The sequence below is a fragment of the Pseudarthrobacter sp. HLT1-7 genome (assembly GCF_059383435.1).
The window spans coordinates 1-106,986 of the sequence record NZ_JBWZCH010000016.1 but is presented as its reverse complement, the minus strand read 5'-3'; the positions used below and the strand labels follow the sequence as shown (position 1 = coordinate 106,986).

Sequence of the window (106,986 nt, the reverse complement as noted above, 5' to 3'; positions counted from 1 at the left end):
TCGCGCTGAGTATCTTCGGGCCGCTGGAGTTGATTTGGGTCTGGACCGGGGTGCTGGGCCTGGGCCAGGGCAGCCTGACCGCCGTCGCGCTCACCATGATCATGGTCCGCACCCGGGACGGCCACACTGCCGCGCACCTGTCCGGGATGATGCAGGGTGTGGGCTACGGGCTGGGCTCCACCGGCACCCTGCTGGTGGGCCAGCTGCACCAGTCCACCGGGTCCTTTGCCGCGGCGGGCGTGCTCTTCCTCGTCGTCGGCTCGCTGGCCGCCGTGTTCGGCTACCGCGCCGGGCGGAACCGCTTCATCGGCTGATGGTCAGCGGCCCAGGCCGTGATGGTGCGCCTGTGCCCGGCGCGTGGTGCGACCGCCCGGCAGTTGTGGCATGCTTCCCCTTGAGCCAACACTCGCGTTCCGCCGAAAACTCGCCGGCAAAACCTCTGCCCAGTACCGCCCCCGCCCCGTCCCTGGAATCAACCGGCATCTTCCGCCGCGACTATCGGCTGGTGACCCTGGGTGCCTGCGCCCTGGTGTTCCTGGCCGCCTTCGAATCCCTGGCGGTGACCACCATCATGCCGTTGGTCAGCCGCGAGCTGGACGGGGCTGCCCTCTACGCCCTGGCGTTCGCCGGCCCGCTGGCCACTGGCGTCATCGGCATGGTGGCCGCCGGAAACTGGTCCGATAGGCGCGGCCCGGTGGGCCCGCTGTACGCTTCCGTGGCCATGTTTGTGGTAGGCCTGCTGATCGCCGGAACAGCAGAGAGTATGCCCGCCCTGGTGGCCGGCCGGCTGGTGCAGGGCCTGGGCGGCGGCGCCATGACGGTGGCCCTGTAAGTGGTGATCGCCCGGGTTTATCCGCCGCCGCTTCACCCGAAGATCTTCGCCGCCTTCTCCGCGGCGTGGGTGTTCCCCTCACTGGTGGGTCCCTTCGCCGCAGGCCTCGTGGCCCAGCTCACCAGCTGGCACTGGGTGTTTCTTGGCGTCGTGGGTCTGGTGGTGCCGGCCCTGCTCATGATTATCCCGGCGCTGCGCGGACTGCACGGAACCCCCGACGCCGGCGGGCCCGAGGATGCGCCCGGCCGCACTGCACCGCTGGACATGTCCACTTCTGCCACGCGCAGGACCGGAGGCTATGGCCGGCTGGCCTGGGCCTGCCTCGCGGCGCTCGCCGTGCTGGGCCTGAACCTTTCCGCCGGGCTCCCGGTAGCCGGCGGAATCGCGGCAGTAGCGGCCGTCGTCGTGGCCCTCGTCGCTGTCCGGCCTTTGGTGCCGCGCGGCACTCTGACCGCCGGCCGCGGCCTTCCCAGCGTCATCCTTACCCGCGGCCTGGCCTCCGCCGCGTTTTTCGGCGCGGAGGTTTATTTGCCGTACCTGCTGGTGGAGCGCTACGTTTTCTCGCCCACCTTCGCCGGCCTGACCCTCACCGGAGGCGCCGTCGCCTGGGCTGCCGGCTCCGCGGTCCAGGGCCGGCTCGGGCCGCGGCTGGAGAACCGACGCTCGGTCCGGATCGGCGCGGCCCTCGTCCTCGGCGCCGTCGTGCTGGTGCTGGTGACCACCGTCCTCCACTGGCCGGCCGCCGTCGCGATCGCCGCATGGGTATTCGCCGGCGCCGGCATGGGCCTGATGTACGCACGCCTGAGCGTGATGACACTGGCGTTGTCCAGTAAGGAAAACGAGGGCTTTAACAGCTCGGCGATGTCCATTTCCGACTCCCTCGGCGGGGCGCTGTCCCTCGCCACCACGGGGATCATTTTTACCGCCTTCACGGCGACGTCCACGGACGGCACGACGGCGGCGTCCTTCGCCGGCGTCTTCGCGCTGACCGCGGTGATCGGCGTCGCCGCCGTCGTGGTCGCCCCTCGGGTCGCCTCGAGGAAAGCGTCCGTTCGGCGCAAGTGACTGGCAGCGGGGGAAATGGTGGGCCGGGCGGGCGGCTCGACCAGCGGGCGCTTTTCTCAGTGCGCTTCCAGCCGGGTGGCGCGCAGCACGGCGTCGGTTACGGCAGCTGCCTCGCCGTCGGGACCGATGATGCTGCGGTGCCGGGTGTCCGCGACGTCGAGGCCCCACTCGGGCGCCTCGATCCCCAGCTCCCGGGCCAACTCCTCTGCCGTATAGAACCGCTCCGGCGCGTGATGCTGCCCCCACGGTGGCAGCCCGTCGGGATGGTGGCCGACGACGAGCAGGGTGCCGCCCGTCCGCACCGCCGCGGCAGCCAACTGCAGCGCCTGCTGCCAGGGCAGCACGGTGGAATGCAGAAACTGGGCCGTGACCAGGTCGAAGAGCTGGGCGGGCACCCAGGTGGCGAGATCCTGCTGAACCCACTCGATGTTTGCGCCCTGCCCGTTCTCCTGCGCATGGGCCGTGGCGCGTTCAAGGGCGACGGCGGAAACGTCCAGCGCCGTGACCTTCCAGCCCCGGCCGGCGAGCCAGATGGCGTCGGCGCCCTCGCCGCAGCCCAGGTCCAGCGCCGTGCCGGGCGCCAGGTGCGCTGCCTCGGCGATCAGCTGCGGATTGGGCTGCCCGCTCCACATCCTGGGGCGGCCGAGGTACGTCTCGTCCCATTGCTGGGCCGCGGTGGCGTTGCTCCCGCCGTCGGGGTGTTGGTGCTCGGTCATCGTGCTCCTCGGGGTCGTTCACCTCATCATTGCAGGCGCGGGGCGGCCGGGATACAGCGACTGGACCGAGGCCTGGCACAACGGGAGGCTGTTTCCCGCGCCGGATCTGCGCGATGCGGGCCGGACCGGCACCGGATGATAGGCTAGGGGAACTTGATGTGCAGTGATGCCCACTTTGGTCTTGAATGACCGGTCCGGTTCATCAACCGGTTCCCCTGCTGGATTTCTTCTGGAATCCGATTGCAGGGAGTGGGTTTTTTCATGTGAGAGGCACATCCTGCGTCGATGAACGCGTTCTATTTGGTCCCAGCGGCCACTTCCGCAAGGTGAGTGGCAGCCCGGTCGATCACCTGACTTTTCTTCGGCGAACCCCTGGGCCAACCGGCACCGGGGGCCGATATCCGCATGGATACCGCCTGAAAGACTTTATAAAACACATGACTACTTTCGCTGCCCTCGGCACGCCCAAGGCCCTCGCCGACACCCTGACCGCGCAGGGGATCCTGGAACCGTTCCCCATCCAGGTCAAGACCCTCCCGGACACCCTGGCCGGACGCGACGTCCTGGGCCGCGGGCGCACCGGTTCCGGCAAGACCATCGCTTTCGCCATCCCGCTTGTAGCACGACTCGCTGAGCGGGAGGCCAAGCATTTCCGCAAGCCGGGCCGCCCCATGGGCCTGGTCCTGGCCCCCACCCGTGAACTGGCCACCCAGATCAACGCCACGATCGAGCCGATGGCCAAGGCCATGGGCCTCACCACCACGGTGATCTACGGCGGCATCTCCCAGGCCCGCCAGGAAAAGGCCCTGCGCGCCGGGGTCGACATCGTCATCGCCTGCCCGGGCCGCCTGGAGGACCTGATCCGCCAGCGCATCCTGACCCTCGAGGCCGTTGAGATCACCGTCCTGGACGAGGCCGACCACATGGCCGACCTCGGCTTCCTTCCGGTGGTCAAGAAGCTCATGGACATGACGCCCAGCAAGGGCCAGCGACTCCTCTTCTCCGCCACCCTGGACAACGGTGTGGACAAGATCGTCCAGCGTTACCTGTCCAACCCGCTTACCCACGCCGTGGACGATCCGCAGGCCGCGGTGACCACCATGGAGCACCACGTACTCGTCGTGAACGACCAGACCGTCAAGAAGCAGCTGATCGTCGAGCTCGCCTCGGGCGCCGGCCGCCGCATGCTTTTTATGCGCACCAAGCACCACGCCCGCAAGCTTGCCAAGACCCTGACCGACGCCGGCATCCCCGCCGTCGATCTCCACGGCAACCTCTCGCAGAACGCCCGTGACCGCAACCTGGCCGAGTTCACCTCCGGCGACGTCCGCGTCCTGGTCGCCACCGACGTTGCCGCCCGCGGCGTGCACGTCGACGACGTCGAACTGGTCATCCACGTGGATCCGCCCACGGAGCACAAGGCGTACCTGCACCGCTCCGGCCGTACGGCCCGCGCAGGCTCCGACGGCACCGTGGTCACGCTGACACTGCCGGAGCAGCAGTCCGACGTCAAGAAGCTCATGAAGGCGGCCGGCGTCGAGGTCAACTTCGAGCGCGTTACCGCCAACTCCCCGCTGGTGGCGCAGCTGGTCGGCGAGATGGCGGACAAGATCGATCCGCGGACCCGCGCCGCGCTGCTGGCCGCCAAGTCCAAGCAGGGCGGCGGCAGCTCCACCGGGGCGAACGCCGAGCGCAAGCGCGCCCGCCGCACCACCCAGGCTGCACCCACCGCGGGTGGCCGGGGCGGACGTGGTGGACGCGGACGCGTCGGAGCCGAGGCTCCCCGCACCGATCAGCCCCGCGCCGAGCGCCGTGCCGTGGCTTACGAAGGCCAGGCCGCCGCACGCAACGCGGCTGAGCGTGTCATCGAGAAGAACGAAGACCGGATGGATGCCGAGCGCGCCGAACGCCGCAGCGCCCGCGGGCGCTCAACGTCCTATGGCACCCACCGCAACGACGTTCCGGCTGCAGGCGGCCGCGCCTCGGCCGGCCGAGGTTCGGACGGACGCGCCGCAGAAGGCCGCAGCGACGCCCGGGGCGCTTCGGCTTCCCGCAGCGGTGCACCCCGCACGGGTGGTGCACCCCGTACGGGTGGCGCACCCCGCACGGGTGGCGCAACCGGCGGTGCGCGCGGCGGTCGTCCGGCGACGGGCCAGCGTGCAGCTGCCGGCGCCGGTTCCGCCGGAAGCAACGCCGGTGGCAACTCCGCTGTCTGGTCCTCCAACACCGGTGGCACCTCGGGCGGTTCCTACGCTGGCGGCGGCAACGGCCGCTCCGGCGACGGCCGTCCGGCACGCAGCGGCGGCCCCCGCCGCGCCTCGGCTCCGGCGTCGAACGAACGCCGCAGCCGCTAGGGTCGCTGTTTTCCGCTACCCAAAATAACCGGCGCTACGCGAAATGCCGGTCGCTACGGGAATTCCCGCAGCGACCGGCATAAAGCGCAGCGCGGAGCACGAAGCGCAGCGCAAGCTGCGAAGCCCAGCGCGGATCGTGCTGCGGGCCCACCAACTGCGGGCCTACCAGCCCCGGGCACGCCACTCAGCCAGGTGCGGGCGTTCCGCTCCCAGGGTGGTCGGGCTGCCGTGGCCCGGATGCACCACGGTGTCATCCGGATACACGCCGAACAACCGCTCGCTCACATCGGCGATCAGTTGGGCGAACCGCTCCGGATCCTCGTCGGTGTTGCCCACCCCGCCCGGGAAGAGTGAGTCGCCGGAGAATATGTGGGCCGGGCCTGCCGGGTCCTGGTACACCAGTGCGATCGAACCCGGGGTATGCCCGCGCAGGTGCACTGCCGTCACATCGAAGCCGTCAAAGTTGCCGACGTCCCCGTGATCCAGCAGTACATCCACCGGCACCGGCAGCCCCGGGGCATCATCCGTTCCGGCCGCCGTCTTAACCCCGGTGGCTTCCACCAGATCCGGCAGCGCACGGACATGGTCCCAGTGCTGGTGGGTGGTGGCAATCAGCGCGAGCTTCGGCGTTGCTGAGGCATCTGCGGCGGCGTCGGCGAGCAGTCCCCGGATGGCGGCCAGGTCATCGGCCGCATCGATCAGGAGCTGCGCCCCGGACGCCTTGCCGGTGAGCAGATACACGTTGTTGTCCATCTCGCTGACTGAAATCCGGCGGATGGTGATGTCACGTAACGAGTGAATGAGCGAGTCCATGCGCTTCAGTCTACGGAGGCGCTATTCACGGCCCTCGGACACCCAGTTGGGGTCCGCGGACCGGGAGCCGACGACGGCGTCCGCAGCTGCGTCGAGCTTCGTCAGTTGCGCTGCGGTGAAGTCGAGGCCGAGGGCGCCGAGGTTCTCATCGATCCGGTGCGCCTTGCGGGTGCCGGGGATGGGGACCACCGGAAGTCCCAGCTTCCGGCCCTGCGCCAGGAGCCAGGCGAGGGCAACCAGGGCAGGAGTTGCATCCTGCCCGGCCGCGGTGAGCTCGGCTGCGACTGCTTGCACGGTGGCCACCACAACCTGGTTGGCGTCGGCGGCGTCGGCGGCGAAGCGCGGGATGTTGCGGCGGAAGTCGTTGCTGCCCAGCCTGGATGCGTCCACGGTGCCGGTGAGGAATCCCCGGCCCAGCGGCGAATAGGGCACGAAGCCCACCCCGAGTTCGGCCGCCGCGGGAACAACGTTGCGTTCCACATCGCGGCTCCAGATGGACCATTCGCTCTGGACCGCGGCGATCGGGTGGATGCTGTTGGCTTGCCGCAGCTCCTCGGACGTCACCTCCGACAGGCCAAGATGCCGTACCTTGCCGGCCTGCACAAGCCCCGCCATGGCCTCCACGGTTTCCACTATCGGAACGCGGAGGTCACGGCGGTGCAGGTAGTACAGGTCGATGGTGTCCGTGCCCAGCCGTTGCAGGCTGCGGTCCACGGCCTGCCGCACGTAGGCGGCGTCGCCCCGGATGTCCGTGTAACCGGTTCCCGGTGTGCCCACGAGGCCAAATTTAGTGGCGAGCTGGACTTCGCCCCGGCGTTCCTTGAGCAGCTTGGCGATCAGTTCCTCGTTGCTGCCCCCGCCGTAGATGTCGGCCGTGTCGATGAAGCTGACGCCGGCATCCACCGCGTGGTGCAGTGTCCGCAGCGCCTCGGCCGGATCCACGTCCCCGTACACCGGGGTCAGGGCCATACCGCCGAACCCCAGGGGGCTGACCGAGAGGCCGTCGCCGAGCCGGACTGATGCTGCATTCATCGTCGCTCTCCATTCGCTGGTTTTCCTGTCGAACTGCCGTCCCTGCCCGGAACTGCGTCCGGCGCGGGAGTATTCCCTGCCAGGAACTGTGTCCGGCCCGGGAGTATTCTAGCGCTCCTGCCCAGTTACTTTCGGCGCACCCGCATATTCCGCGCCGCGGCACGGCGTGTCGGCCCGGAAAGAGCGCGTGGCCGCCGACTAACTGGGCGGGAGCGCCGGGGCAGAGGCGGATTTCCCGCCCGGCAGCAGCTTCAGACCCGCGGCGCAGGCCACGATCCCGGCGATGAACAGCAATTTCAGCGGACTGGCTGGTTCGACGCCGGTTGCCATGGCCCAGCCGACCGTCAATGCCGCGCCGACCCCCACCCAGACGGCGTAGGCCGTGCCGAGCGGGATACGCTTCACGGCCAGCCCCAGCCCCACCATGCTCAGGGTCGCGGTCAGCGCGAAGACGAGGGTGGGCAGTGGCCGGGTGAAGCCGTCAGACAGGCCCAGGGCCGTGGCCCAGACTGCCTCCAGTACAGCCGAGGCAAGCAGGATCAGCCAGGGGGCTGTGGTTGTGGGCGCCTTCGTTGCGGATTCCGGCGTGCGGTTCGCTGCCATGGTCACGCCACCAGCTTCAGGCCGGCCACACAGGCGACGATTCCGCCGAGCAGCAAAATCCGTCCGGCGGTCGCGGGCTCAACCTTGGTGATCATCGCGTAGGCGGAGGTCAGGACCACCCCGACCCCCACCCAGACCGCGTAGGCGGTACCGGTCGGGATGGACTGCATGGCGATGGCCAGCCCGCCAAGGCTGGCCATCACCGAGACGACGAAGACGGCGGCCGGTGCGATCCGGCGTCGGCCTGCTTTCTGCGAGGTCCGGTGCAGGGCTGCGGCCCAGACGGCTTCCAGCGCTCCGGAAAATATGAGGATGATCCACGGCATAACTGCTCCTGCGGCCAGTCTTGTCGCGTTCCGGGTACTGAACCGTCGTCCGGAGGCCGCCAAGAAAGCGGCCGTGAGTCCAGCCTAGCAAGGCCGCCGCCGGGAGGCGAAGTTCCAGTCTCAAGCGGCGATAGAGGAAGGACTACTCCGCGACCCTGTCGATCGACACGACGGCGAGGAAACCGCGGCCCAAGATTTCCGGCGTCGCGGCGTCAGAGCCGACGACGGCGTCGTATCGGTCAAGTGTTCGGGGCTCGACGGCGGCAACCGGCGCCGTGCCGGCCCCGGTCCCTGCGTCCGGGCCGGGTTCGGTGCCCGCAGCGCCCGGGCCGACGGTGGCCTGGCCCTGCAGCAGGATGCCGAACTGGCCCTCGAACACGGGGTGCGCGCGCTTCTTGGAGAGTTCGATGATGGAGGTGTAGCCCTTGAAGGCGCCCTGGCGGGTGAAAACCAACAGGCCGCGGATGTCGCCGGTGGGCAGGGCGCCGGCCGAGTCGGCGTCGCCGGAAAAGCGAAACGGCCGGTACTTCTCCAATGGGTGCTCGGCGCCGTCGACGGTCAGCAGCAGCAGTTCGCCGTCGATCACGGTGAGCACGCGGTCCATGCCGGGGAACGCGGAAAACGCGCCGGCCTTGGAAACGTCGGCAATGCTCACCCGCCAGTCCCAGCCGCCGTCCTGTTCGGTGCTGTTCCGCGAGGACGCGGCCACGGGGTGGCCGGCCAGTTCGCGGGTCACACCGCCGCCGTTTCGCCAGGGTTGGGCTTTCAGCTCGGCAAAGCGGATGATCTCCATGCCTCCAGCCTATCCGCCGGGCCGGTGCGTTCGCGGCTGGGCCCCCGGGCGCGCACGCGGGTCCCGGGCCGCTGCCGACAGCGCCGAGGTCCGACTTCGCGCCCATGTTCTGGACAAACATGGGCGCCAAATCTCACCTCGGTGTGCCGGTAGGGTGCCTGATCCTACCCGTGGACTTGCTAACGTCGGAGGAAGGAAACACAGCAGAAGGAGCCGAATGTTCGTCAAGGTATGCGGGCTCAGTACCCCCGAGTCGGTCCGGACCGCAGTGGAGGCCGGGGCGGACGCCGTCGGCTTCGTCCTGACTCCCAGCCCCCGGGAAGTGACCCCCGCGCAGGTCCGGGAGCTCCTGGCCCACGTCCCCGCCGGGGTCCCCGCCGTCGGAGTTTTCCGGCACGAAGCAGCCCCGGACGCCGTCGCCGTGGCCCGTGAGGCGGGCCTGGGATGGGTCCAGCTGCACGGCGTCCGAACAACGGCGGACGTGCAGACCGTGCACGACGCCGGCCTGAAGCTGATCCGCGCCGTGACCATGTCCGCCCCGCCCGAGGCGTTCGCCGACTGGGGCGAGGAAATGCTGCTGATCGACGCCGCGGTGCCCGGTTCCGGCGAAGCCTGGGACTACGCCTCGGTCCGGGCCAAGGGTCTGGCGGGACCTGATGGCTTAGCGGGCCGGAGCTGGCTGCTGGCCGGCGGGCTGGATCCCGCCAACGTCGCCGACGCTGCGGCCCGGGCCGGCGCCTGGGGCGTGGACGTCTCCTCCGGCGTCGAATCCTCCCGCGGGGTGAAGGACCTGGCCAGGATCCGCGGCTTTGTGGCGGCGGCCAAGACCTGACCGGGCTGCCGGGAGGCGGTGGCCGGACAACACAGGCAGAAATGCGGCCGGTCCGGCCGCGTTGGGCCGACAACGGCGGCGCGGCCCCTCGAAACCAGACACGTGAGGTGGGCGGTCTTCGGCGCCGCGCAGCGGTTTATCCCGGCAGAGATCACACCCCGGATCGGTTTTCTGGCGGAGTGGGCGGCGGCAGATTCATGGATTGGATGGCGCTCGGCGGCTGCATCGGGGGGAGAATAACCTCCCATGGAGTGACAAGGAGCTGTGCGCGGTCCCAAAGATGCAGCAGGAGGGCGATCTCCGGATCCCAGGGGTGCGCTTGGACATGACGGCCCAGGCAGGACCGGGCCTCTTCCAGTTCCGGCCGGGTGCTGTTGAGGAGACTGCCAATGATCTCGAGTGCCTGAAGCCGCAGGGAGGTACCGGCGTACTGTTCGGAAGCTTCGACGGAAGCCTGTTTGCGCGGCGTCGCCCCGCGTTCGGCGACGTAGTCGGGAGGCTGGGCTGGTCCATTGAGCGGATCCTCCGCCGGGATCACTTTACTTCTCCGCGTACCCGCGAACCGCCAGCGGTCTGAGGGTAAATCATCGGCGTCCACTCCCCGGACTTTCTGGTACTTTCATCGAGAATCACCGGTCGTCTATCTGGGCTCTGGGCTCTGGAGCGTTTGTCCGCACAAACCTCGCTGCCGAATGATGTCCAGCCGAGCCGGAAGCCAGAGTGTGAATCTGCTCCCGCCTCGGGCCGCCGAGTGGACCCGGACGCTGCCCCCGTGCGCTTCCGCGATTGCCTTGACAATCGGCAGCCCCAGGCCCGAGCTTTCGCCCGGGGACATCGGGCCGGACAACGCGTATCTGTCATTTATTCGCTGGTGCTCCACTGTGGGAATTCTTGATCGAGTGTCCGAGACCCATATGTCCAGTCCTCCAATCAGAGCGGACGGGACACGTGCGGCCGAAGCGCCGCTCCGCTTTGACGTTGCGGGAGAATCAGCCCAGACACCGCCGAGGGAGATCGTGTCGTCTTCGGAGGTGGTAGTCAAGGCATTGGCGGTGAGCTGATCCACGGCCTGGGACATGCGCTGACGATCAGCGAGAACCCAGCCGCCAGGCTTCACGCTTAGGGTCCAGCGTCGGCGGCCAAGTATCTTGGCCCGCTGCAGAGCTTCTTCCAGAAAGTGATCGACGTCGATCCATTCAGCATGGATGAAGTCCGGGCGCCTGCTACCGGCAAGCACCTGGAAGTCGTTGACCAGACGCTGTATTTGTTCCAGCTCCTTCAGTAGAAGAGTGCGGGACCGGGCGGCGCTTTCCGCGTCGTGGGCGCTCAGCAGCTCGAGGTGCCGACGGACGGCAGCGAGCGGCGCAGCCAGCTGACGGCTGGCATCGTCGAGAAATTGACGGTGCTCCGCGGTCCCGCGCTCAAGCCGATCGATGAGGTTGTTGAATGTAGCGGCGAGTACGGCGACGTCGTCGTCGTCGTCGGTGGAGGAGGGCAATGGGACCCGCTGACCCGGCTCATCGAGCGATAGGTGGTCGGTGGCGTCCCGGAGACGCCGGACGCGGCTGGGCAGTCGCCCGGCAACCACGCAGCCCACGACACCGGCCACGAGGAGGGCGATCACGGAGATAATGTCGAAGGTGGCGCGCGACTGCAGGATTTCACCTTGTTGTGGACCAGTGCCGTTGCCCTCTCCAGTCAGGAGCCCCCACTGGACGGCGTGGGGTGCAGTGCCGACCAGCGCGATAAGCCCGAAACTTGCGACCAGCGGTCCAAATCTTCGTTTCATGACCCACATCCATCCTGTGCATCTCTCACTGCTCCGCCCCGGCGCGAACATCGTGCGCCAACGGGCGAACTTGTGAGGCTCACAGTAGGGACAGCCGCTTGTAGATATCCTGTCGTCATGAACACCCACGGCGATCGCCCTGAGGCCCTTTCCTAGGGTTTCCCTAGGGCGCCGGCGGGAAAATTGCCCACATGTCATCGTCAGCAACACTCCAGCGCGCGAGAATCCTTATTCCGGCAATATTGCTCGTCCTCGTAGGGTGCCTGGTCGCGAGCGTCGTGACGGCCACACCACGGAAACCTCCGGCTATGCTGGGCGCCTCAGCCAGCCTCAACGGCGGACTCGCACGCATCAACGGGGTATTGCCCTCCGACGTCGACGGATGGACGCCAGCCGCTGCTGCTGCGGCGCTGGCCACTCCACCGGGCGAGGGGCTCCATCGCGTCCGCGTTCTGCTGGAGCTGACCGCTTTGCAGCAAGGCGGTCTCTCCTATGACGCGTCCGAGTACTCCGTCTCGGGCCTCGGCGCAGGGAAGTGGAAAGCGATCTGGGCTTCTCCGGCTCCCGCGGTCGCACGCCAGGGGGAAAGTATCAACGCCACGCTCGTCTTCGAGCTCCCTGACCGGGCCATCGAGCTGACCCTGGAACTGCCCGGGGGGCCCGGACTGTCCCTTGGGGCGGGTCACCACCGGGGAGGAAGCTAGCGGCACGTAGTCGGTGTCTAGCTAACCGATGAAAGACAGGTACCCCTTACTCGTGTCGAGAGTTGTCGGATGGAAATAACTTGAGGGCACAGGGTTCCGTCTGAATTGCAGGTCTCACATGCTTTCTATTCTTCCGCCGGAGAATGCCGGCCCGTCGACCGTGAGCGTGGATCTGCGGACGCAAGGCATCCTTGACATCAGGATCCTCGGCCCGCTCAGGATCCGACGCGGCGGCGCAGTCCTTGAGTCCGGTGGGCTTGGCGGTCCCAAACCGCGGCAAATCCTCGAAATCCTTTTGCTGAATCTCGGCATGCCAGTGTCCAAGGATCGTCTTATTGAGGTTCTGTGGGCCGGGCGACCACCCGCAGAGGCGCTCCCGACGCTGGAAAGCTACGTCAGCGTCCTTCGGCGTCATCTGCAGCCGGGCCAGGGCAAGGCCGGTCCCCTTCGGACGGTCTCGGGTGGCTACATGATGGATTCCCTCCTCGTTGACCTGGATGTGAGCCGGTTTAATGACCTACTGCGTCGAGCATCGACCTGTGGGGCCACGGAGGCTCTGGAACTCCTGCAGGAAGCCCTTGAACTGGCCTCTGCGCCGTTGCTGGGAGATGAGTTGCGGGCGTCCTGGGCGGATGAGGAACGGCGCAACCACGAGCTTCGGGTCTGCCGAGCCCGGGTGCTCGCCGCTGAATTGGCGATGTCCCTGCATCAACACGACACGGCAGTCGCCTGGGCGAGGGAGGCCCTGTCGGGGGACGAGCTCAACGAGAGGGCCTGGTCTTCCCTGGTCCTGGGGCTGGAGGCGTCAGGCCAACCGCTGGAAGCGCTCCGGGCCTTCGAACAATACCGGCGCACGCTGGAACGGGAAATGGGGTGCAGCCCCGGTGATGCACTGCGCGCGGTGCACGCCCGCCTGCTGCGCCTCACGGGGGACGCCGGAAGGTCGGCCCCTGCGACTGCGCTGCCACCCGTAGGCGGAACATCTGCGCTCGGAACCCAGAACGCTGGTCCGGCAGCCCGGACCGCGATACGCATCCTGACCGTCGACGACCACAGGACCTTCGCCGAGCTACTGACCGGCGCACTGGACCGGGAGCCGGATCTTCACAGTGTTGGTTCGGCGGCTTCCGTCGAGGACGCCGTGCGGATGTGCCGTGATCTGGCACCCGACGTTGTCGTCATGGACTACCATTTGCCCGACGGTGACGGGCTGGGAGCGGCGATCCGCATTCTGGAATATGCGCCGGAAACGCGGATAATCATGCTGACCGGAGATCCGTCCCAGGACGTCCTCCGGCAGGCGGCCGGCATCGGAATATGCGGATTCCTCCCCAAAGACGGCTCGCTGGCCGCTGTGCTCGACACGCTCCGGCATGCGCGGGCGGGAAACATGGTGGTACACCCGTCGTTGGTGGCCCAGATTGGCGTCCCCCACCAAGCTTCCGCCGGGCCCCCCACTGGGCCCCCCCTAAGTCCCCGCGAGCTGGACGTGCTGCGCCTGATGGCGGAAGGGCATGAGATACGGGCGGTGGCGCATAGCCTGAACATCTCAATCCACACGTGCCGCGGCCACGTCAAAACCATTTTTTCCAAACTTGGCACTCACTCGCAAAGAGAAGCCATGGCGGAGGCACAGCTTCGGGGCATTCTGAGCGTGAAGTCTAATGTCCAGGCCTTCTGACGCGGCGGGCGGCAGCACGCCGAGCTATCCGGGAGCGGCTGAACGATTCCAGGTCCGGGCCGCTGTGGCTAAATTCCTCCTGATGGGGTTCCTGGCACTGCTCGTTGTGGCGACTCCGGTCGCGTTTTGGATTCGGGCCGCGGCGGAACGGCACGCGCTCAACAACGCTGTCCTCCTCACCCAACGCGTTGCCGACTTTGCCATCAAGCCGCTCGTAAACGAAGCGCTGCTCGCCGGTGATCCCTCTGCACTGGCCGCATTGGACCTTGCCTTGCAGCCTTGGCGCAGCGACGCATCGGTGCTGCGTATCAAGGTGTGGGACGCGGACGGGCGGGTGGTCTATTCGGACATGCGCTCGCTGGTAGGCCAGCAATTCGATTTACCGGCGTGGGGCCGGGATCTTTTGGCCGGAGGCCCCGGGACCGCCACGCTGGAGAGCCAGCAGGAACTGGAGAACGAGTACGAGTCGGCGTCGGGGGACCTAGTGGAGGTCTACGTCAGCTCGGCGGCGATTGACGGTACCCGGCTGATTTTTGAGGCCTACTATGACGACGGACCCATGCGGGTCGAACAAGATGCGGTCCTCTACAGCATGATTCCGCCCCTACTACTTTCGCTGGCGGCCTTGCAGCTCGCCCAACTGCCCCCGGCGTTTCGCTTGGCCCGCGGGATCCAAGAGCATCAGGTTGCACGTAACCGGCTGCTCAAGCGCGCCATTGAGGCCTCCGACCTTGAACGCCGGAGGATCGCACGTGACCTGCACGATGAAGTGATCCAGGACCTATCCGGGCTGGGCTACGCCCTGGAATCAGAAGAGCACCACGGATTGCCCGAACAACAACCAGTGTTCGGTGGAGCCCGAAGGATACTGCAGCGGAGCGTACGCGCTCTGCGGGCCATTACAAGCGAGCTGTATCCTCCCGACCTTGAACAGCTTGGGCTAAAGACGTCCTTGGAACGGCTCGTGGAGCCACATCAGGAACGCGGTCTCACCGTGCGTCTGCGGGTCCCGGAGGACGGCCCGCTGGACCTCGCCGTGTCGGCTTTGCTCTACCGCGTGGCCCGGGAGGCATTGTCAAACAGTGCCAAACACTCCGGGGCAACCACGGTAGTGCTTTCGCTGCGGACCGACCATCAAGGCTCGGAAATAAGCATCTCGGACAATGGCAAGGGATTCGACAAGATGCAGGGCTCCGTGGACGGCCACCTGGGCCTGCGGATACTCAAGGACACCATCAGGGAGGCCGGCGGAGCGCTGGAAATCCTCAGTGTCCCCGGCGCCGGCACAACCGTGACAGCGCGGCTGGTGTCCCGCCTCGCGGCAGCTCACTAACCCCTGCTGCGTTTTAGGGTTCCCCCAAGGTAGGGAGACAGGCGCAGGAAATCTCCAAGCTGGGTGCGGCAGAGTCGAGTTACCGAACACAAAGGAGACCTGTTATGTCCATTTCACGCCGTCAGGTTTTGTTGATCGGGGGACTGGGAGTCCTTGGCGCTGGTGGCGCGATGGTGCCGACGGGATCGGTGGAGGCCAAGTCGGCCAGCCGGCTCAATTCCAAGGACATGCCGCGGCCCTTCCAATCAGCGCTCGTTCAGGCTCCGATCCTTCAGCCCTATGCTACCGGTACGGATGCCGCGGACGGCTCGCCGGTCAACTACTACAGGCTGACGGAGAAGGCCGCCACGGCAAGCATCCTCCCGCGGCTGAGCACACCCATTCTCGGCTACAACGGTTTGTTCCCGGGGCCGACGATCAGCCTCGACCAGGGCACAAAATCCGTTCTGAGGGTGCGCAACCAACTGCCGGCCCGGCACGCGCTGGACGGGCATGCCCTATCCACCTCCACCCACCTCCATGGGTCAGCATCGCGGCCGCAATTCGACGGCTACGCCAGCGACATCACACACCCCGGGTTTTACAAGGACTATCACTACGCCAACTTCCAGCCGGCACGCACACTGTGGTACCACGACCACGGCGTCCACTTCACGGCCTTGAACGCCTATTCCGGCCTCGCGGCGCAGTATCACTTGCACGATCCCGTCGAACGGCAGCTGCTCCCGCAGGGCCGCTACGACGTGGCACTAACTGTCAGTGATGCCATGTTCGCAGCGGACGGGTCTCTGGGCTATGACGACAATAGCCACTCGGGCCTATGGGGGGACGTAATCCTGGTCAACGGAAAGCCTTGGCCCGTCATGAAGGTGCAAAAGCGCGTCTACCGCTTCCGGATCCTGAACTGTTCCATCTCCCGCTCCTTGCGGCCGACGCTCAGCACCGGCGATCCGCTGGTCGTGGTTGGCACGGATGGCGGCCTGATCCCGGTGGCACAGACCGTCGTAAACTACCGCCATGCCGGAGCGGAGCGGTATGAGATCCTTATCGATTTCCGGAAGTATAAGACGGGGCAACGGATCGAACTCCGAAACCTGTCCAACAAAAACAACGTGGATTACGACTTCACGAACAAGATCATGGCCTTTGACGTGACGGACGAACCGGTGAACACCGCGGACCCGACCTGGAACCGCATCCCGACTGCGTTGGTCGACAGCGAAGCCATGTCGCTGCGGACAGAGCAATCCGCGAAAACACGCAAGTTCCGCGTCAAGCGGAACGACACCACCAACATGTGGACCATCAACGATGACAGCTGGCAGGACGTCATCGCCAGCGGCTACAAGAAAGTCATTGCCGATCCTGAACTCAACTCGGTGGAAATCTGGGAAATCGAAAACGGGTCAGGTGGCTGGTTTCACCCCCTTCACATCCACCTGGTGGATTTCCAGATCCTCAGCCGCAACGGAAAGGCGTCCTTCGCATACGAGCGCGGGCCCAAGGACGTCGTGTATGTAGGTGAAGGCGAGACCGTCCGACTCCTGATGAAGTTCACCCCTCACAAGGGCGTCTATATGATGCACTGCCACAATCTTCCGCACGAGGACCACGACATGATGGCCCAGTTCAGGGTGGGCCTGAAAGAAATCGACTGGGACGCGGATGACCCAATGACAGCGGCCAAAGCGGTCTGGGACGATGATCGGGATTGAACGCTGCACGGGGAACCCGCGACGGCCGGCGGCTGCTCCCGCGCCGCAGCCTGCCGTGGCCGACCCTGCAGTCCGACAGGGGAGGCCGCGCCCGGCTCCTCGCGGTCGCGTTGATCCCTGTCATGGCCGTCCTTGCCGCGCGCTGCTGGCTGGTGGAACCTTTCACTGTGTCCTCGGACAGCATGGAGCCGACCATTCCCGCGGGCGCCGTCGTGGTCCTGTTCAAGCCCGCTGCCGCTTCGGGCTGGATCCGAAACGGCGTGATAGTTGCCTTCACCAGCCCGGTTGACGGCCGGCTCGCTATCAAGCGCGTCATTGCAGGGGAGGGGCAGAGCGTTGCCATCCGGGACGCGGAGCTGTTCGTCGACGACGTCGCCGTCGCCGAGTCTTTCGTAGATCGTAGCCGCATCGACGCCACTTACTTCGGGCCCGAGAAGGTGCCGCCCGGAAGCGTCTTCGTGCTGGGGGACAATCGCGGCGTATCGATCGATTCCAGGGACTTCGGAGCCGTGCCGTTGACGGCGATCCAAGGCGCCCTGCTGACGGGCCAGAAATAGATGTGGTCAAGTAGCTCGCCGCGAAACCCCGCGCCTCTGCGGCTGGGGTAGCCCGGGGTGTGAAATCCTTAAGTCGGAGGCCCTCGGAGGGCACCCATAGGACGGGTGCCCGCTTTCGGCAGGTCAGCCAGGGCGCGCGGATTGAGTGTAGATCAGGAAATGGTTCAGGGTCCCGCCCGCTGAGCGGACAGGACCCTGAACCCATTGGTGGCGTTGCCGCTAGCGTGTCGTGACTGCTCCAGTTGCGGTGCCGCCGCGGGTGGACTGGACCAGCACGCTGGTGATTTGCCTGGTCGGTCCGGGCTTGGCCTTGAGCGACCAGGCGCCAAGGGTATCCACCTGTGCTGTACCGAGTTTGGCGACCGGCCGGCCGGGGCTGGTGTCGTAGATGACCACGGTCGTGGCCGGCATCAGGACGCCGGCGCCGGCGAGCGTGGACGTGCCCACTATTCGTAGTTCCGTCCCAACCCGGTGGCGGGACCCGGCGCTAATGGTCACATTGTCAGTTCGGATGGCGAGCTCCACAGCGGCCGGGGCACTCCCGAGGCCGTTCTTACCGGTCACGACCAAGTCGATTCGCACCGGTTCATCGGCTTTGACCGTCAGCGGAGCTGTGTCGGTGTTTTTAGCATAGTAAGGAATGGAAATGAGGGGTTTTACAGCAGTGTCGCTCGAGATCGTGACCGCAGGACCACTAACCTGGCGCCACTTGTAGCTGACAGCACCCGTTGAGGCGCTGCCATCCAACTGAACGGTACTGCCGCGTGTCATGGTGGGCGAGGATGCGGTGGCTGTTGCCGTAGCGGGGGCCGTCGGGCCGGCCGGGCCCGGGCCGTTCCCGGTGTCCACGATCGGGCCTGGATCAGGTGCCGGGGTGACCGGCGCAAGACCCACTGGCGTTGCCGCGCCGCCGTTGACGGTGACCGGCAACGAGGCTGAACCGCCCGAGGCAGTCTTGACGGTGACAGTTGCCGGCGGCGCCTTGGTCGGGAACGATTTCTCGGACGGCGTTCCCGGTGTTGGCTCGTCGAGGGTTCCGAGGCCAGTCACAGTCAACGGGTAACCCTCCGTGGAGTAGGCAGCAACGGTAAGGCTGGCTCCATCGTATAGTGCCTTGGTGATGGCTATGCCGCTTGGCTTGGTCACGTTGATGAGGCTGCTGCTGGCGGGTTTGTCGCCGATGTTGGTCACTTTGATAGTAGCCGGAGCCGTGCCGGCAACCTTGATCCTGGCGTAGTACCGTCCGCTGTCGGCGTCGTTCGCCATTGGTGTGGTCTCGAATTTCCCCGTCTGTCCGTCGACCTGAAGCTGAGAGTCCGGGCCGCTGCTGGCGAAAACGTCAATCATGTCCCCGTTGAGCACGGCGCCATCGGCGCTGACTCCGCGGTTGGTGGCGAGTTTGCCCTGGAGACCGAACTGGTCGGTTTCCAGGGCAAGTCCGCCTCCGGCGACGGAAAACTTGTTGTACCTCAGGGGGCTGCCCGTGACGGTGTGTTCCTGGTTCGGGTCTCCGAGATACCCCTCCGGCGCGGCCGGGGCGGTGGCCGGATCCCACTTCAGGAAGGGGCCGATATTGCTCTTCAGCGCGGTAGTGAAGTTGCCGATGGCGGGTGCAATGTCTTCCACCAGTTTGCCGCTGCCGGTCGCATCGGTGTCGATGGTTATGGTGCCGTATGGATGCCGGAACTCCAGCGTGGTGTTGGCTGGCCCTCCTTTGACAACGATCCGTTGGCGGCCGAAGACCACCTGGTCGCCTTCCGCGATGGTGTTCGCGAAGGCCGCTTCCAGCCCGAGGACCAGGATCGCGCGTCCTCCGCCGGGAAGTTCCAGCCCGGAACTGGCGAGCATGTAGAAGGCCTCGGCCGGGAAGTTGTTCGGGAACGATATGGCTGCGCTCTCGTCAGGGATGTCGCCGGGAAGAAACCCACACAAGGGATTCTCGGCGTCAAGGCAGAGTTCGACGCGGGTTTTCGTGCTGTCCTCATACCAGGAGGGAAATCCGTGTTCGGTGTTGACCGGACCGACCGCAGTCAGTCCTCCGGGGTTTTTCACTGCTACCTGGGTGGCCGCTTGAGCTGAATTCAAGCCCGTAAAGGTCAGAATCAGCGCGGCTGCCGCAGCAACGCCACGGCGGGTAGCCACTCTTGGATCCAGACGTTTGCCTGAACGTTCAGCCGGATTGAAAACCATTTTGTCTCCTCAGAAAGACGCTGATGGCCTTTAATATCTAGCATCGGGCTTGGAGATACATTGTTCCCTGGCTTGGAAAAACCCTCGGGAGGGCCGGTGACGAGCGTAGGGTGCGACCATACAAGCAGGTGTCGCGCTCCGGCGTCAGGTCATTTACCGTCTCATCGGGCTACCTTGTAAAATCCTCGGAACGCAGGGAGCCAGATAGGGCGGGGGAGGTGCCTGAAAAGTCGGACCCTTCCGGAGGGGGCTTTCTTCTACAACGAGTTCGCCGGCGTCGCGGCCGCCTTGGTGCAGCAGACCTGACAGGCCGGCTTATCAGGCGGTCAGAAGAGCAGCAGGACAAAGCCGCCGGCGGTGGAGATGATACCGACCCAGATGAGGATCCAGCCGATGACCCACGCCGCGTTGTCCCGTTTGGGCGGTGCCAGCCCCCACCGGGAGGGGTGGCACACATCGTAGAAGAGTACGACGTCGGCCCCTTCCACCAGCCCGTGCGACTCGGCGGCGGGGAGCAGCGACCGGTGGTCGGCGTCGTTGTGGTCTGTCCAGCTGTATCCCGTGAACCCGCCGGCGCTGATCACTGTGCCGGTGGTCTCGGCCCACTGGCACCGGCGCCGCCGGGAAATCCAGCCCCACACCAGCAGCGGCGGGCCCAGGACGAATCCTACCCACGTCATGACTTCGAGAATGGGGCCAAGGAGGTCCCCGATGCCGGTCATCTGTGTGTCCCGGGCGGCGGCGTCAGCGGGTGACGCGCGAGCGGCGCAGGTAGTGCACGATGCCGGCGCCGACCAGGACCAGCAGGCCCACGTAGAGCAGGAACTGCACAGCCTCCACAACAACACCGACAACCAGCAGGATAAGGGCGACGATCAGGGCAACTTTCAGGAGTGCAGGCATGGTTCCAGTATTGTGCGGATCCGGGTCTGCGCAAAGCGCGGGGCGTTCGAATGATGTCCCGGGAAGCGAATTCAGGGTAGGTCCAGGGTCAGCCCGTAGGCCGGATCGGTCCCCGATGGGAGAGAATGGTGCCATGAAGACACTGCTTAACATCATCTGGCTGCTCTTTGGCGGGCTCTGGCTGGCGCTCGGCTATTTCGTGGCAGGGATAATCTGCTGTCTGCTGGTCGTCACCATCCCGTGGGGGCTCGCGTCCTTCCGCATCGCGTCCTACGCGCTCTGGCCTTTCGGCCGCACCGTGGTGGACCGTCCGGGTGGCACCGGGTTGTTCTCGCTGCTGGGGAACGTTATCTGGCTGCTCGTCGCCGGCATCTGGATCGCGATCGGGTATGTAGTCACCGCATTCGCCATGGCAGTCACCATCATCGGCATCCCGCTGGCCATTGCCAACCTCAAGCTCATCCCGGTGTCCCTGATGCCGCTTGGCAAGCAGATCGTCCCCAGCGACAGGCCGTTTGTCACGGGCTACAGCACGACGGGCCGCTGACCCGCATAGAGGATGGAGTCCCCCAATGTCCGAACATGTCACAGCCGAACCCGCAAAGCCTGCGCAAGGACTCACCCCGAAGGGCGCCCGGCCCGAAGACCTGGTCCTGGTCATTACGCGCGAGTTCCAAGTACCGATCGCGCGGGTGTGGTCCGCCCTGACGGATCCGGCCCAGACTCCCGCGTGGTGGGGTCCGCGCGGTTTCCACACCCCGCGGGAGAGCGTCGATGCGGATCTGGAGGTCGGCGGCCTGTACCGGGCCTGCATGGTCCAGGACAGTACGGGGGAGGAACAGTGGTGGAGCGGCGTCCACACGGACATTGAACCGCCGAACCTCTTCGTGTTCACCCATGCGTGGGATAAGCCGGATGGCACCCGCGGCTTCGAGACCGAGGTGGCGTTCGAGTTGACGGAGATCGACGGCGGCACCCGGATGACTTTCAGGCAGGGCCCGTTCGACACCCCCGACAACCGGGACGGGCAGGGCCAGGGCTGGCGGGAGTCCTTCGACCGCCTGGCCGAACACCTCCGGCGTCGCTCCTGAGAAACCAAGCAACGCGGGGTCACTTAGCGCCCATAAATGCCCCTGGCATGGGCGCTAAGTGACCCCGCGTTGCTGTTAAGGTGCTATCGGCGGGGTGCCGCAGTGGCCGCTCACCCGAGCTCGCCGTTCAGGTTCCGGTGCGCCGCCTCCTGCCACAGTGCCCGGCCCCGCGGGGTGTGGAAAAGCGGATGCAGCTTCAGGAGCTGGCGGACGACGGCGGCGCGCCCGGCAGCGAAGTCGTCGTCGCCGATGTGCGCAAAATCCTGCCGGACGGCGGCCAGGTACCGGGCATAGGCCGCCGGCTCCCCGCCCAGCACCGAGAGGTCCGCGTCGCTGAGCAGGGCGGCGGACCCGTCGCCGGCCTCCGGCTGGTGGTCCGCGGTCATCCGCACGAGGCGGGCCACCTCGGCCGCCTCGGCGTCGGGGAGCCCGGCATGGGCAAGCCGGTCCTCGGCCAGCCGGGCCGATTCCTCCTCGTCCTGGCCCGCGATGCCGCGGTAGACGGCGTCATGGAACCAGGCGGCGAGCAGCACGGTGCGGGGCGGCCCGGCGGGCCCGGTGAGCAGATCCAGAGACTCCAGGACCGCGAGCAGGTGCGTGCGGCCATGGTACTTCCGGTGCTCCTCGCCCCAGCGGTCCAGTAGATCGAGGAAGAGTGCTTCGTGGCCCGGAAGGACGTTGTTCCAGCGGGTCAGCAGCGGGAGCTTGAGCGAGCCGCTGCGCCGCCGGGCCGGGATACGCAGGCCGCTGGCGATCAGCTTGCGGACCAGGACCCGTCCCTCCACCGGGACGGCTCCGGCCGCCACGAGGCCGTTGTACCGGGCCTCGGCGACGTCGTAATGGTCGCCGTCGAACGCCCTTTCCGGGATACCGGCCGCGGCAGCGAAGGCGTGCAGTTCCTCGAGAGACGTATCCGAGATCAGGTGCGAGAAGTGCGTTCCGTGCGCCGGCCAGAGCGGAGGATCAAGGTAGACGGCCATCAGCCCTGGCTGGCGTCAACGGCCGCGGTGCCGGACTGCTCTTCCTTCTGGGTCCGCGCACGGTGCGGCTTGGAGCGCACGCCTATGCCCTTTTCATTCAGCCGCGTCTCGTGCTCGGCCTCCGCGATGGCCTCGGGAGTGATGCTCCCCCCTGAGTTCCAGGCCTTGATCGCAGCCCAGCCCACGGCCACGAGGGGAACGGCCAGGATCGCGCCGATGATGCCGGCGAGGATGGTGCCGGCGGTGAGGGCCAGCAGGATGACCAGGGCGTGCACATTGAGCGCCTGGCCCATAACAACGGGCTGAAGGAAGTTACCCTCCAGCTGGTTGACCACGATCACCACGATAATGACGATCAGGGCCGCGAATGGACCGTTGGCGACCAGTGCAACAAGCGCAGCGAAGACGCCCGCCAGGGTGGCGCCGATCAGCGGGATGAAAGCGCCGATGAAAGTCAGCGCGGCGAGCGGCAGCGCGAGCGGCACCCCCATGAGCACAAGCGCCAGGCCGATGAAGAACGAATCCACCAGGGCCACGATGGAGGTTCCGCGCACGTAGCCGCCGAGGACGTTGAGGCTCCGCTCCCCGGCGCGGCGTGCCTTCACCAGATTCTTGCCCTTGAACGCGCGCAGCACAAAGGCCCAGATGCTCTCGCCGTCCTTCAGGAAGAAGAACAGGATCACCGCCATGAGCAGGGCGCCGGTGAGGAAGTTACCCGCCGCGCTGAGCCCGGAGATGGCGCCCGCGCCGACGGTGCTGCTCGTGGCGAAGTCGACGACGGCGTCGCGCGCCTGCTGGATCTGTCCGTCATCGATCGGGATGGGGCCCGTGCGGACGAAGGCATACACCCGGTCAAAGCCCTCTGTGGCTTTGCTGGCCAGTTCTCCGGCCTGGCCGACGACGGCGAAGACGATGCCGGTGATGAGGCCGCCGAACGCCAGCAGGAGTACCAGGAACGAGAACGTGGTGGCGGCGGTGCTGGGCCAGCCGCGCCGGCGCAGCCAATGGACGAAGGGTGCGATCGCGGCGGCGAGGATCAAAGCCAGCAATGCCGGAATGACCACGAGCCGCACCTGGATCAGGGCATAGACCACTACCACAGAGAGAACCAGCAGCAGCAGGACCTGAGCGGTCCTGATGCTGGCGCGGCCCAGGCTGTCGTTCCAAGGGGGTGTCTGTTCCGGACTGGCCATGCTGTTCTGTCTCCTACTGTCGGATGGTCATGCTACTTACCAACCGTCTCACAGCCCGGGAAAAGGCCGCCCGCAACGCCCCCTCAGATTTCGTATCGTTTCGCCGGACGATCCCGCAGAGGAGGTGAGGGGTGGTCGAGAGGTGAGGGTGATCGGCCGCGGTCTCTCCGGGTTCCTGCCGTCAAGGGTCCCATCCAGGTCGCTACCCGGCTATGTTGGGGGTATCCGTCGCCGATGAGTTGGCGGAATGGCCTGGGGCTGTTTCCTCAGTGATGGGGGCGTTGTGGGTATTCACCGGATTTTTACGAGGGCGCGACGCGCTGACAATGTGCGGACGCCGGGGCGCGGAGTGCGTGCGGGGAGGCCGCGGGGCTTTTGGCCTGCGCGGTTGCCGTTTATGGTCCGGTGGGTGTTCGCGGTCTCCGCGGCGATGCTGCTGGCAGGTCTGGTGGAGTTTGGCGTGGCGCGGCAGCAGATCGTCGACCGCGCGCTGCAGGATTCGCTGCGGAGCTACCAGGCGCTGGCCACGGGTCTCGAGGAAACGCTCGCCAGGGGCGGGGACCCGGCACAGCGGGATGCGAGCGTCAACCGTGAAATCGAGTATCTCGGGCACAGCTACGGCACGGTGTATGTGGGGTTGTTCGACGCGGAGAACCGTCTGATCGCAAGCGCCGACGGCGGGGCCGGTGCGGGTGATTCGGAGAAGGCGGGCCCCGGGAACCTGGCCGAGGTGCTGTCCACGAAAGAGGCGATGGTGCAGATTGAAGCCGACGAAGGCGAGAAAACTGAGATCGGGAGGTATGAGTTCCTGGTGCCGGTGTCGTCGCCGGGGGGCACGCTGGTGTTGGAGATCGACCAGCGAGCGGACATCGTCACGGAACTGGTCGCGGATCTGCAGTTGCGCAAGGTGTTGGGCCTGCTGTTGGCGGTGTTGATCGCGATTCCGTTGTCGTACGTTTTCGGCGGGCGCGCTTTGCACCGCCGCCAGTTGCGCGCGCAACGGGAGGCCGACGCCGATCCGCTGACTGGTCTGGCCGGCCGGCGCCCATTCAGGCCGGCGCTGGAGGCCGTGCTGAACCACAGGACGGACCCAACGGTGACGTTGGCCCTGATCGATCTGGACGGTTTCAAGCAGATCAATGACCGGCTGGGGCACAGTCACGGCGACCGTGTCCTGCATGGTCTGGCAGCTGCTTTTACGGAGTTGCGCGCTTCGGATACGGCGTTCCGGCTGGGCGGGGACGAGTTCGCGGTGATCCTGCCCGGCAGCGGCGAGGACCGCGCGGTCCGGGTGCTGGAACGGATCCGGACAGCTCTGGCCGGGACGTTTGCTGGGGTGACCTTCAGCGCAGGTATCGCTTCGAGCACCCCGGCTGATCCGTCGGAGCTGCAGGAACTGTGGGAGCGCGCCGACGCTGCGCTCTTTGAGGCCAAGCGGCGGGGCCGGTGCCAGAGCGTTACCTTTGGGTCCATGGCGGCGGGCCACACCGTCAGTGCCGAGAAGGTCGAGGCGCTCACGGCGCTGGTGGCGGGCCATGGCAGGCTCGCGGTGGCGTTCCAGCCGATCTGGGACCTGCGCCGCGGGGTGGTGCTGGCCCACGAGGCGCTGCTGCGGTTGCCGAAAGACTCCCCGATCCAGGGGCCCCAGGAGGCGTTCGATCTCGCCGAACGCCTGGGCCTGGCCGCGGCGCTGGATGCTCGGGCGCGGGGCGCGGTACTCACCGCGGTGAAAGCCCGGCAGTGGGAGGGGCTGCTGTTTTTGAACCTCCACCCCCACGCCCTGGCCGGCCTGGACATCGATGATCTCACCGCCGGGCTGGCCGCGGCAGGTCTGGAACCTGCCGACGTCGTCCTGGAAGTCACCGAACAGGCCGGACTGGACCACCCCGAACCGATCCGCACCCTCGCCGGGGCAAAGGCGCGGGGCTTCCGGCTGGCCCTGGATGACATGGGCGCCAGCAATGCCGGGCTGCGCGCGCTGACCCTGGTCCGGTTCGACATCATCAAGATCGACGGAGAAGTCATCTCCCGGCTCGGCACGGACCCTTCATCGGCGGCCACCGTGGCTGCGGCCATGACGTTCGTCGGGCAGACCGGCGGGTGGGTCGTGGCCGAGGGCATCGAAGAAGCGGCTATGCTCACGGCCCTGTTGCAGCCCGCAGGTACCCGCCCCGGCCGGGAGCCCGTGCTCGCCGGGCAGGGCTATCTGCTGGGCCGGCCGGGCGCTCAACCGGTCGGAATCGACACCCGCCTGCTTGTCCTGGACCGGCTGCCCTCCCATGACGCGGCAGAGGAACGCGACACCGACCGGACCGGCTGAGCGGATACCCGCGCCGCGGTCGGCACCCGCGCTGCGGCGCCAGCGAACCGCCGCGCCTTATCCATGATTCGGATGTGCGGGTAATTGACCGCATGGTGTCCGCATCTGCGGGTTAGAATTCCCGTATGCCTAATTTTCGCGTTTCCGAGGCCGCACGGTTTCTGGGCGTCAGCGATGACACCATCCGCCGCTGGACCGAGAATGGAAGCCTGACTCCGCTCAAAGACGACGCCGGACGGCTCGCCGTCGACGGTCTGGAGCTCGCCCGGCTCGCCCGGGAACAGGCCCAGCTGCCGGATGACCCGGCCAGGGCGGGCAGCTCGGCCCGGAACCGCTTCGTCGGGCTGGTCACCGCGATCACCGCTGACAAAGTCATGGCCCAAGTGGAACTGCAGTGCGGGCCCTTCCGGATTGTGTCGCTGATGAGCAGCGAGGCCGTGCGCGAGCTCGGCCTGGAGCTCGGCTCGGTCGCGACCGCCGTCGTCAAGGCCACCACGGTGATCATTGAGACGCCGAAAGGGAAGGGCCTCGTATGAGGCGCACCGGAAAGACCGCCGGGCTCGCCCTTGCCGTGTCTGTGGCCGCGGCGCTTGCCGGCTGCGGCGGGCAGGGCTCGGTGAGGCAGGGCTCGGCGGGGCAGGGTTCGGCGGGGCAGGGCTCGGCCGGCGCCGGCAGGACGCTCACCGTATTCGCCGCAGCCTCGCTCAAGGCACCCTTCACCGCGCTCGCAGCCACTTTTGAGGAAGCGCAGCCGGGCACCACAGTGCGGCTCAGCTTCGCCGGTTCCTCGGACCTGGCCACCCAGCTCGGCCAGGGAGCCCCCGCGGACGTCTTCGCCTCGGCTGATGCGAATACCATGGCCAAACTGAGCAATACGGGTCTGGTGGAAGGATCACCCAGGGACTTCGCCAGCAACGTCCTGGCCATCGCCGTGCCGCCGTCAAACCCCGCGGACATCCGGGGCGTCACGGATCTGGCCGGGCCCGGCGTGAAGGTTGTCATCTGCGCGCCCCAGGTTCCCTGCGGCGCCGCTACGAAGGCGGTCGAAAAGGCCGCCGGCGTCACCCTGAAGCCGGTCAGCGAGGAGTCTTCGGTGACCGATGTCCTGGGCAAGGTCACCTCGGGCGAGGCCGACGCCGGTCTGGTCTACGCCACGGATGTCCGGGCAGCCGGGGACAAAGTCACGGGAATCGCCTTCGCCGAGTCGGCCAGGGCCGTGAACACATACCCCATCGCCGTGCTGCGGAGCAGCAGGAACAAGGACCTCGCCGCAGCCTTCACCGCCTTGGTCACCGGCCCCGGGGGCAGGAAAATTCTCAGCGACGCCGGATTCGGCACACCGTGACCGGGGGCAGTGCGGCGGGCCATGCGTACAGCGGGATCCCCCGCTGGGTGGCGGTCATGGCCGCCGTCGGGGCGCTGTTTGTGCTGCTGCCGCTCGCGGCCATGGTGGCCAGAGTCAACTGGGCGCAGTTCATCCCGCTGCTCACCTCGGAAGCGTCCCTCACCGCACTTGGCCTTAGTCTGCGCACCGCGGCCGCGAGTACCGTGCTGTGCGTGCTGTTTGGCGTGCCGCTGGCCCTCGTGCTGGCCCGGGGTCACTTCCCCGGCCAGCGGCTGCTGCGTTCCTTCGTGCTGCTGCCGCTCGTCCTGCCCCCTGTCGTGGGCGGCATCGCGTTGCTGTACACCTTCGGCCGGCAGGGACTGCTGGGTCAGAGCCTCGAGGTGGCCGGAGTCCAGATCGCCTTCTCCACGACCGCGGTGGTGCTGGCCCAGACCTTCGTTGCCCTGCCGTTCCTCGTGGTCAGCCTCGAAGGTGCGCTGCGCTCGGCCGGCAGCCGGTATGAGGCCGTCGCCGCCACACTCGGTGCGCGCCCCACCACGGTGCTGCGCCGGGTCACATTGCCGCTGGTCCTGCCGGGACTCGCCTCCGGGGCGGTGCTCTCCTTCGCCCGCAGCCTCGGCGAGTTCGGGGCCACCCTCACCTTCGCCGGCAGCCTCCAGGGCGTCACCCGCACGCTGCCGCTGGAAATCTATCTGCAGCGGGAGACCGACGCCGACGCCGCCGTCGCGCTCTCCCTGTTGCTGGTCACCGTGGCGGTCATCGTCGTCGGGCTCACCTACCGGAGCCCGGCACCTGCCGGGTCCCGCAGCGCAGGATCCAGGCACGCGGCGGCCCGCGGCGCCAGCCGGCGCGTCCGGGTGACACCATGACGTTCACTGTCGACGCCGTCGTCGCCGCCCGCCGCTTCGAGGTCTCGTTGAGCCTGGGACCGGCCGAGACGGTTGCCGTGCTCGGGCCGAACGGGGCCGGCAAATCCACCCTGCTCTCGGTGGTCGCCGGGCTGCTTCGCCCGGACACCGGCCGGGCCGAGGTGGATGGCAGGGTCCTGTTCCACCTGGGCCCGGGGCAGAAAACCTGGACCGCGCCGCACCGGCGCGGAACCGCTCTCCTGGCCCAGGAGCCGCTGCTGTTTCCGCACCTGAGCGCGCTCGAAAACGTGGCCTTCGGGCCCAGGAGCAAGGGAATTTCCGCAGCAGAAGCGCGGGAGACCGCCCGGTACTGGCTCGCCGAGGTCGACGCCGGCGAACTCGCCCTACGTCGGCCCGGCGAACTCTCCGGCGGCCAGGCCCAGCGTGTGGCAGTGGCCCGGGCCCTCGCCGCGAATCCGGAGGTGCTGCTGCTGGATGAGCCGATGGCGGCCCTGGACATTCATGCGGCCCCGCGGCTGCGCCGGCTGTTGAAGCGGGTCCTCGCCGGGCGCCGTACCATTATCGTCACCCACGATGTCCTGGATGCCTACATGCTCGCGGACCGCGTGATCGTGATGGAGGGCGGCCGGATCACCGAGGAGGGACCCACCCGGGACGTGCTCAGGCGCCCGCGCAGCAGCTTTGCCGCCGGACTGGCCGGGTTGAACCTTGTGCCGGGAACCGTGACGCCCGTGGGCATCCGGTCCGGCGGAGGCCTCGACTTCGCCGGTCAGCACGACGGCCCCCTCGTCCCCGGGCAGGCCGGCGTGGCGGCGTTTCCGCCGTCGGCCGTATCTGTCTTCCTGGCAGAGGCGCACGGCAGCCCGCGGAACTCGTTCCCGGTGACCGTCACGGATCTTGAGCCACACGGGGATCAGATCCGGGTCCGCGCCGGCGAGTTGTCAGCTGACGTGACGCCGGCGGCGTCAGCGGACCTCGGTCTGGTGCCCGGTCTTCGGGTCTACTTCGTGGTCAAGGCGGCGGCGGTGTCCATCTACCCGGCGTGACGGCGTCAGGGCGGCGGCTGGAAGTGGTGGGCGGTGGCGGGCTACCCGCGGTCCTGGCGGACGGGATGCTGGCTGACGATTGAGACCCGGTTGAACGCGTTCATGGTGATCACGAGCCAGCTCACGGCGGAGAATTCCGCGGCCGTGAGGTGCCTGCGGGCCGTGGCCCCTTCGCGCTCGCGGGCATGGGAGTCGGAAATATTGGTGACGGCCTCCGCCAGTGTCAGGGCGGCACGTTCCTTCTCGGTGAAGAGCTCCGTGTCACGCCAGGCCGGAAGCACGGCAAGGCGCTGGGCAGATTCGCCGTTCGTCACGGCATCGCCCACGTGCAGGTCCAGGCAGTAGGCGCAGCCGTTGATCTGCGAAATCCGGACGTTCAGCAGTTCGATCAGAGTCCGGTCCAGCCCCGCTTCCTCGGCCGCCTCCTTTGCCTTCAGCCCGAGCCCGTTGAGGGCACGCCAGGCTGCGGGGTGTTCCTTGTCCAAAAAGACGCTGCGGGAGGTCGGGGTGTCGCCGGTGTTCGTGGAGTGCGGTGCCGTGGTCTCGTCCATGGCTCCAGACTACCCACGAGATACAGTCGGTATCTATGACAAGTTTGTCAATTGTGTGACAAGATAAGGCGACGATGGCGTCCCGGTGCGAGCGGTTCCCCCGACTACCCCGCACCGGGAGCGCCAACGTCGGCAACCAACTCATTCGACGGGCGGCTCCTTGGGGGAGTCGACCGTCGAATTGGCTTAATCAGGTTCAGCAGCGGGCCGGAGCGGGGTGGCGGGGCGGAGGGATGGAGGACTCCGCGCCACATCAGTGGCGGCTGGGTGCATGCTCACTCCTGCTGGGCGCCCCTGGGGACATGTCCATTCCTGGGTCCGGGCTTGGTCCGCAGTGGGACATGCCCATTCTTCCGGTCCGATCCGTTGGGACATGTCCATTCCTGGGCCCGGGCACTGGACATAGTGGGACCATGTCCAATGGTCCGCGCATGCGCGGGACATGTCCCGTGGGGGTGGGCGCTCGGTCCCTGGTCCGGTCCGGTCCCTGGTCCGGTCCGGTCCTGGACAGCCGTTTCGCTGTGGGCAAACATGGAGCCAAAGGGTCAAATGCAGAGTTGAGCGGAGTAGACTCAACTTTGAGATCAACATCAGCTCGGAAGGAGCTCTCTTTGGACGCCAAGTTCACCACCAAGAGCCAGGAGGCTCTCTCGGCCGCCGCCATGAACGCCTCGACGGCAGGGAACGCGCAACTCGAACCTGCCCACCTGCTCAAGGCGCTTATGGACCAGCGGGAGGGTGTCGCCGTCGCGCTCCTTCGCGCCACCGGCACCGATCCGGATTCGGTCAGCGTGCAGGCGAGCACCGCCATCAAGGCGCTCCCGTCGACGTCGGGCGGTTCCGTGCAGCAGGCACAGCTGTCCCGGACCGCCATGCAGGCGATCAAGAATGCCCGGAATGAGGCTGAGCGGCTGGGGGATACGTTCGTCTCCACGGAGCACCTGCTGCTGGGCCTTTCCGCCGGAAGCGACAACGTGGGCAAGCTGATGCGCGACGCCGGCGCCTCCCATGAGGCCCTGCTCGCAGCCCTGCCCGGCGTCCGCGGCGACCGTAAGGTCACCAGCCAGGACCCCGAGAACACGTTCCAGGCTCTCGAGAAGTTCGGCACCGACCTCACCGCGGTGGCCCGCTCCGGCAAACTGGATCCGGTGATCGGCCGCGACGCCGAGATCCGCAGGATCATCCAGGTCTTGAGCCGCCGTACCAAGAACAACCCCGTCATCATCGGCGAACCCGGCGTAGGGAAAACCGCCGTCGTCGAGGGCCTTGCCCAGCGGATGGTGGCCGGCGACGTGCCCGAAAGCCTGCGCGGCAAGACCCTGATCGCCCTGGACCTCGCGTCCATGGTGGCCGGCGCGAAATACCGCGGCGAATTCGAGGAACGGCTTAAGGCCGTGCTGGAGGAGATCAAGAGCTCGGAAGGGCAGATTGTCACCTTCATCGACGAGATCCACACGGTGGTGGGCGCGGGCGCCACCGGGGACAGCTCCATGGACGCCGGCAATATGCTCAAGCCCATGCTGGCCCGCGGCGAACTCCGCCTCATCGGCGCCACCACGCTGGACGAGTACCGTGAAAACATCGAGAAGGACCCCGCCCTGGAACGGCGGTTCCAGCAGGTCTACGTCGGCGAGCCGAGCGTAGAGGACACCATCGGCATCCTCCGCGGGCTCAAGGAACGCTACGAGGGGCACCACAAGGTGGCCATCGCCGACTCCGCACTGGTTGCCGCCGCCACGCTCTCGAACCGCTACATCTCCGGCCGCCAGCTGCCTGACAAGGCGATCGACCTCGTGGACGAGGCCGCCTCCAGGCTGCGGATGGAAATCGATTCCGCCCCGGAGGAGATTGACCAGCTGCGCCGGGCCGTGGACCGGCTGACCATGGAAGACCTGGCCCTGGCCAATGAGAAAGACGCCGCGTCCGTGGAGCGGCTCGCCGCCCTGCGCGCGGACATGGCGGACAAGAAGGAACTGCTGGCCGCGCTCAACGCCCGCTGGGAAGCCGAAAAGGCCGGCCTGAACCACGTCGGCGATCTCAAGGCCCGGATTGACGAGCTGCGCTCCGCCGCCGAGAAGTACCAGCGTGAAGGCGACCTCGAGGCCGCCTCCCGCATCCTTTACGGCGAGCTCCCCGCGTTGGAACGCGAGCTGAACCAGGCTGCCGAGGCGGAGTCCGCCCGCGTAGCCGGCGGCGGGGCCAGACAGGAACCCATGGTGGCCGACGAGGTCACCGCGGACGACATTGCCGAGGTGATCTCGGCCTGGACCGGCATCCCCGCCGGGCGCATGCTGCAGGGCGAAAGCCAGAAGCTGCTCGAGATGGAGCACGTCCTGGGCGAGCGGCTGATCGGCCAGACCCAGGCCGTCACCGCGGTCTCCGACGCCGTGCGCCGGGCCCGCGCCGGGATCAGCGATCCCAACCGCCCCACCGGCTCCTTCCTGTTCCTGGGCCCCACGGGCGTCGGCAAGACCGAGCTCGCGAAGACCCTGGCGGACTTCCTGTTCGACGACGAACGGGCCATGGTGCGGATCGACATGTCCGAGTACTCCGAGAAGCACTCCGTGGCCCGCCTCGTGGGTGCCCCGCCCGGTTACGTGGGCTACGAGGAAGGCGGCCAGCTGACCGAGGCCGTCCGCCGTCGTCCGTACTCCGTGGTGCTGCTCGACGAGGTGGAGAAGGCCCACCCGGAGGTTTTCGATATCCTGCTGCAGGTGCTCGACGACGGCCGCCTCACCGACGGCCAGGGCCGCACCGTGGACTTCCGCAACGTGATTCTGGTCCTGACCTCGAACCTCGGCAGCCAGTTCCTGGTGGACCAGACCCTGGATGCCGAGACCAAGCGCGCGGCCGTTATGGCCGCCGTCAACGCCTCCTTCAAGCCGGAGTTCCTCAATCGGCTCGATGAAGTGGTGCTGTTCGACCCGCTCAACGTCGAGGAACTGTCCCGGATCGTGGAGCAACACGTCAAGGAACTGGGCGAACGGCTCAAGGGCCGCCGGCTCAACCTCGAAGTCACCGACGGCGCCCGCGCCTGGCTCGCGGTGACCGGTTTCGACCCCGCCTACGGCGCCCGGCCGCTGCGCCGGCTGGTCCAGCGCGAGATCGGCGACCGGCTGGCCAGGGCCATCCTGTCCGGCGGGATCGCAGACGGGGACACGGTGCTGGTGGATACCGCCCCGGACCTGCAGGAACTCACCATGGGCGGCGCGCAGGCGTCGGACCGGCCCGACGGCGGCGCGGCCACCGGCGGCGGCCTCTCGGTGCGCCGCAAGGAGTAGGGCCCCTCAGGGACGCAGCGACTCCATAATGACGTTCCCGGTGGAAGCGGTGACGTAGCAGTCCACGCGCCGGTCGCCCTTTTCCCAGCTGGTGGAGCTCGGGTACGCGTTGCGCTGCATCAGCTCGTAGTTGGTGGCCGCGGCAGTCAGTTGCGCGCCGCGGCAGGTCTCGCGGCCCTTGTCCTTCAGGGCTGTCAGGCCGGGGTACGACTCCGCGGCCTGGTAGTTGTGAATGGCGACCAGCTGGGCCGAGTGGCCGCTGGCGCAGGCCACCACGGTGGACGTCGGGGCGTCCGGGTCAAAGTCCTTGAAACAGTCGCCCAGCTGGAAGTCCAGGGCGCCGATGCCCTCCAGCGGAAGCGGGCCACGGCCCGCCGGAGCGGCGGTCGAGGTTCCGGCGGGGGCGGAGGAGCTGTCCGCGGCGGGCGGCTTGGTGCCGGCGCCCAGTGAAGTCAGCCACCAGATCAGCACGCCAAGGACGACGACGGCGGCCACGGCAGCGCCCGCTTTCGCGAGGCCCTGGCGTTGAACCCAGCCGCCACGCTGGGAGGCGGACCGTAGGGGAGCCGACGACGGCACAGCGGGGGGCACCACCGGCGGCGCGGACGACGGCGGCGCCGAAGGCCGGGGAGGTGCCCCGGGCGCAGCCGCGGCGGTGGACCGCTGGCCGGATTCACCGGCACGGGGAACCTCAGGCAGCCCGGCGTCGCCGTGCCTTGCGTTCTCTTCGGTCACTGAGAATTCACCACTTCCGAGCGTCTTTGCCGGGGCTGGACGCCCGGCGGAGGGGCCCGTTTCCGGGAGTCCACTATAAAACTCTATCTAAGATGCCGGCCGTACGGCGGGACGCCGGCTCGCGGTTCGGGGCCGCCGGGGGCGCGATACTGCCGGGGCGGCTACCCCGGCGAGCAGTTGAAGCAGAAAGCATGTAATCTAGGCTTACGACAAATTGACCAAACATTCCGGGGCCTCACCGATCACCAATGGTGGCCACCTCCGGTCCGAGTACAAAAGGGGGTCACGCCATGGGGCGCGGCCGTCAAAAGGCAAAAGCTACCAAGCAGGCTCGGGATATTAAGTACTATTCCCCGAACACTGACTACACTGCCCTTCAGCGTGAGCTCAAGAGCTCAGAAGGCCGGGCACCGAGCCGTTTCCCGAGTGAGCCCGCTGAGCCGGACTATTCGGCTTATGCGGATAAGTACGCGGACGGTGTGGAAGAAGACGACGACGAGGTAGATTCCCGTCGCATAGGTTAGTAGACACTTCATTCCGGCACCCCGCTCCACCCGGGACTGCCGGCCAATGATCTTCAGGCCCGCCGGCCCACACCACTTCGGGTGTGGACGGCGGGTTTCTGCTGTCGGATTTTCCGGCCGGCCATTCGCCGCCCAGCCAGTGCACGCGGTGCATTGCTCGGATGCGCAGCCACACGTCCACCTCCGGCACATGGAAGTATTCACTTATGACTATTAGCAATGATGACGCCAATCTTCCGGCGGCAATGGACTCTCATGGCCTCGACGACACTCCTGAAGTCAGCCGCGGGTGGGACCACATCGGGGCCATCATTGTCGATGCAACGTTGCAACGGCGGCAGAACTACCATGCGACCGTCAAGCCCCGCGTCGTCGCTCTGGTTGAGGCATGGCCGGATGCAAGCACCACCAGCGGATTCCGCAGGCGCCTCGATACCGGCGAGCTCTCGGACGTTATCAGCTGGCCTTCGCCTGGCCGTCTTGCCCAGGTAGAGGACATGACGCGCGTGTTCGAGCGTCATGGCATCGATACGGTCATCGATCTCCGAGGCGCCCTCGGCGACCAGGCCGGGAGAACCGTTCTCCGGGAAGCCCTGGCGGGCGTGCGGCATGTCAGTCCCAAAACGCTGGACTACATCGAAACCCTGAGCGGAACCACCACGGGTGCGGCCGCCACGTCCCGTCGTGACGACGCAGGACAGCCGACCCCTCCTCCGAGCGTCGACGCAGGCTGAAACACATCGAGTGCTCCGCAACTGCCGTTCTGGACGTTCTAAACGGCAGTTGCGGAGCACTCGATGAGGGTGTGGGGCGGGCGGGTCAGGCGTAGGCGTTGACCAGCCGGACGGCCCCGCCGTCGACGCCCTTGGCTCCCTGCGTGTAGTCCGGGCCGGTCTTGAAGATCGAATCCGAGTTCTCCTCGACGGTGCCCATGATCCAGGCCGGCAGGCCGCGGTCGTTGAGGCGGTTCACCGCGGCGTCGGCGGCGTCGGCGGAGACGATTGCCACCATGCCCACGCCCACGTTCAGGGTGCGCTCGAGGTCTGCGAGCGGGACGTTGCCCAGCTCGGCGACCAGCTTGAAGATGGCCGGCAGTTCCCAGGTTGCGCGGTCCACGGTGGCCAGCAGGCCCTGCGGCAGGACGCGGGCCAGGTTGGCGGCCAGGCCGCCGCCGGTGACGTGGCTGAAGCCGTGCACAGCTTTGCCGCCTGTGGCAGGGGATGCGTTGACAGGGAAGGCGCGGGCCAGATCCAGGCAGTCGGCGGCGTAGACACGGGTCGGCTCCAGGAGCTCCTCGCCCAGGGTGCGGCCGAGTTCGGAGACCTGGCGGTCCAGGGCCCAGCCGGCGTGGTTGATCACGCGGCGGACCAGAGAGTAGCCGTTGGAGTGCAGGCCGGAGGAGGCCATGCCGATGATCACGTCGCCGGCGCGGACACGGTCCGGGCCGAGCAGATCGGCGGCCTCGACAACGCCGGTGGCGGCACCGGCGACGTCGTACTCATGCTCACCCAGCAGGCCCGGGTGCTCGGCGGTTTCGCCGCCCACCAGGGCGGTGCCGGCGACGGAGCAGGCGGCGGCGATGCCGCGGACAATGTCCGCGATGCGCTCCGGGACAACCTTGCCGCAGGCGATGTAGTCGGTCATGAACAGCGGCTCGGCGCCCACCACCACGATGTCATCGACCACCATGCCGACGAGGTCGAAGCCGATGGTGTCGTGGATGTCCATGGCCTGCGCGATTGCCACTTTGGTGCCGACGCCGTCTGTGGAGGTGGCCAGCAGCGGGCGCTTGAAGGTGAGCAGCCGCGAGACGTCGTAGAGGCCGGCGAAGCCGCCCACTCCGCCGATCACCGAGGAGTTGTGGGTCGCCTTAACGGCGCCCTTCATGAGTTCGACGGCGCGGTCGCCCGCTTCGACGTCGACGCCGGCGGAGGCGTAGGTGATGCCGGCGGCGTTCTGGGCGGCGCTCATGTCAGCGGCCGGGGAGGCGGAGGTCATACGGGCTCTTTCTTGTCGGCAGCAAACGTATCAGCGTCAATGTATGAGGCGACGGCACGGTCGGCGGGCGTGATCACGCGGTCGGCGTCGGTGAGCAGTTCCTCGAATTCGGCGTCCGGGCCCGGATCGCAGCCGGTGGCGCCGGCTTTCCCGGCCGGATCCTCGTCGGTGGCGATGCCGGCCGCGGCTTCGGCTGCGGTTTCCGGGGCCGCGACGCCGAGGGCGGCGTCTCCGGCCGCGGGAAGGCCGCCGAGATCGGTGCGTTCCAGCAGATTTTTGCCCGGCTTGTCCGCACCCGGCAGCGCGATCGGGTAGTTGCCCGTGAAGCAGGCGGTGCAGAGGCGTTCACGCGGTTGCTGGGTGGCGCCGATCATGCCGTCTTCGGAGATGTAGGCCAGGGAATCGGCGCCGATGGCCTGGGTGATCTCCTCAATGGTGGCGCCGTTGGCGATCAGCTCAGCGCGGGAGGCGAAATCGATGCCGTAGAAGCACGGCCACTTGACCGGCGGGGAGGAGATCTTGATGTGGATGCTCGCTGCGCCCGCCTCCCGGAGCATCCGGACGATGGCGCGCTGGGTGTTGCCGCGGACGATCGAGTCGTCCACCACCACCACGCGCTTGCCGCGGATCACAGATTCCAGGGCGTTGAGCTTGAGCCGGATGCCGAGCTGGCGCAGGGTCTGCGAGGGCTGGATGAAGGTGCGGCCCACATAGGAGTTCTTGACGAAGCCGTGCGCGAAGGGGATGCCGGATTCCTCGGCGTAGCCCACGGCCGCGGGGGTGCCGGACTCCGGGACGGGGATGACGATGTCCGCTTCCTGGGTGTTTTCGCGGGCCAGCTGGCGGCCCATCTCCACCCGCGACTCGTACACCGAGCGGCCCGCAATAGAGGCGTCCGGGCGGGCGAGGTAGACGTATTCGAAGACGCAGCCGGCCGGCGTCGCCTCCGCGAAGCGCTGGGAGCGGACACCGTCCTCGTCGATCGCGATAAACTCGCCGGGTTCGATTTCGCGGATAAAGCTGGCGCCGACGGTGGCGAGGGCGGACTGCTCGGAGGCGACCACCCAGCCGCGCTCCAGCCGGCCCAGGCACAGCGGGCGGATGCCGTACGTGTCGCGGGCCGCGTAGAGGGTGCCTTCGTCCATAAAGACAAAGCAGAAGCCGCCCTTGATCCTGGGCAGCAGCTCCATGGCGCTCTGTTCGAGGGACTTGCCCTCTTCGCCCTCCAGCAGCGCGGTGACAAGGGCCGTGTCTGAGGTGTTGCCCTGCTTCATCTCGCCGCTGAGGTGGCCGCCGTTGCGGTCCATGATCATGGCCTTGAGCTCGGCGGTGTTGGTCAGGTTGCCGTTGTGGGCCAGGGCCACGGTGCCCGTCGCCGTCGCGCCCAGGGTGGGCTGGGCGTTGGCCCAGTGGCTGGCGCCGGTGGTGGAGTAGCGGCAGTGGCCGACGGCGAGGTGCCCGGTCAGGGTGTTCAGCGTGGTCTCGTCGAAGACCTGGGATACGAGTCCCATGTCCTTGTAGACACTGATCCGCTTGCCGTCGCTGGTGGCTATGCCAGCAGACTCCTGACCGCGGTGCTGCAGTGCATACAGCCCGTAGTAGGTGAGTTTTGCAACTTCTTCACCGGGAGCCCAGACCCCGAAGACGCCGCAAGCGTCCTGGGGGCTTTTTTCGCCGGGGAGAAGATCATGGGAAAGTTTTCCATCGCCGCGTGCCACTGGTTGATTATCTCACGTTGTGCGCTGGGTCATTCCCGGCGGCCGGTTTGTGACCTGGGCCCGGTGCTGCTGTCCGGCTCAGGATTCGGTGCGGTCTTCGGATTCGGGCCGGGATTCGGGTACAGACTCGACGACGGCGTGCTCGGCGCGGCGGACGCTCAGGCGGTCGAGGATGAGGGCGGCGACGGCGCCCAGGACGGCGCCGCCGGCGGCACACAGGATCAGGAAGAAGCCGAAGACCGAGTTGCGGTCCCAGCTTTCATCGCCCGGGAGGCCGTAGGCCAGGAATGCTGCAACAGCGACGCCCACAAGTGAGCCCAGGATCAGGAACGGCACGTATTTCGGCGCGCGGCGCACGGTGACCTCGCGCCGTTCGGGGACGTGCTGCTCGCCTGCGGTGCCGGAGACTTCGGGGGTTGACATGCCGTTAAGCCTACTGCCACGACGGCGTGAGGCGCCCCGGCGCATTGCGCTGGCCGCCTACGCGGACGTTGTGACGGGTGGTCATTCTTGCCGTTTTGCCGGGGCGTCGACGATGAGGGCCCGGACCGGGGCGTCGACGATGATGGCCCGGACCGAATTGTTGCGTTTGTCGTGCGTGAGCTCCGCGAGGCCCAGCGCTTCCAGCAGGGGCGGCAAGCGTCGTCGAGCCCACCTGGCACACAAGGGCGAGGGATCAGACGCCGAGTTCTTCCCTCAGCGCGGCCACGTGGCCCTGGGCCTTGACCTGGTACTGGGCCAGCTTCACGTTGCCATCGGGATCCACGGCCACCGTGGACCGGACGATTCCCTCGGTGATCTCGCCCCGGACCAGCTTTTCGCCCCAGGCGCCGTAGGCGAGGGCCACGGCTTGGTCCTCGTCGGCGAGCAGCGGGAATGTGAGGGCGAAGTCGCCGGTGAACCGGGCCAGGGCCTCCCGGCCATCGGGGGAGATGCCGAGCACGTCGTAGCCGGAGCCCTGCAGCGAGGCCAGGCTGTCGCGGAAGTCGCAGGCCTCCGTGGTGCAGCCGGCGGTGGCGGCCTGCGGGTAGAAGTAGACAATGACGTTCTTGCCGCGGTAATCGGCCAGCGATACATGCTTACCCTCTGCATCCGGGAGCGTGAACTCCGGTGCGGGCGTTCCGGGCTGGAGCTTGACGGTGAGGCTGGTGCTCATGGGGATCCTTCTGCAGATGGATTTCGTGGGTTTTTGTGCACAACACCGGTGCCGGGTGCCGTATTCCGGCGCTTTGGCAGCGGCCGGGGCTAGAGTCCGTCGGCAAGCCAGCTGAACGCCGTGCCCGCCTGTTCCCTGTATTCGAGGCCGATGAAGCCCTCGTAGCCGAGTTGGCGGCTGCGGGTGATCCACTCGCCGAGGGGAAGCTCTCCGGTTCCGGGGGCGCCGCGGCCGGGGTTGTCGGCGATCTGGATGTGCCCGAAGTCGCCGGCGTGTTGTTCGATCACGGCCGCGACGTCGTCGCCGTTCACCGCCAGGTGATAGAAATCGGCGAGCAGCCGGAGGTTCTCCGCGCCGGCCTCCGCCCGGACCCCGGCTATCACGCGCAGGGCATCCTTAGCGGTGCGAAGCGGGTATTCCGGCGCGCCGCTGACCGGCTCCAGCAGGACGGTCCCGCCGAACCGCCCGACGCCGGCAGCCGCGGCGGCGAGGTTCTGCACCGCCAGCTCGTCCTGGGCACCTGCTGCCTGGCCATCGATCCGGTTGCCGTAGAGGGCATTGAAGGCCCGGCAGCCGAGGCGCCCGCCGATCCCCGCGACGGCGTCGACGTTGTCCAGGAACTCCGCGGCACGCGCAGGCCAGGAAACCAGCCCGCGGTCGCCGGCCGGCATATTCCCAGCGTTGAAGTTCAGCCCCGTGAGCTGCACTCCTGCGTTGGCGATGGCCCGCTCGAACGCGGTGGTTTCGGCGTCGGTCGGGACGGAGGCCTCAAACGGCCACCAGAACTCGACGGCGTCAAAGCCGGCCGCTTTGGCCGCAGCGGGCCGGTCCAGGAGGGGAAGTTCCGTCAACAGGATGGAGCAGTTTACTGAATACGTCACGGTGGGCTCTTTCCGAAGTCGGCGGGGGTGGGCCACAGTGCCGGGATTCAGGTGACGGGGCGGCCGGCGGTGAGCGGCTGTCGGGGACCGTGCCTGCGCTGGCAGCCGGAATCTCTACCGCTTCGTGGGATCTTTCCGGGCCGCCAGGCCCACTAGCGCTCCGACGCCCAGACCGATCAGCAGACCCGTGAACGGCTTATCGGCGGTGGCAACTCCGATCGCGAGGCCGATGGCCGCGCCAAGGAGCATTCCGATCCACAGGGATTCGTATCTCACAGCCTCAGGCTAGCAAGAATCACCAAACGCACGAGACTTCTGCCCCGTCAGGCTGCGGGGCTACGCCCCGAGAAACCCCAGCAGTGCCTCGTTCACCTCGGCCGCGTGCGTCCACAGCATGCCGTGCGGGGCGCCGTCGATCTCCACGTATTTGGCGCTCGGGAGGGCCTTGGCGAACCGGCGTCCGGTGGCGTCGATCGGCAGGATGTTGTCCGCCGTGCCGTGGACGATCAGCGCCGGAACATCGATCTTGGGGATGTCCGCGCGGAAATCGGTGAGCCAGGTGGGCTGCGCAGCTGCCGAGGCGGTGGGGCCGCCCGCGGTGGCGAGGTTCCAGCCGGCGCGCATTACTTCCTCGCTGAGCCGCGGGGTGCCGAGGAGGGTGTCGCTGTTGTAGAAGTTCTTGAAGAAGTCGGTGAAGAAGGCGTAGCGGTCCGCGGTCACAGCCTCCATCAGGCCGTCAAAAACCGGCTGCGGGACACCCTCAGGGTTGTCCTCCGTCTGCAGCAGGTAAGGCTCCAGTGAGCCGAGGAACACGGCCTTCGCCACCCGGGCCGAACCGTACGTGCCGAGGTAGCGGCCCACTTCGCCCGTTCCCATCGAGAAGCCCACCAGCACGGCGTCGTTCAGGTCCAGCGTGGTCAGCAGGGTGTCGAGGTCCGCGGCAAAGGTGTCGTAGTCGTAGCCGTCGGTGGGTTTGCTGGACTGGCCGAAGCCGCGCCGGTCGTAGGTGATGACGCGGTAGCCGGCGCCGAGCAGGGCCGTGGTCTGCTTCTCCCAGGAGGAGCCGTCCAGCGGGTAGCCGTGGATCAGGACCACCGGCTGCCCGGTCCCGTGGTCCTCGTAGTAGAGCTCGACGTTGGTGCTGTTCTCTGTTCCAACCTTGATGTAAGCCATATCAGCAGTCCTCTCGGTACGGTGCGGTGCGGTACGTCTCAGTGCGGTTCAGCCCCGCGTGAAGCCGGTGCGCTGCGCCCGGCGCCGGGTACCACTGTAGGGACCAACGCCTCCGCGGAACAGAGTGTTCCCGGGTTCGGATTTCGATCCCACATACCCCCAGGGGTATAGTGTAGCCATAGACCTATCAAAGGAGATCCGGATGTGCCGAGCAGTTTCTTGTAAGAAGTGCGGTAAAACCACCTGGGCCGGCTGCGGCCAGCACGTTGACCAGGTCATGCGGGGCGTCAAGAGCGCGGACCGCTGCAAGGGCCACGAAGGCGAGGTCAGCACGAAGACCGGCTTCTTCGCCAGGCTCTTCGGCCGCTAGTGGGCATTTTCGTTAGTACGTCGGGGGTTCAGGCAGCGTCAGGACGTTTCAGCGCCGGGGGGACATGCCCATTCTTTGCCCCCGGGACTGGGCACAATGACTCTATGCCCACCTGCCGGCCCGGGCGCGGGGCATGTCCAGCCCAGCGGGCATGACCAGCCCAGCGGGCAGCACCCGTCCGGCGGGCATTTTCGTTGACCTGGCCGGACGTAGGTTTTGGCGGCGCTCCTTCCCGGTTACCTGCCGCCACAGCTCCTGTCGGCCCGGGGAAGGCCCGGATTCCCGCGGGCTTGTGGCGCCGGGCGCCAAAGTGACTGGGCAGGAACGTCGCGGCCCGTCGCGTTGGGCTGGTCCGGTCAGGCGTTGGGTGGGTCCGGCGGCGTGGAATCTGGCGTCGCCGCGGGAGGACATGTCCATTCTTCGCACCCGGACCGGGCACAACGGGACTATGTCCATCCGCGCACCCCGGCGCGGGGCGTGTCCCTTAGCTGTGCCCTCCCGGCCCCCCGGGCCAAGACCCCCGACGAACTAACAAAAATGTCCACTGGCGCCGGGGAGCTATCCGAACAGCGCTCCGGTGACCGCGCCCGTCAGCTGATGGATGGCCGCCAGCCTCGCCTGACTCTCGCCGTCCTGCTCGCCCCAGGTATAGATCGCCAGAGCGTAGGAGCGCTCGCCGGAACTCAGGATCGCGGCGTCGTGGACGTAGCCGTCCACCACCCCGTACTTGTGCTGCACGGTGATGCCCGGGCCCACAGCGGCCGGGATGAGCCGGTCGTTGTTGGTCTGTTGCATGTAGCCCAGCAGTTCCTCGGTGTGTTCCGTGTTGAGTAACTTTCCGGTGGAGAGCTGGGTCAGGAGTGAGGTCATCTCGGCCGGCGTCAGCAGGTTCTTCTCCGGGTCGTAGCTGATACCGATGGACGCGGCGTAGTCGATGAGCCTGGCGTAGCCGATGTCCTGCATCAGCAGCAGCCAGGAATCGTCACTGCTGTTGTTGACCATGGCCTTGACCTGGAATGCGGCGTCGAAGCTGCCCAGCGGCACGTCCAGGGACTTCTCGCCGGTTTCCACCAGACGGTAGTAGGCGGCGGCGGTAATGATCTTGGCGGTGCTGGCGGCAGCGTACTCGGACACATCGCCGTACGATTTCGGCTCCCCGCCGCGGGTGTCCACCAGTACAACGCCGATCCGGTAGCCCTCGTTTTCGGCGAGGATCCGCTTGATCTCCGCGTCAAGGTCGACGGCGGCGGGCGGAGCCTTCGGTGCCGGACCGGCCGCGTCCGGGCCCTGCGCCTGGCTGGCCAGCGAGGCAAAGAAGTCGGTCCGCGGCGTGCCGGTGCGGGCGACGGCCAGGCTGACGGTGGCCAGCAGGACCACGAGCAGGGCTGTCCATACGAGGAGCATGTTCCGGCGGGCGGCGGCCGAGCCGGCAGCCGGACGCTGCGGTCCCGATGAGGTCATAGTGGAGGGCCTTCCGGATCAAGCGGGGGAGCGGGCTTCCCTGCAATGTATGCCGCCGGCGCGGCGAAGTCCACGAACCGCGCGGGGCTCCCCTCGATATGGTCAAACTCCCACGCGGCACCCGGCCGGTGGCCGCCGAGTTACGCTGCGGATCCCTTCACACCTGCTGCAGGATGGCGCCCGGGAGCGGGCTGCCGCTGAGCCAGCGAGCGGCCTCGGAGCCCCAGGGCGGGCGGAATGAGTACAGGCAGGCGAGGCGCAGGCGGGTGCTGGCCGCGTACGCCGCGAACCGCACCGGGCTGACCTGCAGCATGTCCGCGGCGGTCAGCACCTGTCGGTGGGCGATCCCGTAGCGCCGCAGGGTCAGGCGCCGCTGGAGCAGGCGCAGTTCCAGATGGACGTCGAGGTTTGCCAGGTCCAGGGCCGCCTCGGCCTGGCAGCTTTCGTCAAAATCCAGCAGCCCTGGCACGCTGGTTTCCCCGGTTCCCAGCATCTGCTTGTCATGCAGGTCCCCGTGCGCCCACCCCGGCGGATCAGGGCGGGAGGACAGGAGCATACCAATGGTGACGTCCAGCCGCGCGTGCACGGCGGCCCGGACACTGTCCGCGGCCGGGATGCCCTCGCTATGGGTCAACAAGTGATGTGCCCAGCGCCGCAGAATCTCGGCCTCTGCTTCGGGCGGGTGCGGGGGCAGGCGGTCCAGGGCGCTGCGGCGGCCAACGCGCCGGGAAGCCGTAACTGCCGCCGCCCAGGCGTGCGGGAACTCCCGCCAGCGGGCGTCGAAACCGGCATCCGTCAGCGCGGTGTGGTCCTGCCCCAGAGCGAAGTAGGAGCGGCCGGGAATCCTGCTGAAGACCACGGCGTCGGAGCCCGCCGCCAGAACGCGCGGCGTCTCGAAGAGGCCGCCCGCCAGGGCGGCGGCGCCCGCATGTCGTTCCGCCGCGTTCGGGGCCCGGCCGGGCCGGAACACCTTGATGTACTGCTCCCCGGCGCGAACGACGGCGCGTTTGTGGGCCCGATGAGCCACGACCTCGCCCTTGGCGGCTTCGGCACGGAGCGAGGGGAGCCGCGGATCGTCTTCCGGGACCAGCTCGAAAACACCCTGCCGCAGGTGGCCTGCGCGGGCGCCGGCCACCGAGGGGACACGTACTTCCAGGACGTACTCGCCGGCCACGGGCTCCGGCCAGGCCCGCCGGACCTGCCAGATGGTTCCCGCCGCATCGGTAACGCTTAAGGGGACGTCCGGGTGCCAGATCACGGGACCAGCTCCGCGGCGCGGTCGATCTGCCGGGCCATTTCGGCGGCCCACTCCGGCGTCCGGTCCCGGAAGGGGTCCACGCAACTGCAGAACATCCGGAATGCCGTCCATGTCTGTACGGCAGCCGGCGCAAACCGGCCGCCGGCGCGGGCATAGCCGTCGAACAGGGCCTCCGTGTAGCTGCCCCGCGACGCGTCCGCGCGGCCGCGCCATTCGCTCAGTTCCTCGACGGCGGCGAAAGAGCCCAGATCCTCCTCCCGGACCCCGTAATGCGAGCGGTCGAAGTCGATTAGGCGGACCTCCGCACCGGAAACCAGCACCTGGTCGGCGGAAAAGTCGCCGTGGACCGAGGCCCCGGCCCGGTGTCCCGGGCGCTCTTCCAATTGCCGGCGGATCCGTGCAGCCACCTTAGCTGCCGGCGCGTCGAGGGCGGGGACGAGGGCGCTGACCATGGTGTGGGCGGACTTCAACTGGCTCAGGGGACCCTCCAGCCCGGGGGCAAGGCCGGTGTGGGCCTGGACCGGTATGCTGTGGAGCCGGGCCAGGGTCTCGCCGGCCCGGTGCGCAGCGTTACGATCGCCGCTTGAGAGAAGGTCCCCGTCGCCCCACACCGGGCTGGCGCTGATCCCGTGCCGCGGGAACGCCGGGCCGCCAAGCCGGGGGAGCACCGGAACCCCGTGCATTTGCCGCCGTTGGTGGAAGAGTAACTCCAGCTCTTCGGGGATGGGCTGGGTGGCGACCTTGATCACGATCGAACCGCCCGGAGTCTCCTGCATCAGGACCAGCCGCCGCTCCGGCTTGTAACGCAGCACCCGGGCGGTGCCGCCGGGCAGCCCCGGCCCGTGCACAGGCACCGGCACGGCGCCCAGCTGTTCCAGGCCGCTCCGGCCGAGCCAGCGCAGGTTCCTGCGCAGGGCCCAGTCGTCCTCGATGCCGCCGATGGCGACGATCGCCTCCGGGCTGTTCACGTCCGGGCGGATGAGCCGCATGGCACCGCCGTGGGTGGCCGATTCGTGGGCCCGGCCGTAGAGCTTGACGTTGCCGTCCGAGGTCCGGGTGAGCGCCCAGCCGAAGTCCTCGTGGCCGTTGCGGATGCGGACAAAACCCACGAGCGCGGAGGTGCGCGGTTTGTACCGGACCCGTGCGACGCGGAGCTGCTCGCCGGCCAGCCCGGACAGCCGGTCGTCGTCGAGCAAGGTGGCTAGGCAGGGAAGCGCGTCGTCGCGGGCCGCGAGCGCCAGGTCGGCGTCACGCGGCCGGGTCTGCATCCGGGTCATGTGGACACCTCCACGTCAGGGAGCGCAGCCGTGTCCGCGCCGGCGGGCGGGCTGGGCGGTCCGCCCATCCACCGGGAGAAGTGGCTGTCCGGGTCCTGCAGCAGTTCCGCCGGACGTCCCTCTTCGATGATGCGGCCGTCCTGGAGCCAGATGATCCGGTCGCACGCGCGGGCGGCGAAGGCGTCATGGGTGATCGTGATCGACGTCCTGCCGCGGGTCAGCACCTGCAGCGCGTCGAGGATCGAATCGCGGGACGCGGGGTCCAGCCCGGCTGTCGCCTCGTCGAGAATAACGATCGGCGCCTGCCGGAGGATGGCGCGGGCAATAGCGAGCCGCTGCCGCTGGCCGCCTGAGAGGTCCTTGGCGGCCTCACCCAGCACGGTGTCGTAGCCGTTGGGGAGGGCCCGGATGAAGCCGTCGGCCTGGGCCAGGGCGGCGGCGGTTTCGATCTCCCCGTCGGTGGCATCGAGGCGGCCGAACCGGATGTTCTCCCGGACGGTGGTTCCGAAGAGGACGGAGTCCTGGAGCAGGATCGAGACGTGGGCGCGCACGGACGCGATCTGGAGCTCCCGCAGGTCCTCGCCGCCCACCCGGACCGTCCCGGAGATCGGGTCGATCATGCGCAGCACAAGGCTGGCCAAAGTGGATTTACCTGCCCCGGACGGTCCCAGGATGGCCACGTGTTCGCCGGAAGGAATGCGCAGGTTGATCCCGTGCAGCACGGTGGTTCCTTCGCCGTGTCCGGCGGCGACGTTGTCGAAGTCGATGTCCGGGTTCCGGGTGATCAGCGGGCGGGCACCGGGGGCCTCTGGCAGATCGGTCTGTGCCTCCAGCAGGTCCGCCACGCGCTCCCCGGACGCCGTGGCCCGGGCGATCCTGCCGGTCTGTTTGGCAAGGTCCTTCAGCGGTTTCATTCCGGTTTTGAGGTACATCAGGAAGACCACCAGGTCACCGGGCGTGATGGACTGCTCCATCACCCGCCAGCCGCCCCCGGCCAGCACGACGGCGGTGGCGACGCCGATCAGCGCGTCGGTTCGGCGCTCCAGGCTCGCGGCCAGCCGCAGCGCGACGACGCCCGTTCCCAGGGCGGCCTTGTTGCTGCTGCCGAAGCTGGAGCTGATGGTGTCTTCCAGCCCGTAGGCCTGGACTTCCCGCATGGCGCCAAGGGTCTGTCCCGCGGTGGTGGCCAGGGCTCCTTCACCCTTGCGGGATTTGCCGGCCGCCGCGGTGATCGGCCCGGAACTGCGGTGCGAAAGGAGGGCGAAAATCCCGGCCGCCACAAACACCACCAGGGCAAGAAGCGGGTCCAGCCACAGCATAACGATGGTCATGGCCACGAGGGTGGCCATGTTGCCCACCAGCGGCAGGCCGGCGGTGACGGCGACTTCCTGCAGCCTGCCGACGTCGCTCACCAGGCGCTGCACGGTGTCCCCGGAGGACGCCCGGGTGTGGTGCCGCATCGACAGGCCCTGCACATGGCGGAACGTGCGGGCCCGGAGATCGGCGGCCACCCGGGATCCGACCAGGGCGAACGACACCGCGGACCAGTAGTTGGCAATGGCACGCACGACGCTGATGACCACGATCGCGCCGCCGCAGAGCAGCAGCGTCTCGGCGCTGGCATCCATGGTGGGGCGGCCCGGCTTCGCAATCGCGGCTCCCAGCGAGCGGGACACGGCGTCGATGACCAGCTTCACGGGCCACGGCTCCAGCAGGCGGAGAAGCACATCCGCCGCGAGCGCGAGGAATCCGCCGGCCATCAGGAACCGGTGCTCGCGAAGATGCGGGCGGACGCAGCGCAGGGTGCGGCGGAGCCCTGACGCCGGCTTGACGGGGCGGCGCTTCCGCCGCCGCCAGGCAGGCGCAGTCCTGGGGGACGCATGCCGGGAGCCGGGGGTCCTGGTTGAAGAGCTCACTGTACGGCCATCCTCCGTGCGGGCGGCATGGCCGCGGTGATGCCGGACAGCACGGCAGTCCAGCTGTAGCGCTCCACCGCCGTCGTCCGGGCCTGCCTGCCGAGTCGTTCCCGCAGGTCCGGGTCATCGGCTAGGCGGGTGAGGGCGTCGGCAAGGGGCGCCGGTTTGCCGGGCGGTACCAGGAGCCCGCTGCGGCCGTCCGCCAGGATGGAGGGGATCTGGCCCACGGCACTCGCGACGATGGGCATCGCTGCCGCCATGTACTCATACACCTTCAGCGGGGAGAAATAGTCGTCGCGGCCGGGCTGTTCCGGCGGATAGGGCGCGGCTGCCGCGTCGCACTCGATCAGGAGGGCCGGCACGGCAGCGGGCGGCACCGCGCCGGTGAAGTCCGTGTCGACGCCCAGCGTGGCGGCGAAGCGTTCGAGGTCTACCCGGCCGGGTCCGTCCCCGATGACCCGCACCCGCCAGCGGCGGTCCGGCCCGGCGGCCTGCTCATTGGCGAGCGCCACGGCGTGGATCAGTCCGGGAACCCCGTGCCAGGGCTTCAACGTGCCCACGAAGGCCACAGTGAGGTGGCCGGGATGCCGCCGGCCCGGGCGGCGGGGGGCGATGCGGTCGACGTTCACGCCGTTCGGTGCCAGCACGGCCCTGGCTGTCGGAACCCTGTCCCGCACCCAGCGGACCACCGGCTCCGAGACGCAGGCCACAACGTCGGCGGTTCCGGCGTTGCGGCGCAGCACGGTCTCGGCCTTTCTCACGTCCAGCAGTTCGCGGTACCGCTGTTGTTCCTCGATCAGCGGGGCGTTGACCTCAAGCACGGAGGGAACATCGAGGACGGGGGCGACCACCGAGAGGGCCGGGCTGAATAGCGAGTAGCGCTCGTACACCAGGTTGCAGCCGCGGTGCAGGACTTCGTCCACGAGGGTAAGCGCCGCTTCCTGCACCGCCTGTTCGCGGCCCGGCCCGGAGGCGTTGTCGGGCCGGACCTCGACGACGTCGAGATCGGCCAGGTCGGCGGGCCGGTCGGTTCCCTTGCGGACGCAGTAGACGGTGACCGCGGCACCGGTCCCGCGCCAGGCCCGGACGATTTCCTGGACATGCACCGAGGATCCCTTGGTACCGAAAATGGGCACCCCGGGGTCTGCACAAAGGTAGGCCACGCGCATCACGCCACCCGCAGTTCGGAGCGGGAAAGGGAGCGCAGGATCTCCGCCTGGCGGCGGGCGTCGTAGTCTTCCTCGATCAGGGCGCGGGCGTTGCGGGCCAGGACCACCCTGTTGGTGCCGGGGGCGCTGATCCGTTGGACGGCCCGGGCCAGCGCGTGCGGATTTCCCGGCCTGGCGAGGAGTCCGGTGGATCCGGTGCGGACCACTTCCGGGATCCCGGTGACGGCTGTGCTGATGCAGGGGACCCCTGTGGCCATGGCTTCGAGCAGCACGGTGGGCATGCCGTCCGCGTTTCCGTCGGCGCCGACCACGCACGGGGCGATGAAGATGTCGGCGGAATAGAGCAGCTCGTGGATCTGGTCCTGGGTCTGCGGTCCGATCAGCTGAACGTGCTCCCCCAGCCCGAGCACTTCGATGCCGGCCGCCAGCTCTTCGGCCAGTACCCCGGTTCCGGCGATGCGCAGCTCCAGCCTGAGTCCCTGCGCCAGAAGTTCGGCGGCGGCCGGCAGCAGATACTGGAACCCCTTCTTTTCCACCAGCCGGCCGACGGCGGCGATGCGCACTGTGGCGCCGAGCGGCCGCGGATCCCGGTAGGGGAATCGTTCCAGTTCAAGGCCGTTGCGGACCAGGTGGAGGCGGGAGGTGGACGTGGGGAACCTGCGGCGCAGGTAGCGCAGGTTGTACTCGCTGATGGTGATGGCGTGGTGTGCCTGCTCGAGTTTGAGCCGGAGGTCATCGCTGCGTACCGAGCTGGCAAAGATGTCCACGGCATGGGCGGTAAAGGAGTACGGGATGCCGGAGATGGCCGAGGCCAGCCGGGCGACGCTTGTGGCGGCGGAGGCGAAGTGGACGTGGATGTGCCGGATGTTCCGGTGCTGCAGGGCTGCGGCGAGGTTGATGGCCTGGACCGCGTCGTCCGGTTCGGCGGCGGCCAGCGCGGCGAAGTTGAGGGCCAGGGCGGTGGTGAGTCCGGCGGCTTCGGCAGCCCGGAAGCATTCCCAGGCCTCACTTGTTTTCGGCGCCCGGTCGATGTAGGTCACCGGCGCCTGGACGCGGGCGAGTTGGGGGTGGAACCGGGGGTCGTTGGGCGGGCGGAGGGAGAAGATCTCGATCCGGTCGCCGGCTGCTTCCCGCGCCAGGATCTCGGAAACGATGAACGTTTCCGAGAAGCGCGGATACATCTTCAGGACGTAGGCAATGCCTGGTTCAGACGGCAACACGGGCGGCACCGTCCTTCGAAGCGGCGGCCGCGTCGACGTCGTCCGCCTGGAAAACGGGCTGCAGCAGCTGGGCGGCGAGTTGCGGAACGCGGATCAGCCCGTCCAGGACCGCGTGCCGGCGGTCCACCGTCGTGCCCAGCCGGGCGGACAGCCAGCCGGACAGGAACTGCGGCGTCAGCGTCTCAATGTCATGCTGGTCCAGGTAGCCGGCTTTGGCCAGGGCCAGGGCCCGGATGCGCTGCTCGGCGCGGGACTGGTTGCGGGGCACGATCAGGGCCGGCACATTGGTGCTCATGATCTCGCAGACCGTGTTGTAGCCGCCCATCGCGATGACCGCGGCCGCGTGCCGGATGTGGAAAACGATGTCATCGACGGCGGAGACCACCGTGACGCCGGGCCCGGCATGCCGCTGGAGCTCGCTGAGCTGGCTGGCCGGCATCTGCGGCCCGGCAACGACGAGGTGACGCAGCCCGGCGGGCACGGGGGCGGCGGCAGCAAGGCTTGCCAGCGCATAGCCGTCCGAGCCGCCGCCGACTGTGGTCATGAAATACGGTCCAGGCATGCAGTTCGTACCGGAAACGGACGGGCGGCCGGCTGCCAGGTAGCCGGTGTAGCGGATGAGCTTCCGCAGCGCGAACGGGATCTCACCGGATGCTACGGGGTCGTGTACGGCAGGGTCGCCGTAGACCCAGATCGCGTCGAACAGGTCCTGGACCACCCGGGGTCCGCCGCAGCGGGCCCATTCGGTGAAGGCAGTGCCGGGGGAGTCCAGGACTTCACGGAGTCCCAGCACCACCCGCACGGGTCCGGCGGCGCGGGCATGCCGGAGTGCGGCTTCCAGTTCCCGGTGCACTCCGGTGGCGTGGCGGTCCACGATCATCAGGTCGGGGCGGAATCCGGACAGCACGCCGTGCAGCAGCCTGGCGCGCAGGGCCACCAGTTCGGCCATCGGCAGGGTGAGATCGCGGGGCCGGTAGCCGTCGGGGCTTTTCCCGATGCCGGGAAGAAGTACCCAGTCCCAGCCCGCCGGCGCCGCGAAGGCAGGGGCGTGCGGGGTGCCGGTGATGAGGATGCCGGTGACCGGGCGGCCGGTGAGCCCGGGGAGCTGGTTGCTGAGCGCGTGGGCGAGGGCCAGGTTTCGGCGCACGTGGCCCAGTCCCACGGAATCATGGGAGTAAAGCACTATCCGCATAGGCTCCACAGCAATCCTCCCCCGGCTCCGCGTCCTGGTCTTTGGTCTCAGAGTGCGCCGGAAAAGTGAGGAATTGATGAGGCGGGAATGAGGGATTCCTCATGAAGAATTCTTCATGAAGAATTTCTCACACAAGGAATTCTCATAAAAGGAAGTACGACGACGGGTGCCCGGGTGTGGTTGTTAGTTCAGAATGGCGGGTTTTCACAGCCCGGTTTGGCGGTTTTAGCTGATTCGATAACGAGGGTGGAGCGTGTGATGCGGGCAACGGCGGCGACTGCCTGGGATTCGGTGAAGTCGTCGGGATTGAGGGTCTGGCCGAGTTTGTGCCACCGGCGCTCCAAAACGAAATTCAGTTTTTCCCGGGCGAGCGGGCGGTATCCGTGGGCGAAGCCGACCCTGCTGTAGATCCGGGGTAGCGGCTGAACCATGTTTCGATGCCGGGCATGCGGATGAGGATCAGTACTCCGCCAGGGCAGGGTCACTTCTCGATCGAGCAGCCGTGGCGCGGCCGTCGGCACGATGATGGACCTCGCAGACCTCGTCGGTGTCCCCGTCTTCGGGATAGAGGACCGCTCCGAAATCACGATTCGTCGTCAGCGTGGTGAGGAGATGCTCGCTCTTCTCCCACGCCGTGTGCGCCGACCATAGAGCGGAAGTATCGATGATGACTTCTGATGAGCTCTCCGTCTGGACGTGGCTACCCGGCCAGACCGAGCCCGTGGTGGCCGGGAGGGTGGAGCAAGCCGGGCCACTCGTCACATTCGTCTACGGACTGAGGTATTGAGCCCGGCCGGACGCCATCAGTCTGTTCACCCCGGAGCTTCCGCTGCGACCCGGCATCCAGGAGCCTGTAGACGGGCTAAGCATCGCTGGCGCCCTCAGGAAGGGAGCCCCGACAGGTGGGGTCGCGGCGTCATCGAAAGGCGACGGGGTGCTGCACCGAACTCCCTCAACGAAATCGACTACATGCTGAGTTCCAGCTCGAATCGCTTCGGGGCGTTGGACTTCCAAGTCGGTCGTGAGAATTACGTGCCTCGGGATGAGTCGTCGACCCTCGATGAGTTGCACGGGGCGGCCATCATCCTTGACGAAGGCGGAGAGCTACCGGCAAGTCTGGACGCGGCCATTATGCATGGCACGAGCCTTGGAGGCGCACGCCCGAAGGCTACACTCGCTGACGGAGATGGGAGCGAGTGGCTCGCAAAATTCTCTTCGTCAGACGACCGCGTCTTCTCAGTGGTGAACGCCGAAGGCGCGATGCTTGAACTCGCGCGTAGCGAACGACGCGACTCGGCCCGGGCCTGAGCTGTTCCGGCGCATCGCCATGAACATCGCCATCAGCAACAATGACGACCATGCCCGGAACCACGCCGCGTTCTGGGATGGGGGCACTTGGAGTTGACCCCGGCCTACGATCTTGCTCCGGGGCAAAGGTCTGGCGACACATTCGAGCAGGCGATGCCATACGGGCGAGGTGACCGCGGCACGAAGGTCTCCAACTTCGCGGCATTGCGACTACGAAGCAGAGCCGCTGTAGCGAAAGTCCGGCCTCGGGGCCCCGCTGAAAGTTCGACTACCGGGACGCACCTCCGTCTATTCTCCATAGATCTACGGGCCAACCTTCACATACGCTGGCCCTAAGCATCGTCGCGTTGTCCCCGTCGAAGACGTCCGCTACCTGCTACTACCTACGGCACTTTCGTGATCCACAGCTGCGATGATGGTTCGGTGAACTCGACTCAGCCATCGTTCAGACACGGAACGATGGTTGCACATCGCCTCGACCAGGCTGTCAGCTTGTGCCGACTCCTGGCGGCAGTGGCCATCGTGGGCGGCATGTTTGGTTTCTTGCTGGTGTGGGGTGAGTTGGTGATACCCGGATGGGCTCTTAGCAGTTCGCTGCTCGTGCTTTCGCTCGTACTCGCCATCGTCCGCACATTGGTGCGCGACTACCGGAAGGCTGCGGCGGGGGAGCAAAGATCTACCCGCAGGAGTTCACGACTGTGGGCGGGACTTGCAGTTTTGGTCGGAGTTTGCAGCGCAATCATTGGGGTAGGCGACCTTGGTGCTACCTACACGGTCTTGCGTCCCCAGGGGCCCGGCTTCTGCCAGGCCGCAGTGAGAGAGCATTCGTTCTTGTTTGCCGGCGGCGGTGAGTTGTACGCAGTGGGGCTTGGCGGCTTTGGCAGGCCTGTTAGTTCTTGGACCGCTGATGATGGCTACCAGCCCATTGCCTCCGGCACGTATGAACTAACGTGGAGCGCCGAGGGTGCGCTTCTGTCGGTGCACGGTGACATCGACCCTGTTTGGCCGGCGTTGCACGACTTTGAATGCCCTCAGCGAGACAGTTGAGTGTTCCGGGCTTGTTGTGGCTTCAACTGCTAGAGAATCCTCCGGCTGTGGTGGCGCCCAATGATAAATCCTGGACCGGGTTCTAGGCCAGAACGCAGTTGGTACCGAGATGTTCTTCAACGATGCACCTTGCCTCAGCAGGGTTGGGTATATGACTAAACGAGTTCATCGTGGAGGATGCGCGCAGCGTGACCCATCGCCTGCTCCGCGGACGGCTGCGTGACGGCCGGCACCCGACTGCGAGTGAGGGCAACAACGACGAGGGTCTCGCCGCCGATGTGTTCGACGACGCCCGCTTCGTGACGGAGATGGACGAAGGAACCCGTTTTCGAGTACCAGACCGACGTATCGGCTGAGAAATCCGGTGCGAGGCGGTGTCGGAATACGTTTCCAGCGAGCATCTCGCGCAGAGGTGCCGCCACCGCATCGCCGATGCTTCCGTCCCAGATCTTTTGCAGGAGATCGGCAAGCCCGCGCGCGGTGCCGGCGTTAGCGCGCTCGATGTCCAGTTGGGGCAATGGAGAGGGGTGCCCTTGTTTGTCAGCAGAAACGACGAGCGAGTGCACCGTAGCAGCATCGCGGGTTAAGGTTTGCGTCGCGAGCGAGGCATAGAGTTCGCCGATCGGATGACGCAAGACGATGCCGCTCGTGCCGAGGGCCTGGAGCCATTCCGTGACGTCGCGCGGGGAGACGATGCGGAAAATTGCATCCGCGGCCGTGTTGTCGCTGATCTCCATCGCAAGCCGGATGAGATCCCCTACGGCGATCGTAGCCGAGTGGGCAAAGCGGGCAAGGCCTGGACCACCCTGAGATCGGCTGGCGTCATCGATGCGCACCGGCGTGCTGAGATCGAGCTTACCCTGGTGCGCGGCGTCGAGCGCGGCCGCTGCGAGGGGCAGCTTGGCGACAGACGCCAGCGGGAAGGGCCGATCGGCGTCAAGCGCAAGCTCGCGTCCCGTGCCGAGGTGACGCACGAGAAGAGATCCCGAGAGTCCCGCGGCCTCGAGCACGTGCGCTGCCCGGCGCAGTGCGCTCGTCCCGGCACCGGCGTCGTGCGCCGAGACGGTCAAGATTGCTCCCGCCTGACGCCGCCGAGCGCCGCAGCGATTTCCCGTTGAAGGGTCTCCTCGAACAGCTTCCTGCCATCTGGCGTGCGCGACTCAAGCCGATAGGCACGCGCGAGTGTCAATTCGCGCACTTCGAACCATTGCAGGCGCCACGCGGCCGCCTGCTCTTGAGTGCAGAGGACCCAGTCGTCGCCTGCTAGCGCTCCGGTGAGCGCGCTCACGACGCTTGGGGACTCGTAAACCTGATGTGCTGCCAGCCCGGATTCCGCAGCGGACTCTCGTAACGCGGATAGAAGTTGGGCGGAGGCATCCTCCGCCAGCACTGCGAGACGTGAGGCCGCGCGTGGCCCCAGAGCACGGGTCGGACGCAAAGCGGCGAGTGTAAGCGGCCTGAGTCGATCGGTAGCCTGCGCGAGGCCCAGCGGCACCACCCAGTCGGCTCGTGCTGTCTCGACCGGGAGAAGAGCGGCATCCGCTTCCCCGAGTCGAAACCGCAAAGTACGCCGCTCCCGGCCATTTTCCTCGATCTCAAGGTCCGTGCCCGCTCCGAGCGCGCGTAATCGAAGGGCTGCCCACAGCGCGGGATCAAGATCGCACGGTACAAGAAGGCGGACCGTGCCGCGACGATGGGATGTTGCAGCATCGAGGAGCGAGCGTTCGGCGCTCAGCAGCGCCTGTGCATGTCCAAGAAGTGCCGCGCCGAGGGGCGTCAGACTCACCTGGCGCGTGCTCCGCTCAAGCAGCGCTCCGCCGAGTTGGGCCTCAAGGCCGGCGACTCGGCGACTCACAACGGGCTGCGTCGTCCGTTCGTCCTGCGCGGCGGCCGAGAAGCTTTGCCGACGAGCGACGGCGACGAACGCGCGGGCACCGCTAAGGACATCCATCCCCCAATTATGCCGTTGATGCATCAATCCCGTCATTTTTGGCTTTGAGTGAGTCAGTATTTCCGCTCAGACTGGCTGCATGGATCAACTTCATACATCCCAAACGCAAGATCGGTCTTTCGACCCGACCCGTCGCAAGATCCTCCTGTTCGGTGCAGGCGGAGTACTCGCAGCTTCAATGGCCGCTACGGGAGGCCCAGCTTCCGCACAGGAGAAGCCGCCCGGGACGGGGAACGTCCGTCGGCGTCTCGACCGGGCAATCGCCGACCTCGAATCCGCGCATGGCGTCACGATCGGGATTGCCGCGGGCCGACGCGGGCAAACCTCCTATGCATACCGAGGCGGTGAAACGTTCCCGATGTGCTCTCTTTTCAAGACTCTTGCTGTTGCCCGACTGCTCCGCGACCACGCGTACGACGATGAGTTCTGGAAGCGCCGAATTCTGTTCCGTGATGATCAGATTGTGGAGAACTCCACAATCTGCGCTGCCGACCAGGACAGGGACATGAGCGTGGAGGAGCTCGCCGACGCTGCCCTGCGTTTCAGCGATAACACGGCTGGTAATCTCCTGCTCGAACTCATCGGAGGTCCAATGCAGATAGGCGCATATGCGCGAAGTCTCGGTGCCCGTTCCACCCGTCTCGACCGCTGGGAGCCGGAGCTCAACGAGGCGCTTCCTGGGGACCTTCGCGATACCAGCACGCCGTCTGATATCCACAAACTCTACGAGGCCCTCTTGCTCGGCGACGCGCTGAGTGCACTTGGGCAGGCCCGTCTTCGCGGTTGGATGTTCCGCAATACCACCGCCGGCAAGCGGCTGGGGGCGGTTGTGCCGCCTGGAGCTGAACTCGCCGACAAGACGGGTGCTGGCGATTACGGAGTCGTGAATGACGCGGGCGTCGTGTGGCCGGATGCGGGTTCTCCGCTGACACTTGCCGTTATGACCAGGACGGACGATCCGGATGCGGTGAACAACAACGACGTCGTCGCGCGTGTTGGCCAGCTCGTTTTCGCGGAACTGCTTTGATGGCCGCTCACCCAATGGGGCGTGTTGCCGGTGTACTCACCGGACTCGCGATCGGATTCGCTTCCGCTGCGCTCGTTCTTGCTCCGTGGCTTGCCACCGGCGCCAAGCTGCCGCTTCAAAATCTTTGGCAGGCCGGCGTCCTGCCCGAGGACATGCCGTTGGCGCTCCTGCCCGTGAACCAGTATCACGCGCTGCGGGTCGCTGTGTTGCTCTTCGTTGGCGGAGCCGTCGCAGCCCTGGGCGTGCGATTTTTTAAGCGGGTGGTAGATGCGCAGGCGTGGTCCGCTGCAGTTGGCGTCCTCCTCGTGCACAGCATTGCGATAATCCAGAGCTTCGCGGTCGTCGCTGACGGCTTGGGAATTCACGGGCCGCAAGTGGACCAACGGGCGGTGCTGTACTTCGGAGGCTTGCTGGGCGGCGCCGTCTTCGCGGCGCTGCTGGCTCAGGCAGTGTTCTGGCTGGCATCCCGCAGTTCCGTCAGCCCAGTCTCTCTTGGCCTAGCCCTCTCGGCTGTGCCCTTCTCATCCTGGATCGTGGACGCGGTTTCGATGCTGGGCCCTCCGACCGGTCTTCCAATTGAGATCTCGTTGATCTCGACATGGCTTCCCGCGGTCATCGTAGGCGTGGTGCTCGGCCGGTGCGGTATCCGCCCGCTCCGGCGGCTTATTGTCTGGGTTGTGTCTCTAGCCGCCCTGTGGATCACCCCCGCGCTCTTCACATCCGTGAGGAGCGCACTCGAAATGCGTGTCCTAGACGGCAATCTTCAAGCAATGAGCGAAGTAGTGACCCAGATTTTCTCCCTCGCTTTGGGCATCTCCGCGGTCCCTGTGCTATTCGCCCTGGTCTTGGGCGGAATCCTTACGGGCCTGCACGTGATGATCCGCCGTCGAGTGCACGGTTCAGGGTAGCGGACGGCGCCGGGCGCCCATGGGGCCTGCGACACCGAAGCTTCAGCGCTTGACGCGTCCCGCGGCCTAAAGGTCGAGAACGCTTTCGCAGAAAAGGACAGCGCAAACGTGCCGTGATGCTGACCGAGGAGGTGCCGCCGCCTGCGAGGAGCGCCGGTCCCCGTCATCACGCTCGGCCGGCAAGTCGGCCAGAAAACCCTGCCAGCTCAGTTGTTCCTTACCTGCGACCGCGAAAGTGTCATCCAGGACGGCGCCGACCATGGCAAGCGCAGCCGGCGGCATGCCTGGTCCACGGCCGCGGCCGCCGCCTATTCGGTCAGCCCGCGCCGCCTGGGCAAGGTCGGAATGATGGTGGTGGCCGATGCAGTGGGGCTCATATAACGATCTCCTTCAACGCAGTGCCCTGGGTGGGTTGATCAGTGCGTTTGGCCAGCAGCTCGTCATAGACGCTGACCGATGGAACGGGCCGGCTGTCCAACAGGAGCCCGACGATGACCGCGGACAGGTCCATGAGCCGGCGCTAGGTGAAACTGACAACGCGTTGCACATTCACCTCTTAGTGGCTCCCCCACCAATGTGAGGAACTTCGTTCTGCCCATTCTTGATCCCGACATCGACTTCTGACGGCAGGCAGGCGCTCGACTACGTTCTCGCCGGACGCTGCCGTCACCAAATACCAAAGGGACGTTCTTGACCGTCGCGGATAAGGCTTGTCTAACCGACTACAACCTCTGGGCGCCCGCTGGATCCGCAAAGCACGCTAAATAGACGAGGACTGAAGCAGGTCCATCGGGCCGATTCAGCCACGAGAGGGAAAAAGCTCGCGTGGTATCTAGACAGAGTAACCGTGCCCGCGTCCGGTAAAGGATCGGCTTACGGGCGCAGGTGCGACACCAAGCGATCACAGAACACCGCCCCGAAGCGATCAAATCCACAGTCCGCGGAATACCCTCGCGCAACCGAATAGCGGTAAGACGGGTGCAGGACGGCGTGTAGCCGATAGACGGCCGCTCGAATCCGCCGTTCCCCGTACGGAAACGAACGGCAGCCACGATGTCCGCCAGCGTTGCCTGACTGCCAAAGCGCGGGCACGTGGACAAGGGCGGTGCCACGTGCTGACATGTAGTCATGCAGCCTTCGGCGCGGGATAAACGGATCCGGATCGGTGCCGGGCTGGTGATCGTGGCTTTGGCGGTCCTGTCGGTGTTCATGGTTTTCGCATCCGGTCACGACCTTTGGGCCGATATTCTGCTGGGCATCTTGTATGGTATCCAGGCGCTGTTCACGCTGTGCGTGGGCATTTACCTTGCGAGTGGCCGGGGCAAGACAGGGGCAATGGCGCTGATTCCGGGCCGGTGGCGGCGCATTGGGCTGGCTGCCATCGCCGTGACCGGAACCGCGGCCACCGTCTGGGGTTTCACGGACGGCTCCGAAGCCCTGGTGACGACCGCATTGTGGCCCAACATGGTTGGGCTGTGGATTCTGCTGCAGTTCAGGACTATTGCGGAGCGCTTCCAGCACCATGACCAGTGGACCACCGGGTTGCCCCTCGAGACGGCTCTGGAGTCCCTGGCCGGGGCTTTCCGCCAGCCCGGGTTGAGCGTGACGACGGTGGGCCAGGACGTGTGGGTCAAGATCGGACGGGAATGGGCGGGAGGGACCTGGTTCCACAAGGACGCCGCCCAATACATGAAATCCGCGACCGGCATCCATTTTCAGGTCGATGACGGCGACGGCGGGACCCGCATCACCGCCCACAGTGGCGACCGGACCGTGGGAGGCATGTACGACGTGCTGAAGCTCTCTGACGAGATGAGCGCGACGGCGGTGGAACTGGCCCGGCAGGCAACCATCCGTCACCACGAAGGCCTAAAATCCTGAACCGTGTCCCGTGAAGGTTCCTCAATCGGGAGTGCAAAGCCGCCAAACCGAGCTGTGAACAAACCGCCATTCTGAACTCACAGTCACACCCGGGTCAGAGCCGGGCGCCGACGGACTGCAGCGGGATCCGGATGATGAACGATGCCCCCCGGCCATGGTCGGACTCGACGCTGGCCGCGCCCCCGTGCGCTTCGGCGATGGCCGAGACGATCGCCAGGCCCAGCCCCGAACCTTCCTGTCCGCGGCCGGGGTGGGCCCGGCCGAAGCGCTCGAAGATCCGTTGCTGGTCCTCCGCCGCGATGCCGGGGCCGGTGTCCCGGACCCACAGCAGCAGGGTGTCCGAACCCGGCAGGCGGGAGCCGTCCACCGGCGTCGAACTTTCCATCCTGCAACCCAGCGCGATTGTGGCGGAGGGATCGGTGTACTTGACGGCGTTGGCGACCAACTGGGCCAGGGCCTGGGTGAGCCGCTGCGGATCGGCGTCCACCACGAAGTCGGCGGTTTCATCGATAACCCAGTGCCGGTCCGCGAGGACATGGATCTTGTCCATCACCTGGTGGAGGAAATCGGGCATCCGGACGGCTTCCTTGCGGAGGAAGTCCGGATGGCCGGCATTGGCCAGCAGCAGCAGGTCATCCACCAGGCGCTGCATCCGGTCAACTTCCTCGAGGAGCATGTCCCTCGTGGCCGAGACATCCTCGGGGTCATGGACGGACACCAGCTCCAGGTGTCCGCGGAGAATGGTCAGGGGTGTGCGCAGTTCATGGCCGGCGTCGTCGAGGAAGCGCTGCTGTTGTTGGGCGCCCTCGTCGAGCCTTTCGAGCATGGTGTTGAATGTCTTGGCCAGCAGCGTCACGTCGTCGGTGCCGTCGCGCACTTCCACGCGCTGGGTGAGGTCCTCATGGCTGACCACCTGCGTGGCTTCGCGCAGGCGGCGCAGGGGGTCCAGCAGCCGGCCGGCCACCACGCTTCCGAGCACTGCGGCGGCCAGCAGCGTTCCGGCGGCCACCAGCACATAGGTGTGGACCGAGGACGCGAGGTGATCCCGCAGATCATTGGTGTCCCGGCCGACCAGCAGGTACGTCGCAACCCTTGCGTCGGGCCCCTTCACCGGCAGGACGACTGTCCTGAAGGGGTGCCCGTTGGCCGTCAGGTCGCCGAAAGCGGCGCCGGCGGCACTCCGCAGGCCAATGGCCCCGGGGTACATGGCTTTGTCGAGGAGGTTCTGTTCGGGGCTTCCATCCACGGTCCAGCCGACCCTGCCGTCGATGATACCTGCCATCACTTCGTTGCTGCGGGGTTCGATGTCCTCGGCGGCCTTGTGGAGTCCCTTGTCGAAGGCTTCCTCGTCCATCCTGCTGGTGATCGGCACGAGCCTAACTATGGCATTGGCCTTGTCCAGCAGGGACTGGTCAACCCGGGCGTCGGATTCCTGGAACTGGACCGCGAAGGTGACCAGTCCGGCCGTGACCAGCCCGGCAAACATCATGACCAGCATGGCGGCCACCACCCGGAAGCGCACCGAATGGACCCTCGCGCTCCAGCCTGACTGGTCCGCCTCGCCGCCCGAGGCAGCCGGGGCCGACGGCGGCGGCTGGCCGACTTCGCGGATGGGGCTGACGGTGGACGTCACGGTGTCACCTTCCTAACTCAGGCGGTATCCGGCGCCGCGGGCTGTCACGATGTGGTCCGCGCCGATCTTCTGCCGCAACTGACGGACATACACGTCCACCACGTTGGAGGTGCCGTCGAAGTCGTATCCCCACACGTGGCTGAGGAGTTGCTGCCGGCTCAGGACCTGGCCCGGATGGTGCAGGAACATTTCCGCCAGGGAGAACTCCCGGGCCGAGAGGTATACAGTCTTCTCGCCCACCCTGAGGGTGCGGGTGTGCAGGTTCAGTTCCAGGCTGCCGTACCGGACGATGCTGTCCTGGGGCGGATCGCCGTTTTCGCCGGGCCGCAGCCGGAGCCGGATGCGGGCCACGAGTTCCTCGAAGCGGAACGGTTTGACCATGTAGTCGTCCGCTCCGCCCTCCAGCGCGGCCACCGTGTCCGCGGCCGATCCGCGGGCTGTAAGGAAGATGACCGGAATGTTCACGTGGCTCTGGCGCAGCACCGAAAGCACAGCGAAGCCGTCCAGCCGGGGGAGGCCCACATCGAGCAGCAGCAGATCGAACTCGCCGCTGGAGGCGTAGTCGACGGCGGTGACCCCGTCCTCGACCACGGTGGGGACGTAGCCGGCCGCGCGCAGGCCCTTTTCGATGAACCGGGAGATGCGTTCTTCGTCTTCGGCAATGAGGATGCGGATCACGGGGGCCTCAGGGGTTGCCCAGTTCGGGACCGGTTCTGCGGCGTCTCCTGCGGATGCGCTGGGAGGAAGTCCGGGGCCCCAGCAGCCTCGATCGCCCCGGGAGGGGTCATAACGCGGCCGCTCATGGCGGCACGCGGTTCGTGCGGTGACGTCCGGAGTCCCGTCAGGGCGGTCTGCTGGACGGTGCCGGCCTTGCGGGCTCCTCTCCCGCCGGGCCAACTCCGTTTCTTGTTCGAGTGGACATGTGTTGCTCCTGCACGAGGCGGCCGTACCGTGCTTTTTTGCGGGGGCTGCATCCCGGTGTCCTCGGCGCGTGACGATCGACCCGGTCCTCTTCCTCTTATCCTGCCCCTGCATAAGCGCCGGCGCCACCCCTATTTGCAAGGTTTTCGGGATTAACTTTGGTGGAACTTTCGACGTCGGCCGCTGGCGGGCGGGGCCGTTGCCAGGGTGGTTCCGCGCCCGGCGTCAGGGTAATTGTCAGACCGCAGTGGTGGGGGCGTTGCGTTGCTCTCCGGTGATCCTTGCGGCTGCTTTGTTTCTGCGGTTGTCCAGGTACGCCATGACGGGTGTGGCGCCGATGCCGTGCAGGATGATGGAGGCGGTGACGATCAGCCCGGCGATGGCCCACAGCCGCTGGCCGTCGGCAAAGGACCCTGCCTGCAGGGCATAAGCGACGTAGAACAACGTGCCTATACCGCGGACGCCGAAGATGGCGATGACGGACCGTTCACGGGGCCCGGTTTTCCCGCCGAGCAGCCCGAGCCACCCCGCCACGGGGCGGATCACCAAGAGGAAGATCAACGCCAGGGCAATTTCAGGCCAGCCAATGCCGGCGAAGAGCCCGCGGGCGATGGCTCCGCCGAGGAGGACCAGGATGGCGACGGTGAGAAGACGTTCGATCTGTTCGACGAAGCTGTGCAGGACGCCGTGGTATCCGTGGCTGCGTTCGGCCGCGCGGATGGTGCAGGCGCAGACGAACACGGCGAGGAATCCGTAGCCCTCGATCAGTTCTGCCGCGCCGTAGGCCAGGAACGTCGCCGCGAGGGCGACAAATCCTTCGGCATTTTCGGACAGCCGCAGCCGCTCGAACCTGGCGGAGAAGAACAGTTTGCCCAGTCCCCACCCCACGGTCAGGCCCATGAGCGTTCCGGCCAGGATGCGCCAGAACACGTCCAGGAGGAGCCATTCGGTGAGCCAGGCGGCCGGGGCTGCCCCCGCGGTGCTGATGGCGATGGCCAAATACGTGAACGGGAACGCAAGTCCGTCGTTGAGGCCTGCTTCGGAGGTCAGGGCGAACCGGGCTTCATCGTCCTGGGTGTCCTCCGAGTCGGCGGGTTCACCAACCTGGACCTCGGTGGCCAGGACCGGGTCCGTGGGTGCCAGAGCGGCCGCGAGCAGGACTGACGCCGCTACTCCCAAGCCGAGCATGGCCCAGCCCAGGAATGCGACGGCGATGATGGTCAGCGGCATGGTGATGCCCAGCAGCCGCCAGGTGGTGGCCCAGCGGCGCCATCCGACGGGACGGTTCAGAGCCAGTCCGGCGCCCATCAGCGAGATGATGACACACACTTCAGTGAGGTGCAGGACCAGCCCTCCGTTGGCCATCGGGTCCGGGTCCGGCAGCCCGCCGATCAGGCCGAAGGCCACAAAGCCGGCGGCGAGAAACACCATCGGCATCGAGACCGGAACCCGGCCCAACAGGCGGGGGAGCACGGACGCGGCGAGGGCGGTCACGCCCAAGGCGGTAAAAACAAGTCCAACGGGATCAAGCATCTGGGTCGCTTTCTATGCGGGGCAAACCAGAACTCCCGCGGCGGGCCACCGGGTCCAGGCGGCTGCCGGGACGAGGGGTTAGTAGCGGGTGGTGCCGCCGGCGGCCCCGGGGCCGTTCTTCTTCGCCCGGCGGGCACGCAGGACTCTGCTGATGATGGCCGGGACGAGTGCGAGGAGAATCTTTTTCATGGCGTGTTCCTGATCTTAGGGATTTGGTGGGGTGGTGCCGGGCTGCCCGGTCCGGGGGACCGGGCAGGTACTCAGTGGCTGCTGAGGCCGGCTTTGTCGACCTTGCGGTGGAACCGCATGCCTGCGAGGCCGCCCAATACAGCGCCCACGAGGGTGATGATGACCGCGGCGACCAGCACGATGATGCCGCCGGTAGTCAGATCACTTTCGTTGAGGGGAATCCGCGGAAAGCTGTTCAGGTTCGCCAGGATGTTGAACCGGCTTCCGGCGATGGCACCAGCGATAGCTACGACGATAGCGACAATGATCGCCCACAGCCATACGGCCAGGCCTTGCTTGGCACCGTCGAACCGGGCCATCCGCCCGGCGACATACCCGCCGCAGTAGTAGGCCACAAACAGTACTACGGCCAGTACGATCCCGCCGACAATGCTGACGGTCTGCGGGTCCTGGGCAGCAGCTTGTCCCGGATCGGTGTTGCTGGCCGCGCCGATTCCAGCCCCGACTGCGGTGCTGACGGCGGTGAGCAGGATGGCCATCCCGGTGGCCGTCATCCAGCCGAAAAAGGCCGATCCGAACTTTATACCGCCGAATTGCCGTTTCTCTTCCGCCAGGACGTTGTCCCGGCGGCTTTCGCGGGCATCGCCGATTTCTTCACTGGTCGAACTCATGGTGTGCTCCTGATATCGCTGTAGTGGTGGTGTGGGTGCGTCTCTGCAACGATGGTGGGTGCCGGCTGCCGGCACGGGATGCCGGGGTGTGTGGCGGTTCCGGGGGATCCGCGGCCTCGAGGGGCGGGCTCTTGGTGGCGGTGCAGCGTCTCCGCTTAGCTGTTTTCCGGTCTTACGAGGCTTTGCTCGTCTTTTTCCAGGGCTGTGCCTTGACTCCGCGCGGACTCCGCGCGTGACTCCGAGCGGCTGCGCCGCTGGGTTGGCCGGGAGGCGCGGGCCGGGGGCGGGCATGCGGGCGGCGACCCGGTGTGGTCCCGCCCCGCAGGGGTGCGGGGCGGGACCGCCGGCCTGCCGTCTTCAGCAGTCCGGGGCCGGATGCCTGGAGCCCTGGCGGTTAGCGGTTGGCGGGGGTGTCGTCGCCGTCGGTGGTGATTTTTTCCTTGCGGACTTCCTCGGTGACGGTTTCTTCGCCGGTGACAGTTTTGGTCCCCATGCGGATCCGCTCGACCGGGACGGTTTCCTTGGTGACCACCGGGCGCTCGGCGTGGAGGATGATTTCGTGCTCCTCATCGCTGAGTTCGGGTCCGTCCATGGCATCGCCGCGGTTGGCGTCCGTGATGGGTTCGCGTTCCAGGACGACCTCTTCGCGGCTGACCGGGACAGTGGTGGTGACGTTTTCTGTCACCACGTACTTGCGCAGCCGCATCCGCCCGGCTTCCTCCTTCTCCGTACCCACATTCAGGCGTTCCTCGGAGCGGGTCATGGCATCGTCCGTGGTCGGTCCGGAGGTGTCGTGCCCCACGGTCTCTTTGTCGCTGGCTACGCGGTCCCGGTCGGCGGTGCCGGTCTGTTGGGTCTGGGCGCCCGGGCTGCTGAGGTTGTAGTGGCGGTAGAGCTCGTCTTCCTCTTCCGGGGTGATGCTGCCGTCTGCCTCCACACGGGGGGCTTCCTTCACCAGCTCCTTGGTGTACGGGACGCGCAGGTCGCTGCCGTCGAGGGACGCCTCGGCGAGGGGCACGAAGGTTTCAGAAGTTCCGAACATGCCGGTCTTGACGGTGGCGAAGGACGGGTCCCCGCTGTGGTCATCGAGGTAGATCTGCCCGATGCTGCCGACTTTTTCCCCATCGGAGGAATAGACGGTGCTTTTTCCTTCGAGCAAGGTGTCGAGGTCGTTGGTGCTGATCATTTTTGTTCTCCTGTTGATTGTGGCTTCGGGCGGGTGCCTGAAACCGTTACTTCGCTTGGGTGAAACGATCGTGGGTGACGGGCCCTTTGCCTGTCAGGCAGCTGATACAGCAGATTCCGATGGTGTCCGCGCTTGCCGGCGGCTCGCACGGACCCGTCCACGGAGGGAAACCCGGTCCGTGAACCCGATCCGCGGCCGGGTGGTTGCCCGTATCGCACGTGATCGTTGCGGTCACACAAGTAAGACGGGGCCCGCCAGGGATCGTCACGCGCACACGGTGGTGACATGGCTCACATTCGGGCGGGTTGCGGTGTGCTATGCCCTGGCTCCGTTGCGGAAAGCCGCGAAATCACGCGGGCCGGTCCCCTGTCCCGCCGGTGGCCGGCGCTGAGGTTTGCTGCTGTCCGCCCGGCCTGGGCTCGGCGGCGGCGTCAGCGATGGATTTGCGGGCGGCGTCGGCTACGGCGTCAGCGGTGATCCCGAATTCCCGGTAAAGCGTCTGGTAGTCCGCAGAGGCGCCGAAGTGATCGAGGCTAACGATGCGGCCTGCATCCCCGACGATTTCGCGCCACCCCTGCCCGGAGGCCGCTTCGACGCTGACCCGTGCCCGGACGGTGGGCGGCAGGACGCTGTCTCGGTAGCCCAGGGATTGCTCGGCGTACCACTCCCTGCACGGCATGGACACAACGCGCGCGGTGATTCCCTCCGCCGTCAGGGTCCGGGCAGCGGCAAGGGCCAGATGGACTTCGGAGCCGGTGCCGATCAGGATCACATCGGGCTTTTCATGGGCGTTGCCGGAGAGGACGTATCCGCCGCGGGCCGCCTGGGCCGCGGCGGCCAGGCCGTCCGGGCCACGGTCCAGGATCGGGACGTTCTGCCGGGTCAGGGCCAGGCCCGCGGGCCGGTCGGTATTTTCGATGATGGCACGCCAGCAGGCCGCCGTTTCGGTAGCATCTGCGGGGCGGACGACGTCCAGGCCCGGGATGGCGCGCAGTGAGGCCAGATGTTCCACCGGCTGGTGGGTGGGTCCATCTTCGCCCAGGCCGATGGAATCGTGGGTCCAGACGTAAATGGCGGGGATCTGCATCAGCGCGGCCAACCGGATCGCCGGGCGCATATAGTCGCTGAAGACCAGGAATGTGCCGCCGTACGGGCGGGTGAGGCTGGACAGGCCGATGCCGTTGAGGATGGCCCCCATGGCGTGTTCCCGGACACCGAAGTGCAGGGTTCTGCCTGATGGGTTCCCGGGCCACAAACGGGTCTGGCGGTCAGCGGGCAGGAAAGAGGGTTCCCCCGTCATGGTGGTGTTGTTGCTTTCGGCCAGGTCTGCGGATCCTCCCCACAGTTCGGGCAGAACCGGGGCCAGAGCGTCCAGGACTTTACCGGAGGCCTTTCGGGTGGCCATGCCCTCCGCGTCGGGCGCGAAAACAGGCAACGCGTCTGCCCAGCCATCCGGAAGCGCCTGGGACTGCAGGCGTTCGAGCAGGTCAGCGCGGTCCGGGTTGGCCGTTTCCCAGCTGTCGAAGGATTCCTGCCAATGTGCACGGGCGTCCCGGGCCCGTTCGGCGACCCGCCGCGTGTGGGTCAGGACATCGTCGTCGACCGCGAAGGAAGTCTGCGGGTCGAAGCCCAGCAGGGACTTGGTGGCGGCAACTTCGTCGGCGCCCAGGGCTGCGCCGTGCGCGGCGCCGGTGTTCTGTTTCGTCGGCGCGGGCCAGCCGATGACCGTGTTGAGCAGAATCATGGACGGGCGCGATGTTTCGGCTTTGGCGGCCTCGGTTGCGGCGAGCAGGGCGTCGATGTCCTCGACGTAGTCACCGGTCCGCGTCCAGTCGACAGTTTGGACGTGCCAGCCGTACGCGGCGTACCGTGCCGGGACGTCTTCGCTGAAGGAGACGTCGGTGTCATCTTCAATGGAAATGCGGTTCTGGTCATAGAACAGCACCAGGTTTCCAAGCTGCTGGTGCCCGGCCAGGGAACTGGCCTCGGCCGTGAGGCCCTCCATCAGGTCCCCGTCGGAGGCGAGGACGTAAATATGGTGATCGAAGGGGCTGTCCCCTTGGGCTGTGTCCGGGTCCAGCAGGGCACGCTCGCGGCGGGCGGCCATCGCCATCCCCACCGCACTGCCCAGCCCCTGACCCAGCGGACCGGTGGTGATTTCCACGCCCCGGGTGTGGCGGTACTCGGGGTGCCCCGGGGTCCGGGACCCCCAGGTCCGGAGCTCCTGCAGATCCATGAGCTCCAGGCCATAGCCGGCCAGGAACAGCTGAACGTACAGGGTCAGGCTCGTGTGCCCGCAGGAGAGCACGAACCGGTCCCGGCCCAGCCACTGATCATCCGCCGGGTCATGGCGCATGACCTGTTGGAAGAGCAGATAGGCCAGCGGGGCGAGGCTCATCGCCGTTCCGGGGTGCCCGTTGCCGGTTTTCTGCACCGCGTCGGCGGCCAGAATCCTCGCCAGGTCCACGGCCCGGATATCAACCTCAGACCAGCCGGCCCGATCGGCGACGGGCCACGCCAGCATGGAGCTCCGGTTCCCGGAGGGTGACTGCCCGGAAGGGGTGCTGATCATTTTTTCTCCTGTTGATTGTGGCTTCGGGCGGTGCCAGAAACCGGTACTGCGCCTGGGTGGAACGATCGCGGATGGCGGTCCAGGCTGGACGCTGGCCTGTCCGACGGCCGGGGCTGGGTCCGGACGGCTGACAGGGGCCGATCCCGCGCACGGCGGGGCCCGGACCTCCGCATCCCATGTCACACCAGCGGGGCGGCTGCTTTACCGCTTGTCGACGTCGATGAGCGCAGTGAGTTCCCGGTGCAGCGAGCCGGAGCGGAAGCGGGCGGGGAGTAGATTCTGTTCCGAATCCTGTGCTGCCTTGAGTACCTGGCGGCCCGTTTCGGTGATGCTCACCAGATAGCTGCGCCGGTCAGAGCGGCTGCGGCGTCTGGCAACGTAGGCTGCGGATTCGAGGCGGCCGAGGACGCGGCCAATGGTCTGGGCCTGGACCCGGATCAGCGCCGCCAGCGCTTCCTGGCTGACCGGTCCGGAATGGACCAGGCCTTTGAGCGCCAGAACGCCGGCATGGGTTAGGCCGAGCCGGGCCAGGGAGCTGTCCCATCGACGCTCAACGGACCGGGCCGCCATCGACAGTAGTTGGTGAGTGGACCATCGGGTACGTTCTCCGGATGGCTGGCTCTCCGGAACGGGAGCGGGTGTGCCGGGGGACCCGCCAGGGACTGCCACGATGTCTCTCCTTCTGATGTCTGTTGGGCTCACGCAGGAAACCCGCTCGGCCCGGTGTCCGGGCCGGCCGGCCGTGCGGGCCAGCCGGTCCGGGCGCCGGGGTCTAGATCAGGAACGGTGTGCGCCGGTGCCCCTGGATTCGTCCGCCGGCATGTGCTTCTGCGCGGCGTCCTTGATCTGCTCGGTGGCCGGGGGCGCATTCTTGGCCTGGGCCTTGATCCGGGGGGCTTCTTCCTCGGCCTTGTTCAGGTACTGCTCCCAGCGCTGGGACATCGGCTTGATCAGGCCGCCGCCGACGCCGACGACCAGGATCCCGACGATGGCAGCCAGCACGGCGACCAGGATCGGGGTGGTGACGGTGGTGGCGATATCGACCTGGTTCAGGGCCGCGATGATGCCGATGCCCAGGATGAAGATGCTGGCGATGTTGGCCAGGACCTTACCGTAGGAGAGTCCGCCCAGGGATCCCTGGATCAGGGTCTTCACGGCGGCGGCGATCGCGGCGCTGATGATCACGATGATGATGGACACAACAACGCGGGGCAGGAAAGCGATGATCGATGCCAGCAGGGTGCTGACCGGGTTGGGTCCGAAGACACCGAACGCGAACTGGAGCACAAAAAGCACCAGGGCGTAGTAGATGATCTTGGCGATGATGTCGCTGGCATCCAGCGACGAGTTTGCGAGGGCCTTCTTCACGCCGCCGCGCTCCACGGCCCGGTCGAAACCGACCTTGTGCAGCAGCTTGGACAGCGCCTTGGAGATGGCCTTGGCGATCAGCAGGCCAATGATCAGGATGACCAGGAACAGGACCAGTTTGGGAACGAATTCCACGACGGTGGCCAGGCCGGCCTTGAGTGTATCTTCCAATTCTTTTCCTCAGCATTCAGGGGTGCGGGTGCGGGTGGTGCGGTCCGAAGACGCAGCGTCCGGACTTACTAAACACTGCGCGGAGCCTAAAAGCAAGCATGCTTAGTAATCTGGCGCGGTGGCAGTCCGTTTCGCCGGCGGCTCCGAAAAGACCCCGGGTAGAGTGCACTCCGCGGATCTTTCGGCGGCCGGCGGAGGACACCGGGCACCTTTGAGGGCTAGTGTGAAAGGCGTCACAAAGGTTCCCCCGGGACGGCCACCCTGGCCGTCGTCAGGCATCGGGGGGTGCGTCGCGCCAAGCCGGTCCTGCGCCGGGAACCGAAAGGACTTGCCATGAACGAGCACCACACCATACCCGCACCCGAGGGTGCCGCGATTCCGTCCGCCAGGAGAGGCGGGGGCTCCGGCGGGGCGGGCCCGGACGGGGCCATTCCCGTTCCGGACGACGACGCACCGGCTGGGTAAGGCTGTGGTGTCGAAGCCGCAGTCTCCACCCGGCGGCGTCCCGGCTCTTCCGTCGCGGGGACCCGGATTCTGGATCCCGGCACTGGTGCTGCCGCTGTTTCTCCTGGGCGCCGCGGCGGCTGTGTTCGTCCTGGGTTCAGNTATGCGGCCGGCATCCGACGCCGGCGCAAGGCCCGGCACTGAGCTCCTGGCCGCGCCCGGCGCAGCTAGTCGAGGCAATCAAGTCGGTGAGTGTGATGCAGAACACATGCCGGATGGCGTGACGATTGCCGCTTCGGCAGCGTCTCATTCCTGTAGGCGACTCACCGGCGCCACGTAAAAACTGTCTATGAACACCTACTTAGGAGTGATTCTCTTGTCGACACAGCCCCAGGGTAAGTCCCCCGATGATCTCAAGCCCGCCCCGCAGTCCGCACCGGCGCCTGCCAAGGCCGGCAAAGACGGCCGCGGCGCCACCACCATCGCTGACGGTGTCGTGGCGAAGATCGCCGGCATCGCCACGAAGGACATCCCGGGTGTTTACGCCCTCGGCGGCGGCGCAGCCCGAATGATGGGATCCCTGCGCGACGCCGTCGGCCAGAAGGATCTCACCCAGGGCGTCTCCGTAGAGGTCGGCCAGACCCAGGTGGCCGTCGACATCACCCTGGTGGTGGAGTACCCGCATCCGCTGCAGAAGGTCGCCGATGATGTCCGCGACGCCGTCTTCGGCGCCGTGGAGGATCTGGTGGGCATGGAGGTCACCGAAGTCAACGTCACCATCACCGACATTCACATCCCATCCGACGACGACGACGACGCCTCCGATGATGAGAAGGCCGCAGCTTCCTCCCGCGAAGCGCGCGTCTCGTGACCCCGATGGTCACCGGCATCGCGATCGGGGCGACCCTGGCTATCACGGCGCTGGCATTCGGGTTTTGGGGATTCCTGCTGGTGACGCTGTTTATGGCCATTGGCGCGGTCCTGGGCCGCAGCGCGGAAGGCCGGCTTGATCTGGGCGGAGTCCTCGACGCATTGCGCGGCAAGCGCTCCTCCTCATGAGCGCCGGCACCATCGAGCGCCCGGAGACCGTACAAGCGGCGCCCCGCACGGGGCGCCGCGCCGGACATACCAGAATCACGTCGGCCGCGCTCCATCACACGGTCGAGGCCATAGCCGCCGGTGCGTTCCGGGTCCCGGCCAGCGAAGTAAAAGCCCGCGTCCACGACGATCAAGGACACCTCAGCGTTCTGGTGGACGTGGCGCTGCCCATGCCATCCCTCACCGAGGCGGCCCGAAACCCCGCTGCCGTCCAGGCAGCGGGCGGGACCCTGTATGAGCGGGCCGGGCGGGCGCGCTCGGACATCATCGCCCGGGCGCTGACTATCGCCGGGGCCTCCGTGGCCCGGGTCGATATCCGCCTGGGCGGCCTGTATGAGAAGAAAAAGGAGAGCACACTCCGATGAGCACTGAGCTGCACGTCAGCCGGATCGCCCGCCGCGAAACGCACCGCTCGCGGGCCCTGACGTCCATCATTGCCGCGTCGGCCCTGATTCTTCTCCTGCTCTGGCTGAGCGCCGAAACCCTGCTGTCCGTCACTGGGAGCCGTGCGCTGCTTGCTGCACCGGAGCAAATCGGGCAGTGGATGGGGAATGTCGCGGTCACCACCATCCCGGCCGGGCTTGTCGCCGCCGGCGTGGGCCTGGTACTCGTGGGCCTCATCTTCTTGGTCCTGGCACTGCGCGCAGGGCGCCGACCCCGCCACGTCCTGGCGAGTAACCGGACCGCCGTCGTCGTCGATGATGAAGTCATCGCCGCAGCCGTGTCGCGGCGGGCCCGCACTGCTGCCGGGCTGGCCCCCGAACAGGTTTCCACCACCATCGGCAACCGCACTGTCAACGTTTTGATCTACCCGAGCTCCGGCACCACGGCCGATACGAAGGCTGCTGAGGCCGCCGTGCGGGAAGAAATCTCCCGGTACGGCCTCGCTGCCGCGCCGCGGATCACCGTCCGGACCAGCACGAAAGGGGCACTGGGCATATGAGCGGAACCCACCGCGGCCTGAACAGGCTGCTCCTTGGACTCCTCGGCCTCATCCTGGTCGCCGCCGGGGCGCTGACCGCGGCGGCGGGCCTCAACCCGGACATCGCCGCCGGATGGACTGCAACAGGGGCAACCCTGCTGGCGGACATCGCCACGGTTTTGGCCGGTGCGCCGATTCCGGGCGCGTCCATCAGTTGGTGGACCATCGCAGCCCTCGTCCTGGCCCTCGTGCTGATAGTCCTGCTCGTTGGCTGGATCGTCTCCCAGGGAGGCGGGCGCACCAACCGGGCCGGCCACCGGGAGGATTCGGAGCAGACCGGCACCACCACCGTGGGGGCATCACTGGTCTCCGCGGCCGTCCGCGATGCCACCAGGGGCGATGACCGGATCATCGCTGCCACGGTCACCACCTGGAAAGTGAAGCGGACTGACGGTATCAAACTGGCACTCCAGGCACGCAAAGGCGTTTCCCCCCGGGACCTGGCCGAGACAGGCGAGGAACTCATCGCCGGGCTCGACAACGTGCTCGGGGACCAGGGGCCGGTGCTGATCCGCATCACCACGGGGCTGAGGTCCAGCCTGTCCGGCACCGAACGCGTCCGCTGAGCCTCCCGGGGCGACGGAGCACCCCCGGGTCCACCACCCGGGCAGCGAATCAACCACAAGGAAAGGACACCCTCATGGGTATCGACGACAAAGCAGAAAACACCGTCCAGGACCACCTCGGCGCCGCCAAGGAAGGCACCGGCAAACTCACCGGCGACCGCGATCTGGAACGCGAGGGCCAGAAAGACCAGGCCGCTGCGGGCCTGAAGGACGCCGGCGAGAAAGCCAAGGATGCGGCCGCCGACATCGGCGAGAACATCAAGAACGCGGCCCGCAAGCTCAAAGACGGCTTCAGCAAGTAACCCGCACCACCACGGTTTCCGCCCGCGGCCCGGTATCGGCCGGGGCGGGAAACCATGGACCACCGCGTCACGGCGGCCGCGAACGGCGCCACAAACCACCGGCTCCTACAACTAACCGGCTCCTTCAACTAACCGGCTCCGACAACAAAAGGGGAGAGCGTGAGTGCACTCACGGCCCGTACGGAGGCCCTCGCCGAGGCCAGCGATGACCTGCTGGCCCGACGGGCCGGCGACGGCGACATGGACGCTTTCGAGGTCCTGGCACGAAGATACGGCTCAATGATGCGTGCTTACGCCCGCCGCATTCTCGGCGCGCACGATGACGCGGACGACGTCGTGCAGGAAGCACTCGTCCAGGCATGGAAACAAATAGGCGGGCTTCGCGACACCGCCGCCGTTCGGCCCTGGCTGATGCGGATCACCGGAAACCGCGCCCTGGACGTCTTGCGGCGCCGCAAGCCGCACACGGCGCTGGAGCACGTCCCGGACCTGCATGACCCAGCCCCTGGTCCGGAGAAATCGGCCGTGGCGGGCTCGCGCAGCCGGGCCCTGGAACGGGCGCTGGCCGCGCTGCCGGAAGAACAACGGCGATGTTGGGTGCTTCGCGAACTGGGCGGACAGTCCTATGAGGACATCGCCGAAGCACTGAATATTTCCAGCGCCACGGTCCGCGGACGGTTGGCCAGGGCACGGACCACGCTGGCAAAAGAAATGGAGGACTGGCGATGAACGACACCACCGACCCAGGCTGCGGGCGCACCATCGAAGACCTCGGCGAATACCTCGACTCCGGAGTATCGGATGATCTCGAACACATCCGGGCCTGCCCGCAGTGCCAGGCCGGGCTGTCAGGGCTGCGGCGGCTACAGGATTTCACCCAGGAACTTCTCGCCGCTGACCGCGCCGAGGCGGAGCAGGACGACGGCCCGTGGCTGGAGAACATTCTCTCCAACCTGAACCTCGAGATGAAAGCCGGGCGTAAAATCCCGCTGACCCCGGACCTCCCCGGGGACCGGCTGTTCCAGACCGAGGGAGCACTCACCGGCCTCGTCAGGGCTGTCGGAGACGCCGTCGAGGGCATCATGATCGGCAAATGCCGCTTCACTGGAGACGTCACCGTCCCCGGAACACCCATCACCCTCGACGTGAATGTCTCGGCCCGGTACGGCCACCGGCTCCCGGACCTCGCCGCAACCCTGCGCCGCGAACTGCTCTCCGCCCTGGCAACCCACTCCGAACTCAACCTCGCAGCAGCAAACATCACCATCACAGAACTCCGGCCATCCTCCCCGCCCGGAACGAAAGGACAGGATCATGACCGACCCTTCACAGCTCCGTAACCTCATCCTGTCCCTGGACGGTGTCCACACCGTCTACCCGGCCGACCCGGCCTGGAAGACCACCGCGCGCCGGATCCGGGCTGCTCTGGATCCGGAGGCCGGTGACGCTTCTCCGGAGTACGTCGGGTTCGGTACGGAGGGGACATCAACAACCGTCAGCGTCCGGGTGGGAGCCGACGGCACCGTGCCGGCCGCCGAGCTGGCGCGCAGCATCGCCGCGGCTCTTCGCGTGGAACTCGACGGCGGACATCCGCGAGGCACCGTGAACCTCGCCGTCGAAATCAGCTCCATCCGCCAAGTTCCGGCGCTGCCTGGAACGGGTCCCACACCGTGATCCGCCGGCCAGCGTCAGCCCCCGCCGAAACCGGAAGCACTTTACAGCGGACCGTTCCGGCCGGCGAGGAAGTCCACGTCACCGGGACACACCTGGGAACATCCCCATCACCGTCCCCGTCAAATGGGACAGCCAGTCCCGGCTTCCAGTCGGCATCGGGACTGTCGTGGGCGGAGTCCGTGGACCACCAACTCCTCGCGATCGTCAGTCTGGACGTCCCACGGGACACGGTCCACATCGACATCGGTGGCAGCCTCACCGGAGTCTCCCGGGACGACCTGTTCAGCATCACCGGCAGAATCCGGCAACTGCGGGCCGGATCCCACATCCATGTGCACCTGGGCCCTGCAGTGTTCGTCGAGTCCGCCGCCCTCGCGGGGCTGCGGAAGGATCTGGAAACTCTCGACGGCGTCCGCGGCGGACAGCCAGGCCAGTCCGGCCTTTCAGGCCAGGTAAGCCGAGGACGGGGAGTGTCTCTCGAAACGCGCTCCCGCGGGAGTGCTCAGGAGTGGCAGCAGGGACTTGCCGGCATCACTTCGTGCCCTGCCCGCCTGGAGGGCTTCACGGACGATGAGTTGCTGACGGCCAGCGACTTTGTCTTCACATGGCTTGATGATGAGGACGGATGCCCCGGCACAGACGTCCCCGAGATGCTCGCCCTCTATGAACTCATCGGCCAGGAAATGTCCGGCCGGACCGGGGCGCCGCCCGCCTGAGAACGGGGTGCCTGACGACGGTACTTGCGTAGTCGACCCCAGCTCCCGGCATCCGGACGTAAACTGACCTCCAAATCACTCTGCGTGACACGTGGCTTGGAGTACGGATGCTCTGGAAACTGCTCGTCGAATACCTACGGCCGCAGCGGCGGCTGCTGCTCGCCGTCGTCGTTCTGCAGCTGGCGCAGTCCATCGCGTCGCTGTACCTGCCCACCCTGAACGCAGACATCATCGACGAAGGCGTCGCGAAGGGGGACACGGACTACATCCTGGGCACCGGCGGCGTGATGCTGCTGGTCACCCTGCTGCAGATCGGCTGCGCCATCGCCGCGGTGTACTTCGGGGCGAAGGCGGCGATGGCCGTGGGCCGGGACCTGCGCGGGGCGGTGTTCAGCCGGGTTGCGGCCTTCTCCGAGCAGGAGGTCACCCGGTTCGGCGCCCCCAGCCTCATCACGCGCTCCACCAATGACGTCCAGCAGGTGCAGCAACTGGTGCTGATGTCCGCCACCCTCATGGTGGCAGCGCCCATGCTCAGCATCGGCGGGGTGGTCATGGCCATCCGGCAGGACGTGCAGCTGTCCTGGCTGATCGCGGTCAGCGTGCCCGTGCTGCTGATCGGGATCGGGCTGATCATCATCCGGATGGTCCCGCTGTTCCGGCTCATGCAGACCCGGATCGACACCGTCAACCGGGTGCTCCGCGAACAGCTCACCGGCATCCGGGTGGTCCGCGCCTTCGTCCGCGAGGACGTGGAGACCGCCCGCTTCACCTCTGCCAACGAGGACGTCACGGACACGGCCCTGCGCGCCGGCCGGCTGATGGCGCTCGCCTTCCCCGTGGTGATGCTGGTGCTGAACGTCTCGTCCGTGGCCGTGATCTGGTTTGGCGCGTTCCGGATCCAGGACGGCTCCATGCAGGTGGGTACCATGATCGCGTTCCTGAGCTACCTTATGCAGATCCTGATGTCCGTCATGATGGCCACGTTCATGGCGATCATGATCCCGCGCGCGGCGGTCTCCGCGGACCGGATCGGGGAGGTGCTGGGCACCGAATCCAGCGTCCGGCCACCGGAGCACCCGCTGGACTTCGCCGGCCGCACCGGCCGCGGCGAGCTTCAGATGCGCGATGTCGGATTCAACTACCCGGGTGCCGAGCAGCCGGTCCTGTCCGGGATCAGCTTCACCGCCCGGGCGGGGCAGACGACGGCGATCATCGGCGCCACCGGCTCCGGCAAGACCACCCTGGTGAACCTGATGCCGCGGCTCTTCGACGCCACCTCCGGCTCGGTCCGGATCGACGGCGTGGACGTCAGTGAGCTGCGCCCGGACCTGCTCTGGGGCCACATCGGCCTGGTCCCGCAGCGGCCCTACCTCTTCTCCGGGACGGTCCGCAGCAACCTGCTCTACGGCAAACCCGACGCCACTGAGGAGGAATGCTGGCGGGCGCTCTCCATTGCGCAGGCGGAGGATTTTGTCCGGGACATGGCGGGCGGCCTGGACGCGCCCATCTCGCAGGGCGGCACCAACGTCTCCGGCGGGCAGCGGCAGCGGATCGCGATCGCCCGGGCGCTGGTGAAACGGCCCGAGCTCTACATCTTTGACGACTCCTTCTCCTCGCTGGACACCGCCACGGATGCCCGACTGCGGCAGGCGCTGCGGCTGCACACCGCCGGCGCCACCCTGGTGATCATCGCCCAGCGGGTCTCCAGCATCATCGACGCGGACCAGATCCTGGTGCTCGACGGCGGCCGGATCGTCGCGCACGGCACACACGAGGAGCTGCTGGAGACGTCGGCGACGTACCAGGAGATCGTGAACTCCCAGCTCGCGGCGGAGGAGGCGGCATGAGCGCCCCTGCACCCGGCGGGACGGCCGCCGTCGAACGCATCCCCCGTCCGCGCGGCGGCCCCGGCCAGGGCGGACCGTTCGCCGGGATAAACGTGCCCGCGGAGAAGGCGATGAACTTCGGGCCCTCCGCCAAACGGCTGCTGGGCCAGCTGCGGCCCGAGCGTCTCTGGCTGGTGCTGGTGCTGGCGCTCGCCGTCGTGAGTGTGACGTTCTCCGTGATTGGCCCGCGGCTCCTGGGGGAGGGTACCAACCTGATCTTCGCCGGCGTCGTGTCCAAGGAGCTGCCGGCCGGGGTAGGCAAGGAGGAGCTGATCGCGGGCCTGCGGGCGGCGGGGGAGGACCGGCGCGCGGACATGCTCAGCGCTATGGCGCTGACCCCGGGTACCGGGATCGACTTCGCGGCGCTGGCCAACGTGCTGCTGTGGGCGCTGGCGCTGTACGTGCTGGCCTCGGGGTTTATGTGGATCCAGGCTTATGTCCTCAATGGGATTGTGCAGCGCACGGTGTTCCGGCTGCGCGAGCGGATCGAGGCGAAGATCAACAGGCTGCCGCTGCGCTACTTCGATTCGATCCAGCGCGGCGAGCTGCTCAGCCGGGTGACCAACGACGTCGACAACATCTCCCAGAGCCTGCAGCAGTCCATCAGCCAGGCGGTCACCTCGCTGCTCACCGTGCTGGGCGTGCTGGTGATGATGTTCATCCTCTCGCCCACGCTGGCCATCATTGCCCTGGTGACCATTCCGCTGACGCTGGTGACCACGGCGCTGATCGCCAAGCGCTCGCAGAAGCTGTTCGTGGCGCAGTGGAAGCACACGGGGGAGCTGAACGGGCAGATCGAGGAGACGTACACCGGGCACGCGCTGGTGAAGGTGTTCGGCCGGCAGCGCGAGGTGGAGGAGCGGTTCCGGCAGAAGAACGCGGAGCTGTACCAGGCCAGTTTCGGCGCGCAGTTCATTTCCGGGCTGATCATGCCGGCCATGACGTTCATCGGGAACCTGGTCTATGTGGGGATCGCCGTGGTGGGCGGCCTGCAGGTGGCGTCCGGGGCGATGCAGCTGGGCGATGTGCAGGCGTTTATCCAGTACTCGCGGCAGTTCACCCAGCCGCTGGCCCAGCTCGGGTCGATGGCGAACCTGCTGCAGTCCGGGGTGGCGTCGGCCGAGCGGGTGTTCGAGCTGCTGGACGAGCAGGAACAGTCGGCTGACCCTGTGCCGTCCGAGGCGCCTGCCGGTGGGCGGGGGCGGCTGGTGTTCGAGGACGTGTCCTTTGCTTACTCGCCGGACAAGCCGCTGATTTCTTCCCTGAGTCTCGTGGCGGAGCCCGGGCAGACGGTGGCGATCGTCGGCCCGACCGGGGCCGGTAAGACCACCCTGGTGAACCTGATGATGCGCTTCTACGAGCTCGACGCCGGGCGGATCACGCTCGACGGCGTGGACGTCACCGCGATGACCCGCGACGAGCTGCGCTCACGGATGGGAATGGTGCTGCAGGACACCTGGCTCTTCGGCGGGACCATCCGGGACAACATCGCCTACGGCCGGCCTTCTGCCACCGAGGCGGAAATCCTCGAGGCCGCCCGCGCGACCTACGTGGACCGGTTTGTGCGGTCCCTGCCGGAGGGCTATGACACCGTGCTCGACGACGAAGGAGCCAACGTCTCCGCGGGGGAGAAGCAGCTGCTGACCATAGCCCGGGCGTTCTTGGCCCGGCCGTCGGTGCTGATCCTGGACGAGGCGACGAGCTCCGTGGACACCCGCACCGAGGTGCTGGTGCAGAAGGCGATGAGCGCGCTGCGGTCCGACCGGACCTCGTTTGTCATTGCCCACCGGCTCTCCACCATCCGCGACGCCGACCTCATCCTGGTGATGGAGGCCGGCCAGATCGTGGAGCAGGGGACGCACGCTTCGTTGCTGGAGGCGGGCGGGGCTTATACGCGGTTGTATGAGGCCCAGTTCGCGGCTCCTGTCGCGGAAGTTTAGACATGTGTGGGCCCTAGGACCGAGGACATACAAGTTTGCTTAGGCTTTGGTCTGGTAAGTGGTCATTAGAAGCCGCGGTGCTTGAAGACGGAACGACGTTCTCCAACGACGCCGCTGCTGGCAGGATGGGTCATTGATTGCTACGGACGGACTTCCCACTAGAGTCATATGCGACGCAGTCTGACGAGTGGCTTTGAGTGGGCTCGTTCCTGTCGACAATATTCCGACAGGCTTGTTGCGGTCATAGAAAAGGAGAAAGTGTGGCCGAGGAAGCGCGCTTCACCGAATACCGATCGGTCGCGATCTCGGAACCTCTTCGCCAGGGCGACGTCCTGGAGAAAGTTTCTCAGGAATCGACAGTGTGGAACCGACATTTGCTCGTGATTACTGCTGACTGCGATTTTGCGCATGACAAGCACCTAGGGCGTGTGACATGTGTGCCGTTGCTGACCAAAGCTGAGTATCTTCTAGAACTTCTCTTCCCGAAAATCCGTGAACAGGCGATGGAGAAGCTCGTAGAGGCTGCCCGGAAGATCCTCCACGATCTGGAGGCCCCCGATGTTTCGGAGATGAGGCTGAAAGCTTGGCCACAAGAACAACTGACTGAGGATATTTTGTGTCTTCTGTCGATTCCGGAAGATAAGAAAGGTATTTTCGGGGGAATAATCGACGGCATTCGAGAACTAAATGCAATACCAGTATCTGTGCCAGAAGCTGTGAACACTTTAGTGAGCGCGCACCGATGTCTTCCAAATGCGCAGAGCGAAAAGAATATTCGTTCTAGTATAGGCAATCGACTTAAGGATGCCTTTAGGCAGACCCCAGGTGACGCATTGTTCCTCTCCGCACTCGCCGAAAGATACGACGAAGGCTATTTCGCATATTTGAGGCATTTCGAGCAAATTTGGGAGCCGGATATATCTCTTGGTCCGTCGCGGTCGCTTCTAGAATATAGGCGACTGTCGCGTATCCAAGATAACTATACCCATGCGATCGCACAGCGATTTGCACTTGTGTTCATGTCGATTGGTATGCCAAACGCTTATGAGGAAATGCGCGATGTCCACGCGGATCTACTTATAGAGGAGATAAGTTGAAGCCACTTATTACTACTGCCAGCTCGCTCAAGGAATTAGCAACAGGCGTGACCCTGTCATCTGTCAGGACATCAAGCTCTCTGTTCCTGTGGGAGGGCACCAGTGCCGAGTACCTACTCACAAAGAACACAGGACTCGACGATCAACGCGTCGTTATCGTTCGTGAGCAGTTCGAAGACGATCCGGTAGTGCCTCATCAGCTCAAGTCGGAGCGACGCGCTGTTCTGAGTAGGATGGCGGCTTTTGCTGAGCGCGCGAGAGCGGCTGGAACTCTCACACTCCCGCGTGCCTGGCATCAGTACAAGCACAACAACTTGATAGCATTTTTGGCTCGTCCTGGCTTCAGTTCGCCAGCCACTCGCTGGATCAGCGAAGTGCTGACCGGCCCCCGATCAGACGTAATTTTCTGGGAGGCGACTGATACCAAGGTGACTTTGCAGGATTTTGAGCCAAGAAGATCGTCGGTGCCCATCAATGACGAGGAGTGGATCGACGCCGTGTCGGCGTTAGATCAGCACTTCAGGGACTCACAGGTCACCAAACCGTCGGACGTTGAGATAGCTCTGCCCGGGCTTGAGCAAACGGCCACGCGGGGGTGGGCGTACGACGAGTGGATATCGCTTATCAGCGAAGACCAAAAAGCTTTCGTACTCGCCCCCGCTGACAAATCAGTCCGTCTCCGTGGCCCGGCAGGTTCCGGCAAGACGGTGGCCCTCATGCTGAAGGCCGTACGTGAATTGTTGGAGGCTCGGAAGTCGGGTGACAATGTAAGAATCTTGATGGTTACGCACAGTTGGTCCCTCGCCACAGAAATCTCGGATTCGAAGGACGCGCTTGGTTTGGGCCCTTTGCCTGAAATCGATGTCTTCCCATTGTTGGAGATAGCTGCGGCCATATCTCCTGGTAGCAGCGAAGGCGGTTCATATAAGCTCATAGGAAGTGACAGCTTCAGTGGCAAGCTTGCGCAGCTTGACGAAATTCTGAGCTTGCTTGAAGCCTTTATTCAGGGTGACTGGGTAACATTCAAGATGGGCGTAACTCGCGCTCTCCAGGATCGATTTGACTCTAATGATCCCGAAGAGAGGATGGCGCTGGCGTGGGATCTCTTGATTGAGTTTGGATCCGTCATCGGCGCTGCCGCAATATTTCCGGGTGCGGGTTCGGAGAGTCGCTACAATTCTCTGGAAAGAGCAGCTTGGATGCTCCCATTGGCTAATCATGCGGACCTGCGTGTTGTCTTCGAGTTGTATTCCCGTTACATGGAGAGCCTCGACTCGCGAGGTCTTTGGACTGGTGATCAGGTCCTAGCTGACTTGTTGAACGATCTTCAAAAGCACTCTTGGAACCGCGCCCGTAGAAGCGAGGGTTACGACCTGATTTTCGTGGACGAATTTCACCTTTTTAACCCCCTTGAGCGCCAAGTCCTTCACTATTTGTCGCGAAATGTTTCAGTTTACCCGAGGATTTTCATGGCACTTGACCCAAGGCAATCCCCGTCTGAGGCCTTCATTGGTTTAGCTTCAGACGAAACGCGATCATCAGCCTCCTCTGATGTCGATGGCGACCTCGGGGAGGTAACGAACCTCGAGTTGACTCGCGTCCACCGATACACGCCGCAAATTCTTGATCTTGTGGAACACATTCACTTGGAGTTCCCCACTTTGGATTTGGGTAGCGGGTGGAACATTGATTTTAGTTCCATTGAGTCTGCGCGTGAGCCGGGCGCCGTTCCGCGGCTGCTGAGGTCTGCGAGCCGTGCAGGTGAGGAGAATGATATAGCGCGAGCTGTTCAGGACTGCTATCAGACAGGGCGAATGGCGCTTGCTGTCGTTGACACGCGTCAATGGAGTCGGTTCAGCGAGCTTGCGTCACTCATTGGCCAATCATCCAAATTCCACGTTTCCACGATCGCTGGGCGCGGCGATATAGAGGGGCTAGGGTACCGGAAGCGTGGACTTGTGGTCGGACTTGTTGAGTATCTGGCCGGATTGCAGTTCGACACCGTCTTGGTCGCCGGGATCCCTGACCTGAGTCCTGGGTCGCGGACCCCGAATGAGACGACGCGGCTCCTGTCACTTCTTTACCTAGGGGTCAGCCGAGCGGAGAACGAAGTACGAGTATTTGTAAACGACGACGATGGAGGGGTTCCGGAAGTGCTTCAGCGGGCAGTCGAAAAGGGGTTCGTTACGCCGCAGCAGGGCAGCCTCGTTTGAGAGCTCTTCGCGGTTCGTCGGAGAACGGCTCTCTGTGATGAGAGTCATGTCCGCGTCCGGGCATCGCTTCTCAGGAGAATGACCGCACTGAAGCTGCCGGCATTGAGGTGGCCACGGGCTTAAGGTCTTGATTGTGGTGTTGGCCTAAAGGTGCGAAGGGCACGTAAATTGATACCATGCCGGCGCTCCGCGGCGGCCCCATGGAATATTCTCGTCCGTCCAGGAGTGAGGACGCTGAAAGCGAGGAATGCTGAAGTAGCCGCTTGACAGCAGAGTCTCCAGGTCGATGTCTTGGGACTCGATTTTCACTCTTTTGTTAACCATTCAATCGCCGACGCTCTATCGGTTCGTGACGGCGACGAGGCCAGGTCGCCCTTCTGCTTGGGTTATCAGTGCTCACCAGATGTACGTAAATCCTTCTTCTCCCAGAGCCGGCCCCAAGTTAGTTCGTAAGAGCCTCATCGTCTGTGCGACCAAATACGGGCCCGCCTGGGTGGCTACATGGATTAAATCTGGGACCCTTTCGGGCTGCAGCGCATGGGCGGGTATGCGAAGGGTGGCCAGCCCGTCATTGTTGGTGTAAATTCCTGCCGTCGGCGCCCTATGTTCCACTGATTGAGGGCGCCTCCGGTGAAAATCCATGCCCCGGCGCTCATCCAAGGCCTTGAGGGCGGCGGACGACTGCAGACAGGTTACAGCGGCGATCAATTCCCGGAGTGCACTCTGTGTCGTTTGCTCTTGCTTCTTGAAAGGGACGACAGGCTACTGAGTGTCTCCCAGGCCTTGCGTGCTATCACCACCCACCGGATACTTCCGGCCGGTTGGGTCAATCTGCAGGGCAATCTCGGGTAGAACAAAAGGCTCCGAAGCGTCAGGCTGGCCAGTGAATGAACGGCTCCGAGAGTGTAGTAGGGAGACATCTCCGCCATTGCACGTATTCGCAGCCTGAACGCGATTTCCTCACTCGTTGCGTCGCTGGCCTCCGAAATGAGACGGCGCGCGTCCAGATCCGCGGTCAGAGCAAGGCCGAGTTGCTCCCGGATGGCTCCCATGAGACCAACAACCTCGAGGACTCGGTTTGGATCTTCGGGAACCCTTCTAGGCACCTTTGGGATCTCATGCTGGAAATCGTGCGCGGTATGCCGACGCCGAATGATGCTGGCATCATGTAATTTGCCGCGTCAGCTGCCAGGGAACTCATCTGCGGCCACTCGACCGACTCTTCCGCTACGAGATTATCGAGGGTCGATGGAGTGTCTGGCGGCAGTTCCACGTCGCTGCCGGGTCGGAAAGAAGCAATAAGGAGACCAGAAGTGGTGGATTGCATGCGTTTACATAGCCTCCTTCGCAAATCGAGAGTGTCAGGGTTCGAGCGGAACCCATCAGCTCAGTTGCCCGACGGGCCTTGCCGAAACTGAATAGCCTTTGCCGAGCGGCTATATATTTTGAAGTCGGCTCCGATTCGACCGGAGCGGACTTGCCGTAGTTGAGTTAACATTTTTCGGCACCGTTTCTCTCAAGCGGCGCCATTGCGGTAGCACGCTTGGTACGGTGATTTACATGGACCCTAACCCCCGAGCGATTGACGGTGCAGTCAGTGCGCTGCCGGGCGATGCCGACCCCGCCGCGAGCGGTGGCTACGAACCCTTCCCTTCGTTCAGCGCCTGGACTGACGCCGAGTTCAGTCCCGCAATCGTTGAACGAGCAGAAATACGGCTTGCGGAGAAGCTGGTAAGCGCGGGGAAGGATGCGCTGACGGCCGCCGTCGAAAGGGCAAGTCGATCGGCTGCGGTGGATACCGGCGCCATCGAAGGCCTATACACCGTTGATCGCGGGTTCACTTACAGCGTTGCGACGCAGGCGGCCACCTGGGAAGCGATGGTCGAACATAAAGGTGTGCCAGTTAGGAGTGCGATTGAGGACGCGCTCAAGGCGTATGACTATGTTCTTGATGCGGCCACGCAGAGCATCTCGGTCAGCGAGATGTGGATACGTGAGCTACACACGATCATCTGTGCCAGCCAAGAGACGTACACCGTTTTTACATCGTTGGGGAAGCAGGAGCAGCCACTGCCAAAGGGAGTCTACAAAACGCTTCCGAACAGTCCATGGAACCCGTCTACCGGGCGAGTGCACCAGTACGCGGCGGTTTGGGACACCGCCCCTGAGATGGCGCGTTTCATAGACGAGTTGAGGAGCGAGCGATTCCTCTCCGCCCATCCCGTGCTCCAGGCATCCTATGCTCATTATGCATACGTGTGCATACATCCATTCGCTGATGGGAATGGACGGGTTGCCCGTGCGCTGGCTTCAGTATTCCTCTACCGACGACCGGGAATTCCATTAGTTATATTTGCTGATCAGCGAGCTCGATATTTTGATGCGCTAGAGGCTGCCGATCGAAAGCTTTATTCTGGATTTATCAATTTTGTGGAAGCCTGCGTAGTGGACACGATCGGAGTGGTGGCAGCGCAGATGCGTCCCCCCACGCTGAGTGCGTCGGCAAGCTTGGCGGAGATCAGCCAGTACTACGCCACAACATCCGACGAGCGCGTGTACTTTGATGCGGCAACTCGACTCGGAAAGATGGCAAGAGACGAGTTCACACGCCAGTTCGGTGAGTTGCAGGTCCCGGCGCAGATCCAATGCCGGGTGATGGGCACCGGTGGGGCGCCTCGAAGGAGTGAGGGATACACGCTTGCTGAGGAAGAGTCGAATTTTCGAGTCAATATTCAAGCCGCCCATCCGGCACCCGCCCAGGTAAGCGTCGTTCTAGGGGCAGTGGTCGGTAAGGAGACCAACGCCGCTGACCTTGCTCTGGTGGGAGATGTTCCTGGCGATGAACTAGAAGTGTCGCTGAGGGAAATCGAGCCCACTGCGACTGAAACCCTTCGCTTGAAAGTGGCGGGCTGGGTAGAAGGTCTGACGGCTTCCTACTTTGAGCGCCTGCGGGAGGCCATGGCCGCCGCGGGTCGAAGAGTGTGATTTAAAGACATCTGAATCTGATGAGACATCAGTACTACTTGACACAGGGTCCACACCGGTCGTCGCGGGCGCTCAAACGAGGGGCCACGGGTAACGCATACTCGTGCGGTCAACCGGCAAGGTCCGTGCGTGCAGCAGGCGCTGCACGCGGTGTTGCAGGGCGGTGACCTCGACGTCGTCGAGGAGCTCGGCAACCTCGGCAGGCACAGCGTCTGCCAGCGGGGCGATGTCCTCCAACAAGGCCTCGGTGATGGGATCGCCGGCGAAATCCCAGATCACGGTGCGTAATTTGAAGGCTGCCGAGAAGCACAGGCCGTGGTCGATGCCCCAGATTCGTCCGTCTTCCCCGCGCAGCACGTGGCCGCTCTTGCGGTCGGTGTTGTTGGCGACGTAGTCGAACAGGGCGATCGGGGCCAGCTCGTGGTGGGTCTCGGGGGCGTCCTAGAACAGCGTGAAGTAGTGCTCCTGGAAGTCGCACTCGATGAACCACTGCAGGGGGACCCGACGCCCAAGGGCGCGTCCTTGCGGATGACCGTCAAAGGCACCAGTCCCCAGCCCAGGGATTCGCTGAGCAGGTGGGCGGCGCGCTCCCGCTTGTAGAGTCCGGGCTCGAAATCGGATAGCGGCCGTTCCTCGGCCTCTGGTTTGTAGACCGCGTACCCCTCTTCCTCGCGGCAGGTGACCTGGACGAGGAATGTCTGGTTGCTGCTTCGCGGGATGAGACCCAGCAGTTCGATGCTGCCCTCGGTGAGCAGGGTCAGCGAGCGGCCGGACACCCTGGACCCCACTTCATGGCGCCCTAAGCCCGCTGAGCGACTCCGCCGTCGAATTCACCATCAGCACGGCGGGATCCTGACCTGGCACAAATGAAATGGCAGACACCGATCCCGGGCTGATGACGATGCGCTGGAAGAGGTCCAGAGGCGTGCCCAGGGCGTGGGCGACGGCGGCCTTGATGGGATCGGCGTGGGAGAAGCACACCACGACGCCCCCGGCGTGGGCTGCGTACAGCGCCTCCATCGCTCCGACGATCCGCGCCTGCATCTCTGGAAAGCTCTCGCCGTCCGGGAAGCGGAACTGGGACGGATTGTGCTGGACGGTCTGCCACTCCGGCAGGGCCGCCAGGTCCGCGATCGCGGCGCCGGTCCACTCGCCGAAATCGCACTCCAGCAGCCCGTCGTCGCGTTTCACCGCCAATCCGGTGCGGGCCGCCGTCGGCTCCGCCGTCTCGGAGGCGCGCTCCAGCGGCGAGGAATAGAGGGCGCTGACCGGTAGACCGGAGAGCCGTTCAGAAACGCGCTCGGCCTGGGCTCGGCCCCGGACGGACAGGTGCAGTCCCGGCGCCCTGCCCGGCAGTACCGTGCCCGTCGTCGGCGTCTCGCCGTGGCGCACCAGAAGCAGGAGGGTTCCCTGCGGTGGGGGTTGCGCTGAAGGGCCGGGCGGTGCTGCAGTCATCAAGTTCTAAGCGTAGCGGGAGGGGTCCCCGCCCGAGCTTGCGAGGGAAGGGGAAACCGCGGAGCGCTAGGGGGTGCCATGGTCCCGGGCACGCGGCTGATTTATAAAAACGTGCACCTCGTCTTCCACCGGCTGGTGGGGAAGGCAGGGATCCTGCCGCGCTCGAGCCGGTGTCGGCCGCGCATGCATGATCTTCGTCATACCTTTGCTGTTTCTACGATGCTCGATGCTTACCGCCAGGACCGCGACGGGGCCGAGGTGCCGCCGATTCTGTCGACCTATTTGGGCCATGGGTCGCCGGGGAGCACGTACTGGTATTTACAGGCCGATCCGCAACTGCTGGCCGCGGCCGCGGAGCGCCGCTCTCCCGTGGGCCACGCAGCGGGGGCGTCATCGCACCACGCTAATGATCCTTCCCAGTTCACCCACCAGCAACCAGCACGCCCTCCAGCGTTCTCCCGCGACCAGCAGTCTTTTCACGTCCCCTTTTGCCCGGCAGGTTCCATGTGCCCCGGGCGGAGAATCCCCTGTATCTAAGGAGTACTCCGTGTTTGTGAAAAGCACCCTTGCCGCCGTCGCCGTCCTTGCCTCCCTGGCCGGGACAGTAGCAGCCCCTGCCCCGGCAGAGGCAACCAGGCCGGCTCCCGTCGTCGTCGGCCAGCCGCTCGCCCAGGCGCATGCGCACAACGACTATGAGCATGACCGCCCCCTGTTCGATGCGCTGGAGCGTGGCTTCACCAGCGTGGAAGCGGACGTGTGGCTGGTGGACGGCGAGCTGCTCGTGGCCCACGACCGGGAGGGTGTCCAGCCCGGCGTTACGCTCGAGAGCCTCTACCTCGATCCGCTCCAGGAACTGGTCCGCGGCCAGGGCCACAGCGTCTACCCGAAGTGGGATGGCAGCCTGCAGCTTCTGATCGACATCAAGAGCGACGGCGAATCCACCTACGCCGCAATCGAGCAGGAACTGGCCGAGTACCGCGACATCATGAGCCGCTATAGCCACGGCACCACCAAGACCGGCCCGGTCACCGCGGTCATCAGCGGAAACCGACCCCTTGCCACCATGCAGGCGCAGGAGAAGCGCTTCAGCTTCTACGATGGCCGCTCCGCTGACCTCACCTCCGGAAAGCCTGCCGGCCTGATGCCGCTGGTCAGCGACAACTGGACCAAGCTCTTCACCTGGCAGGGTGTGGGCCCCATGCCGGAGGCCGAGCGCGCCAAGCTGCGCGCTTACGTGGCCGAGGCGCACGCCAATGGCTACCGCGTCCGCTTCTGGGCCACCCCGGACACGCCCGGCACCGCACGCGAAGCCATCTGGAACGAACTCTTCGACGCCGGCGTGGACCACATCAACACCGACGACCTCGCCGCACTGCAGCAGTTCCTGACCGCCCGCGCGGCCTAAGCCGCGCACCTCAAACCCCAACCCCGCAAAGAAGAGGAACACCGCCATGCCTTCAAAGCCCTTCAAAACGACGACGGCGGCAGCCGTCCTGGCGCTCGGCCTCCTTGCGTCCCAGCCCGCCTCCGCCACCGCCTCCGCCACCGGCGCCGCCGCCGACAACACCGCCGACAGCCAGGCGTTCACGTTCGGCGTGATCGGCGACATCCCCTACGGCGAGGCCGAAATCGCGAAGTTCCCCGCCCGCATCCAGGACATCAACGCCGACAGCGCGCTGAAGTTTGTCACCCACGTGGGCGACATCAAGAACGGCTCCTCGGTCTGCTCGGACGAGTACTTCGAGAACATCCGCACGCAGTTCGACACCTTCGAGCACCCGCTGGTCTTCACCCCGGGCGACAACGAATGGGTGGACTGCCACCGCACCAACAACGGCGCCTACAACCCGCTGGAACGGCTCGACAAGCTGCGGGATGTCTTCTTCGACGAGTCCGGCAAGACCCTGGGCGCCACCATGCCTGTCAAGACCCAGGCGGACCTCGGGCTGCCGGAAAACGTCCGCTTCACCCAGAACCGGGTGGCGTTTTCCGTGCTGAATATCCAGGGCAGCAACAACTCGCTGCAGCCGTGGACCGGCCTGGGCGAAACCACAGCCACGCCCGAGCAGCTGGCCGAAGTTGAGCACCGGACGGACGCCGTCCTTGCCCAGATCCGCGACACCTTCGCTGACGCCGAACGCCGCAACGACCGTGCCATTGTCCTGATGACCCAGGCCGACATGTTCGACCCGTCCCTGCTCGCCGCCGCGACCGCCAAGCCGGACACCATGTCCGGCTTCCGCGAAATCGTGCTGGCCATTATCGACGAAACCAACAGCTTCGACGCCCCGGTTTACCTCATCAACGGCGACAGCCACGTCTTCGCCGAGAACCAGCCGCTCGCGGAGGGCTCACCCTGGCTGGACATCTACGGCCAGCCCGCCGCCGATGACCTGCAGCGCATCACCGTGGACGGATCCGCCAACGCCACCAACTACGTCAGGTTCACCGTCGCCGGCAACAGCGCCGATGGCGCGGACGTTCTGGCCTGGGAAAAGGTCCCCTTCAGCCAGTAGGCACCAGACGGAAGCGGACGACGGCGGGAGGTCCCGCCGTCGTCCGCTTGGCAGGTTCATTTCTGGGTGCTGACGCCCGGGTGTCAACGTGGAAGTGTCGCATCCGAGGCCCTCCAGTGCACATTCCGTTCAGCACGGATTGAACAAACTTCCTGAGGGCCCTCGATGGCTGGTCAAGCTGAAGAGCGTTCTTGGCCTGAAGTAACCGTTGGCAGGCTCACGTTGCTGCTGTACCGTTTCGACGTCAAGGTCCGGTCCTCGCTGGTTCTGGGCGGGTGGGCGCCGGCGGCATCGTCCGCGACCAGCACCAACTACGCGCGGCCCCTCAGGATCAGGTTCCAGTACACCTGGGGGAAGATATCGCGGTCCACCACCCACGATGCGCGGCTCTCTTTCCACGTTGGGACCTTCGGGACAGAGGGCATGGGCCGGTACTGGTCATCAAATTCGGCGAAGACAACCGTAGAACGCGAAACCGTGAAAGGGCACACTGAGTATCCGTCGTACTTCTCTGTGAGGGGATTTCCCTTCAGGGCCGCAACCAGGTTCCTGGCCAGGACCTTTGTTTGCTTTCGCAACGCACCGCCGGACTTGGAATTGGTGGTTGCCGCGGCATCCCCCAAAGACCAGACGTTCGGGAACCGGACGTGCCGGAGAGTCTGCGGGTCCACTTCCACAAATCCGCCGGAGTCACCCTGGGCGGGCAGGTCCGTTGTTTTGAGCCAGTCCGGCGCCGACTGCGGCGGGACGGCATTGAGCACGTCGTAGCGCAGTTCCTCGGTGGAGCCGGTGGCATTGTTCCGGATCGTAGCGGTCTGTTGCGTGGCCGCCACCGAAACCAGCTCGCTGTTTAGGCGCAGTTCGATGCCATACTCGGCAACCTTGCGGTTCAGCTCGTCATCCACTCCTGGCACACCGAATACGGTGGGGTAAGGCTGCACCATGACTACCCGGATGTCCTGGAGCACTCCCTGCTCGCGCCAGTAGTCGCAGGCCAGGTACATCGGTTTCTGCGCGGCGCCCCCGCACTTGATGGGCCCGGCGGGCATGGTGAAAACGGCGGTCCCGGTCTTGAGGCCGCTGAGAAGCGTCCAGGCTTTGGCTGCCAGATCGAATTCGTAGTGGGACGCGCCGGACGGGGAATGAACGGCGTCGGCCAGGCCCGGGATCTTGTCCCAGTCCAGCTGCAGCCCAGGGCAGACCACCAGGTGGCCATACCCCAGCCGGGTGCCCGAGGCCAAGGTCACCGTGTTGCTGGCAGGGTCGATATCCACGGCGCCGTCCCGGATCCAATTCACCCCACGGGGCATGACTGAACGCTGGGGACGGACGGCGTCGGAGGCCTTCGCCCTCCCGCCGGCGATGTGGGAGAACAGCGGCTGGTAGAAGTGGTGGTCCCCGGGTTCCACCACGGCCAGATCCTTCACGCCGTAGCGGACAAGGCGGGCCGCGAGGGAGACGCCGGCGTTGCCTCCGCCGATGATGATGACGTCATGGTGCTGCCCGGCCACGGCGTTACTCCTTCACGGTCAGGGCGGAGGCTTTGTGCGCGGCCCGAGCCCCGGTTTTGGCGGACTCCACCACATACTGCGGCTCCTCCTCGCTGGCCCGGTGCGTGCGTCCGTCCAGCTCAAAGTCAGAGACCTTCTTCTGCACGATCTTGCCGTGGGTGGAGCCTTGAGGCGTGTTCCATTCCACGGGTGTTCCCTTGCTCAGCGACATCGGCACTCCTCGGATACGGCGGTTCCAATAGCTCGTGGCTGACCGGCAACCGGAGCTTCAATAGTAAGCATGGTGAGCATTATTGGGTATTGTCCGATCAGCGACGGCTGCGAGCCGCACCAGGCCTCCGCGGGATTCCAACGCGAAGAGCGTAAGCGAACTCGGGTGGAGCGGCCTGGCCGGTAGTCCGCCGGCTCCCCTCAGATTCATTATCTTGACGATATCTTCACTATGGCGGACGATCGAGGAATGGAGAATCACGACGGCGGCCCCGGCGCAGGACTGGAATTCCCCGGCGTGGAGGATCAGGCGGAACGCGCCATGACAGTCGTGGGGGCGCTGGTCCTGCAGTTGCGGCGAGAGGCCGGGTACAGCATCGGGAGCCTGGCGGCGGCGGCCGGCCTTAGCCCGGGTCTGCTCAGCCAGATCGAGCGCGGCCAGGGCAATCCGTCACTGACCACGCTGATCAAGCTGTCCCAGGCCCTGAAGGTTCCGGTGGGGCGTTTTTTTGACACCAAGGATCAGGGCGGGGCGCTGGTTCGGCGCGCCGACAGGCGGCGCCTCGAGGTTGCCGAGGACAACCTCATCTATGAGCTCCTGACACCCCACATGAGCGGCCAGCTGGGCATGCTCCGGGCCCAGATTGCGGCGGGATGGGACAACGAGGATGCTCCCTTCAAGCATGCCGGCGAGGAGTGCGTGACCATGGTGCAGGGCCGGCTCCACGTCTGCGTCAACGGCGTAGGGTACGACCTGGAGGAAGGCGATTCGCTGACCTACGACTCCTCGCTGCCGCACTGGTACCGCAACTCAACGTCGGAAGATGCGGTGCTGATCGGCGCCATGACGCCGCCGTCGTTCTAGTCGCCGTCTTCCTCAGTGCGTTCAATATAATGAATAAATTGCGTTCAAAGTGTTGACTTGTGCGGTGGGTGGGCCAAATACTGATGGGAGCGCGTGGAGCCAGCCGGCTGCCGACGCCGCCGCAGCCGGCCATCCAGCCCCGGCCCGTCCACCACTCCAAGGAACCTGCCCATGACGCCCAGCACCGCCCCGGCAACCGCCGTTCCAGCCAGCTCAGCCCCCACCGCCGTTCCAGCCGGCGCAGCCCCCAGCGCCGCCGCGCTTGAGTGGGCCAAAAAACTGGTCGCCTTCGACACCACCAGCCGCAATTCCAACCTTGCGATGATCCGCAGCATGGCGGACGAGCTCACCGCCCACGGTCTCACGCCGCTGATCGTCCCCAGCCCGGACGGCCGCAAAGCCAACATCTTCGCCACGATTCCGGCCCACGACGGCGCCGTCACCGGCGGCATCATGCTCGCCGGGCACACCGACGTCGTCCCCGTGGACGGCCAGGCGTGGGACAGCGACCCGTTCGCACCCGAGGTCCGCGACGGGCGGCTCTACGGCCGCGGTACCACGGACATGAAGGCCTTCAGCGGTGCAATCCTGGGCCTCCTGCCGGAATTCCTCTCCCGTCCGCTGGCAGAACCGCTGCACTTAGCCTGGACCTACGACGAAGAGGTCGGGTGCCACGGCGCCGTCGTCCTGCTGGCCGAGCTCGCCGCCCGCGGGATCCGTCCCCGGTTGTGCTTTGTCGGCGAGCCCACCAGCATGCGCCCGGTCTCAGCGCACAAGAGCAGCCAGCTCTATCGCGTCAGTGTCAGCGGGATTGCCGCCCACTCCTCCATGACCTCCACCGGCGTCAACGCCATCGAGTACGCGGCCCGGTCCATTGCATTCATCCGCTCCCTCGCCGACGAACGCCGGCTCTCCGGCCCCTTCGACGAGAGTTTTGTGGTGCCTTACACCACCGCCAATGTCGGCGTCGTCAGCGGCGGGGCAGCAGTGAATACCGTTGCCGACAAGTGCGACTTCGAGTTTGAGTTCCGGACCATTCCAGGCGACGACCCGGATGGATTCACATCCCGCGTCGAGGACGATCTGGCCCAGCTGCGGGCCGAAATCCAGCAGGAGAATCCCTCCGCTGATATCCGCATGGTCCCGCTGGGTAAGGTGCCGGGACTCAGCCCCGAGGGCCCGCGCGCCGCATTGGAACTGGCTCAGGACCTCACCGGCAACATTGCCGAGGAGACAGTTGTCTACGCGACCGAGGCCGGACTCTTCCAGCGGGCCGGGATCGACACCGTGGTGTGCGGGCCCGGCAGCATGGACCAAGGCCACACCGCCAACGAATACATCGAACTGACCCAGATCGCCGCCTGCGAGCGTTTTTTGCAGGCTCTCACCGCCCACCTTGCTCCGACCGAACGGACTGCATAGCCATGAGCCATCAAACCGCCCCCAGTCTCGGTTCCAGCGGCCAGGCCACCGACAAGCGTTCGCCGGCCGCCCTGGCGCTGGAACAAAGCAACGCCCGGAAGGCCGTCGTCGCAGCCTCCATCGGCAACGGACTCGAATGGTTCGACCTGATCGTCTACGGCACCTTCGCTGTCACCATTTCCAAGCTGTTCTTCCCGACGACGAATGAAACGGCGTCGCTGCTGCTGGCCTTCGCGTCATTCGGAGTTTCTTTCATCATGCGTCCGCTCGGTGGCATCATCATCGGCCGCTACGCCGACAGGGCCGGCCGTAAGGCGGGCATGCTGGTGTCCATCCTCGTCATGTTTGTCGGAACTTTGATTATTGTTGTCGCTCCCACGGCGGCTGCCATCGGGGTCACGGCGAGCATTCTGGTACTGGTGGCCCGGCTGCTGCAGGGCTTCGCCACCGGCGGAGAATTCGGCACCGCGACGGCCTATTTGATCGAATACGCACCCAACCGAAAGGCGTTCTACGGCAGCTGGCAGGTGGCCACCCAGGGCGGCGGCATCCTGCTCGCCGGGATTTTCGGGTTCGTGTTGAACACCTACCTCAGCACCCAGGCGCTCGACTCCTGGGGCTGGCGGCTTCCGTTTATCTTCGCGCTGGCACTCGGTCCCGTGGGCTGGTACATCCGGTCCAAGATGCAGGAGACCCCGGAGTTCCTCGCCATGGAACGGTCCACGGCGCCCCTGCGGGAGACGTTCATCGGCAACCGGGGCCGGCTCTGGGCCATCGTCGGCGTCGTTTCCCTGGGATCCGTCGGCGTCTACATCGCTCTCTTTATGCCCACCTACGCGATCGTGAATCTTGGGATGCCGAAATCCGTGGCATTCCTCTCCACCCTGATCTTCGGTGTGGTCATGAGCATCGGTTCCCCGTTCATCGGCATGCTCGCGGACAAAGTGGGGCCGGCCCGGATCATGACCTGGGCTGCCATTGGGTCCATGATTGTCGGAGTTCCGGCGTTTATGCTGCTCATCGCGGCGCCCGCATTGCCCACCATGATCGTGGTTGAACTGGTGCTGTCGGTGCTGGCCACCGCCTACTTCGCGCCGCTGCCAGCCATCATGTCCGCGATGTTCCCGGCCCGTATCCGCTCAACAGGACTTTCGCTGGGCTACAACATTGGTGTCACCGTCTTTGGCGGTTTTGCTCCCTTCATCCTCACCTGGCTGATCGGCAGCACCGGTTCCCTGCTGGTGCCGGGCTTCTACCTCGTTGCGGTTGCAGTGATCGCCTTGGCCAGCCTGACCATTTCCCGGAAGGTGTACCGCCAGGCCTGATCCAAGCAGGGCTGGGCTCCCGCCCAAGTGGCGGGAACCTACGCTTCAAACTCCCGCTCTGAGGGCCAACGTCTGATTGGCTTACGCCGAAGCACCTAGCCGAACAGGCTCAGCACGGCTTGTGCGAACGCATCCGGGTTCTCCTGCAGAACGTTGTGTCCAACACCCGGAAGGACGCGTTGGCTGTAGGGGCCGGTGAAGTACTCCCTGTCCTCGTTCGCCGCGGGGCCGCCGACGCCGTCGTCCCCGCTTTCGAGCACCACCGTCGGAACGGTGATCCGCGGCTGCTCGGCGATTAGGTCCTCGAGCCGCTGGTACCGGCGGTCGCCGTCGGCCAGTCCGTAACGGTGGCGGTAGGAGTGGATGACGACGTCGGCGAAGTCGGGGTTGTGCAGGCTCGGGGCGCTGGCGGGAAACGCCTGGCGTGCCCCGTCCCACGTGGGCGACCAGGTGCGCCACAGCAGCCCGCACAGTTCGTCACGGTTTCGCTCCAGGCCGCGGCGGCCCCGCTCCGAGTGGAAGTAGTACTGATACCAGTAGCTTCGTTCCCATTCCGGGCTGACGGGCTCGCCGGAACGCGCGAGGTTGTGCATGTTATAGCCGCCCACGGAGACCAGGCCGGCGACGCGTCCGGGGTCCAGAGCCGCCACGATGCACGCCGCCCGGCCGCCCCAGTCGTAGCCCGCAACGACCGCTTTCCCGATGTTGAGGGCATCCATGAAGTCGATGAGATCCTGCCCGAGGGCGGCTTGTTGTCCTGAGCGGATGGTTGTGTCATCGAGGAAACGCGTCGGACCGAAGCCGCGAAGGTATGGCGCGAGCACAAAGGCGCCCTGGCCCGCGAGGATCGGAGCGACGTCGTCGAAGGCCCTGACGTCGTACGGGAACCCGTGCAGGAGGATGACCGGGGTTCCGCCCGGATCTCCCGCGGACTCGTATCCGATGTCCAGGACGGGGGTCTCGATGCGGCCGAAGGATGAAAAGCTCATGCTGCCATTCTGGCCCAGCTGCCGAGTATTGCCGCGAACATTAGGCTCAGGGCCGCGCCCGGTTCTGGCTGGGGGTGGCCACCCAGACGGTCCGGGTGGCGCGGGGTTCCAGCTCGATGTCGTCGGAGAACCGCTCCAGCAGGTCGGCCACGGCGCCGCGGTCGTCCGCGGTCAGGGCCGCCAGGTGCAAGAAGCGCGCGAACCACTCCTGGGCGTACTCCCGTGCGGCCGGGGTCACGGGTGCGATGGTCGTCACCTCGGACTGGGTGACGCTGAACCCGGCGGCCTCGATGACCGGCGTCCAGTTCGGGTGGTGGTTCCACCCCTCGGCCGCCGCGGCGGCGTGGCAGCGCTGCTCCAGCAGTGCTCCGCGCGGATGGCTGAGGAAGCGGGGCAGAGCGGCGAGTTCGACGACCACCAGGACCCCACCCGGCGCCAGCGCCCGGCGGACCCCCGGGAGGAGACGGGCGGGGTGGGCGACGTGGTGCAGCGAGGACGATGCCCACACCAGGTCAACCGGCGTTTCGGCCAGCGCAGGGAAGCCGTCGTCGAGGTCGGCCTCGACCACGGCGAAGCCCTGCTCCCGCAGCAGCTCGAGCATCTGCGGGTCATTGTCGACGCACGTCACCGAGGCGTCGGGGTACCGCCCGCGCAGCAGCCGACTCCCTGCGCCGGTGCCGGCGCCGAGGTCAACGACGCTGCGTGCGGCTGGCACCCCGGTCAGGTCCAGGACGGCTGTGAGGTGGTGGCCGAACACCTCGGCATCGAGGTCAAGGACGCGGTGCTGGTCATGACTGCCAGATCGCTGGTGGGTCTGGTGGCCGTTGTCCCGCGTCGGGTGTCGCTGATGATCCACGCCAATCACCTTTCTACTGTGGCCGCAGGGGCCATGTCGGCGGCTTTCTGCCCATCATCGAGGCCATGGCGTCGGTGACCCAGCACGATCTTGGAGACGGCCGCTTCCGAGGCCGCCGAAAAAGGGCCGAAGTGCCCCTCAACGGCCCACCGGGTTTCCTCTTCAATAAGGTCGGCGTTGATCCCTGCGCCAGTCATGACACCCTCGGCCGCCGCGGTGACCACCTGAGCCATCAAGTTGGAGACATTGCCCCCCGCATACACGCCGGGGACGGCCGTCGCACCCATAGCGCCGGCCTCGATAAAACGTCCGGCCCCGGACGGGTGCACCTGAGAAGTCAGCCCGAGTGATTCCAGCAGCCCGGATCTGGCCTCCATTTGTGTTCCGACAGCCAGGGCGTGCATGTCGAACGAGGAGCCCTGGCGGAGTGTGAGCCCCGTGAGGACGCCGTCGACAGCGTCGACGGAAGCCACGGCGCCGTCAACAACCGATATGGACCGGGCGGCGAGCTTGTCCCACTCCTCGTCAGTGGGTTCTACGGTGTCGTTGAGGAAAAGAGTGATTTCCGGGGACCACTGCCTGAACAACAGTGCCTGATGGACGGATAGCGGGCCGGTGCCCAGCACACCAATCCTTTGCCCGCGGATTTCCCAGCCATGACAGTAGGGGCAGTGCACAACACCCTTTCCCCATTGCTCCCGCAGCCCGTCGATGGGAGGCAGCTCGTCTGTCAATCCGGTGGTGACGAGGATCCGTCTGCCGGAGAACCGGCGGGCATCTCCGAGGCTCACCTCGAATCCATCGGGGGTTCGACGTGCCGAGACGGCGTCGCCGTCTATGACCGTTCCTCCGTAGGAGCGCACCTCGCTGCGTCCGACGGACAGGAGTTCCAAGGGGTTCATACCGTCCCTGGAAAGGTACCCGTGCACACCCGCCGCGGGTCCGTTGCGTGGAGTTCCGGAATCGATGACCAGCACCGAGCGCAGTGCCCGGCCCAGGGTGATGGCCGCGCTGAGTCCCGCCGCGCCGCCGCCAACAATTACAACGTCATACCGTGTGGTGTCCATACTGATCTGTCCTTCGTCGCGTCCTGAGAGTTCGCCGCCGGCGTCCCTGGGCGGTGATACCAGCTTCCATCGCACGAACGAGAATTGACAAACATGTTTGCCATTATGGCAAAGTAGGGGTATGGCAACTGAACTTGACGATGTTCTCGGGGCGGTCGGCCCACGGCTTCGGGCACTCCGTACGGAACGGAACCTCACCCTCGGAGATGTGTCTGCCGCATCCGGAGTGTCGGTGAGCACCCTGTCCCGCCTGGAGTCCGGCCAACGCAGACCCAACCTGGAAATCCTGCTGCCCCTCGCGAGGTTATACGGTGTTCCCCTCGATGATCTGGTCGGCGCCCCGCCCACCGGGGATCCGAGAATTCACCTCCAGCCCATCACCCATGGCGGCATGACGGCTGTTCCTCTTACGCGCCGCGCGGGCGGACTGCAGGCCTTCAAAATGGTGCTCGCCGGTGATGCGCGCGGGGCAGAGCCCGACCCGCGCGTTCACGAAGGCTACGAATGGCTGTACATCCTCAACGGACGACTGCGTCTGGTGCTGGGCGACAAGGACTTTGAACTTCGCCCTGGCGAAGCCGCGGAATTCGACACCCACACCCCGCACTGGTTCGCCAGCGCTGACGGCAGACCCGTCGAGTTCATCAGCCTGTTTGGACAGCAGGGCGAGCGGATGCACGTCCGCGCACGGCCCAAACCTGCATAGCAGAAGAGGTCCGATGGGTTCTGTCCCTGCCCGTTCAGACTGATTCCGGGGCGCTGGGCCGCTAGCGGCTGCTCACCTGACCGGACAGCTTCGCGAGGGGTGCGAGCAGGATCGGGCGTGCTGCGTACCACCCTGCGACAGTGATGGCGATGGCTGCCGCGAAGAGCCAGAACCCGGTCCAGTTCACCACGTCGGTGCCGCCGAACATGTGGTTCAGGTTGCGCAACGCGCCGGTCGAGAGCACCAGGAACACATGGATGAGGATGAACAGCACGAAGAACAGCATCGTCGGGAAGTGAACCGCGCGGGCAGCCTCCACCGGGTAGATCCTGTCCAGCGTCTTAGCGTTGTTCGGCCAGAACTCGCTCATGCGCACACCCGTGACCGCCGCGAGCGGGGCCGCGATGAACACCACGAGGAAGTACATGAGCTGCTGCAGGCTGTTGTAGTTCACCCAGCCGTTCTCCACGGGCCAGTCGAGTGTCATGTACTGCAGCAGTGCGGAGAGCGCATTCGGGAACACCTCCCAACTGGTCGGTACAATCCGCATCCAGTGGCCGGAGGCGAACAGTAGCACCACAAAGACGAGCCCGTTGACCAGCCATAGAATGTCGAGCGACTGGTGCAGCCACAGGGTGATGCTGATCTTCTTGCCACCGCGCTTCGGCGTCCAGAACGCCGGCGGCTTCTGCTGGGTGCGCACCTGATAGCCGGAGCGGATGATGAGCACTATCAGAAAGATGTTCAGGAAGTGCGACCACTGCGCCCACCACGGGAAGCCCGGCTCGGCGGTCTCGGGCAAATGATACTCGCCGGGGTACCTCTCGAGGAAGGCCGGCACGCCCGGCAGCGTGGTCACGCCGCGCGCGGCGAGCACAAGAATCGCTGCGGCCGCCACGGCGCCGAGCGCGAGGAGCGCAACGCGCTTGATCCACTGACCCAGCGTACGCGACCCGTAGAGCCTTGCCTCGGCCTCCGGCTTCACGGGCTGTTCGACGGCGACTGCCGGTGCCGCCGCTGCTGGTGCAGCGGTGGCCGCGGGCGTACTTTCGGTTGCCGTCGGCTCGGCCTCGGCAACGTTCTCCGCCACGCTGGGGGTCGGGACCTGGGTCGGGGTCGGGGTCGGGGCCGGGGCGATGTGTCCGGGAGTTGGCTGGACCGCAGGAGCAGGAGCAGAGTCGGCAGTGACCGCTGGAGCAAGCCCGGCCGTCGGCCAGGGCTCGCCGCCCGGCACGCGTGGGAGCCCGCGGCGAAGCTGCCGCGCCATAGCGGCGTCGGACTTCACGGCAGGGACCGGAGCGGACACCGCCGTCGCACCTGTTGCCGTGTCCTGAGAGGCAGCGGGGGGAGCAACAATCGGAACAAAAGCGGGCGCCACGGGCCCGGCCGCGACCGCTCCCGTCGTGACAATGCGTGCGGGTGCCTGGCCGGCTGCCGGCCAGGGCTCGCCACCCGGCACGCGCGGCAGGCCCTGCCGAATGGACCGAGAAAGAGGTGCCATCACTGCTTCTTCCGGGCTTCAAGGGCGCTGATCAGCTGGGGTACCACCTTGAAGACGTCGCCCACCACACCAAAATCGGCCACCTCGAAGATCGGCGCGTCCCCATCCTTGTTGATGGCGACGATCATCTTCGCGGTCTGCATGCCGGCCCGGTGCTGGATCGCGCCGGAAATGCCCAGCGCGACATACAGCTGGGGCGACACGGACACCCCGGTCTGGCCCACCTGGTGCGATGTCGGGATGTAGCCTGCATCCACCGCGGCACGCGACGCGCCAACGGCAGCACCGAGGGTATCGGCGAGCTGTCCCACGAGTGCGAACTGTTCCTCCGACCCGAGTCCGCGGCCACCCGCGACAACCTTCGCGGCACCACGCAGTTCCGGCCGCGAAGTGGCGACAAATGCCTCGTCGAACGAGTCGATCCGCGCGGCCGGCTTCTCGGAGCGCGGCACTACCAAGGTCTCCGACGCCTGCGGCTGAGCCGTGGCCCGCGCCTCGATGGAGCCTTGGCGAATCGTAATGACCGGCACCCCGAACGTGGCCGTTGACGTCACATTGTAGGCGCCGCCGTAGACGGAGTGGTGCGCCACGACGCCCTCGTCATCACGTGAGACACCGATCGCATCGGCAGAAATCGCGGCACGTGACCGGGCAGCGTAACGGCCAGCGACGTCGCGCCCGTTCAGGGAATGCGAAATCAGGATCGCATCCGGTTGCACCTGCTCCACAGCGGCGGTTAGCGCGTCAACGCCCGGCACGCCGAGCGCGGACGGGTCCGGAGTCTCCGCGATCAGCACGCGCGCGGCACCAAGGTCTGCGGCCTCCGCGGCGGCGGCGCTCCCGGCGCCGGGCGAGGCAAGGACCAGTGCAATGGGTGTGCCAGCTGCAGCGGCAGCGCCGAAGAGTCCGGCTGCAGCCTTCTCGAGTTCACCGGAAGCCCGGGTTTCGACGACGACGAGGATTGCGTCACGAGGGAATTCAGTCATGTCGTGACTCCTTAAGCCAGTCGGTTTTCGACAAGGAAGTCAGCGAGTTTCTCGCCGGCGTCGCCGTCGTCAATGATCTTTACGCCCGCCGCACGCGGGGGTTTCTCTGCAACGGTCAGCATGATGGATCGCGCCGCGTCCGGGTTGTCGGCCGTGACTCCGAGGTCTGCGAGGGTAAGCGTCTCCAGGGGCTTCTTCTTCGCGGCCATGATTCCCTTGAAGTTGGGGAAGCGCGGCCCGGGCAGCGCCTCGGTTATCGAAATTACCGCGGGCAGGTTCGCCGACACTTTCTGCACGCCGGATTCAACGGGCCTGGTGCCGGATACGACGCCGTCGCTGATCTCCACGGAGCTGAGGCCGGTAGCGAGGGGCACGTCAAGCAATTCAGCGAGCATCGCGGGAATCATGCCGCCGGATCCATCGGTGGAGATGTTGCCGGTGATCACCAGGTCAAACTCAACGCGACGGATCGCAGCTGCGAGGGTTTCAGCGGTCAGTCCAAGATCCGCACCCCGGAGCGCCTCGTCAGAGACGAGGGTGGCGCTTCCCGCGCCCATCGCAAGCCCCTTGCGTATCGTCGTCGTCGCACCCGCGGGAGCGAGGGAGAGGACTGCGACCTCGGTGCCCGCGTTCGCGTCCGCGTAAGTCAGTGCCAGCTCCAGGGCCCGCTCACCGATCTCATCAAGGACTGCCTCGCTGGCTTCCCGATCGGCGAGGCCTGTTTCCAGGTTCAGTTTTCGGTCCCCGTAGGTGTCGGGGACCTCCTTGACTAGGACGACAATCTTCATCGATGGCTCTTCCTGTGGCGGGTTTGTCTCTCGGAGACATGTTGGAACTCCCTTGAGTCTACGAAAGTGCGGCCCTCCTGGCGGACAGTGCCTGCGTGGCGGGTTGCACGCCGCCGTCCGTTCCTGATTTTCCTCCGCTATCAGCGAATCTGATCTGCGATGAACCCCGCCGGGACCTGGGCCGTTTTCCAGGCCTTGTCGTCCCACTTGGCCTTCGGAGATATCTGAAAGGAGCGCCGCCCGAAGCTGCTGCCAGTACTGGGTGTGCCGGAAGTGTGTATCGAGGACCTTCCACTTGAACTGTTCGGCCATCTGCCGGAACAAGCCCGGGCAGAATTGTTTGCCCCACTCCGCGGAGACCGGTAACGATCACGGTGCTGTCGGCGCGGAACATATCAAGCTTTGTTGCTTCCTAATAGGGCTTGGAAAGCAATATGTCCTGTGGCGGCTTGTCTCTGCAGAGCAACATGGACATTTGTCGGTTTCACATCAGATGATTTCTACTGGGACGGTCACTCAGATCAACTAAAGTCGTCTACATGGAAATGCACGACGACGAGTTGCACATTGACGAGGGAATTGCTCGCCAACTGATAGTCGACCAATTTCCGGAATGGCGCCACGAGCCCATCCGCCGCATCACGACGGACGGCACGGTGAACGCCATTTTCCGAATCGGAAACGATCTCACGGCACGGTTCCCTCTCCGCTTAGCTGACCCGAGCGATATGAGCTGTGTGCTCGACCGGGAAGCCGACGCAATGCGCGAACTGACCGTGTGCTGTCCGTTCCCCACCCCGGTGCCCGTCGCCATGGGTAACCCGGGTCGCGGCTATCTGCTGCCATGGTCTGTGCAGACGTGGGTACCCGGGATGGTTGCAACACCCATCGGCTTGGCGCAGGCCGAAACGTTCGCTCGTGACCTCGCCACCCTCGTCCAGTCGCTTCGCGCCGCCGACACAAGAGGGCGCCAGTTCGCGGGCGCTGGTCGTGGTGGAGATCTCAAGGGCTCCGATAAGTGGATGGAAGTCTGCTTCCTTCAGAGCGATGGCCTCTTGCCGGTCGATCGGCTTCGTAGTCTTTGGGCGGGATTTCGAAGCCTGCCAGCAACTGGACCCGCCGTGATGACCCACGGTGATCTGATCCCCGCGAATCTTTCAGTCGACGGTGAACGGATAGTTGGTGTCCTGGATGGAGGGGGTTTCGCTGCCGCGGACCCGTCACTTGATCTGGTCGCCGCTTGGCACATGCTCGATAACGATAGACGGGCACTTCTCCGCCGGGAGTTGGCGTGCGATGACCTCGAGTGGCAACGTGGAGCCGCATGGGCTTTCCAGCAGGCGATGGGCCTGGTCTGGTACTACCGGAAGACCAATCCAGGCATGAGCATGCTCGGGGACATCACGCTGGCACGCATCCTCGACGCTCCAGAGATTTCGGTGCCCGCGCTCGCCAGCTCAGCTTCCCGTTGATCGGTCCCCGGCGTCGGTTGCACCGATTGGACGTTGACGTACGCATCCTTGGCCCGCAGTTCTTGAACGCGGGCCTTGAAGGCCACCCTTTTCTGCCGCCCGTTCAAGACCGTCGCCGAGTCGCGTAGCGATTGCGCGTCTCCGATTGCCGGCGTAGCGTCGGCCAGATGAACGGTGAAGAAAAGCCCGCGTCGGAGTCGAATGGCCGATCGGAGAGAGACGGTAGTGCGGCATTCCTGCCGATCGGGATCGTCTTCTTTGCCGTTGCCATCGCCATGATGTCTTTGGGAACCACGGCCTGGATTGCGTTCTTCACTATAGGCATCACGTTCTTAGTCATCGGAATGCAGGCCCGCAAGCAAACGGAGCGTCCGTCCAGCGAGACTCCGCGGGGCTGACCTCGGGTCTGCATGCGGGCCGCGTTGCACCCCCTTTATGTTCCCGGCCTGCGGGCTAGAGTTGGCGCATGGATGTCTTAGTAGTATTTGCGGCTGTGCTGGGAGCCCCGGCTGGCCTGGCCTGCCTCTGGTACTGGGTGTCCAGGCGGAACCGGCGGGGAACCGCCGTCGGAATGCTGGGAATTGTGGATGAGATCTTTCGCCCCGAAACTCATCAGGCACAGCAGATTCTCAGGATCCAGAGCGAGCTGCCTGCGCCTGCGCCCGCCCCGGGCGATCCATCGAATCCGTATTCTGGAGTGATCCGCCTGTCCGAGGGCAAAACCTGAGGATGCCTCGTGTTGGTGGCATGGCGGGCCCTGAGCCTCAACTACGGCCGGACCGTCCGCCCGGTGAGATGCCCCACTCACTGACCGGTTGCGGAATAGTGCCCTGAAAGTAGCTGTCCCGCTAGGCATGAAAGCTATAACTTACAGCGAATACGGGAGTCCCGACGTCCTCGAGCTGACGGAGCAGCCACAGCCGAAGGTGGGGCCGGGGTTGGTCCTGGTCAAAGTCAAGGCGGCATCGGTGAATCCGGTCGACTGGAAGATCATGGCCGGCTACCTGGACCCGGCCATGGACCTGCAGTTCCCCGCGATTCCCGGATGGGATGTGGCCGGCGTCGTCGAGTCAGTTGGTATCGACGCGCCGCATTTCAAGCCCGGCGATGAGGTCATTTCCTATGGCCGCAAAGACTACGTCCACGGTGGCAGTTTCGCGGAATACATCGCCTTGCCGGAACGGCTCCTAGCCCGGAAGCCCGCATCCCTGGGGTGGAACGAGTCCGCCGGTCTGCCCCTGGCGGGCCTGACGGCCTATCAAGTGTTGACCCGTCTGGGCGTCAAAGCCGGCGAGACCGTGTTAATCCATGGCGGCGCCGGCGGCGTCGGATCCCTGGGCATCCAGATCGCCGCGGCGCTGGGCGCCAGTGTCATTGCGACCGCCTCGGAAGGGAACCACGACTTCATGCGCTCGCTCGGGGCCGAACCCGTCTGCTACGGCGAAGGACTCGCCGGCCGGGTGCGCGCGCTGCGCCCCGAAGGCGTTAACGTCGTCGCAGACTTCGTGGGCGGGACCCTCGAAGCCACCCTGGCTGTCCTAGCCGACGGGGGGGCGCCATGCCTCCATCGCGGACAGCGAGGTGGAGCAGCACGGCGGCACCTGGATGTGGGTAAATCCCGTCGGCGCCGAGCTTCAGGAGCTGGCCGATCTGGTCGATCAGCGCGATCTCAGGGTTGAGGTGGCCCAAACCTTTACTCTGGCGCAGGCGGCAGATGCCTTCCGGCTCAACATGGAAGGGCACACGCGCGGCAAGATCGTCATCACGGTGGACGACGCCGTTCTCTAACGACGCCGGTTCCCCCGCCCGCGTCGCCTGGCCGACCGAGATGGCCGCGGGTATCATCGGCACCAACCGTCCCTTTGGAGAGTGGAGCAACCCATGCAGCTCGGCGCTTTTTCCATCAGCCTCGCCGTCAAGGATATTGCGGCGTCTGCTGCCTTCTACGAGGAGCTTGGCTTCAGCCGTTTCGGGGGCGACATCACCCAAAACTGGTTGATCCTGAAAAACGGTGAGACCGTCATCGGCCTCTTCCAGGGGATGTTTGAGAAGAATACGCTCACGTTCAACCCGGGCTGGAATCAGAACGCGGAGGCCGTGGACGCGTTCACCGATGTGCGCGAGCTCCAGCGCGAACTGAAAGCCAAGGGCACGGAGTTCCTTTCCGAGGCGGACGAGGGAACTGCGGGGCCGGCGAGCTTTGTGGTCCTGGATCCGGACGGCAACCCGGTGCTCGTCGATCAGCACGTCTGATCTGCGACGGGCCGCGTACGGCTGAGAGGTCCGCAGCACAGTGAGGGATAGATGACGCAATGCGCGGCGTGGAGGGGCGGGCTTCGAGCCCGCCCCTCCGTTGCCTACTGATCCCGGGCTCCTGAATCCGTCTGCGGACGGGATTCATGGCGGGGGTAGCGCCGGCTAGCGCGCCAAGTGCTGCTCGTGCTGCCGGTGAGCCTCGGCCACTTCGGCGCGGATCTTTTCCACGTCCTTGGCCTTGTTGCGGTACTTCGGCTCCATTTGTTCGATCTGCCGTTCTTCTTCGAGCAGGTCATTGTAGATACGCTCGCGCTCAGCGGCGTCAGCGGTGTATTCGAGGTCAAGGTAGCTGACGGCGTGCCGGCGGGCATTGTTGATCGCGGCCTGTGCCTTGCCTGCCTTGCTCACTAGGGACGCCACCACGGTAAAGACCAGTACGCCGATGATGACGGAGAGGGACAGGCCCGTGGTGATCTCTACCACCGGGACCGGCTGGCCGTCGTTGATGAACGGCAGGTTGTTCTCGTGCAGGGCGTGGAGCACGAGCTTGACGCCGATGAAGGCCAGGATGGCGGCCAGACCGTAGGCGAGGTAGATGAGCCGGTCTAGCAGGCCATCGATCAGGAAGTACAACTGGCGCAGGCCCATCAGCGAGAACGCCGTGGCGGTGAAGACGATGTAGACATTCTGGGTCAGGCCGAAGATGGCCGGGATCGAGTCCAGGGCGAACAGGATGTCGGTTCCGCCGATGGCCACCATGACCAGCAGCATTGGGGTCAGGACCTTTTTGCCGTTCTCCATGGTGAACAGCTTGTCGCCGTCGTAGTGTTCGGTGGTGTGGAAGATTCTGCGGGCCAGGCGGATGATGAAGTTGTCGGCAGTGTCGTCGCCCTCAGGTTCGGGCTTGAGCAGGTTGCCGGCCGTGATCAGCAGGATCAAACCGAAGGCGTAGAAGATCCAGGCGAAGGAATTGATCAGTGCCGCGCCGAGGAAAATGAAGCCGGTCCGGGCAATCAGCGCGAACACAATGCCGAATAGCAGCACCTTTTGCTGGTCCTCGCGCGGAACACGGAAGCTGGCGATGATGATCAGGAAGACAAACAAGTTGTCCACCGAAAGTGCCTTTTCAGTGATGTACCCGGCGAAATACTCCGAGCCCATAACCGGGCCGCCAAAGATCAGAACGAGAATGCCGAAGACGATGGCGATGCCCACATAGAGGGAGGACCAGAAGGCCGCTTCCTTCAGCGTGGGGACGTGGGCCTTGCGGATATGGAAGAAGTAGTCAAAGGCCAGCAGGGCCAATATGACAACGACGGTGATGCCCCAGATCAGGGGAGAAACAGTCAAGGGAATTCCTGCTTTCGTAAGGTGGGTAGCAAAGAGCTTCATAAGTCTCTTCGCCCGCCGTCCGGCTGGCCGCTGCACCCGGCCAGGCATCGGTGCCTGACGTGTTGACGATTGCAGCGCTTCGGAATACTCCCCTACGCAGTATCACTCTAACCGGGATTGTGGCCTGAGACGAATCCTTGCAGCCCTCTCACACCGGTGCCTGACCGATCTCCGACTCAAATGCCCGGATGGCCACCGCCACGACGACGGCGGGACGTCCCGCCGTCGTCCGCTCACGTTGCTGCAAACTCTCTGGAAGCGTCGGCGAGCGGCAGGGCAATGCAGGCTCCGACGTAGACGCTTGCGAAACCTCATTGTGGTGGCTGCCCGACTGCGCCACCATGGTCGTATGAACGCTGAGACATCGAAGGCGGCGGAGCTGAACCTTCCCCAGGCCTTCCTCCTTCTGGCAACGAACGATCACGACGGCAAGCCTGT

The 106,986-nt window shown here is 66.0% G+C and carries 100 protein-coding genes, 5 pseudogenes and 1 riboswitch; of the genes and pseudogenes, 51 read left to right on the top strand and 54 right to left on the bottom strand.

Features of this window, described 5'->3' with window-relative positions:
• Together AC50X6_RS14955 and AC50X6_RS14950 are read left to right on the top strand one after the other, a co-directional pair.
• Window positions 1–314: pseudogene (locus tag AC50X6_RS14955) on the top strand (MFS transporter); the annotation flags it as partial.
• A gap of 125 nt (window positions 315–439) precedes the next feature.
• Window positions 440–1,897 (top strand): annotated as a pseudogene (locus AC50X6_RS14950) (MFS transporter).
• A gap of 56 nt (window positions 1,898–1,953) precedes the next feature.
• Here AC50X6_RS14950 and AC50X6_RS14945 read toward each other — a convergent pair.
• Window positions 1,954–2,613 (bottom strand): class I SAM-dependent methyltransferase, encoded by a 660-nt coding sequence (locus tag AC50X6_RS14945; protein WP_494966978.1) that lies wholly within the window; start codon window positions 2,611–2,613, stop codon window positions 1,954–1,956.
• Window positions 2,614–3,050: 437 nt separating this feature from the next.
• Between AC50X6_RS14945 and AC50X6_RS14940 the strand changes: the two genes are divergently transcribed.
• The gene (locus tag AC50X6_RS14940) at window positions 3,051–4,967 is read left to right on the top strand and encodes a DEAD/DEAH box helicase (RefSeq protein WP_494966977.1); all 1,917 of its coding nucleotides are present in this window, start codon (window positions 3,051–3,053) and stop codon (window positions 4,965–4,967) included.
• 162 nt (window positions 4,968–5,129) lie between these two features.
• On the opposite strand, the gene AC50X6_RS14935 is transcribed toward AC50X6_RS14940, so the two are convergent.
• The 5 genes from AC50X6_RS14935 to AC50X6_RS14915 form a co-directional block, all read right to left on the bottom strand.
• Entirely contained in the window at window positions 5,130–5,780 is a 651-nt protein-coding gene (locus AC50X6_RS14935) for an MBL fold metallo-hydrolase (protein ID WP_494966976.1), read from the bottom strand.
• A gap of 21 nt (window positions 5,781–5,801) precedes the next feature.
• Entirely contained in the window at window positions 5,802–6,812 is a 1,011-nt protein-coding gene (locus AC50X6_RS14930) for an aldo/keto reductase (protein WP_494966975.1), read from the bottom strand.
• A 198-nt stretch (window positions 6,813–7,010) separates the two neighbouring features.
• Window positions 7,011–7,415 (bottom strand): DMT family transporter, encoded by a 405-nt coding sequence (locus tag AC50X6_RS14925; RefSeq protein WP_494966983.1) that lies wholly within the window; start codon window positions 7,413–7,415, stop codon window positions 7,011–7,013.
• Between the two features lie 2 nt (window positions 7,416–7,417).
• Window positions 7,418–7,741, bottom strand: a complete 324-nt coding sequence (locus AC50X6_RS14920; RefSeq protein WP_494966974.1) for a DMT family transporter — start codon at window positions 7,739–7,741, stop codon at window positions 7,418–7,420.
• A 9-nt stretch (window positions 7,742–7,750) separates the two neighbouring features.
• A riboswitch (guanidine-III (ykkC-III) riboswitch) is annotated at window positions 7,751–7,818 on the bottom strand.
• Window positions 7,819–7,883: 65 nt separating this feature from the next.
• The gene (locus AC50X6_RS14915) at window positions 7,884–8,534 is read right to left on the bottom strand and encodes a HutD/Ves family protein (protein WP_494966973.1); all 651 of its coding nucleotides are present in this window, start codon (window positions 8,532–8,534) and stop codon (window positions 7,884–7,886) included.
• A 217-nt stretch (window positions 8,535–8,751) separates the two neighbouring features.
• Here AC50X6_RS14915 and AC50X6_RS14910 point away from each other — a divergent pair, with 217 nt between their 5' ends.
• On the top strand, window positions 8,752–9,366 hold the full coding sequence (locus tag AC50X6_RS14910) for a phosphoribosylanthranilate isomerase (RefSeq protein ID WP_494966972.1): 615 nt from the start codon (window positions 8,752–8,754) through the stop codon (window positions 9,364–9,366).
• 151 nt (window positions 9,367–9,517) lie between these two features.
• Here AC50X6_RS14910 and AC50X6_RS14905 read toward each other — a convergent pair whose 3' ends face one another.
• Both AC50X6_RS14905 and AC50X6_RS14900 read right to left on the bottom strand, forming a co-directional pair.
• A complete protein-coding gene (locus AC50X6_RS14905) occupies window positions 9,518–9,964 on the bottom strand; it encodes a hypothetical protein (protein WP_494966971.1) in 447 nt (148 codons plus the stop codon).
• A gap of 42 nt (window positions 9,965–10,006) precedes the next feature.
• On the bottom strand, window positions 10,007–11,155 hold the full coding sequence (locus AC50X6_RS14900; protein ID WP_494966970.1) for a sensor histidine kinase: 1,149 nt from the start codon (window positions 11,153–11,155) through the stop codon (window positions 10,007–10,009).
• A 191-nt stretch (window positions 11,156–11,346) separates the two neighbouring features.
• Between AC50X6_RS14900 and AC50X6_RS14895 the strand changes: the two genes are divergently transcribed.
• From AC50X6_RS14895 to lepB, 5 genes are all read left to right on the top strand, one after another.
• Complete coding sequence (locus AC50X6_RS14895; protein ID WP_494966969.1) at window positions 11,347–11,859, top strand: hypothetical protein; 513 nt, start codon at window positions 11,347–11,349, stop codon at window positions 11,857–11,859.
• Between the two features lie 118 nt (window positions 11,860–11,977).
• A complete protein-coding gene (locus tag AC50X6_RS14890) occupies window positions 11,978–13,540 on the top strand; it encodes a BTAD domain-containing putative transcriptional regulator (protein ID WP_494966968.1) in 1,563 nt (520 codons plus the stop codon).
• Window positions 13,541–13,622: 82 nt separating this feature from the next.
• Complete coding sequence (locus AC50X6_RS14885) at window positions 13,623–14,873, top strand: sensor histidine kinase (RefSeq protein WP_494966967.1); 1,251 nt, start codon at window positions 13,623–13,625, stop codon at window positions 14,871–14,873.
• A 104-nt stretch (window positions 14,874–14,977) separates the two neighbouring features.
• Window positions 14,978–16,588: a multicopper oxidase family protein gene (locus AC50X6_RS14880; RefSeq protein ID WP_494966966.1), complete on the top strand. Its 1,611-nt coding sequence runs from the start codon at window positions 14,978–14,980 to the stop codon at window positions 16,586–16,588.
• The gene (gene lepB, locus AC50X6_RS14875; RefSeq protein WP_494966965.1) at window positions 16,585–17,145 is read left to right on the top strand and encodes a signal peptidase I; all 561 of its coding nucleotides are present in this window, start codon (window positions 16,585–16,587) and stop codon (window positions 17,143–17,145) included. Before AC50X6_RS14880 ends, lepB begins: the two co-directional genes overlap by 4 nt.
• 219 nt (window positions 17,146–17,364) lie before the next feature.
• On the opposite strand, the gene AC50X6_RS14870 is transcribed toward lepB, so the two are convergent.
• From AC50X6_RS14870 to AC50X6_RS14860, 3 genes are all read right to left on the bottom strand, one after another.
• Window positions 17,365–19,287 (bottom strand): hypothetical protein, encoded by a 1,923-nt coding sequence (locus AC50X6_RS14870; protein WP_494966964.1) that lies wholly within the window; start codon window positions 19,285–19,287, stop codon window positions 17,365–17,367.
• A gap of 374 nt (window positions 19,288–19,661) precedes the next feature.
• Window positions 19,662–20,057 carry a hypothetical protein gene (locus tag AC50X6_RS14865; RefSeq protein WP_494966963.1) on the bottom strand — a complete coding sequence of 132 codons (396 nt, stop codon included), beginning with the start codon at window positions 20,055–20,057 and terminating at the stop codon, window positions 19,662–19,664.
• A 22-nt stretch (window positions 20,058–20,079) separates the two neighbouring features.
• A complete protein-coding gene (locus AC50X6_RS14860; RefSeq protein WP_494966962.1) occupies window positions 20,080–20,238 on the bottom strand; it encodes a hypothetical protein in 159 nt (52 codons plus the stop codon).
• A gap of 133 nt (window positions 20,239–20,371) precedes the next feature.
• Between AC50X6_RS14860 and AC50X6_RS14855 the strand changes: the two genes are divergently transcribed.
• Both AC50X6_RS14855 and AC50X6_RS14850 read left to right on the top strand, forming a co-directional pair.
• Window positions 20,372–20,785, top strand: coding sequence for a YccF domain-containing protein (locus AC50X6_RS14855; protein ID WP_494966961.1), 414 nt, complete (start codon window positions 20,372–20,374; stop codon window positions 20,783–20,785).
• Between the two features lie 25 nt (window positions 20,786–20,810).
• Window positions 20,811–21,329 (top strand): SRPBCC family protein, encoded by a 519-nt coding sequence (locus AC50X6_RS14850; RefSeq protein WP_494966960.1) that lies wholly within the window; start codon window positions 20,811–20,813, stop codon window positions 21,327–21,329.
• A gap of 110 nt (window positions 21,330–21,439) precedes the next feature.
• Here AC50X6_RS14850 and AC50X6_RS14845 read toward each other — a convergent pair whose 3' ends face one another.
• Both AC50X6_RS14845 and AC50X6_RS14840 read right to left on the bottom strand, forming a co-directional pair.
• Window positions 21,440–22,309, bottom strand: coding sequence for a DUF4031 domain-containing protein (locus AC50X6_RS14845; RefSeq protein ID WP_494966959.1), 870 nt, complete (start codon window positions 22,307–22,309; stop codon window positions 21,440–21,442).
• Window positions 22,309–23,502, bottom strand: a complete 1,194-nt coding sequence (locus AC50X6_RS14840) for an AI-2E family transporter (protein WP_494966958.1) — start codon at window positions 23,500–23,502, stop codon at window positions 22,309–22,311. The genes AC50X6_RS14845 and AC50X6_RS14840 overlap by 1 nt, the downstream gene beginning before the upstream one ends.
• A gap of 409 nt (window positions 23,503–23,911) precedes the next feature.
• Here AC50X6_RS14840 and AC50X6_RS14835 point away from each other — a divergent pair, with 409 nt between their 5' ends.
• From AC50X6_RS14835 to AC50X6_RS14815, 5 genes are all read left to right on the top strand, one after another.
• Complete coding sequence (locus AC50X6_RS14835; RefSeq protein ID WP_494966957.1) at window positions 23,912–25,822, top strand: EAL domain-containing protein; 1,911 nt, start codon at window positions 23,912–23,914, stop codon at window positions 25,820–25,822.
• Window positions 25,823–25,947: 125 nt separating this feature from the next.
• Window positions 25,948–26,358 (top strand): TOBE domain-containing protein, encoded by a 411-nt coding sequence (locus AC50X6_RS14830; RefSeq protein ID WP_494966956.1) that lies wholly within the window; start codon window positions 25,948–25,950, stop codon window positions 26,356–26,358.
• Window positions 26,355–27,167, top strand: a complete 813-nt coding sequence (gene modA, locus AC50X6_RS14825; RefSeq protein WP_494966955.1) for a molybdate ABC transporter substrate-binding protein — start codon at window positions 26,355–26,357, stop codon at window positions 27,165–27,167. Before AC50X6_RS14830 ends, modA begins: the two co-directional genes overlap by 4 nt.
• Window positions 27,168–27,223: 56 nt before the next feature.
• Window positions 27,224–28,036: an ABC transporter permease gene (locus AC50X6_RS14820; protein WP_494966982.1), complete on the top strand. Its 813-nt coding sequence runs from the start codon at window positions 27,224–27,226 to the stop codon at window positions 28,034–28,036.
• The gene (locus AC50X6_RS14815) at window positions 28,033–29,082 is read left to right on the top strand and encodes a sulfate/molybdate ABC transporter ATP-binding protein (protein ID WP_494966954.1); all 1,050 of its coding nucleotides are present in this window, start codon (window positions 28,033–28,035) and stop codon (window positions 29,080–29,082) included. Before AC50X6_RS14820 ends, AC50X6_RS14815 begins: the two co-directional genes overlap by 4 nt.
• A gap of 41 nt (window positions 29,083–29,123) precedes the next feature.
• Here AC50X6_RS14815 and AC50X6_RS14810 read toward each other — a convergent pair whose 3' ends face one another.
• A complete protein-coding gene (locus AC50X6_RS14810; protein ID WP_494966953.1) occupies window positions 29,124–29,633 on the bottom strand; it encodes a carboxymuconolactone decarboxylase family protein in 510 nt (169 codons plus the stop codon).
• Window positions 29,634–30,244: 611 nt separating this feature from the next.
• Here AC50X6_RS14810 and clpB point away from each other — a divergent pair.
• The gene (gene clpB / locus AC50X6_RS14805; RefSeq protein ID WP_494966952.1) at window positions 30,245–32,914 is read left to right on the top strand and encodes an ATP-dependent chaperone ClpB; all 2,670 of its coding nucleotides are present in this window, start codon (window positions 30,245–30,247) and stop codon (window positions 32,912–32,914) included.
• 6 nt (window positions 32,915–32,920) lie between these two features.
• On the opposite strand, the gene AC50X6_RS14800 is transcribed toward clpB, so the two are convergent.
• Window positions 32,921–33,649: a septum formation family protein gene (locus AC50X6_RS14800; RefSeq protein WP_494966951.1), complete on the bottom strand. Its 729-nt coding sequence runs from the start codon at window positions 33,647–33,649 to the stop codon at window positions 32,921–32,923.
• A 290-nt stretch (window positions 33,650–33,939) separates the two neighbouring features.
• Between AC50X6_RS14800 and AC50X6_RS14795 the strand changes: the two genes are divergently transcribed.
• Complete coding sequence (locus AC50X6_RS14795; RefSeq protein ID WP_494966981.1) at window positions 33,940–34,173, top strand: DUF3073 domain-containing protein; 234 nt, start codon at window positions 33,940–33,942, stop codon at window positions 34,171–34,173.
• A gap of 206 nt (window positions 34,174–34,379) precedes the next feature.
• Window positions 34,380–34,907 (top strand): hypothetical protein, encoded by a 528-nt coding sequence (locus AC50X6_RS14790; RefSeq protein WP_494966950.1) that lies wholly within the window; start codon window positions 34,380–34,382, stop codon window positions 34,905–34,907.
• A gap of 85 nt (window positions 34,908–34,992) precedes the next feature.
• Here the strand turns inward: AC50X6_RS14790 and purM are convergent, their stop codons facing one another.
• From purM to AC50X6_RS14750, 8 genes are all read right to left on the bottom strand, one after another.
• Window positions 34,993–36,171, bottom strand: a complete 1,179-nt coding sequence (gene purM / locus AC50X6_RS14785) for a phosphoribosylformylglycinamidine cyclo-ligase (RefSeq protein ID WP_494966949.1) — start codon at window positions 36,169–36,171, stop codon at window positions 34,993–34,995.
• Window positions 36,168–37,889 carry an amidophosphoribosyltransferase gene (gene purF / locus AC50X6_RS14780; protein WP_494966948.1) on the bottom strand — a complete coding sequence of 574 codons (1,722 nt, stop codon included), beginning with the start codon at window positions 37,887–37,889 and terminating at the stop codon, window positions 36,168–36,170. The genes purM and purF overlap by 4 nt, the downstream gene beginning before the upstream one ends.
• Before the next feature lie 78 nt (window positions 37,890–37,967).
• Window positions 37,968–38,312: a hypothetical protein gene (locus AC50X6_RS14775; RefSeq protein ID WP_494966947.1), complete on the bottom strand. Its 345-nt coding sequence runs from the start codon at window positions 38,310–38,312 to the stop codon at window positions 37,968–37,970.
• An 81-nt stretch (window positions 38,313–38,393) separates the two neighbouring features.
• Window positions 38,394–38,528: a DUF6855 family protein gene (locus AC50X6_RS14770; RefSeq protein ID WP_494966946.1), complete on the bottom strand. Its 135-nt coding sequence runs from the start codon at window positions 38,526–38,528 to the stop codon at window positions 38,394–38,396.
• A gap of 37 nt (window positions 38,529–38,565) precedes the next feature.
• Window positions 38,566–39,045 carry a thioredoxin-dependent thiol peroxidase gene (gene bcp / locus AC50X6_RS14765; RefSeq protein WP_494966945.1) on the bottom strand — a complete coding sequence of 160 codons (480 nt, stop codon included), beginning with the start codon at window positions 39,043–39,045 and terminating at the stop codon, window positions 38,566–38,568.
• Window positions 39,046–39,134: 89 nt separating this feature from the next.
• Window positions 39,135–39,926, bottom strand: a complete 792-nt coding sequence (locus AC50X6_RS14760; RefSeq protein ID WP_494966944.1) for a hydroxypyruvate isomerase family protein — start codon at window positions 39,924–39,926, stop codon at window positions 39,135–39,137.
• 114 nt (window positions 39,927–40,040) lie between these two features.
• Entirely contained in the window at window positions 40,041–40,202 is a 162-nt protein-coding gene (locus AC50X6_RS14755; RefSeq protein ID WP_494966943.1) for a hypothetical protein, read from the bottom strand.
• Window positions 40,203–40,262: 60 nt separating this feature from the next.
• The gene (locus AC50X6_RS14750; RefSeq protein WP_494966942.1) at window positions 40,263–41,099 is read right to left on the bottom strand and encodes an alpha/beta fold hydrolase; all 837 of its coding nucleotides are present in this window, start codon (window positions 41,097–41,099) and stop codon (window positions 40,263–40,265) included.
• 202 nt (window positions 41,100–41,301) lie between these two features.
• Between AC50X6_RS14750 and AC50X6_RS14745 the strand changes: the two genes are divergently transcribed.
• Window positions 41,302–41,469, top strand: coding sequence for a DUF8730 family Cys-rich protein (locus tag AC50X6_RS14745; RefSeq protein ID WP_326966312.1), 168 nt, complete (start codon window positions 41,302–41,304; stop codon window positions 41,467–41,469).
• Between the two features lie 558 nt (window positions 41,470–42,027).
• On the opposite strand, the gene AC50X6_RS14740 is transcribed toward AC50X6_RS14745, so the two are convergent.
• From AC50X6_RS14740 to AC50X6_RS14700, 9 genes and pseudogenes are all read right to left on the bottom strand, one after another.
• Window positions 42,028–42,930, bottom strand: a complete 903-nt coding sequence (locus AC50X6_RS14740) for a serine hydrolase (RefSeq protein ID WP_494966941.1) — start codon at window positions 42,928–42,930, stop codon at window positions 42,028–42,030.
• Between the two features lie 157 nt (window positions 42,931–43,087).
• A complete protein-coding gene (locus tag AC50X6_RS14735) occupies window positions 43,088–44,188 on the bottom strand; it encodes a phosphotransferase (RefSeq protein WP_494966940.1) in 1,101 nt (366 codons plus the stop codon).
• Complete coding sequence (locus AC50X6_RS14730) at window positions 44,185–45,465, bottom strand: phosphotransferase family protein (RefSeq protein WP_494966939.1); 1,281 nt, start codon at window positions 45,463–45,465, stop codon at window positions 44,185–44,187. Before AC50X6_RS14730 ends, AC50X6_RS14735 begins: the two co-directional genes overlap by 4 nt.
• Window positions 45,462–47,381, bottom strand: a complete 1,920-nt coding sequence (locus AC50X6_RS14725; RefSeq protein ID WP_494966938.1) for an ABC transporter ATP-binding protein — start codon at window positions 47,379–47,381, stop codon at window positions 45,462–45,464. The genes AC50X6_RS14730 and AC50X6_RS14725 overlap by 4 nt, the downstream gene beginning before the upstream one ends.
• Window positions 47,378–48,517, bottom strand: a complete 1,140-nt coding sequence (locus AC50X6_RS14720; RefSeq protein ID WP_494966937.1) for a glycosyltransferase family 4 protein — start codon at window positions 48,515–48,517, stop codon at window positions 47,378–47,380. The genes AC50X6_RS14725 and AC50X6_RS14720 overlap by 4 nt, the downstream gene beginning before the upstream one ends.
• A gap of 32 nt (window positions 48,518–48,549) precedes the next feature.
• Entirely contained in the window at window positions 48,550–49,770 is a 1,221-nt protein-coding gene (locus AC50X6_RS14715; protein ID WP_494966936.1) for a glycosyltransferase, read from the bottom strand.
• Window positions 49,757–50,962 carry a glycosyltransferase family protein gene (locus AC50X6_RS14710; RefSeq protein WP_494966935.1) on the bottom strand — a complete coding sequence of 402 codons (1,206 nt, stop codon included), beginning with the start codon at window positions 50,960–50,962 and terminating at the stop codon, window positions 49,757–49,759. The genes AC50X6_RS14715 and AC50X6_RS14710 overlap by 14 nt, the downstream gene beginning before the upstream one ends.
• 251 nt (window positions 50,963–51,213) lie before the next feature.
• Window positions 51,214–51,425, bottom strand: a pseudogene (locus AC50X6_RS14705) (AAA family ATPase); the annotation flags it as partial.
• The gene (locus AC50X6_RS14700) at window positions 51,422–51,724 is read right to left on the bottom strand and encodes a hypothetical protein (protein WP_494966934.1); all 303 of its coding nucleotides are present in this window, start codon (window positions 51,722–51,724) and stop codon (window positions 51,422–51,424) included. The gene AC50X6_RS14700 and the pseudogene AC50X6_RS14705, both read right to left, overlap by 4 nt.
• 207 nt (window positions 51,725–51,931) lie before the next feature.
• Between AC50X6_RS14700 and AC50X6_RS14695 the strand changes: the two genes are divergently transcribed.
• Together AC50X6_RS14695 and AC50X6_RS14690 are read left to right on the top strand one after the other, a co-directional pair.
• Entirely contained in the window at window positions 51,932–52,270 is a 339-nt protein-coding gene (locus tag AC50X6_RS14695; RefSeq protein WP_494966984.1) for a hypothetical protein, read from the top strand.
• Window positions 52,271–52,289: 19 nt separating this feature from the next.
• Entirely contained in the window at window positions 52,290–52,367 is a 78-nt protein-coding gene (locus AC50X6_RS14690; protein ID WP_494966980.1) for a hypothetical protein, read from the top strand.
• A gap of 1,105 nt (window positions 52,368–53,472) precedes the next feature.
• Here the strand turns inward: AC50X6_RS14690 and AC50X6_RS14685 are convergent.
• Together AC50X6_RS14685 and AC50X6_RS14680 are read right to left on the bottom strand one after the other, a co-directional pair.
• Window positions 53,473–54,387, bottom strand: coding sequence for a serine hydrolase (locus AC50X6_RS14685; RefSeq protein WP_494966933.1), 915 nt, complete (start codon window positions 54,385–54,387; stop codon window positions 53,473–53,475).
• Window positions 54,384–55,268 (bottom strand): LysR family transcriptional regulator, encoded by an 885-nt coding sequence (locus AC50X6_RS14680; RefSeq protein ID WP_494966932.1) that lies wholly within the window; start codon window positions 55,266–55,268, stop codon window positions 54,384–54,386. Before AC50X6_RS14680 ends, AC50X6_RS14685 begins: the two co-directional genes overlap by 4 nt.
• 79 nt (window positions 55,269–55,347) lie before the next feature.
• Here AC50X6_RS14680 and bla point away from each other — a divergent pair, with 79 nt between their 5' ends.
• Window positions 55,348–56,295: a class A beta-lactamase gene (gene bla / locus AC50X6_RS14675; RefSeq protein WP_494966931.1), complete on the top strand. Its 948-nt coding sequence runs from the start codon at window positions 55,348–55,350 to the stop codon at window positions 56,293–56,295.
• Window positions 56,295–57,203: a hypothetical protein gene (locus AC50X6_RS14670; protein WP_494966930.1), complete on the top strand. Its 909-nt coding sequence runs from the start codon at window positions 56,295–56,297 to the stop codon at window positions 57,201–57,203. The genes bla and AC50X6_RS14670 overlap by 1 nt, the downstream gene beginning before the upstream one ends.
• Window positions 57,204–57,347: 144 nt before the next feature.
• On the opposite strand, the pseudogene AC50X6_RS14665 reads toward AC50X6_RS14670, so the two are convergent.
• Window positions 57,348–57,580, bottom strand: a pseudogene (locus AC50X6_RS14665) (IS21-like element helper ATPase IstB); the annotation flags it as partial.
• A gap of 751 nt (window positions 57,581–58,331) precedes the next feature.
• Here AC50X6_RS14665 and AC50X6_RS14660 point away from each other — a divergent pair.
• A complete protein-coding gene (locus tag AC50X6_RS14660; protein ID WP_494966929.1) occupies window positions 58,332–59,084 on the top strand; it encodes a hypothetical protein in 753 nt (250 codons plus the stop codon).
• A gap of 94 nt (window positions 59,085–59,178) precedes the next feature.
• Here AC50X6_RS14660 and AC50X6_RS14655 read toward each other — a convergent pair whose 3' ends face one another.
• The 8 genes from AC50X6_RS14655 to AC50X6_RS14620 all read right to left on the bottom strand — a co-directional run bounded on the left by AC50X6_RS14655 (window position 59,179) and on the right by AC50X6_RS14620 (window position 69,328).
• Complete coding sequence (locus tag AC50X6_RS14655) at window positions 59,179–60,717, bottom strand: sensor histidine kinase (RefSeq protein ID WP_494966928.1); 1,539 nt, start codon at window positions 60,715–60,717, stop codon at window positions 59,179–59,181.
• Between the two features lie 12 nt (window positions 60,718–60,729).
• Complete coding sequence (locus AC50X6_RS14650; RefSeq protein ID WP_494966927.1) at window positions 60,730–61,395, bottom strand: response regulator transcription factor; 666 nt, start codon at window positions 61,393–61,395, stop codon at window positions 60,730–60,732.
• A gap of 480 nt (window positions 61,396–61,875) precedes the next feature.
• Complete coding sequence (locus tag AC50X6_RS14645; protein ID WP_494966926.1) at window positions 61,876–63,171, bottom strand: cation:proton antiporter; 1,296 nt, start codon at window positions 63,169–63,171, stop codon at window positions 61,876–61,878.
• A gap of 260 nt (window positions 63,172–63,431) precedes the next feature.
• Window positions 63,432–64,031 (bottom strand): hypothetical protein, encoded by a 600-nt coding sequence (locus AC50X6_RS14640; RefSeq protein WP_494966925.1) that lies wholly within the window; start codon window positions 64,029–64,031, stop codon window positions 63,432–63,434.
• Window positions 64,032–64,425: 394 nt separating this feature from the next.
• Window positions 64,426–65,217, bottom strand: coding sequence for a DUF2382 domain-containing protein (locus AC50X6_RS14635; protein ID WP_494966924.1), 792 nt, complete (start codon window positions 65,215–65,217; stop codon window positions 64,426–64,428).
• 349 nt (window positions 65,218–65,566) lie between these two features.
• On the bottom strand, window positions 65,567–67,789 hold the full coding sequence (gene tkt / locus AC50X6_RS14630) for a transketolase (protein ID WP_494966923.1): 2,223 nt from the start codon (window positions 67,787–67,789) through the stop codon (window positions 65,567–65,569).
• A 201-nt stretch (window positions 67,790–67,990) separates the two neighbouring features.
• Window positions 67,991–68,359 (bottom strand): MarR family winged helix-turn-helix transcriptional regulator, encoded by a 369-nt coding sequence (locus tag AC50X6_RS14625; RefSeq protein WP_494966922.1) that lies wholly within the window; start codon window positions 68,357–68,359, stop codon window positions 67,991–67,993.
• A 207-nt stretch (window positions 68,360–68,566) separates the two neighbouring features.
• Entirely contained in the window at window positions 68,567–69,328 is a 762-nt protein-coding gene (locus AC50X6_RS14620; RefSeq protein WP_494966921.1) for a mechanosensitive ion channel family protein, read from the bottom strand.
• Between the two features lie 793 nt (window positions 69,329–70,121).
• On the opposite strand from AC50X6_RS14620, the gene AC50X6_RS14615 reads away from it, so the two are divergent.
• The 15 genes from AC50X6_RS14615 (at window position 70,122) to AC50X6_RS14545 (ending at window position 85,231) form a co-directional block, all read left to right on the top strand.
• Window positions 70,122–70,643, top strand: a complete 522-nt coding sequence (locus AC50X6_RS14615) for an Asp23/Gls24 family envelope stress response protein (RefSeq protein WP_494966920.1) — start codon at window positions 70,122–70,124, stop codon at window positions 70,641–70,643.
• The gene (locus AC50X6_RS14610; protein WP_326966295.1) at window positions 70,640–70,831 is read left to right on the top strand and encodes a DUF2273 domain-containing protein; all 192 of its coding nucleotides are present in this window, start codon (window positions 70,640–70,642) and stop codon (window positions 70,829–70,831) included. Before AC50X6_RS14615 ends, AC50X6_RS14610 begins: the two co-directional genes overlap by 4 nt.
• Window positions 70,828–71,235, top strand: coding sequence for a hypothetical protein (locus AC50X6_RS14605; RefSeq protein WP_494966919.1), 408 nt, complete (start codon window positions 70,828–70,830; stop codon window positions 71,233–71,235). The genes AC50X6_RS14610 and AC50X6_RS14605 overlap by 4 nt, the downstream gene beginning before the upstream one ends.
• The gene (locus AC50X6_RS14600; protein ID WP_494966918.1) at window positions 71,232–71,813 is read left to right on the top strand and encodes a hypothetical protein; all 582 of its coding nucleotides are present in this window, start codon (window positions 71,232–71,234) and stop codon (window positions 71,811–71,813) included. The genes AC50X6_RS14605 and AC50X6_RS14600 overlap by 4 nt, the downstream gene beginning before the upstream one ends.
• Window positions 71,810–72,418 (top strand): hypothetical protein, encoded by a 609-nt coding sequence (locus tag AC50X6_RS14595; RefSeq protein WP_494966917.1) that lies wholly within the window; start codon window positions 71,810–71,812, stop codon window positions 72,416–72,418. The genes AC50X6_RS14600 and AC50X6_RS14595 overlap by 4 nt, the downstream gene beginning before the upstream one ends.
• 74 nt (window positions 72,419–72,492) lie before the next feature.
• Window positions 72,493–72,720, top strand: coding sequence for a CsbD family protein (locus AC50X6_RS14590; RefSeq protein WP_326966291.1), 228 nt, complete (start codon window positions 72,493–72,495; stop codon window positions 72,718–72,720).
• Between the two features lie 159 nt (window positions 72,721–72,879).
• Window positions 72,880–73,449 carry an RNA polymerase sigma factor gene (locus AC50X6_RS14585; RefSeq protein WP_494966916.1) on the top strand — a complete coding sequence of 190 codons (570 nt, stop codon included), beginning with the start codon at window positions 72,880–72,882 and terminating at the stop codon, window positions 73,447–73,449.
• On the top strand, window positions 73,446–74,060 hold the full coding sequence (locus AC50X6_RS14580; protein WP_494966915.1) for an Asp23/Gls24 family envelope stress response protein: 615 nt from the start codon (window positions 73,446–73,448) through the stop codon (window positions 74,058–74,060). The genes AC50X6_RS14585 and AC50X6_RS14580 overlap by 4 nt, the downstream gene beginning before the upstream one ends.
• Window positions 74,035–74,394, top strand: coding sequence for a hypothetical protein (locus tag AC50X6_RS14575; RefSeq protein WP_494966914.1), 360 nt, complete (start codon window positions 74,035–74,037; stop codon window positions 74,392–74,394). The genes AC50X6_RS14580 and AC50X6_RS14575 overlap by 26 nt, the downstream gene beginning before the upstream one ends.
• 179 nt (window positions 74,395–74,573) lie before the next feature.
• Window positions 74,574–75,110 carry a hypothetical protein gene (locus AC50X6_RS14570; RefSeq protein WP_494966913.1) on the top strand — a complete coding sequence of 179 codons (537 nt, stop codon included), beginning with the start codon at window positions 74,574–74,576 and terminating at the stop codon, window positions 75,108–75,110.
• Window positions 75,111–75,217: 107 nt separating this feature from the next.
• Window positions 75,218–76,957 carry an ABC transporter ATP-binding protein gene (locus tag AC50X6_RS14565; protein ID WP_494966912.1) on the top strand — a complete coding sequence of 580 codons (1,740 nt, stop codon included), beginning with the start codon at window positions 75,218–75,220 and terminating at the stop codon, window positions 76,955–76,957.
• Complete coding sequence (locus AC50X6_RS14560) at window positions 76,954–78,936, top strand: ABC transporter ATP-binding protein (RefSeq protein WP_494966911.1); 1,983 nt, start codon at window positions 76,954–76,956, stop codon at window positions 78,934–78,936. Before AC50X6_RS14565 ends, AC50X6_RS14560 begins: the two co-directional genes overlap by 4 nt.
• A gap of 260 nt (window positions 78,937–79,196) precedes the next feature.
• On the top strand, window positions 79,197–80,033 hold the full coding sequence (locus AC50X6_RS14555; RefSeq protein ID WP_494966910.1) for a hypothetical protein: 837 nt from the start codon (window positions 79,197–79,199) through the stop codon (window positions 80,031–80,033).
• Complete coding sequence (locus AC50X6_RS14550) at window positions 80,030–82,246, top strand: DEAD/DEAH box helicase (protein ID WP_494966909.1); 2,217 nt, start codon at window positions 80,030–80,032, stop codon at window positions 82,244–82,246. Before AC50X6_RS14555 ends, AC50X6_RS14550 begins: the two co-directional genes overlap by 4 nt.
• A 1,560-nt stretch (window positions 82,247–83,806) precedes the next feature.
• Window positions 83,807–85,231, top strand: a complete 1,425-nt coding sequence (locus AC50X6_RS14545; protein ID WP_494966979.1) for a Fic family protein — start codon at window positions 83,807–83,809, stop codon at window positions 85,229–85,231.
• Between the two features lie 72 nt (window positions 85,232–85,303).
• On the opposite strand, the gene AC50X6_RS14540 is transcribed toward AC50X6_RS14545, so the two are convergent.
• Window positions 85,304–85,510, bottom strand: coding sequence for a hypothetical protein (locus AC50X6_RS14540; RefSeq protein ID WP_494966908.1), 207 nt, complete (start codon window positions 85,508–85,510; stop codon window positions 85,304–85,306).
• Window positions 85,511–85,546: 36 nt separating this feature from the next.
• Here AC50X6_RS14540 and AC50X6_RS14535 point away from each other — a divergent pair, with 36 nt between their 5' ends.
• Entirely contained in the window at window positions 85,547–85,831 is a 285-nt protein-coding gene (locus AC50X6_RS14535) for a hypothetical protein (RefSeq protein ID WP_494966907.1), read from the top strand.
• Window positions 85,832–86,020: 189 nt separating this feature from the next.
• Here AC50X6_RS14535 and AC50X6_RS14530 read toward each other — a convergent pair whose 3' ends face one another.
• On the bottom strand, window positions 86,021–86,686 hold the full coding sequence (locus AC50X6_RS14530; RefSeq protein ID WP_494966906.1) for an MSMEG_4193 family putative phosphomutase: 666 nt from the start codon (window positions 86,684–86,686) through the stop codon (window positions 86,021–86,023).
• Window positions 86,687–87,233: 547 nt separating this feature from the next.
• Here AC50X6_RS14530 and AC50X6_RS14525 point away from each other — a divergent pair.
• Both AC50X6_RS14525 and AC50X6_RS14520 read left to right on the top strand, forming a co-directional pair.
• Window positions 87,234–88,091, top strand: coding sequence for a phosphatidylinositol-specific phospholipase C/glycerophosphodiester phosphodiesterase family protein (locus tag AC50X6_RS14525; protein ID WP_494966905.1), 858 nt, complete (start codon window positions 87,234–87,236; stop codon window positions 88,089–88,091).
• 46 nt (window positions 88,092–88,137) lie between these two features.
• Window positions 88,138–89,202, top strand: a complete 1,065-nt coding sequence (locus tag AC50X6_RS14520; protein WP_494966904.1) for a hypothetical protein — start codon at window positions 88,138–88,140, stop codon at window positions 89,200–89,202.
• 311 nt (window positions 89,203–89,513) lie between these two features.
• Here AC50X6_RS14520 and AC50X6_RS14515 read toward each other — a convergent pair whose 3' ends face one another.
• Window positions 89,514–90,713 carry an NAD(P)/FAD-dependent oxidoreductase gene (locus AC50X6_RS14515; protein ID WP_494966903.1) on the bottom strand — a complete coding sequence of 400 codons (1,200 nt, stop codon included), beginning with the start codon at window positions 90,711–90,713 and terminating at the stop codon, window positions 89,514–89,516.
• Between the two features lie 4 nt (window positions 90,714–90,717).
• Window positions 90,718–90,924, bottom strand: a complete 207-nt coding sequence (locus AC50X6_RS14510) for a hypervirulence associated TUDOR domain-containing protein (protein ID WP_494966902.1) — start codon at window positions 90,922–90,924, stop codon at window positions 90,718–90,720.
• 249 nt (window positions 90,925–91,173) lie between these two features.
• Here AC50X6_RS14510 and AC50X6_RS14505 point away from each other — a divergent pair, with 249 nt between their 5' ends.
• From AC50X6_RS14505 to AC50X6_RS14495, 3 genes are all read left to right on the top strand, one after another.
• Window positions 91,174–91,788 (top strand): helix-turn-helix domain-containing protein, encoded by a 615-nt coding sequence (locus AC50X6_RS14505; protein WP_494966901.1) that lies wholly within the window; start codon window positions 91,174–91,176, stop codon window positions 91,786–91,788.
• Window positions 91,789–91,959: 171 nt separating this feature from the next.
• A complete protein-coding gene (gene argE / locus AC50X6_RS14500; RefSeq protein WP_494966900.1) occupies window positions 91,960–93,210 on the top strand; it encodes an acetylornithine deacetylase in 1,251 nt (416 codons plus the stop codon).
• Window positions 93,211–93,212: 2 nt separating this feature from the next.
• Entirely contained in the window at window positions 93,213–94,535 is a 1,323-nt protein-coding gene (locus tag AC50X6_RS14495; RefSeq protein WP_494966899.1) for an MFS transporter, read from the top strand.
• A gap of 95 nt (window positions 94,536–94,630) precedes the next feature.
• On the opposite strand, the gene AC50X6_RS14490 is transcribed toward AC50X6_RS14495, so the two are convergent.
• Genes AC50X6_RS14490 through AC50X6_RS14480 form a run of 3 tightly spaced genes read right to left on the bottom strand, consistent with a single transcriptional unit; the run spans window position 94,631 to window position 97,447 of the window.
• Window positions 94,631–95,524, bottom strand: a complete 894-nt coding sequence (locus tag AC50X6_RS14490) for an alpha/beta fold hydrolase (protein ID WP_494966898.1) — start codon at window positions 95,522–95,524, stop codon at window positions 94,631–94,633.
• Between the two features lie 46 nt (window positions 95,525–95,570).
• Window positions 95,571–96,380 (bottom strand): class I SAM-dependent methyltransferase, encoded by an 810-nt coding sequence (locus AC50X6_RS14485; RefSeq protein WP_494966897.1) that lies wholly within the window; start codon window positions 96,378–96,380, stop codon window positions 95,571–95,573.
• A gap of 5 nt (window positions 96,381–96,385) precedes the next feature.
• Entirely contained in the window at window positions 96,386–97,447 is a 1,062-nt protein-coding gene (locus tag AC50X6_RS14480; protein ID WP_494966896.1) for an NAD(P)/FAD-dependent oxidoreductase, read from the bottom strand.
• Window positions 97,448–97,568: 121 nt separating this feature from the next.
• Here AC50X6_RS14480 and AC50X6_RS14475 point away from each other — a divergent pair, with 121 nt between their 5' ends.
• A complete protein-coding gene (locus AC50X6_RS14475; protein ID WP_494966895.1) occupies window positions 97,569–98,153 on the top strand; it encodes a helix-turn-helix domain-containing protein in 585 nt (194 codons plus the stop codon).
• 61 nt (window positions 98,154–98,214) lie between these two features.
• On the opposite strand, the gene AC50X6_RS14470 is transcribed toward AC50X6_RS14475, so the two are convergent.
• From AC50X6_RS14470 to AC50X6_RS14460, 3 genes are read right to left on the bottom strand one after another with little or no spacing between them, the layout of a single operon-like run.
• Window positions 98,215–99,654, bottom strand: a complete 1,440-nt coding sequence (locus AC50X6_RS14470) for a cytochrome b/b6 domain-containing protein (protein WP_494966894.1) — start codon at window positions 99,652–99,654, stop codon at window positions 98,215–98,217.
• The gene (locus AC50X6_RS14465) at window positions 99,654–100,640 is read right to left on the bottom strand and encodes an electron transfer flavoprotein subunit alpha/FixB family protein (protein WP_494966893.1); all 987 of its coding nucleotides are present in this window, start codon (window positions 100,638–100,640) and stop codon (window positions 99,654–99,656) included. The genes AC50X6_RS14470 and AC50X6_RS14465 overlap by 1 nt, the downstream gene beginning before the upstream one ends.
• Window positions 100,641–100,651: 11 nt before the next feature.
• On the bottom strand, window positions 100,652–101,428 hold the full coding sequence (locus AC50X6_RS14460) for an electron transfer flavoprotein subunit beta/FixA family protein (RefSeq protein WP_494966892.1): 777 nt from the start codon (window positions 101,426–101,428) through the stop codon (window positions 100,652–100,654).
• A gap of 539 nt (window positions 101,429–101,967) precedes the next feature.
• Here AC50X6_RS14460 and AC50X6_RS14455 point away from each other — a divergent pair.
• From AC50X6_RS14455 to AC50X6_RS14440, 4 genes and pseudogenes are all read left to right on the top strand, one after another.
• Window positions 101,968–102,900, top strand: coding sequence for an aminoglycoside phosphotransferase family protein (locus tag AC50X6_RS14455; protein WP_494966891.1), 933 nt, complete (start codon window positions 101,968–101,970; stop codon window positions 102,898–102,900).
• Window positions 102,901–103,067: 167 nt separating this feature from the next.
• Window positions 103,068–103,298 carry a hypothetical protein gene (locus AC50X6_RS14450; RefSeq protein ID WP_494966890.1) on the top strand — a complete coding sequence of 77 codons (231 nt, stop codon included), beginning with the start codon at window positions 103,068–103,070 and terminating at the stop codon, window positions 103,296–103,298.
• 456 nt (window positions 103,299–103,754) lie between these two features.
• Window positions 103,755–104,688, top strand: a pseudogene (locus AC50X6_RS14445) (NADP-dependent oxidoreductase).
• A 93-nt stretch (window positions 104,689–104,781) separates the two neighbouring features.
• Window positions 104,782–105,153: a VOC family protein gene (locus AC50X6_RS14440; protein WP_494966889.1), complete on the top strand. Its 372-nt coding sequence runs from the start codon at window positions 104,782–104,784 to the stop codon at window positions 105,151–105,153.
• A gap of 165 nt (window positions 105,154–105,318) precedes the next feature.
• Here AC50X6_RS14440 and AC50X6_RS14435 read toward each other — a convergent pair whose 3' ends face one another.
• Window positions 105,319–106,506 carry a TerC family protein gene (locus AC50X6_RS14435; RefSeq protein ID WP_326968170.1) on the bottom strand — a complete coding sequence of 396 codons (1,188 nt, stop codon included), beginning with the start codon at window positions 106,504–106,506 and terminating at the stop codon, window positions 105,319–105,321.
• Between the last annotated feature and the right edge of the window lie 480 nt (window positions 106,507–106,986).

Excerpts from the sequence above, each read along its gene's own strand:
- AC50X6_RS14945 (WP_494966978.1), bottom strand. The coding sequence starts at position 2,613 with ATGACCGAGCACCAACACCCCGACGGCGGGAGCAACGCCACCGCGGCC.
- AC50X6_RS14940 (WP_494966977.1), top strand. The coding sequence starts at position 3,051 with ATGACTACTTTCGCTGCCCTCGGCACGCCCAAGGCCCTCGCCGACACC.
- AC50X6_RS14935 (WP_494966976.1), bottom strand. The coding sequence starts at position 5,780 with ATGGACTCGCTCATTCACTCGTTACGTGACATCACCATCCGCCGGATT.
- AC50X6_RS14930 (WP_494966975.1), bottom strand. The coding sequence starts at position 6,812 with ATGAATGCAGCATCAGTCCGGCTCGGCGACGGCCTCTCGGTCAGCCCC.
- AC50X6_RS14925 (WP_494966983.1), bottom strand. The coding sequence starts at position 7,415 with ATGGCAGCGAACCGCACGCCGGAATCCGCAACGAAGGCGCCCACAACC.
- AC50X6_RS14920 (WP_494966974.1), bottom strand. The coding sequence starts at position 7,741 with ATGCCGTGGATCATCCTCATATTTTCCGGAGCGCTGGAAGCCGTCTGG.
- AC50X6_RS14915 (WP_494966973.1), bottom strand. The coding sequence starts at position 8,534 with ATGGAGATCATCCGCTTTGCCGAGCTGAAAGCCCAACCCTGGCGAAAC.
- AC50X6_RS14910 (WP_494966972.1), top strand. The coding sequence starts at position 8,752 with ATGTTCGTCAAGGTATGCGGGCTCAGTACCCCCGAGTCGGTCCGGACC.
- AC50X6_RS14900 (WP_494966970.1), bottom strand. The coding sequence starts at position 11,155 with ATGAAACGAAGATTTGGACCGCTGGTCGCAAGTTTCGGGCTTATCGCG.
- AC50X6_RS14895 (WP_494966969.1), top strand. The coding sequence starts at position 11,347 with ATGTCATCGTCAGCAACACTCCAGCGCGCGAGAATCCTTATTCCGGCA.
- AC50X6_RS14890 (WP_494966968.1), top strand. The coding sequence starts at position 11,978 with ATGCTTTCTATTCTTCCGCCGGAGAATGCCGGCCCGTCGACCGTGAGC.
- AC50X6_RS14885 (WP_494966967.1), top strand. The coding sequence starts at position 13,623 with ATGGGGTTCCTGGCACTGCTCGTTGTGGCGACTCCGGTCGCGTTTTGG.
- AC50X6_RS14880 (WP_494966966.1), top strand. The coding sequence starts at position 14,978 with ATGTCCATTTCACGCCGTCAGGTTTTGTTGATCGGGGGACTGGGAGTC.
- AC50X6_RS14865 (WP_494966963.1), bottom strand. The coding sequence starts at position 20,057 with ATGACCGGCATCGGGGACCTCCTTGGCCCCATTCTCGAAGTCATGACG.
- AC50X6_RS14860 (WP_494966962.1), bottom strand. The coding sequence starts at position 20,238 with ATGCCTGCACTCCTGAAAGTTGCCCTGATCGTCGCCCTTATCCTGCTG.
- AC50X6_RS14855 (WP_494966961.1), top strand. The coding sequence starts at position 20,372 with ATGAAGACACTGCTTAACATCATCTGGCTGCTCTTTGGCGGGCTCTGG.
- AC50X6_RS14850 (WP_494966960.1), top strand. The coding sequence starts at position 20,811 with ATGTCCGAACATGTCACAGCCGAACCCGCAAAGCCTGCGCAAGGACTC.
- AC50X6_RS14845 (WP_494966959.1), bottom strand. The coding sequence starts at position 22,309 with ATGGCCGTCTACCTTGATCCTCCGCTCTGGCCGGCGCACGGAACGCAC.
- AC50X6_RS14840 (WP_494966958.1), bottom strand. The coding sequence starts at position 23,502 with ATGGCCAGTCCGGAACAGACACCCCCTTGGAACGACAGCCTGGGCCGC.
- AC50X6_RS14830 (WP_494966956.1), top strand. The coding sequence starts at position 25,948 with ATGCCTAATTTTCGCGTTTCCGAGGCCGCACGGTTTCTGGGCGTCAGC.
- modA (WP_494966955.1), top strand. The coding sequence starts at position 26,355 with ATGAGGCGCACCGGAAAGACCGCCGGGCTCGCCCTTGCCGTGTCTGTG.
- AC50X6_RS14820 (WP_494966982.1), top strand. The coding sequence starts at position 27,224 with ATGGCCGCCGTCGGGGCGCTGTTTGTGCTGCTGCCGCTCGCGGCCATG.
- AC50X6_RS14815 (WP_494966954.1), top strand. The coding sequence starts at position 28,033 with ATGACGTTCACTGTCGACGCCGTCGTCGCCGCCCGCCGCTTCGAGGTC.
- AC50X6_RS14810 (WP_494966953.1), bottom strand. The coding sequence starts at position 29,633 with ATGGACGAGACCACGGCACCGCACTCCACGAACACCGGCGACACCCCG.
- AC50X6_RS14795 (WP_494966981.1), top strand. The coding sequence starts at position 33,940 with ATGGGGCGCGGCCGTCAAAAGGCAAAAGCTACCAAGCAGGCTCGGGAT.
- AC50X6_RS14790 (WP_494966950.1), top strand. The coding sequence starts at position 34,380 with ATGACTATTAGCAATGATGACGCCAATCTTCCGGCGGCAATGGACTCT.
- purM (WP_494966949.1), bottom strand. The coding sequence starts at position 36,171 with ATGACCTCCGCCTCCCCGGCCGCTGACATGAGCGCCGCCCAGAACGCC.
- AC50X6_RS14775 (WP_494966947.1), bottom strand. The coding sequence starts at position 38,312 with ATGTCAACCCCCGAAGTCTCCGGCACCGCAGGCGAGCAGCACGTCCCC.
- bcp (WP_494966945.1), bottom strand. The coding sequence starts at position 39,045 with ATGAGCACCAGCCTCACCGTCAAGCTCCAGCCCGGAACGCCCGCACCG.
- AC50X6_RS14750 (WP_494966942.1), bottom strand. The coding sequence starts at position 41,099 with ATGGCTTACATCAAGGTTGGAACAGAGAACAGCACCAACGTCGAGCTC.
- AC50X6_RS14745 (WP_326966312.1), top strand. The coding sequence starts at position 41,302 with ATGTGCCGAGCAGTTTCTTGTAAGAAGTGCGGTAAAACCACCTGGGCC.
- AC50X6_RS14740 (WP_494966941.1), bottom strand. The coding sequence starts at position 42,930 with ATGACCTCATCGGGACCGCAGCGTCCGGCTGCCGGCTCGGCCGCCGCC.
- AC50X6_RS14730 (WP_494966939.1), bottom strand. The coding sequence starts at position 45,465 with ATGACCCGGATGCAGACCCGGCCGCGTGACGCCGACCTGGCGCTCGCG.
- AC50X6_RS14710 (WP_494966935.1), bottom strand. The coding sequence starts at position 50,962 with ATGCGGATAGTGCTTTACTCCCATGATTCCGTGGGACTGGGCCACGTG.
- AC50X6_RS14695 (WP_494966984.1), top strand. The coding sequence starts at position 51,932 with ATGCTGAGTTCCAGCTCGAATCGCTTCGGGGCGTTGGACTTCCAAGTC.
- AC50X6_RS14690 (WP_494966980.1), top strand. The coding sequence starts at position 52,290 with ATGAACATCGCCATCAGCAACAATGACGACCATGCCCGGAACCACGCC.
- AC50X6_RS14680 (WP_494966932.1), bottom strand. The coding sequence starts at position 55,268 with ATGGATGTCCTTAGCGGTGCCCGCGCGTTCGTCGCCGTCGCTCGTCGG.
- bla (WP_494966931.1), top strand. The coding sequence starts at position 55,348 with ATGGATCAACTTCATACATCCCAAACGCAAGATCGGTCTTTCGACCCG.
- AC50X6_RS14670 (WP_494966930.1), top strand. The coding sequence starts at position 56,295 with ATGGCCGCTCACCCAATGGGGCGTGTTGCCGGTGTACTCACCGGACTC.
- AC50X6_RS14660 (WP_494966929.1), top strand. The coding sequence starts at position 58,332 with ATGCAGCCTTCGGCGCGGGATAAACGGATCCGGATCGGTGCCGGGCTG.
- AC50X6_RS14645 (WP_494966926.1), bottom strand. The coding sequence starts at position 63,171 with ATGCTTGATCCCGTTGGACTTGTTTTTACCGCCTTGGGCGTGACCGCC.
- AC50X6_RS14640 (WP_494966925.1), bottom strand. The coding sequence starts at position 64,031 with ATGAGTTCGACCAGTGAAGAAATCGGCGATGCCCGCGAAAGCCGCCGG.
- AC50X6_RS14635 (WP_494966924.1), bottom strand. The coding sequence starts at position 65,217 with ATGATCAGCACCAACGACCTCGACACCTTGCTCGAAGGAAAAAGCACC.
- tkt (WP_494966923.1), bottom strand. The coding sequence starts at position 67,789 with ATGATCAGCACCCCTTCCGGGCAGTCACCCTCCGGGAACCGGAGCTCC.
- AC50X6_RS14625 (WP_494966922.1), bottom strand. The coding sequence starts at position 68,359 with ATGGCGGCCCGGTCCGTTGAGCGTCGATGGGACAGCTCCCTGGCCCGG.
- AC50X6_RS14615 (WP_494966920.1), top strand. The coding sequence starts at position 70,122 with ATGAACACCTACTTAGGAGTGATTCTCTTGTCGACACAGCCCCAGGGT.
- AC50X6_RS14605 (WP_494966919.1), top strand. The coding sequence starts at position 70,828 with ATGAGCGCCGGCACCATCGAGCGCCCGGAGACCGTACAAGCGGCGCCC.
- AC50X6_RS14600 (WP_494966918.1), top strand. The coding sequence starts at position 71,232 with ATGAGCACTGAGCTGCACGTCAGCCGGATCGCCCGCCGCGAAACGCAC.
- AC50X6_RS14595 (WP_494966917.1), top strand. The coding sequence starts at position 71,810 with ATGAGCGGAACCCACCGCGGCCTGAACAGGCTGCTCCTTGGACTCCTC.
- AC50X6_RS14590 (WP_326966291.1), top strand. The coding sequence starts at position 72,493 with ATGGGTATCGACGACAAAGCAGAAAACACCGTCCAGGACCACCTCGGC.
- AC50X6_RS14580 (WP_494966915.1), top strand. The coding sequence starts at position 73,446 with ATGAACGACACCACCGACCCAGGCTGCGGGCGCACCATCGAAGACCTC.
- AC50X6_RS14575 (WP_494966914.1), top strand. The coding sequence starts at position 74,035 with ATGACCGACCCTTCACAGCTCCGTAACCTCATCCTGTCCCTGGACGGT.
- AC50X6_RS14565 (WP_494966912.1), top strand. The coding sequence starts at position 75,218 with ATGCTCTGGAAACTGCTCGTCGAATACCTACGGCCGCAGCGGCGGCTG.
- AC50X6_RS14560 (WP_494966911.1), top strand. The coding sequence starts at position 76,954 with ATGAGCGCCCCTGCACCCGGCGGGACGGCCGCCGTCGAACGCATCCCC.
- AC50X6_RS14545 (WP_494966979.1), top strand. The coding sequence starts at position 83,807 with ATGGACCCTAACCCCCGAGCGATTGACGGTGCAGTCAGTGCGCTGCCG.
- AC50X6_RS14530 (WP_494966906.1), bottom strand. The coding sequence starts at position 86,686 with ATGACTGCAGCACCGCCCGGCCCTTCAGCGCAACCCCCACCGCAGGGA.
- AC50X6_RS14520 (WP_494966904.1), top strand. The coding sequence starts at position 88,138 with ATGCCTTCAAAGCCCTTCAAAACGACGACGGCGGCAGCCGTCCTGGCG.
- AC50X6_RS14510 (WP_494966902.1), bottom strand. The coding sequence starts at position 90,924 with ATGTCGCTGAGCAAGGGAACACCCGTGGAATGGAACACGCCTCAAGGC.
- AC50X6_RS14505 (WP_494966901.1), top strand. The coding sequence starts at position 91,174 with ATGGAGAATCACGACGGCGGCCCCGGCGCAGGACTGGAATTCCCCGGC.
- argE (WP_494966900.1), top strand. The coding sequence starts at position 91,960 with ATGACGCCCAGCACCGCCCCGGCAACCGCCGTTCCAGCCAGCTCAGCC.
- AC50X6_RS14495 (WP_494966899.1), top strand. The coding sequence starts at position 93,213 with ATGAGCCATCAAACCGCCCCCAGTCTCGGTTCCAGCGGCCAGGCCACC.
- AC50X6_RS14490 (WP_494966898.1), bottom strand. The coding sequence starts at position 95,524 with ATGAGCTTTTCATCCTTCGGCCGCATCGAGACCCCCGTCCTGGACATC.
- AC50X6_RS14480 (WP_494966896.1), bottom strand. The coding sequence starts at position 97,447 with ATGGACACCACACGGTATGACGTTGTAATTGTTGGCGGCGGCGCGGCG.
- AC50X6_RS14475 (WP_494966895.1), top strand. The coding sequence starts at position 97,569 with ATGGCAACTGAACTTGACGATGTTCTCGGGGCGGTCGGCCCACGGCTT.
- AC50X6_RS14470 (WP_494966894.1), bottom strand. The coding sequence starts at position 99,654 with ATGGCACCTCTTTCTCGGTCCATTCGGCAGGGCCTGCCGCGCGTGCCG.
- AC50X6_RS14465 (WP_494966893.1), bottom strand. The coding sequence starts at position 100,640 with ATGACTGAATTCCCTCGTGACGCAATCCTCGTCGTCGTCGAAACCCGG.
- AC50X6_RS14460 (WP_494966892.1), bottom strand. The coding sequence starts at position 101,428 with ATGAAGATTGTCGTCCTAGTCAAGGAGGTCCCCGACACCTACGGGGAC.
- AC50X6_RS14455 (WP_494966891.1), top strand. The coding sequence starts at position 101,968 with ATGGAAATGCACGACGACGAGTTGCACATTGACGAGGGAATTGCTCGC.
- AC50X6_RS14450 (WP_494966890.1), top strand. The coding sequence starts at position 103,068 with ATGAACGGTGAAGAAAAGCCCGCGTCGGAGTCGAATGGCCGATCGGAG.
- AC50X6_RS14440 (WP_494966889.1), top strand. The coding sequence starts at position 104,782 with ATGCAGCTCGGCGCTTTTTCCATCAGCCTCGCCGTCAAGGATATTGCG.